The 101003-nt window shown below is 37.6% G+C and carries 86 protein-coding genes and 1 tRNA gene (1 of these 87 running past the window's edge); 43 read left to right on the top strand and 44 right to left on the bottom strand.

What is annotated here, in order from left to right:
* Positions 1-207: 207 nt before the first annotated feature.
* The 3 genes from ASE74_RS19710 to ASE74_RS19700 all read right to left on the bottom strand — a co-directional run bounded on the left by ASE74_RS19710 (position 208) and on the right by ASE74_RS19700 (position 3632).
* Entirely contained in the window at positions 208-831 is a 624-nt protein-coding gene (locus ASE74_RS19710; protein ID WP_055912796.1) for a hypothetical protein, read from the bottom strand.
* A 47-nt stretch (positions 832-878) separates the two neighbouring features.
* Positions 879-2213, bottom strand: coding sequence for an MFS transporter (locus tag ASE74_RS19705; RefSeq protein WP_055912793.1), 1335 nt, complete (start codon positions 2211-2213; stop codon positions 879-881).
* Positions 2214-2294: 81 nt separating this feature from the next.
* On the bottom strand, positions 2295-3632 hold the full coding sequence (locus tag ASE74_RS19700; protein WP_055912790.1) for an APC family permease: 1338 nt from the start codon (positions 3630-3632) through the stop codon (positions 2295-2297).
* Between the two features lie 368 nt (positions 3633-4000).
* Here ASE74_RS19700 and ASE74_RS19695 point away from each other — a divergent pair, with 368 nt between their 5' ends.
* Positions 4001-5872, top strand: coding sequence for a DNA topoisomerase IV subunit B (locus ASE74_RS19695; RefSeq protein WP_055912787.1), 1872 nt, complete (start codon positions 4001-4003; stop codon positions 5870-5872).
* A gap of 348 nt (positions 5873-6220) precedes the next feature.
* On the opposite strand, the gene ASE74_RS19690 is transcribed toward ASE74_RS19695, so the two are convergent.
* From ASE74_RS19690 to ASE74_RS19665, 5 genes are all read right to left on the bottom strand, one after another.
* Entirely contained in the window at positions 6221-6700 is a 480-nt protein-coding gene (locus ASE74_RS19690; protein ID WP_235526173.1) for a DUF3368 domain-containing protein, read from the bottom strand.
* Positions 6669-6896 (bottom strand): UPF0175 family protein, encoded by a 228-nt coding sequence (locus ASE74_RS19685; protein WP_235526172.1) that lies wholly within the window; start codon positions 6894-6896, stop codon positions 6669-6671. The genes ASE74_RS19690 and ASE74_RS19685 overlap by 32 nt, the downstream gene beginning before the upstream one ends.
* 1300 nt (positions 6897-8196) lie before the next feature.
* Positions 8197-9219, bottom strand: a complete 1023-nt coding sequence (locus ASE74_RS19675) for a YihY/virulence factor BrkB family protein (RefSeq protein WP_055912777.1) — start codon at positions 9217-9219, stop codon at positions 8197-8199.
* A 7-nt stretch (positions 9220-9226) separates the two neighbouring features.
* Positions 9227-11542, bottom strand: coding sequence for a BamA/TamA family outer membrane protein (locus tag ASE74_RS19670; protein ID WP_055912841.1), 2316 nt, complete (start codon positions 11540-11542; stop codon positions 9227-9229).
* The gene (locus tag ASE74_RS19665; RefSeq protein WP_055912838.1) at positions 11526-16514 is read right to left on the bottom strand and encodes a translocation/assembly module TamB; all 4989 of its coding nucleotides are present in this window, start codon (positions 16512-16514) and stop codon (positions 11526-11528) included. The genes ASE74_RS19670 and ASE74_RS19665 overlap by 17 nt, the downstream gene beginning before the upstream one ends.
* A 148-nt stretch (positions 16515-16662) precedes the next feature.
* Between ASE74_RS19665 and ASE74_RS19660 the strand changes: the two genes are divergently transcribed.
* The 5 genes from ASE74_RS19660 to ASE74_RS19640 all read left to right on the top strand — a co-directional run bounded on the left by ASE74_RS19660 (position 16663) and on the right by ASE74_RS19640 (position 24884).
* Entirely contained in the window at positions 16663-17151 is a 489-nt protein-coding gene (locus ASE74_RS19660; RefSeq protein ID WP_055912773.1) for a cytidine deaminase, read from the top strand.
* A gap of 210 nt (positions 17152-17361) precedes the next feature.
* Positions 17362-19047 (top strand): PNGase F N-terminal domain-containing protein, encoded by a 1686-nt coding sequence (locus ASE74_RS19655; RefSeq protein WP_055912769.1) that lies wholly within the window; start codon positions 17362-17364, stop codon positions 19045-19047.
* Positions 19048-19892: 845 nt separating this feature from the next.
* Positions 19893-22814 carry a DNA gyrase/topoisomerase IV subunit A gene (locus tag ASE74_RS19650; protein WP_055912766.1) on the top strand — a complete coding sequence of 974 codons (2922 nt, stop codon included), beginning with the start codon at positions 19893-19895 and terminating at the stop codon, positions 22812-22814.
* Positions 22815-23164: 350 nt separating this feature from the next.
* Positions 23165-23785 carry a nicotinamide riboside transporter PnuC gene (gene pnuC / locus ASE74_RS19645; protein WP_055912762.1) on the top strand — a complete coding sequence of 207 codons (621 nt, stop codon included), beginning with the start codon at positions 23165-23167 and terminating at the stop codon, positions 23783-23785.
* A gap of 10 nt (positions 23786-23795) precedes the next feature.
* A complete protein-coding gene (locus tag ASE74_RS19640; RefSeq protein ID WP_055912760.1) occupies positions 23796-24884 on the top strand; it encodes an acyl-CoA dehydrogenase family protein in 1089 nt (362 codons plus the stop codon).
* Here ASE74_RS19640 and msrA read toward each other — a convergent pair whose 3' ends face one another.
* The 7 genes from msrA to ASE74_RS19605 form a co-directional block, all read right to left on the bottom strand.
* The gene (gene msrA / locus ASE74_RS19635; RefSeq protein WP_055912757.1) at positions 24885-25427 is read right to left on the bottom strand and encodes a peptide-methionine (S)-S-oxide reductase MsrA; all 543 of its coding nucleotides are present in this window, start codon (positions 25425-25427) and stop codon (positions 24885-24887) included.
* Positions 25428-25790: 363 nt separating this feature from the next.
* A complete protein-coding gene (locus ASE74_RS19630; RefSeq protein WP_055912754.1) occupies positions 25791-27197 on the bottom strand; it encodes a hypothetical protein in 1407 nt (468 codons plus the stop codon).
* Positions 27198-27264: 67 nt separating this feature from the next.
* On the bottom strand, positions 27265-28314 hold the full coding sequence (locus ASE74_RS19625) for a hypothetical protein (RefSeq protein WP_055912751.1): 1050 nt from the start codon (positions 28312-28314) through the stop codon (positions 27265-27267).
* Positions 28315-28411: 97 nt separating this feature from the next.
* A complete protein-coding gene (locus ASE74_RS19620) occupies positions 28412-29293 on the bottom strand; it encodes a class I SAM-dependent methyltransferase (protein ID WP_055912748.1) in 882 nt (293 codons plus the stop codon).
* 103 nt (positions 29294-29396) lie between these two features.
* Positions 29397-29627, bottom strand: a complete 231-nt coding sequence (locus ASE74_RS19615) for a DUF2281 domain-containing protein (RefSeq protein ID WP_055912746.1) — start codon at positions 29625-29627, stop codon at positions 29397-29399.
* 20 nt (positions 29628-29647) lie between these two features.
* The gene (locus tag ASE74_RS19610) at positions 29648-30400 is read right to left on the bottom strand and encodes an ABC transporter ATP-binding protein (protein ID WP_025145953.1); all 753 of its coding nucleotides are present in this window, start codon (positions 30398-30400) and stop codon (positions 29648-29650) included.
* Positions 30400-31134 carry an ABC transporter permease gene (locus tag ASE74_RS19605; RefSeq protein ID WP_010602507.1) on the bottom strand — a complete coding sequence of 245 codons (735 nt, stop codon included), beginning with the start codon at positions 31132-31134 and terminating at the stop codon, positions 30400-30402. Before ASE74_RS19605 ends, ASE74_RS19610 begins: the two co-directional genes overlap by 1 nt.
* 148 nt (positions 31135-31282) lie before the next feature.
* Between ASE74_RS19605 and ASE74_RS19600 the strand changes: the two genes are divergently transcribed.
* The 6 genes from ASE74_RS19600 (at position 31283) to ASE74_RS19575 (ending at position 38279) form a co-directional block, all read left to right on the top strand.
* Positions 31283-31972, top strand: a complete 690-nt coding sequence (locus tag ASE74_RS19600) for an SDR family oxidoreductase (RefSeq protein WP_055912743.1) — start codon at positions 31283-31285, stop codon at positions 31970-31972.
* Between the two features lie 18 nt (positions 31973-31990).
* Positions 31991-32686, top strand: a complete 696-nt coding sequence (locus ASE74_RS19595) for a PspC domain-containing protein (protein WP_082458868.1) — start codon at positions 31991-31993, stop codon at positions 32684-32686.
* A gap of 5 nt (positions 32687-32691) precedes the next feature.
* Entirely contained in the window at positions 32692-33678 is a 987-nt protein-coding gene (locus tag ASE74_RS19590) for a LiaI-LiaF-like domain-containing protein (RefSeq protein ID WP_055912737.1), read from the top strand.
* Positions 33679-33793: 115 nt separating this feature from the next.
* A complete protein-coding gene (locus tag ASE74_RS19585) occupies positions 33794-34405 on the top strand; it encodes an RDD family protein (RefSeq protein WP_055912734.1) in 612 nt (203 codons plus the stop codon).
* A gap of 163 nt (positions 34406-34568) precedes the next feature.
* Complete coding sequence (gene ispG / locus ASE74_RS19580) at positions 34569-36545, top strand: (E)-4-hydroxy-3-methylbut-2-enyl-diphosphate synthase (RefSeq protein ID WP_055912731.1); 1977 nt, start codon at positions 34569-34571, stop codon at positions 36543-36545.
* Positions 36546-37004: 459 nt separating this feature from the next.
* A complete protein-coding gene (locus ASE74_RS19575) occupies positions 37005-38279 on the top strand; it encodes a mechanosensitive ion channel family protein (RefSeq protein ID WP_055912728.1) in 1275 nt (424 codons plus the stop codon).
* A 243-nt stretch (positions 38280-38522) separates the two neighbouring features.
* Here ASE74_RS19575 and ASE74_RS19570 read toward each other — a convergent pair whose 3' ends face one another.
* The 4 genes from ASE74_RS19570 to ASE74_RS19555 all read right to left on the bottom strand — a co-directional run bounded on the left by ASE74_RS19570 (position 38523) and on the right by ASE74_RS19555 (position 42215).
* The gene (locus ASE74_RS19570; RefSeq protein WP_055912726.1) at positions 38523-39350 is read right to left on the bottom strand and encodes a S9 family peptidase; all 828 of its coding nucleotides are present in this window, start codon (positions 39348-39350) and stop codon (positions 38523-38525) included.
* Positions 39351-39588: 238 nt separating this feature from the next.
* Entirely contained in the window at positions 39589-40563 is a 975-nt protein-coding gene (locus ASE74_RS19565; RefSeq protein ID WP_055912723.1) for a type IX secretion system membrane protein PorP/SprF, read from the bottom strand.
* 10 nt (positions 40564-40573) lie between these two features.
* Positions 40574-41512: a gliding motility-associated C-terminal domain-containing protein gene (locus ASE74_RS19560; RefSeq protein ID WP_082458859.1), complete on the bottom strand. Its 939-nt coding sequence runs from the start codon at positions 41510-41512 to the stop codon at positions 40574-40576.
* 31 nt (positions 41513-41543) lie between these two features.
* On the bottom strand, positions 41544-42215 hold the full coding sequence (locus ASE74_RS19555) for a hypothetical protein (RefSeq protein WP_055912717.1): 672 nt from the start codon (positions 42213-42215) through the stop codon (positions 41544-41546).
* A gap of 427 nt (positions 42216-42642) precedes the next feature.
* Between ASE74_RS19555 and ASE74_RS19550 the strand changes: the two genes are divergently transcribed.
* A complete protein-coding gene (locus ASE74_RS19550) occupies positions 42643-44217 on the top strand; it encodes an Ig-like domain-containing protein (protein WP_157255488.1) in 1575 nt (524 codons plus the stop codon).
* 79 nt (positions 44218-44296) lie between these two features.
* Here ASE74_RS19550 and ASE74_RS19545 read toward each other — a convergent pair whose 3' ends face one another.
* Entirely contained in the window at positions 44297-44680 is a 384-nt protein-coding gene (locus ASE74_RS19545) for a MauE/DoxX family redox-associated membrane protein (RefSeq protein ID WP_157255487.1), read from the bottom strand.
* A gap of 137 nt (positions 44681-44817) precedes the next feature.
* Here ASE74_RS19545 and hemA point away from each other — a divergent pair, with 137 nt between their 5' ends.
* The 15 genes from hemA to ASE74_RS19470 all read left to right on the top strand — a co-directional run bounded on the left by hemA (position 44818) and on the right by ASE74_RS19470 (position 59529).
* A complete protein-coding gene (hemA, locus tag ASE74_RS19540) occupies positions 44818-46044 on the top strand; it encodes a glutamyl-tRNA reductase (protein WP_055912708.1) in 1227 nt (408 codons plus the stop codon).
* Between the two features lie 393 nt (positions 46045-46437).
* Positions 46438-48018, top strand: a complete 1581-nt coding sequence (hemC, locus tag ASE74_RS19535) for a hydroxymethylbilane synthase (protein WP_200912330.1) — start codon at positions 46438-46440, stop codon at positions 48016-48018.
* 165 nt (positions 48019-48183) lie between these two features.
* Positions 48184-49152, top strand: a complete 969-nt coding sequence (gene hemB, locus ASE74_RS19530; RefSeq protein WP_055912702.1) for a porphobilinogen synthase — start codon at positions 48184-48186, stop codon at positions 49150-49152.
* 96 nt (positions 49153-49248) lie between these two features.
* Positions 49249-50619, top strand: a complete 1371-nt coding sequence (hemL, locus tag ASE74_RS19525; protein ID WP_055912699.1) for a glutamate-1-semialdehyde 2,1-aminomutase — start codon at positions 49249-49251, stop codon at positions 50617-50619.
* 144 nt (positions 50620-50763) lie between these two features.
* Positions 50764-51630 carry a sensor histidine kinase KdpD gene (locus ASE74_RS19520; RefSeq protein ID WP_055912696.1) on the top strand — a complete coding sequence of 289 codons (867 nt, stop codon included), beginning with the start codon at positions 50764-50766 and terminating at the stop codon, positions 51628-51630.
* Between the two features lie 8 nt (positions 51631-51638).
* Positions 51639-52343 carry a response regulator transcription factor gene (locus ASE74_RS19515; RefSeq protein ID WP_025146905.1) on the top strand — a complete coding sequence of 235 codons (705 nt, stop codon included), beginning with the start codon at positions 51639-51641 and terminating at the stop codon, positions 52341-52343.
* Positions 52343-52858, top strand: coding sequence for a hypothetical protein (locus ASE74_RS19510; protein WP_055912693.1), 516 nt, complete (start codon positions 52343-52345; stop codon positions 52856-52858). Before ASE74_RS19515 ends, ASE74_RS19510 begins: the two co-directional genes overlap by 1 nt.
* 194 nt (positions 52859-53052) lie before the next feature.
* A complete protein-coding gene (gene hemE / locus ASE74_RS19505; RefSeq protein ID WP_055912690.1) occupies positions 53053-54078 on the top strand; it encodes a uroporphyrinogen decarboxylase in 1026 nt (341 codons plus the stop codon).
* 45 nt (positions 54079-54123) lie between these two features.
* On the top strand, positions 54124-54357 hold the full coding sequence (locus ASE74_RS19500) for a hypothetical protein (RefSeq protein WP_055912687.1): 234 nt from the start codon (positions 54124-54126) through the stop codon (positions 54355-54357).
* Positions 54357-55097, top strand: a complete 741-nt coding sequence (locus tag ASE74_RS19495; protein ID WP_055912684.1) for a hypothetical protein — start codon at positions 54357-54359, stop codon at positions 55095-55097. The genes ASE74_RS19500 and ASE74_RS19495 overlap by 1 nt, the downstream gene beginning before the upstream one ends.
* Positions 55097-55657, top strand: a complete 561-nt coding sequence (locus ASE74_RS19490) for a CopD family protein (protein ID WP_055912682.1) — start codon at positions 55097-55099, stop codon at positions 55655-55657. Before ASE74_RS19495 ends, ASE74_RS19490 begins: the two co-directional genes overlap by 1 nt.
* Positions 55658-55836: 179 nt before the next feature.
* Positions 55837-56994, top strand: a complete 1158-nt coding sequence (locus tag ASE74_RS19485; protein WP_055912679.1) for a hypothetical protein — start codon at positions 55837-55839, stop codon at positions 56992-56994.
* A 341-nt stretch (positions 56995-57335) separates the two neighbouring features.
* Positions 57336-57905, top strand: coding sequence for an RNA polymerase sigma factor (locus tag ASE74_RS19480; protein ID WP_025146912.1), 570 nt, complete (start codon positions 57336-57338; stop codon positions 57903-57905).
* Positions 57886-58632 (top strand): hypothetical protein, encoded by a 747-nt coding sequence (locus ASE74_RS19475; RefSeq protein ID WP_055912676.1) that lies wholly within the window; start codon positions 57886-57888, stop codon positions 58630-58632. The genes ASE74_RS19480 and ASE74_RS19475 overlap by 20 nt, the downstream gene beginning before the upstream one ends.
* Before the next feature lie 111 nt (positions 58633-58743).
* The gene (locus tag ASE74_RS19470) at positions 58744-59529 is read left to right on the top strand and encodes an outer membrane beta-barrel protein (protein WP_055912674.1); all 786 of its coding nucleotides are present in this window, start codon (positions 58744-58746) and stop codon (positions 59527-59529) included.
* Between the two features lie 78 nt (positions 59530-59607).
* Here ASE74_RS19470 and ASE74_RS24825 read toward each other — a convergent pair whose 3' ends face one another.
* Positions 59608-59757, bottom strand: a complete 150-nt coding sequence (locus ASE74_RS24825; protein WP_157255486.1) for a DUF6364 family protein — start codon at positions 59755-59757, stop codon at positions 59608-59610.
* Between the two features lie 132 nt (positions 59758-59889).
* Between ASE74_RS24825 and ASE74_RS19465 the strand changes: the two genes are divergently transcribed.
* Positions 59890-60882, top strand: a complete 993-nt coding sequence (locus ASE74_RS19465; protein ID WP_055912671.1) for an ABC transporter ATP-binding protein — start codon at positions 59890-59892, stop codon at positions 60880-60882.
* Between the two features lie 5 nt (positions 60883-60887).
* On the opposite strand, the gene ASE74_RS19460 is transcribed toward ASE74_RS19465, so the two are convergent.
* Positions 60888-61298 (bottom strand): hypothetical protein, encoded by a 411-nt coding sequence (locus ASE74_RS19460; RefSeq protein WP_157255485.1) that lies wholly within the window; start codon positions 61296-61298, stop codon positions 60888-60890.
* A gap of 134 nt (positions 61299-61432) precedes the next feature.
* Between ASE74_RS19460 and ASE74_RS19455 the strand changes: the two genes are divergently transcribed.
* Positions 61433-61906 carry a DUF4230 domain-containing protein gene (locus ASE74_RS19455; RefSeq protein ID WP_235526170.1) on the top strand — a complete coding sequence of 158 codons (474 nt, stop codon included), beginning with the start codon at positions 61433-61435 and terminating at the stop codon, positions 61904-61906.
* A gap of 287 nt (positions 61907-62193) precedes the next feature.
* Here ASE74_RS19455 and ASE74_RS19450 read toward each other — a convergent pair whose 3' ends face one another.
* From ASE74_RS19450 to atpD, 18 genes are all read right to left on the bottom strand, one after another.
* Positions 62194-62544, bottom strand: coding sequence for a cupin domain-containing protein (locus tag ASE74_RS19450; RefSeq protein WP_055912665.1), 351 nt, complete (start codon positions 62542-62544; stop codon positions 62194-62196).
* A gap of 139 nt (positions 62545-62683) precedes the next feature.
* Entirely contained in the window at positions 62684-63934 is a 1251-nt protein-coding gene (gene ilvA, locus ASE74_RS19445; protein WP_055912662.1) for a threonine ammonia-lyase IlvA, read from the bottom strand.
* 241 nt (positions 63935-64175) lie between these two features.
* Positions 64176-65336 carry a 2-isopropylmalate synthase gene (locus tag ASE74_RS19440; RefSeq protein WP_082458858.1) on the bottom strand — a complete coding sequence of 387 codons (1161 nt, stop codon included), beginning with the start codon at positions 65334-65336 and terminating at the stop codon, positions 64176-64178.
* Between the two features lie 10 nt (positions 65337-65346).
* Complete coding sequence (gene leuB / locus ASE74_RS19435; RefSeq protein WP_055912659.1) at positions 65347-66438, bottom strand: 3-isopropylmalate dehydrogenase; 1092 nt, start codon at positions 66436-66438, stop codon at positions 65347-65349.
* 108 nt (positions 66439-66546) lie between these two features.
* Complete coding sequence (locus ASE74_RS19430) at positions 66547-68010, bottom strand: ATP-binding cassette domain-containing protein (protein WP_200912329.1); 1464 nt, start codon at positions 68008-68010, stop codon at positions 66547-66549.
* Positions 68010-68594, bottom strand: a complete 585-nt coding sequence (gene leuD, locus ASE74_RS19425; protein ID WP_055912653.1) for a 3-isopropylmalate dehydratase small subunit — start codon at positions 68592-68594, stop codon at positions 68010-68012. The genes ASE74_RS19430 and leuD overlap by 1 nt, the downstream gene beginning before the upstream one ends.
* 78 nt (positions 68595-68672) lie before the next feature.
* Positions 68673-69017, bottom strand: a complete 345-nt coding sequence (locus ASE74_RS19420; protein ID WP_055912650.1) for an antibiotic biosynthesis monooxygenase — start codon at positions 69015-69017, stop codon at positions 68673-68675.
* 30 nt (positions 69018-69047) lie between these two features.
* On the bottom strand, positions 69048-70454 hold the full coding sequence (leuC, locus tag ASE74_RS19415; RefSeq protein WP_055912646.1) for a 3-isopropylmalate dehydratase large subunit: 1407 nt from the start codon (positions 70452-70454) through the stop codon (positions 69048-69050).
* 107 nt (positions 70455-70561) lie between these two features.
* Positions 70562-72043, bottom strand: coding sequence for a ketol-acid reductoisomerase (ilvC, locus tag ASE74_RS19410; RefSeq protein WP_055912643.1), 1482 nt, complete (start codon positions 72041-72043; stop codon positions 70562-70564).
* Positions 72044-72165: 122 nt separating this feature from the next.
* Positions 72166-72627 (bottom strand): DinB family protein, encoded by a 462-nt coding sequence (locus ASE74_RS19405; RefSeq protein ID WP_055912640.1) that lies wholly within the window; start codon positions 72625-72627, stop codon positions 72166-72168.
* A gap of 131 nt (positions 72628-72758) precedes the next feature.
* Positions 72759-73397: an acetolactate synthase small subunit gene (gene ilvN, locus ASE74_RS19400; RefSeq protein WP_055912637.1), complete on the bottom strand. Its 639-nt coding sequence runs from the start codon at positions 73395-73397 to the stop codon at positions 72759-72761.
* A gap of 75 nt (positions 73398-73472) precedes the next feature.
* Positions 73473-75224 (bottom strand): biosynthetic-type acetolactate synthase large subunit, encoded by a 1752-nt coding sequence (ilvB, locus tag ASE74_RS19395; protein WP_055912633.1) that lies wholly within the window; start codon positions 75222-75224, stop codon positions 73473-73475.
* Between the two features lie 21 nt (positions 75225-75245).
* Positions 75246-75836 (bottom strand): ORF6N domain-containing protein, encoded by a 591-nt coding sequence (locus ASE74_RS19390; RefSeq protein WP_055912630.1) that lies wholly within the window; start codon positions 75834-75836, stop codon positions 75246-75248.
* A gap of 49 nt (positions 75837-75885) precedes the next feature.
* Positions 75886-77568 carry a dihydroxy-acid dehydratase gene (gene ilvD / locus ASE74_RS19385; protein WP_055912628.1) on the bottom strand — a complete coding sequence of 561 codons (1683 nt, stop codon included), beginning with the start codon at positions 77566-77568 and terminating at the stop codon, positions 75886-75888.
* Between the two features lie 240 nt (positions 77569-77808).
* Positions 77809-78387, bottom strand: coding sequence for an O-methyltransferase (locus ASE74_RS19380; RefSeq protein WP_055912625.1), 579 nt, complete (start codon positions 78385-78387; stop codon positions 77809-77811).
* Between the two features lie 122 nt (positions 78388-78509).
* Positions 78510-79400 (bottom strand): branched-chain-amino-acid transaminase, encoded by an 891-nt coding sequence (ilvE, locus tag ASE74_RS19375; RefSeq protein WP_055912623.1) that lies wholly within the window; start codon positions 79398-79400, stop codon positions 78510-78512.
* A 755-nt stretch (positions 79401-80155) separates the two neighbouring features.
* A complete protein-coding gene (gene atpC / locus ASE74_RS19370; protein ID WP_055912620.1) occupies positions 80156-80401 on the bottom strand; it encodes an ATP synthase F1 subunit epsilon in 246 nt (81 codons plus the stop codon).
* A gap of 81 nt (positions 80402-80482) precedes the next feature.
* Positions 80483-81985, bottom strand: a complete 1503-nt coding sequence (gene atpD, locus ASE74_RS19365) for a F0F1 ATP synthase subunit beta (protein WP_025145829.1) — start codon at positions 81983-81985, stop codon at positions 80483-80485.
* Positions 81986-82107: 122 nt separating this feature from the next.
* Here atpD and ASE74_RS19360 point away from each other — a divergent pair, with 122 nt between their 5' ends.
* The 8 genes from ASE74_RS19360 to ASE74_RS19325 all read left to right on the top strand — a co-directional run bounded on the left by ASE74_RS19360 (position 82108) and on the right by ASE74_RS19325 (position 92488).
* Positions 82108-83055: an NAD(P)-dependent oxidoreductase gene (locus ASE74_RS19360; protein ID WP_369800199.1), complete on the top strand. Its 948-nt coding sequence runs from the start codon at positions 82108-82110 to the stop codon at positions 83053-83055.
* 81 nt (positions 83056-83136) lie between these two features.
* The gene (locus ASE74_RS19355) at positions 83137-83601 is read left to right on the top strand and encodes a redoxin domain-containing protein (protein WP_055912616.1); all 465 of its coding nucleotides are present in this window, start codon (positions 83137-83139) and stop codon (positions 83599-83601) included.
* Positions 83602-83700: 99 nt separating this feature from the next.
* Positions 83701-83774: transfer RNA gene (locus ASE74_RS19350), tRNA-Arg, on the top strand.
* Between the two features lie 403 nt (positions 83775-84177).
* The gene (locus tag ASE74_RS19345; RefSeq protein WP_055912613.1) at positions 84178-84771 is read left to right on the top strand and encodes an RNA polymerase sigma factor; all 594 of its coding nucleotides are present in this window, start codon (positions 84178-84180) and stop codon (positions 84769-84771) included.
* 102 nt (positions 84772-84873) lie between these two features.
* Entirely contained in the window at positions 84874-86046 is a 1173-nt protein-coding gene (locus ASE74_RS19340; protein ID WP_055912609.1) for a FecR family protein, read from the top strand.
* Positions 86047-86180: 134 nt separating this feature from the next.
* On the top strand, positions 86181-89636 hold the full coding sequence (locus tag ASE74_RS19335) for a TonB-dependent receptor (protein ID WP_055912606.1): 3456 nt from the start codon (positions 86181-86183) through the stop codon (positions 89634-89636).
* Positions 89637-89660: 24 nt separating this feature from the next.
* The gene (locus tag ASE74_RS19330) at positions 89661-91427 is read left to right on the top strand and encodes a RagB/SusD family nutrient uptake outer membrane protein (protein WP_055912603.1); all 1767 of its coding nucleotides are present in this window, start codon (positions 89661-89663) and stop codon (positions 91425-91427) included.
* 71 nt (positions 91428-91498) lie between these two features.
* Positions 91499-92488, top strand: a complete 990-nt coding sequence (locus ASE74_RS19325; RefSeq protein WP_055912600.1) for a metallophosphoesterase — start codon at positions 91499-91501, stop codon at positions 92486-92488.
* Positions 92489-92690: 202 nt separating this feature from the next.
* Here the strand turns inward: ASE74_RS19325 and ASE74_RS19320 are convergent, their stop codons facing one another.
* A complete protein-coding gene (locus ASE74_RS19320) occupies positions 92691-93389 on the bottom strand; it encodes a phosphonatase-like hydrolase (protein WP_055912596.1) in 699 nt (232 codons plus the stop codon).
* A 213-nt stretch (positions 93390-93602) separates the two neighbouring features.
* Here ASE74_RS19320 and ASE74_RS19315 point away from each other — a divergent pair, with 213 nt between their 5' ends.
* The 3 genes from ASE74_RS19315 to ASE74_RS19305 all read left to right on the top strand — a co-directional run bounded on the left by ASE74_RS19315 (position 93603) and on the right by ASE74_RS19305 (position 96335).
* Entirely contained in the window at positions 93603-94685 is a 1083-nt protein-coding gene (locus tag ASE74_RS19315; protein WP_055912593.1) for a zinc-binding dehydrogenase, read from the top strand.
* Positions 94675-95943 (top strand): MFS transporter, encoded by a 1269-nt coding sequence (locus ASE74_RS19310; protein ID WP_082458867.1) that lies wholly within the window; start codon positions 94675-94677, stop codon positions 95941-95943. Before ASE74_RS19315 ends, ASE74_RS19310 begins: the two co-directional genes overlap by 11 nt.
* 62 nt (positions 95944-96005) lie before the next feature.
* Positions 96006-96335, top strand: a complete 330-nt coding sequence (locus ASE74_RS19305) for a hypothetical protein (protein WP_055912590.1) — start codon at positions 96006-96008, stop codon at positions 96333-96335.
* 4 nt (positions 96336-96339) lie between these two features.
* Here the strand turns inward: ASE74_RS19305 and phnA are convergent, their stop codons facing one another.
* Positions 96340-97581: a phosphonoacetate hydrolase gene (phnA, locus tag ASE74_RS19300; RefSeq protein ID WP_055912586.1), complete on the bottom strand. Its 1242-nt coding sequence runs from the start codon at positions 97579-97581 to the stop codon at positions 96340-96342.
* A gap of 452 nt (positions 97582-98033) precedes the next feature.
* Here phnA and ASE74_RS19295 point away from each other — a divergent pair, with 452 nt between their 5' ends.
* Positions 98034-98609 (top strand): adenylate kinase, encoded by a 576-nt coding sequence (locus ASE74_RS19295; protein WP_055912583.1) that lies wholly within the window; start codon positions 98034-98036, stop codon positions 98607-98609.
* 170 nt (positions 98610-98779) lie between these two features.
* Entirely contained in the window at positions 98780-99775 is a 996-nt protein-coding gene (gene obgE / locus ASE74_RS19290; RefSeq protein WP_055912581.1) for a GTPase ObgE, read from the top strand.
* Positions 99776-99866: 91 nt separating this feature from the next.
* Here obgE and ASE74_RS19285 read toward each other — a convergent pair whose 3' ends face one another.
* Together ASE74_RS19285 and ASE74_RS19280 are read right to left on the bottom strand one after the other, a co-directional pair.
* Positions 99867-100613, bottom strand: a complete 747-nt coding sequence (locus ASE74_RS19285) for a YdcF family protein (RefSeq protein ID WP_055912579.1) — start codon at positions 100611-100613, stop codon at positions 99867-99869.
* Between the two features lie 124 nt (positions 100614-100737).
* Positions 100738-101003 carry the 3' portion of a YtxH domain-containing protein gene (locus tag ASE74_RS19280; protein WP_055912577.1) on the bottom strand. The gene runs 100 nt beyond the window's last position, so the window shows 266 of its 366 coding nt (coding positions 101-366); its start codon lies off the right edge, out of view; the stop codon is at positions 100738-100740.

Raw genomic sequence — 101003 nt, 5'->3', positions numbered from 1 at the left:
CTCGAAACCTACTATGGAATTACGATAATAAGAGCCGTATGATGGGAGACCATCACGTACGGTTCTGTGAGAATCTCAGGTTGAAATACCTGGGTTTACTTGATAGCGATTTTGGAAATTAATAAAATACATGGGTGGAATAATGGCCTAACTACTGGCATACCTCCATTCATGTATTTTTATATAATAAATTGGCTGCTTATTAAATTAGTTCAGGCTAAAATCAAAAGTGATTCGGTGGGGTTGCTGCTGTTGCATGGCTTGATTTAGCTTATCCACCATGTGGTTAAATTCTATATTGTTAATCACTTCATTATTGGCCAACCACACCAGGTTCTGGTAATTTTCTTCGCGGGTACAGCTAAAATTGATCTGCCCATATTTATTCAACAAAAATGTATTTCTTGTTTCTATTAACACATTGATAAAAGTATTTACTGCTGCTTTTGATGGTTTATGCTGTAAAAATTCTATGGCCTCTACATTGCCATGTTTCACGAGGTAAAAATTTCTTTTGTAGGTGAGTAAATACAAAAGCAAAAGTATCAACGATATTCCGAAATAAAAAAGATACACCGAGCTGTCTACACCCTCTCCATCATTTCTTAACAAGTATAACAGTACCGATACTAAGCCCACCAATGCTGATGAAAATAGCAGTCCGTAAATACCCTTATTGTCTTTATAAATTCTTGTGCCCACATTTTCGTATGCCAACAGGTATTCTCCTGAGCGGAGCAGGCTTTTATGTTTTACCTGAAGGCCGTTTTCGGTAATTAAAAATGATTTGTACCTCAACCTCAAGTCTTTTTGTACAAGTAATTCGTTCATGTTTATTAGATTGTGTGGAGGCCTAACTCAAAACGCTTCATGCCAGGCTATTTGTCCTCTTTAAATCTGCTGAAAAACAGTAGCGCAATTAAACAAAGTCCGAAGCCCACAATTCCATTAAGGCGCAAGCCAAAATCGTTGCCCGGGTCTTTACCATAAATGGTGAGCATGGCAAAAATGGCGATGCCACAGGTTTGCCCCAGTTTTACAAAAAGATATTTCACGGCGAAAAACATGCCCTCGTGGTTTTCACCTGTTTCCAGGGTATCTCTTTGTGCAATATCAGCTAAAATAGCGGTAGGTAAAATGCCCAGTGCTGCTAATGGAAAAGAAGCTGATAAAACGAGTATGTAAATCTGCGTATATGGACCAAAAGGTAATTTACCCAAAAAGAAAATGGTTACAAAAATGAGGCATAGCACACCAAAAGCGAGCAATACGAAAGGTTTTTTACCAATTTTAGCAGATCCAAAGTTTACTATAGGGTAAAATAGGAGTGAAGCCAATACCATTGCGCCCATAAACTTGCCGCCTTCAGATTCTGACAAACCGAGTAAAACCGTGCAGAAAAACAGTAAGCCACTCGAGATGATACTCAGGGCAGTGTAAAAAGCAAAATCGGAAATGAGGTAATATTTAAAATTGCTGTTTTTAAAGGTGCTTTTAATTGCAGGCCACAAGGGAACATGGGTAGGTTTTGCCACCGAAAATTCCTTTTCGTTGATGAAAAATATGGGCAATAACATCACCAGGCCAGACAAAATGCAGAGGCCCCAAATTGCAATCTGGATGGCTTCGCTGCGGTTGGCCACATGCAAATTATCTTCAACCAGATCGGCAAAATTATTGGTGCAGGCCGATAAAATAATTCCAATTACAAAACCCACCTGTTGGTAGCTCGAAAGCTTAACTTTTTGCCTTGGTGTATTGGTTACTTCGGCCAACAGCGCATTGTACGGGATAATATAAGTGGTAACTGATACGAAAAACAGGCAGAGTGTAATGGTAAGCCACCAGGCATTGTGCAGGCTTTCTGTTTTTTGTATTGGGTAAAAAACAAGTCCGCAAAAAAGCATTGCAGGAAAAATTGCCCATTTCATAAAAGGCATTCTGCGGCCATTTTCATTGGTACTGGCATCACTTTTTGAAGCAATAAATGGGTCATAGATCGCGTCAACAAGTCGGCCAGAAGCGGCAATGATAGAAAGAATATTAAATGCACCCAATAAAACGAGCTGCGGCACCAAAGGCGGTAAACCAGCATTGCTGGGCGGTAAGTAAAAATAAGGAAGCATTACGATGATGATATTGGTCATCGTGCTCCAGCCGATCATACCGGCGGCGTAAGCAATTTCCTGTTTTAAAGAGAGTGTTTTGTTCATTAACTTTTTTTAATAGTGTTTTCTAAACCTTGCAGATTCCGAAAACCTGCGAGGTTTGAAGGAAAAGCGATTAACCCAGAACTATTTCTTACTAAACCATCTGCTTACAAAATAGATTGCAAGAAAGCCAACAAAAATATATAAACCGTTTAGGGCCGCGTCGGGGTCATCGGCATAAATGCTAAAAGCCACGAAAGTGTAGGCTGCAATAAATATAATAGGCAATATAGGATATAAAGGAACAGTATAGATGGTTTTTTTATCAAGATGTGCAGTTCTTTTTCTCAATATAAAAATTGTTGCTGCAGAACTGGCCATACTAATGCTTTCGAGGAATATGGTATAGTTTAAAATCTTATCAAAAGTTTTTGCGTAAAAAATAATAACTACCGCAATTAAGGTAAAAACTGTTAGGCTTATTGTTATTACCTCGGTTTTTTTATTCATCCTGCTGAATATTTTTGGTAGTGCACCTTCTTCACCCATGGCAAACATGGCTCTGGGGTTACTCAGCAGGTTTACATTGATGTAGCCCATTACAGAGAAAAAGATGATAACTGAAAGCGCATTAAAACCTGCGGGACCAAATATTTTTGAAGCCAATATTGCAGCAATACTCTCTGCCGATTTTAATTCTTCGAAGCCGATAACTTTTACATACACATAATTAATGGTGAGGTAAAGCATTACAATAATGGTTAAACCGATAATAATGGACCGTGGAATTACTTTCTTGGCTTCTTTTACCTCGCCACCAAAATTAATGGTTTGTGCATAACCGGCGTAAGAGAAAGAAACCGCAATTAAGCATAAACCCAATGCTTTACCATAATCTGCCCAGTTTGGTAATGCGCCGCCAACGGTTTTAAAAACAGGGGTTACGGTTTGTGCCTGCCCGCCGAAAAATACCGCACATATTAAGGTTAAAATCATTCCGATTTTAATAATTGTTAACACATTTTGTGTTTTCGAACTTGCTTTTAAGCCAAGTAGATTAATAAAATAAAAGGTTAAAATGGTGGTAATGGCAATAACAACGCGGTAGGTTTCATTCTGTTTATCAATAGGAAGAATAATTTTGCTCAGGTACTCGGCACCAATAATTGAAATGGCTGCAACAGATGCTGCGCTTGATATAATTACAATACAATTAATGGCAAAAGCAATGGAAGGGTGGTAGGCTGATGAAAATATTTTGTAGTAGCCGCCGGTTACCGGATAACGCGACCCGATTTCTGCATAGGTTAATGCACCACAAAAAGCAACAAAGCCACCAATAAACCAGGCAAGGTAAAAAAGCTCTGGCACCTGAGCCTTTGCAGCTACGTTTACAGGCGTACGGAAAACTCCCATACCAATAACCAAACTTACCACTATCATGGATAAATCGAAGAGCGAAAGCTGTTTCTTTTGTTGCATTAAATCAGATTTTGAATAATTGGATGAAGATAGGGAAAATTGAATGATTGAAGGCCGAATGATTGAAGGAGCACTCATGGTTTAATGGATTATAGTTGATGGCCAAATGGCTTATGATATTGGCTACAACTTTAAAGAATGATCATCAGGCATTAGGCCATGAACCATCGACCCTATACTTCTAACTGTTGACATGTGGAAATTTTCTTTTGCGAGCCTCATAGAATAAATCTATTATTGTATGATAATGCTGAAGAGCATAGCTGAAAATATTTTATTTCAGTTTTCAGTGTTATTTCTATAAAATCTTCATCGCTTTGCAAAGCAAAAAATGCAGAGTTTTCAAATGGAGTGCAGATAAACATAGTATGGCAGAAGTAGTTTATAACGACGACAGTATTCGTTCATTAGATTGGAAAGAGCACATCAGGCTTCGTCCGGGTATGTACATTGGTAAACTTGGCGATGGTTCTGCCCAGGATGATGGTATTTATGTTTTGCTTAAAGAAATTGTAGATAACTCCATCGATGAATTTGTAATGGGTACTGGCAAAACCATCGAAATTACCCTTTCGGAGCAAAAGGTTAACGTGCGCGATTATGGCAGGGGAATTCCATTGGGTAAGGTAATCGATTGTGTAAGCAAAATTAATACGGGCGGTAAATACGACAGTAACGCTTTCCAAAAATCAGTTGGTTTAAATGGGGTAGGTACAAAAGCAGTTAATGCTCTTTCTACCAGTTTTACCGTACAATCTTACCGTGATGGGAAAACAAAAAAAGTTGAGTTTTCTAAAGGAGAAATTGTAACTGAGCAACCTGTTATCGATACTACACAGCGTAACGGTACTGCAATTACGTTCTATCCCGATGAAACCATTTTCAGAAATTACCACTATATTCCTGATTTTGTAGAGAGCATGGTTTGGAACTATGTATTTTTAAACACAGGTTTAACCGTTAATTTCAATAACCAGAAATATTTTTCAGAAAGAGGTCTTTACGATCTGCTTTCTAAATTTAATAAGCCAGAAGAAATCCGTTATCCGATTATTCATATGATTGGGCCTGATATCGAAATTGCCATGACTCACGGGCAGCAATATGGCGAAGATTATCACTCTTTTGTTAACGGCCAGCATACTACCCAAGGTGGTACGCACCAGGCAGCATTTAGGGCAGCGGTAGTAAAAACCGTTCGCGAGTTTTTTAAAAAAGAATTTGATGCGGCTGATGTACGCTCGTCAATCATTGCAGCAATTTCCGTACGTGTACAGGAGCCTGTTTTCGAATCGCAGACCAAAACAAAACTTGGTTCACAGAATATGGGGCCCGAAGGTCCGTCTGTGGCCACCTTTATAAACGATTTTGTTAAAAAGGAACTTGATAATTACCTGCATAAAAACCCTGATGTTGCAGATGCATTGCTAAAAAGAATTATGCAATCGGAGCGTGAACGTAAAGATATTGCAGGGATTAAAAAGCTAGCAAACGATAGGGCCAAAAAAGCATCGCTTCACAATAAAAAGCTTCGCGATTGCAAAGTGCATTTTAATACCACGCACGAGAAACGTTACGAAACTACGCTGTTTATTACTGAGGGTGATTCTGCATCAGGTTCGATTACAAAATCGCGCGATGTTGATTGTCAGGCCGTATTTAGTTTAAAGGGTAAGCCATTAAACTGTTATGAGCTTACAAAGAAAGTGGTTTACGAAAATGAAGAGTTTAACCTTTTGCAACATGCTTTAAATATTGAAGATGGCCTGGAAGGATTACACTACAACAATATTGTAATTGCCACTGATGCCGATGTGGATGGCATGCACATCCGTTTGCTGATGATGACTTTCTTCCTTCAGTTTTTTCCTGATCTGGTTAAAGCTGGGCATGTTTATATTTTGCAAACACCACTTTTCAGGGTAAGAAATAAAAAGGAAACCATTTATTGTTATAGCGACGAGGAACGTAAAAACGCGATCGAAAAGTTAGGCAATAAGCCAGAGATTACTCGATTTAAAGGTTTGGGTGAAATATCGCCAGATGAATTTGGCTTGTTTATTGGAAAAGATATCAGGTTAGACCCTGTTATTTTAAAAGACCAAACAATTAAAAGCCTGCTTGAATATTACATGGGTAAAAATACACCAGACAGGCAGCAGCACATTATTCGCAATTTACGCGTAGAAAAGGATGAAGTGAAAGAGGAGCCAAAAGTGATTGCTGAGGAAGTTGCGTAGGAGCTTGGTGGTGTTGTTTTTAAAGGCTCAACATGCCCAGGATTGCTTTAAGATTCCCGCCTGCGCGGGAATGACGACTTCATATACTACATAGTCCTCGTTTGTAACGAGGACTTTAACCACAGACTTACACAGAGATCAGTTTTTGCCACGGAAACACAGAAAGCACGGAGAATTCATAGATGATATTCCTTAGTCTACATCGTCTTCGTTTGTAACGAGGATGTACGAGTAAAGCGATTTCATCGCGCTAAAAGGAACTATTTTCGCATTGCAAATGCGTACCTCAAAAATCCTCTTTGCAAACGAGGACTATTTAAGCGAGAATGACGACTTCATATTAAAGGATTATTCTCCAGCTTCCTTAAGAATTTGTGAAGTTAATAAGTCAGATATTCTGAAATTAGTTTGTTGTATTTTTATAATATAAGGCTTAACGGCTGGAATAATGCCATTAAGTTTTGCGCTAAGTATTATACCGATTGTACCAATAATATTAAGCTCAAGCTTTTTAGCAAATCTTCTTGCTTTCGCATCATCTATAATAAGTAAGTCTGCACTGATTTCTGTTGCAAGAGCCATTGCACTTGCCTCACCAATATCTATAGTTTCAGCGTAGTCATATAGTAAGTCGCGATTCAAGACTGATTTCACATCAACCCAAGCAGGTAGTCTTTTGCCAAATTTAGCAGCTATCTCTGGAGTTGTTATCACCTGCTTATATAGGGAATGCAGTAAATTTAAACCTTCTATTTTGTCTAGCGTAATGAAACAGCTAGCATCAGTTATTACAATTTTATCCTTTAAGCGCATTCCTGAATGTTTCAAGATCGTCAGTAGCACCTTCGTCTAAATAATGAACATTGTACTTAATCAGGATTTCAGCAAAATCCCATTTTTTCATCTGGCACATTTCAGCGGCTTGTTTTAAAGTAAGCTTACCGGCTTCATATAATTTGGCTGCAATGAGGCGCGTGGTCTCATCATGCTCTTTCTCGAGGGCTTCAGGAACTTGTATGGTCATTGTAGTCATTATATAAAGATACATATTATTAAAATTTAAAACAAAGTGCATGCTGATAGGTTCACCGCGCTAACTTTAAATGTAGATTTAATTGATCTCAAACGTTAGATTGCTTCGCTCCGTTGCACATTACATCGTCCTCGTTTGTTACGAGGATGTACGAGTAAAGCGATTTCATCGCGCTTAAAGGAATTATTTTCGCATTGCAAATGCGTACCTCAAAAATCCTCGTTACAAACGAGGACTATATAACTCAAAATGAAATAATTAAGGAAGAATTGCTTTAAGATTCATTTGTCAACAATCTTGCGTTNTACCTCAAAAATCCTCGTTACAAACGAGGACTATATAACTCAAAATGAAATAATTAAGGAAGAATTGCTTTAAGATTCATTTGTCAACAATCTTGCGTTTTGCTGAACTTGTTTCAGCATCTATGGGATATAAGTTCATTAGATTTCCTACATCGTCCTCGTTTGTAACGAGGATGTACGAGTAAAGCGATTTCATCGCTCTTAAGGGAGCTTTTTTCGCATTACAAATGCGTACCTCAAAAATCCTCGTTACAAACGAGGACTATATAACTCAAAATGAAATAATTAAGGAAGAATTGCTTTAAGATTCATTTGTCAACAATCTTGCGTCTTGTAAAGATAGTGGCAAGGCATTGATTTCGGGTAAGCCTAAAGGAATTAAAGGTGGCCAGGAGATAGATCCTGATGTATTTAACGACATAAGCAGGAATTTCGGAAATGGGTTGCGCATTTAAATTAATCGGGGANTACCTCAAAAATCCTCGTTACAAACGAGGACTATATAACTCAAAATGAAATAATTAAGGAAGAATTGCTTTAAGATTCATTTGTCAACAATCTTGCGTCTTGCTGAACTTGTTTCAGCATCTATGGGATATATGTTCATTAGATTTCTCTGCTCGAAAGGCTCGGTGCCGACTCTTTGAGGGGTGGTTAAGGGTGCAAAAGGCTCGAAACCGGAGCAAAAAGGCTCGGTGCCGGCCTTCCGAGGGGTGGTTAAGGGTGCAAAAGGCTCGAAACCGGGGCAAAAAGGCTCGGTGCCGACCCTCCGAGGGGTGGTTAAGGGTGCAAAAGGTTCGAAGCCGATGCAAAAAGACTCGGTGCCGACCCTTTGAGGGGTGGTTATGATCTAATCCACTTTAAATGAGGAATTCCTTAGAGAGCGGAAAGTTATTTATAGATCCTGAAACAAATGCTGGATCACGATTGATATTGAATATTGGTGGCGATGATTCGTAATTTTGAACTAAACTCCGCGAACAGAATTATTCTTTATTTACTTCAACAGTATCTTCAGGGTGCTGTGGTGGCAATACATCTACCTTTTTCTCTACAATAGTAATTTTAGTAAAAACAGCATATTTACTTGGAGAAATTCCATTGTCATACTTTTCTGCATAGGCCTGGGTAAATTCAGCTCCAAAGTAAAGTATAATTGAGGTATAATATATCCACAATAAAATTACGATGATGGAACTTGCTGCGCCAAAGGCAGATCCTGGATTACCTTTTTCTATATAAATCCCGATCAGGTATTTACCCAAACTAAAAAGTAAAGCTGTAAACAAGGCCCCAATTATTGCCGATTTCCATCGGATGATCACATCTGGCAATACTTTAAAAATAACAGCAAATACAGCAGTAACGGCAGCAAGGGTTATTACATTGTTTAAAATATAAACCAGAATGGTCATTGTATCGTTTGCAACGGGGATAACTTCATCTATTTTACTTTTCGAAAGCAGGTCGCCTAATTTAGATCCCAAACCCACTACCACAGTGTTAACCACCAGCGAAACAAGTAGTAGAAATCCCATCGAAACAATTAATGAGAACGACAACAACCTGTTAGAAAGCATTTTTATCCAGCCTTTTTTGGGCACAGCCTTTACTTTCCAAATCATGTTGATGCTATCTTGAATCTCAATAAAAATTGCAGTAGAACCAATAATCAATGTGCCTATTCCAATAATTAAACCAATGGTAGATTGCCCCGATTTATTGGCATGTTCTACAAAACCTTGGATTTGTGTAGCTGCATCTTTGCCAACCATCTCGGTGATCTGCCCATAAAACTGGCCCCTTGTTTCCTCATTTCTTTTGTCGCCAAAAAATAGGGTAGCGGCCGATAGCATGATTATAATAAGCGGTGTAAGCGAAAAAATAGTATAATATGCTAATGACGCACTTAGTTTTGTTACCCTATCCTCTACAAAGCCTTTTCCGGCAGCAGTAAAAAGGTGGTAAAGCGCAATAAAGAAACTCTTGATTGTTTGGAATACTTTCATCGAAAAATTAAAACGGATAACCTATCCCAATGTTAAAAATTAAATTCTGTCTGCGCCAGTCTTTGTTTCCAAATGCGATGTCATCAAATACCCATCTCTGCCCTTCAGGAAGGTAAGGTTTACGTACAGGGAATGCAACATCTAAACGTACCACGAAAATTGTAGCATCAACCCGTAAACCTGCTCCTGTACCAACAGCCAATTCATTAAATGTATTCTTTAATTTAAAGCCCGATCCAAGTCTTGCCGTTTCCGGTTTGCCTGGTTCTCCCAAATCCTCTTTCCTTAGCCAGATATTTCCGGCATCTACAAATAATGCCCCATACAATACGCTTACAATTTTGAAACGGAGTTCTGAATTCAGCATTAATTTAATATCGCCACCCTGATCGGCAAAAATGGCATTATCAGGAACTTTGTAAGTACCCGGACCTAATGTACGTGCCGGAAATGCCCTGATATCGTTACTTCCACCTGCAAAAAACTGCCTTACAAATGGTAACGAAGTACTGTTACCGTATGCGTAACCATAACCCAGGTTTAAACGGTTTGCCCAAATCAGATTGCGGTTAATTTTGTAAAAATCCCTGAAATCGGCCTCTACTCTTATAAACTGAGTAAGGGGTGTATTGAATAAAGTTTTTTGTCCTAAATCGTTTGTCGGTGTAAATAAGCCCCACACATTACCACCTGTTTCTAAACCACCAAAGAAATAAACATTATTTCTGCGGTTGGTTTCCATTTGGTTGGTGTAAGTAAAGTTATAATTGCTCCCAATGATAAATTGGTTTTCTAAAGTACTCCTTAATAGTGGGTTCACTTCATATAAACTGTCTCTTCTGTTTGAATCAGGAAAGCCTGTAGAAATATAACTGATTGAAATCGGATTAAAGTTATGCTCCTTATATTGGTTTTCTTTAAAATTATATCCAAATTCTCCTTTTATGGCATGTAAAGTATATTCAGAACCACGGTTTAGCATCTGGTAAGAAAGCGAAGCAATGGTTTTAGGGATGAAAGCTGTTGTGCTGTTCGGTTTATAAAAGGGCACAATAAAACGAGGGAAAGTTAATTTTGCTTCCGTTGTAAGCGAAAGCGAATTCCGGCCTAAAGAAGTACCTCTTACCTGTGTTTCAAAACCACCGCTTACACTTACATCCAACTGTTCTGCACCCCTGAATAAATTTCGGGTAGTTTGCGTCACTTTTACTTCCGAGCCTACAAAGTTATTTGATTTACTGGTACCTGTAACCGAAAAGCTCAATGAGTTTTTCTTTAACGGGGTGAGGTAAATGTTCAAATCTAACTGGTTGTTCTTAAAAGTATCGATTGGTAAAAACTCTGCCCGCACATCTCTAAAAGCACCAATGTTTACCATTCTGTTTAACGATTGATTATGGTCTTTACGGTTATAAGGTTCACCTTTTTGGAAAAACACCAATCGATCGAACAATCTTGGCTTAAAGGTATTCCTATCATCATAAATGCTAAAATCGTGGTACTCCAGTGGTTTTAACTTTCTTAAAATGGTATCTCTCCGCAAGCTATAACTCGGGTAAATGTTGATATTCCTGATCGAATAAGGTTTTAAACCAGCATCAGGCGCAATATCTTTTACCTTAACCGTAACGTTTACCAGGTTTTTGCCAATGGTACTGTCTACCTGCAAAATCAGGTAATCAGGACTAAAATAAAAATAGCCTTGTTCTTTAAGGTCGTTATCTATTCTAATGCGTTCGTTTTTGTAATTATCAAGGTCGTAATAATCACCTACTTTCAGCAGGGTTTTATTTTTATTCTGATTGATGATTTTGGTTAAAGCCCCGGTATCTGGTGGGAAAGTTATTTTGTTAATTTTATATCGGTTTCCGGTTTCTGCAGTATAAACAGCTTTGCCTTTTTTATCCTTCACTACAGTATCGCCAATAACGGTAGCCTGCAGGTAACCCTCACTAATTAGGTAACTTGTTAATACATCATTGTTATATTTTAGTTTTACCTCGCTAACCAATACAGGTGGTTCACCTTGCTTGCGTAACCAGTTTCTAAAGCCTTTTGGTTTTTTCGGTTCTCCTGCAAGGTTGTAAATGCCAAGTTTGTATTTTACACCCAAAATAGATTTATTCGGACGGGGCCTGGTTTTACTTTCAAGGTCCGTTTTTACTTGTTTTTCATCATCAATTTTGCCCGAAGAATCTGGATTGATCTTTACTTCAGCGCCGGTATATAGATGTTGCCCTGGTTTTAAAGATTTCGTAGCGCTACATCCCGCCAAAACTAAGCAGGCCAGTGCAAATAAAATTGGTCTAGTTAGTTGTCTCATTTTTAGGTTTTTGTTCAATGTTTCTTCTGTTTCGTTTTTTCTGGAAGATTTCTCTAAATCTATTGTAATCAACAACTAGCGTGAAACCTAATCCTGTTTCGATAATCTGTCCTTGTACTATTACGTCGTTCTGGTTGCGTCTGTAAGCCCTTAATCTATATCTTCCATCGGCTGATAATGCATATTCTACATTAACATTTCCACCAATATCTGTCGATTTTTCTCCCGGAGCCTGTGGTCCTTCCAATGCAAAAGAGCTGCCCACAGTTACGGTTAACCTATCATTTAATAGTTTTTTTGATAAACCTACTTCCAGGTCTGTTTTCTGTTGCAGTGAGCCTGTAGAATAATCTTCGGATGAATTTACCCCAAAGTTTAATTCTACACCCTGAATTAAATCAGATGCCAGGTTGTTTAATTGTTCTGTCAATAATTTACTTACGCTAGATCGAGCCAAGGTAGATACACCTCCGCCGCCACCGGCTAAACTTTCGAAAGGGTTGTTGGCGATAAACCTGTTTAGTGCCAGTAATGCAAAAACCTGTTTGTTGAGTTCACTTTCATCGCGGTTTACATTAATCAATCTGGTGTAAACCGTTCCGTTTAGTGCCCCGCGTTCATTTTCAGGTAAGTCTAGCTTAAAGGAAATGATTGGTTTTAGCAATTCACCTTTCATCATTAAATAAACCTGGAATGGCAATTTAGTTTTCGCCTGAATATTATCCGGCTCATTGATGAGATCAATAGGGGCAGCGTTTACTTCGTACAATGCAGTTAAATTCACATTTGCCGAAGTAGGTTCACCCGTCCAGATAATGGTGCTTCCTTTAACCAGTTTAAATGCTTTTTTGCCGAGCGGCCCAACTGATAAGTTATAAGAACCATCTACAATTTCGTAACGGCCTGTTAAACTTATTTTACCACTCGGATCCATCGTTGCATTAAGATCTGCCTCACCTTTAATATTAAGTGCATCGCCATTTGATGGGTCTACCACTACATTCAGCTCAGCTTCAGGATCGATGGTAATTGCCGCAACAAGGTTAATGCCTTTCATGGCCGATTTATTTATACTGTCTACCTTTAAAGCTTTTTGGCCATTAAAAGGCGGTGCATCGGCATCAATAAATTGTACAATTCCTTCCTGATCGATGATTGAAGGATCGCTAGATGGCAGTGCAAAGAAAAACTTGGTACCTTTATTTACCTTGATGTTCATGTTTACATCAGGCTGGTTTAAATCTCCACGTACTTTAATGTCGCTAGTTAAAAATACCGTTCCATAAATCATGTCATTATCAGCAGCAGTAGAATTTATCGCCCTGAAATTGTTCATTTTAATATCTAAACCGAAGCGGTAATTTTTAAAATCGGTGGTGAGCACTTTTCCGTTAATGGTTGCTTTTTGATTTAAAGAATCAATCAGTGTGAAGTTATTAAAACTGATCCCTTCATCGGTGAAGGAAATCTTTTCGTTTGGCATCCGGAAAAATGAATTTACATACGCCACGTTAAATCCTGCATTATTAAAAGTTAAATCACCTAATACCTTCGGCGCAGTTAAAGCTCCTTTTACAGTTAATGCCCCTGTTAAAGTTCCTGTGCCACGTTTTAGCTGACCGGCAGATAAACTCTCGATGTTTTTCATTTCAATTTTATCGATGTTTACCGTAAGGTCTAATGCACTTTGCGGTGCGGTATAATAAAATCCGTTAACCCTCAGCTCATGTACACCGGTTAGGGCTACATTTACTTCGAATGCATTTTGGGTATTGTTGTTTACCGCTACGCGTAATGTACCCAGCTGATCTTTTTGGTAACGCAGCTGATCGATGGTTAAGTTTGCTTCGAATTTTGGACTTGATGCCAAATCTTTAACGTTTGCAGTTCCGTTTAAGCGACCGCCAACAAGTGTGGTGTCAGTTTCTGCAAATTTCGTCAGGGTTTCCAATTGGAAATCTTTAAAAGCTACAGCCAAAGGTGCATTCGGCTCAGTGGGGTTGCTGTTGATGGAAAGCGACTGGCCACTGTTACTGATCTGGAACTGATTTACCAAAATTCCTGAAGCTCCAAACTGTATATAATTATCTTGCGAAACTACCCATTTCTGGTAATCAAGCAATAATTTCTGCGGATCAAGAGAGAATTTAAAGTCTTTATTTATCGATTGGAAAGTACCACCAATTACATATTTGTTTTTAAGCTGCCTATCGCGTAAAAAGATATTCACACCAAGGTTGTTGTTTGCCGCATCGCCGCTTACTTCAGTATTAAACAATGCAATTGATGGGCTTTGAAGGCTTTTTACCGTTAAACTGTAGTCTAGTTTATTATTATCGTTGTTGATGTTGAGAACAGTTGTATCTACTTTAAAATCGCCATAAACTACCTGCGGAAAATTACCTTTGATTTTTAAACTATCTTTCTGTGTATCGATTAAACCGTAAAACTGCGATTGTTTAAAAACCGTTAACTCAGGTACAAAACTTTTTAAAAGCTTGGAATCGTAAACCTGCACAAAAAACCGCATACGTTGATCGGGTACTTTGGTTACTGTTCCAAAAGCATAGTACTTATTAATTTGATTAATAATTGCGCTACCTATTTTGGTCAATTGGTATTTACCATCAATTTTGGCAGATAATATTTCAGATTTAAGGGTTAATTCATTTTCTGTTGCAGTAGATTTTGCACGGATGGAAATTGTATCTACATTAATTTTTTGCTTGTCTTTAACCAGTTGAAGGCTGGTAACATCTACCGAACCGTTTAAATAATCGGCATCGGCTGTGGCAAGGTCTACCTTAACAATACCTGCAGCACTTAACACGGTTGGACTAAAGTTTAGTGCCTGAAGATCGACTTGTTTTAAGTTGAGATTGGCTTTTACAGATGGATATTTGCCTGCCATATTTACTTTGGCATCTAAATTAAAGTTGGCATTGCTATCGGGCATGCTGCTTTTAATGCTAATATTCTGGTTACTGTAATTACCGGCGAGTAATAAATTGCGGTAAGTATATTTATTGTAGTAGGCACTTAAAACCCTTGCATTAAATTTGGCATTAATTTTTTTAGGATCGAGCCCGGTACCTGCAACATTTGCCTTAACAGTTACGCGGCCCAGTTTAGGTTGCATTTTAAGCAATCTGCCAACGTTAAAGTTGTTTAAGCTCACATCTGCCTTGTAGCTTTCCTTTCCTTTTGGCCCGTTCATGCCCGCAACAACAACTGCACTACCCATATCGGTGGCAATATTTAAGTTGGTGTTAAAATCGGTCATGGAGCCTTTAAAGCTACCTTTAGCATCAATCACATTCGGTAATTCTATAGATGGTGGTAAAGATTTTTTAGGCACAGCAACTAGTATATCACCTTTGGTAACATGCAGTTTTTTGATGTTTAAATCCAAGAAAGTTTTCTTAACATCTGGTAATCCTTTCGCTTTTCCGCTGATGTCGATCTGGGTATTTTTTAATCCGCTTACCTGCAGTTTAGGGATATTCAGGTTGTTGAGGTAACCGTTTACTTCTGCATTTACTCTTATTTTTTCATTGCGGTAATTGGCTGGTACGGCATTACTGAAAAAACCAGCATCTTTTAAACCGATGGAGGTATTTTTAAGGGCAATATTTAATTTTACACGTTCAGGATGTTTCGTTAAATCTTCCATGGAGGTGAAATTTAACTCTGTGGCATTCTCAATGGAGGTATTTGGTGTTTTAAGGATAAAATTGCTCAGTTTAATCTGTTTGTCATTATATACTGCATCACCACGAAGTTCATCGAGTATAAAACCACTTTTCTCTTTTAACGATCCGTTTTTAACATTTACTTTTATACCTGCCGCGCTATAATTTACATCACTTGCCCCTAAGTTAAGCTGGTTAATTTTAAGGTGGTTAAAATCCATGCCTTTGGGTGCAGGTTTGGCCCCGAGATTATCAAATTGTACGTTGTTATCGGCAAGGCTAATGTTTTTAATGATCAATCCCAAAGGAGATTTTTCGGGCACTACAGTATCTTTAACTTTCTTTAAATTGTTGCTCGGTGCGGGCTTGAAGGCAAAAAGGATGTTCGATTTGTTTAAATGGGCATCATCAACCGAGTATTTGCTGTTGGTTAAATCTACTTTAAGGTTGGCCAGGCCTAAATCATTTACATCTGCAATGGCTTTTGTGGTCGATATCTGGTCGTCGTAATTAACCTTTACATTGCTGAAAATGAAGTTTTGTACTTCAATTAATGGCAGTTTACCTTGTTCTTTCTCACTGCTATCTACACTGTTTGTAATGTGCTGCACCAATTGGGTAAGTGGCTTTTGTTGTAAATAGCGCAATGAAGTGTTAATCAAGCTTAGTTCTTTGATTACATAATGTTGATTGGCGAGATCAAAATCCTTTATTTTGGTTTTAAAAGCACCTAAATATAATTTCACATCATTACCTGCAACATCATCACGGTAGTTAATGCCAATATCTTCGAATGATACTTTATCTACAGAGAATTTTAGGGTAGAAGTGGTATCTTTTTTTACTTTTTCTTCAGGCTTTTTCTGATCGCTTGCAAAGGCATCAACAAGGAATGAAAAATTAAATGTTGTATCGGGATTGATGCGTTTTACATTGGCACGTACATTTTTTAGTTCAATGTTATTAATCTCAACAGTGTTTTTTAAAAGCTTGAATAAGCTGATGTCTACCGCTAATTTTTCTGCATATAATAAGGTATCGCCTTTGCGGTCTTCGATGTAAAATTTGTTTAGCACCACATCTTTTGGCAACGCAATTTTAATGCTTTCTAAACTAACTTCTGTCTTGGTTTTAGTTTTAAGGTAGTTTATGGCCTTACCTTTAACAAAATTTTGAACTGCAGGGATATTTAAAGATAATGCTATTCCAACAATCAGGATGATGATGGAAGCAATTACCCACAATAAAATTTTGAGACTTTTACGTACGTATTTATTCAAAGCTATGCGTGTTTGGTGATCGACAAATGCCAAAAGCATGCCATTAAAATTAAATTTAAGGCAGGTTTTATTAAATAATACAAAAAATAACTTAAATTGTTCGCCCGCTATAAAAATTTAACACTGGCGGTTTGATAATTTGTTAAAAATGAATGTAATAAACCTAAATATATCTTTTGAGCAATACGAAAGTATTAATGAATTAACATTGGCAGATAGATTACTTTGCGAAAATGCAGAGCAGGCTTTGGCCACCTCTTATTCACCTTATTCCAAATTCAGGGTGGGTACGGCAATTCGCCTGGCCTCTGGTGAAACCATATTGGGGAGCAACCAGGAAAACCTGGCTTACCCATCAGGACTTTGTGCCGAAAGGGTAGCACTTTTTAGTATTGGTGCCACACATCCTAATGCGGTGATAGAAAGTATGGCGATTACCGCGCAAACGGATAATTTTGAGATTTTGAAACCAGTAACATCGTGTGGAGGCTGCTTACAGGTAATGGCCGAGTTCGAACGCAAACAAAATAGGGAGATTGAGGTGATTTTTTATTGCTTAAATGGTGAGGTGCTTAAAGTGCCAAGCGTAAAGAGCCTGTTACCGTTTTCTTTTGTAGAGGATCGTTTAGAACGCTAAGTGCGAGTTACCTCTAATCAGGTCGTCATTACGAGATGGCTTTTTTAGCCGACGAAGCAATCTTAATGTGGTAGCTAAAAGCCATCATTTTAAGATTGTTTCGTCGATTGTGTTTGCAATAACGATTTTCCTATCAGAACGTAATTCCGTCTTCCAATTCCTTACCTCTTACCTACGACTTTTATACTTATATTTGGTTTTTTTAACCACATGAAGCATTTCTACATCCTTATACTTTCTGTTCTGATTTCTTTTGGCGCAAACGCCCAGGCGGTACTTAAAAGTGGCTCTACCTATAAAATAACTTATTTCCGATCATCAGATGGGAAACCGAAAGAAGACCGGAATGCCATGGTGGTATTGGCTTCGGCAACGCAGAATTTAATCAGTAATGTTGCTATACTCGATAATAAGGCAAAATATCCCTATGAGCAAAGTATTGTAACCAAACCAGCAGGCATTTTATTTCAGCTGGCAGATTTGAGCATAAAAAACCAGATTGCCACTGCAGATACGCTTGCCATCAGTAAGCAAACTTTTGAATTGAGCAACGAAACCAAAGTGATTTTAGGTTATACCTGTAAAAAGGCTACAACGGTTGTAAATTCCAACCGGATTGATTTGTGGTACACCAGCGATGCAGGCATTAAAGCTGCGCCAACCAGTTTAGGCCAAAACCTGGGTTTGGTTTTAGAGCAGGTACGTAATGGCAACAGCTTTATTACGGCTACTAAAATTGAAGAGGTTAAAAAGTTTAAAGTGATTGATATACAGAAAATCAGTGCAAATTTAACTGATGGATTAAGCTATAAAGATTTACTCTGGAAGAGCAGGTTTACCACTTTAAACGTTTTCAATAATGAGCAGATCAACTTTATTGAAAAACCGCAATCTACCGATTCTATTTTTCGCTTTGCGGGAGGAACTGTAATTGCCAGAAAGGTTAAATTCCCTGAACTGAAAAACAATCCGAATGTTTTTGTCGATTTAACTGAACAATCAAATGGTGATGCTTATGATCGAACGGGCTCGGTTTTTATTATTCCTACAGATAAACAGATCAGTTTGATGGATGCCCTTAAAAATTCTGTTAAAGACCTGCCAATTTATGATAATGGTAACGGAAAGCAATACCAGGGAGTAGTTGCCACCGTAAATTATAATCCTGTTATTGAATTAATGCGCTTTTTTACTCCTTTTGGAGTTGGTAAATACAATAATTTAAAACTGAAGGATAAAACCTGGGCTGAAAAAGTTTATTACAGACAGGATGTATCAGAATTGTTCCCCCTAGTAAATGGCAAAGAGGTTTGGATAGCGGTTTTTATTGGTAATTATGATAAAGGCGGACATAAAGTTTCGTTAAATATTACATTACATAATGGCGGGAGAGAGAAAGAAGTTAAAGAGGTGATTTTGCCCCTGTTTAACTCAACCAATGTAATGGAGATGGCAGGACAAGAATATGCCACAATGTTTAGCAGTGAAAAAGGTTTGGAAGTTGCTTTCACTTTAGCCAAAGATTTAAAAGATGCCAGGCTGCGTTACATTACAACCGGCCATGGTGGCTGGGGCAATGGTGATGAGTTTGTGCCACGCAAAAATACCATCTGGCTGGATGAAAAGGAGGCTTTTGCTTTTACCCCATGGCGACAGGATTGCGGTTCGTACCGATTGTCTAACCCGGCTTCCGGAAATTTTGAAACAGGTTTATCATCGTCTGATTTAAGTCGTTCCAATTGGTGCCCCGGCACAGTTACCAATCCAAATTGGATTAGTTTGGGAGATTTAAAGGCTGGTAAGCATACTGTGAAAGTAACAATCCCTATGGGCAAGCCCGAAGGTGGTAGTTCGAGTGCATGGAATGTTTCTGGCGTTTTATTGGGGGTAGACTAATTACAATTTAACTGTTAGAAACGGGCTTAGGTAAAATCATCATCTCCGCATTGGAAAAACCTTCGGATTTGCCATTAAGATAAATTCATTATCCTTGCCCTGCTTGCGCTCGTTTCAAACAAGTGCATAAATAGTTTTACTATTGTATAGTTTAAAACAATAAATCATTCAGCGCTCATTAAAAAACAATTACTAGCACAAACTAACAACCCTTATACCAAAACCAACAACCTTTAGACCGGGGCTGATTTTATGCGCCTAACAGCCCTAAATAGCAGCACAACACTGCCTTTCTAAACCGGATTGCAGAGGAGATCCTTTTTTGCTGCCCGGGGCCGGGCTATAGGCAAAAAAGATCGCATCGTAAAGCCGGAACAAACTTTAACAAAGCCATTTAACCCTGATTTACTAATCTTAAAAACAATCACCGATTTTACAATATACATAGTTTGCAAATGTGTGGGGCCTTTTAAATTGTTGGTGCTATAAGATTCTGCATCATCCTGAGGGATAACTATTGTATAAAAATCAATATGAGTGACATGATTTTAAGGAAATGAATATCCTATGGTTATCGTCATTGCGAGAAGGCTTTTTCAGCCGACGAAGCAATCTTTATGGCAAGGCTCACTAGCATGAAAGATTGCTTCGTATCTCACAACAATGACGAACGCTTTACTGAAACCTGTAAATGGTAGAATAATGACAAATGATCAAAAAAATCCGTTTTATTTTCCCCTAATCATTCCTGTAAAACCAATTTTCCACTTTGAAATGTGAATAACCTCTCTTTATTCTATGCAATCATTTTTATTATATTTACGGCTGCCAATTTCTGTAAATAAATGAGTGAAGAATTAGATCAAAACGTAAACGAAGAGCACAAACATACCATAACCCCAATCAACGGTTTATACGAAAACTGGTTTCTCGATTATGCGTCTTATGTAATTCTCGATAGGGCTGTACCGCACATAAATGATGGATTAAAGCCCGTTCAACGTCGTATTATGCACTCCTTAAAGGAGATGGATGATGGGCGTTTTAATAAAGCAGCCAACGTAATTGGTAATACCATGAAGTATCACCCGCATGGTGATGCATCGATTGGTGATGCGATGGTGCAAATTGGTCAGAAAGATTTACTGATTGATATGCAGGGAAACTGGGGTGATCCGGTTACAGGCGATAGCGCGGCGGCACCTCGTTACATTGAGGCCCGTTTATCAAAATTCGCTAATGATGTGGTTTTCAATCCGGATACTACAGAATGGCAATTGAGTTACGACGGACGTAACAATGAGCCCATCACTTTACCGGTAAAATTTCCACTGTTATTGGCTCAGGGTGCAGAAGGTATTGCCGTAGGTTTGGCAACTAAGGTAATGCCGCACAATTTTATCGAACTTTTAGATGCCTCAATTGAAGCATTAAAAGATGTGCGCCCAAACATTCTTCCAGATTTTTTTACTGGTGGGATGGCCGATTTCTCGAATTATAATGAAGGTCAGCGTGGAGGTAAAATCCGCGTAAGGGCTAAAATAACTGAAAAAGACAAAAAAACTTTGGTAATTACCGAAGTTCCGTTCAGCACCACAACGGGTTCAGTGATAGATAGTATTTTATCGGCCAATGATAAAGGCAAAATCAAGATTAAGAAAATTGAGGATAATACCGCTGCCAATGTAGAAATTGTAGTGCATTTGGCTCCCGGCATATCGCCCGACGTAACCATTGATGCACTTTACGCTTTTACGGCCTGCGAAGTATCCATTTCGCCAAATACCTGTATCATTCAGGGTGATAAACCACTCTTTTTGAGTGTAAATGATATTCTGATTGAAAATACTAAGCATACAAAACACCTGCTAAAAAGGGAACTGGAAATCCGCCTGCACGAATTGCAGGAAAAGATTTTCTTTAGTTCTTTGCTTAAAATATTTATTCAGGAAGGGATGTATAAAAATCCTGAATATGAAAACTCAAGCAATTTCGACACTGTTGTTGAGGTTTTACACATTTTATTTGATCCGTTTAAACCATCACTCTACCGCGAAATTTTACCTGAGGATTTTAAAAAGCTGATTGATAAGCCAATGAGTAGCATCACCCGTTTTGATGTGAAAAAGGCTGATGAGCAGATGAAAAATCTTGAAGATGAAATCAAGGTTGTTAAAAACCACTTAAAACACCTCACCGATTACGCCATTGCCTGGTACCAGAAATTGAAAGATAAATATGGGAAAGGAAGGGAGCGTAAAACTGAAATCCGCTTGTTTGATCGGGTAGAGGCGTCTAAAGTGGCACTTGCGAATGTTAAATTGTACATGAACCGTGAGGATGGTTTTATCGGATCGGGTTTACGTAAGGATGAATTTGTGGCAGATTGCTCGGATATTGATGAGGTGATTGTTTTTCGTGAGGATGGTAAATGCATCATTACTAAGGTGGCCGATAAAACCTTTGTAGGAAAGGGCATTATACACGCACAGGTATTTAAAAAGAATGATGAGCGGACCATTTACAACATGATCTACAAAGATGGTGCTAGTGGTACTGCTTATATAAAAAGATTTGCTGTAGTTGGGGTAACGCGCGATAAGGAATACGATTTAACGAAAGGATCGAAAGGTTCGAAGGTGTTGTATTTTACTGCCAACCCTAACGGTGAGGCTGAAATAGTTAACGTAGCCCTGAAACCGCATTCCAAATTGCGTAAACTTCAGTTTGATCAGGATTTTGCCGAAGTGGCAATCAAAGGTCGTGGCTCGCAAGGGAATATTATTTCCAAATATCCGGTTAAAAAGATTATTCTGAAAAGTAAAGGTGTTTCTACTTTATCGGGACTTAAAATCTGGTATGATGATTTGTTAAAACGCCTCAATGTAGATGGCCGTGGAAAATACCTTGGCGAATTTGACGGCGATGACCGCATTTTGCAGGTACATAAGGATGGTTTTTACGAGTTAAGCTCATTCGAGTTAAGTAACCACTTTGATGATGGATTGATTTTGATCCAGAAATTTGATCCTGAGCGGATTTTTGCCGCGGTTCATTTTGATGGAAAGGCTCAGAACTATTTCATTAAGCGTTTTACATTCGAATTGCAGGCTAACGGCAGGAAAACAATTTTTATTAGTGAGGAGCAGAAGTCGAAATTATTGTACCTCACTTCAAATCCGGGTGCGAAAATTATTGTTGATGTTTTAAAAGGCAAAACCCAAATTCCGGAAACATTGGATTTATTATTGTCGGAATTGATTGATGTAAAAGGATTAAAGGCCAATGGTAACCGTTTATCTCCACATGATGTACAGAAGGTGATATTGGAAGAACCTGAATTAGCGGTGGAAGAGATTGAGGAAACAACTGCAGAAACAGAAGCGGAAGATGGATCTGTTGATGAAGAAAATGTAGTTGAAGAAGAAAATTCTGTTGATTTTAAAGAGGAAACAGCTGAAAATGAAACGCTTGAAAAACCATTGGCAGAAAAGCCAAAACCGAAATTCGAGCGGACTGAAGAGCCTGAAGAAGCACCTGTAGTTAAACAAGAAAAACCAGGGGTAAAAGAAAAGCCTGCTGTAGTTGAAAAATCTGTTAAAAAGGAAGAAACGAAGGCTGAAAATAAACCTGAGAAAGAAAATAAACCGGTTAAAACCGGAGATAAACCAGAAACAGAAGAAAAACCTGCTAAAAAGATAGGTTTTGAGATCACCAATCCGGATGATATCGAAATTGATGACAAAGGACAGTTGGGGTTATTCTAAATAAATTTGAGCGTTGTTAACTTTAATGTCCTGGTGGCAAGAAAGTTGACAACTCTTCACATTTCAATCAAAACATTTCATTTTTAAAACTATATTTGCCTTGCTCAAAGGGGTGCTTTTTGATGCTGCAATTTCTGTTGCCATCAATTTGCTGAGATTATACCCATTTAGAGGTTTAAGCCATATGGTTTAAGGTATAGTATTTAACCTTACACCTCAAACCTTATCCCTTCTAATGAACCTGATGCGGGTAATGCCGACGTAGGAAGAGGTTAAAAAGATACCGTACTGTTTCGCCCCGAAAACAGGCTTCAATTTATTTTTACCTGCCTTGTGGCAAAATATTGTAAATGAATTTTCAAGATTGGTTTAAGCTTTTTCAGGAGCAGATTTTACACACTTCTTTAATAGAATGGTTGGCTGTTGGTTTTGGGGTTTCTGAAGTTTTATTAGCAAAGAAAAACAGCATTTGGCTATATCCAACTGGGATAATTTCTGTCCTATTGTGGATGTATTTACTGTTGGACGTTAAGTTATATGCAGAAGTGCTTTTGAATATATATTACCTCACGATGAGCATTTACGGCTGGATCATCTGGAAGAAAAGAAAGCTGGATGGAGAAAACCAGGTTTCATGGTCGAGCAATAAAGAATTAACCATTGCTGTTTTAATCTCAGTTATTGGGTTTGGGGTACTCTACCTCATCTTAAGGCATTATACCGATTCGGATGTGCCATTATTCGATGCCTTTGTTTCATCAACAGCCTGGGCTGGCATGTGGCTTTTGGCCAAACGCAAAATAGAAAACTGGATTTTTCTTAATATCTCCAACATCGTAGCAATTCCACTGCTTTTTCATAAAAAATTGCCTTTAATGGCATGCTTAACTACCTTTTTATTTGTTGTTGCCATTTTTGGGTATTTAGATTGGAAAAAGATCATCAATAAAAGCAGATTAAAACCGGCTTAATTAAGTTAACATGCAAGAAACATTAACTAATACCTGGCAGGAAAAAGTGAAAGCATATGCTGCTCTTTCAGAAGAAATGGGAAAACTTCACCCCGAAATTCTGGAACTGGCTTACCAGGAAAACTGGTTTAAACTTTTTGTTCCGGAGGTTTATGGTGGGCCAAATAGAAAGCTTCCTGAAATTTTGAGGTTAGAGGAAGAACTTGCCGAAGCCGATGGTAGTTTAGGCTGGACAGTTACACTTTGTGCAGGAGCCGCCTGGTTTGCAGGTTTTTTAAATCCTGAACTCGCTGCGGAAATACTAGCCGATCGAGAAGTTTGCTTTGCCGGGAGCGGGGCTGTTGGTGGTGTAGCAATTAAAACTGAAACGGGCTACCTTTTAAACGGCAGGTGGAATTACGCCAGTGGTGCTTTACATGCCACTGTATTTACAGCCAACTGTATACTTAAAAATGAACACGGCGATGACCTTTTGGATGAAAAGGGGGTACCTGAAATTAAATCTTTTATCCTAAAAAAAGAGGAGGTAAATATTTTAGCCGGATGGTCTTACTTCGGTTTAATTGCCACCGGAAGCCATGCTTTTGAAGTAAAGGATTTACATGTACCCATAAACAGGACTTTTAAGATTAATCAAGACATTGAAATTGCAGATTCGGGTTTTGATTATCCCTTCTTACAACTTGCAGAAACCACGCTAACCGTAAATACCCTGGGTATGACGAATCATTTTATTAAATTGGTAGAAACTGCTTTTAATTTACGTACAGGGTTGAAAAGATATACCCATCAACAGGTTTTGTTCTTTAATGATGAGTTAAATCGTTGCAAGGAAGAGATTCAAGATCTTAGAGCAAGGTTCTATAGCGCATTTGATGAATCGTGGAGCACCCTGGTGAATGATGGTAATATTGCAGAAGATAAACTGGCAGAAGTTAGTGCTGCGAGCCGCAAATTGGCTCATGCCTGTTGGAAAGTTGCTGCCGTATTATTCCCATACTGTGGTTTGGAGGCCGCAAAAAAAGATTCAGAGATAAATCGCGTTTGGCGTGATATACATACGGCAAGTCAGCATGCCTTACTTACTTTCGAAAGTTAATTATTCGAGAAGTTCAGGCTTAATCTTATCTTTAAAATCTTTAACAAATTTATTTAGTTTTGGCTGTATTACGAATGCACAATAGGGCTTGCCTTGGTTTTCGCTGAAATAATTTTGATGATAATCTTCAGCCTCATAAAATTCTGCAATAGGTAAAATCTCAGTAATTATTGGTTTGTCGAATACTTTCTCGCTATTTAGCTCGGCAATCATTGTTTCAGCCTGTTTTTTTTGATCTTCATTTTCATAAAAAATTACCGAACGGTATTGCGTACCGATATCATTGCCCTGCCTGTTTAAGGTTGTTGGGTTATGCGTTTTAAAGAATATGAGTAAAAGCTCGCTAAAAGAAATAATACTTTCATCAAATATAATCTGTATAACTTCTGCATGCCCGGTATTGCCATTACAAATTTCCATATAGGTAGGGTGCTTCAATTCGCCACCCATGTAACCTGATGTAACCTGGCTCACTCCGTTTAACGTCTGAAATACGGCTTCGGTGCACCAAAAGCAGCCTCCCCCAAATGTTGCTGTTTCCATATACTACTTATCTAAAATCTATTCCAGTTTTAATTTAATTATCAAAAAAAGACATTTTTTTGATATTCAAGGTATCATCAGTAACCGATTATTCTTATAAGTTTTAAAGCTATGGTTCCCTAAAGATGAATATAGTATTTATAGGTTATTTCGCAAACTATTAACTTTCGTTAACGATAAATTAGAGGACAAATAAAAGGAAGCTGTATCATGATTTTAGATTTATCATCATGAGCTTGCCGAAGAACTTATTTATACCTATTCTGGTATTTCGACAAGCTCAAAATAATATAATTAATAAACTTCCTCGTATTGCTATGAAGTAATTATTTACAATCCGGGCTGATTGTAATATTCAATAAATTAAAGTGTTTTAGCCTTTATTTTTTTTAGCTCCGATTCCAATTGTGTGGTCTGGGTTTTTTCGCTCTTAGCTTTTTCTATTGCAATTTCTTGCGTTTTAATAGCCTCTTCATTATAACCCATGCGGTAAAGAATGTGCGCTAAAGTATCGTAATATCCAGCAATTGGTTTTAGTTCTATTGATCTTCTACTCCAAATCATTGCTTTGCTCAGGTAATTAAGATTTTTAGTGCCTGTTTCATAAAATTTCCAGGCAGCATTGTTTAATTCATTTGCATATGAATTTGATGAACTATTGAAAGAAGTAACCGATTGGGTATAAATAACTTTTCCTGGGATTTTTTTTAAACTATCCATCTTTTCCTTAGAAACGGGATTATTAGTGGTAGGGAAGTGCGTTTTTGTAAAAGCTTCGCGCTCTTTTATTTCAATTTTTTTAATACTGTCAGCACTGATATTCATATAAAAACTGTCGTAAAAATAACTGGCTGTCTTTAAATAACTGGTAGTATCTTTAACTGTGCTATAATACCATAAAATCTGGTTGTTGTACGCTTTTTCTCCACCTCTGTAATCTCTGGTCCAGGTATTTCTGGCAAAATTTGCTCCTGCGTAGGCTTTAGCAACATTTTTATTCTTTGCAGCTTCTGCCATCGTATTGGAAATGATTGCATTATTAATTGCCACCCTTTTTTGAACCGGTTCCGTTTTATAAATGCTATCTACAATTTTACGGTTGGTGTAAGCTAGTTTATACGCATTTCCATCACTGTAAGGGCCAGCTTCCAGGATATACAATACATTTTTATAGTTGTTGAAATCACCAATCTTCAAATTATTTGCATACTGTTCAATAAGTTCAGCATTATTCATTATCCCAACCTTCTTTCTAGCATCAATAAGCTTTACTAGCGAAGCATTATTGTTTTTATCAGCATTAAATGCTGTTTCCAAGTCAGAAATAGACTCGCTTTTGAATGCCATCAATGCGCTATCGATTAGTGTGGTATATTTTTGCTTATCTGGAGAATTGCCAAAATCTTTAAAAAATACTTCTTTGTTAGCGCGTAGAAAAACATATGCAGGAAACGATCTTATATTCGATTTTCCAAGTATTGATCTGATGGTGGTATCAGTCATTTTAGTTTTATAAACAACAAAGTTTTCATTTATGCTGTTGATAACTTCCTGATCTTCCAAGCCTGATTTAAAATTAACTTTTACATTGGGTGGTAAATTGGTCGGTTTCGGTATTCCAATAACATCCACAATTAATAACACAGGTTTTTTTGCTGTTGATGATTGTTCTAAAGCTGATTTAAGCGATTTTGAAGTTTTTAACTCCTGGGCTATGCCAGATGTATAAATTAAAAATAGTGCGCAGGTAAGCGTAATAAGATTTTTCATGTTGAGAGCTGATTGTTTGATTTAAATAAAAACGCCTATGATTTTAATCACAGGCGTTAAATACATTTTATTGATATTGAATGTATATCGGTTTTGGAGTAAGCTTTAACAGCTCCTCTGGAGTCATTAAGCGTTTAGGATCTTTCTTTAAATCATTTTTATAAAATAATTTAAATCCTGTAAACTGTACAGGTTCTCCTTGTATAAAGTGGCGGTAAGTACCTTTTTTTAATTCAGGTTCGCCCCATCCATCCATGTGTACCACAACCTGCACTTCTGGACGAAGTTTAATACTTGCCGAATTGGTTACCATTTTCTTAGTAAAGCGGTGTAAAACAAATACTTTTGGAGGCAAATTGTATTTTTTTACAATGTCAGCCAAATAGCCAGTTACATAGTTAACATCAGCAGCATCGTAAGTTCCGATTTTTTTTCCTGGCAACGTTCCATCTTTCATCGAAAATTCAGGGTCGATACCTAAATGAACGTAAGGTAGCTCGAGGTATTTTTCAATATGAGGCAATTCAGCTTTGATGGTGCTTAATGCTACCTGAAGATCTAAAAATACAATGGTATTTGGTTGCATTTTAGCAATTTTCAATACAGAATCAATCTGTTTGTTACCCATTCTATTGATGTATTTTCCATCTTTACCAGGTGTTCCGCTTGCTACAGCAGCAATATAATGCAAACCTGGCTGCACCGGGGTAGTTGGATCTGCTTTTTCCCAATGTTTTACTTCGGCATTTAGGCGCTGCCACATTTCTTTTGGTGCATATTCGCCCAACGCACCCATTTTTTTAGAGTGTAAATTTCCATAATAAACAACAATGCGTTTAAAAGGCAAAATGGCTCCGGTTAAAGGATATGGTTGTTTTTTTACAGGCCACCTTCCAGTGGTATCGCCATTCGCTAGCTTTTTTACCAATGAATCGTAAAGTTTAGGGTCAACAGGTTTCATTACATTCGCTGTTGAATCTGTTTTCTTTTTAGTCGAATCAGTAGAGAAGATTTTACCAATGCCGTTGCTGCCCTTGCCGTCTGAATTACAGTTGGCAAACAAGCTGATTGCGGCAAATCCCAGGATAATTGTGCCTGCTAATTGAGGGAATTTCATAGATATATTATAGAATTAAAATTTAGAACAGTTTTCCGATTCTGCTTTGATGAAAGTAGGTTGGAAATCTGGTAGTTTAAAATAAAGTAATCAACATTTACACATTGCAGAATTTGCCAAAAACGCCCAATGGCAATTTAATGCCTGATGTAGCCTGTAAAAAAAGTTCTCCGGTTTCAAGATTTTTGACCGAAGGAAAAGATGTACGGATTAAATTTTCTACAATTACAGATGAGAAACCAAGAGAATAGGTATTAAGAATCAGAAAATGTTCTCTTTCATCTAATAATTGTACAACATCCTGCATCATTTCCTGAATATGATCTTCAAGTTTCCATTTCTCACCATTTGGGCCATGGCCATATGCTGGTGGATCGAGAATGATTCCATTGTATTTTTTACCTCTTTTTAGTTCTTTTTTTACAAACTTTAATGCGTCTTCAACCATCCAGCGGGTATCTTTCAGGCCCGAAAGTTCCTGGTTTTCATTTGCCCAGGTAACCACTTGTTTAATCGAATCAACGTGCGTTGTTTCTGCACCCGCTGCATTTGCAATTAATGAAGCTGCACCAGTATATGCGAAAAGATTTAAAACTTTAGGCTGAGGAGTTTTAAATTTTTTGATTGATGAAGATATAAAATCCCAGTTTACAGCCTGCTCAGGAAATACGCCAACATGTTTAAAAGAAGTTAAACCCAGGCGGAGTTTTATCGCCACCTCATCATTTTTATATTCTACATGCCAACGATCAGGGATAGATTGGTTTTTCTTTACCCATTCGCCTGAAGTTGCGGAACGGCCTCTGAAAGTAATGTTAGCTGTTTTTTTCCAATCCTGTTCCGAATACGTTTTTTTCCATACGGCCTGCGGTTCCGGACGGATAAGGGTTACATTTCCAAAACGTTCTAATTTTTCAAAATCCCCGCAATCAATCAGTTCATAATCTTTCCAATGGGTGGGGGCAAGTAATTGTATCATGTATTATTTGTGTAGGACGTCATTGCGAGTAGTGAAGAAATCTTGATGCACTAGTATATACAGAAGGAGATTGCTTCGTGCCTCGCAATGACGATTTTATTTATTAGCAAGTTACCGGATCATTAAAATCATCAGAAATATAAAGAATTGTTCCTTTTGCAGCGCCATATAAGCTTTTTGGTTCTTCAACAATATTCGTTTTTTCGCTTGCCGATTTAGGAAAGCTCTTCGAATGTTTAGCTTTTAAAAAATCAACAAAATCTTCTACTTCGTTTACCATACTTTCTGGTAAGGTTTCCAATTTATGAATGATATTTGTAGTGGCCGTAGTCATATACAAATATAAAAATTTTATTAAAACTTATCTTTTGCAGCTTTCATAAAGCGACTGGCAAATACGAAATCGTTTAATTCTTTAATATCGGTATGTGCGATTTCCTTATTGCTGCCCTCCCAGAATTTCTTTCCTTCATGCAAAAACAAAATATAATCGCCAATACCCATAACCGAGTTCATATCGTGGGTAACTACAATGGTTGTGGTTTTGTATTCTTCCGTAATTTCCTGGATCAGTTCATCAATAACGATCGAAGTTTTTGGATCTAAGCCCGAGTTTGGCTCATCACAGAATAAGTATTTTGGATTCATTGAAATGGCACGTGCAATACCCACACGTTTTTTCATCCCTCCTGATAATTCTGCCGGAAACAACTTGTTTTTACCTGCAAGGTTAACGCGCTCCAAACAAAAATCAACCCTTTCGAGCTTTTCTTTTCTGCTTTGATCGGTGAACATATTTAAAGGAAACATGATGTTTTCTTCAACAGTCATACTGTCGAACAAGGCCGAACCCTGAAAAAGCATTCCGATTTCTTTCCGTACTTCAATCCTTTGTTCGTAGGTCATCGGTGTAAAATCCCTGCCATCGTATAATACCGAACCCGAATCTGGCTGATGTAAACCCACCATACATTTTAACAGGGTAGTTTTTCCTGATCCGGAACCACCGATAATTAAATTGGTTACGCCTTCTTCAAACTTACCCGAAATGCCTTTTAATACGTCGTTGCCGGAGAATGATTTATATATATCTTTAATTTCGATCATTACAATAAAAGTTGAGTAACTAAATAATCGCAAACAAGAATAGAGATACAGCTAATTACAACTGCTCTGGTACTGGCCTGCGATACCTCTAAAGCACCACCACGAACATAAAAACCTTCGTAAGCAGGTACTGATGTAATAATAAAACCAAATACAAATGCTTTAACAAGGGCAACAGTGATGGTGTAAGGATTAAAATCAGTTGTAATACCCTGAATGTATTCTGCAGGAGTAACCGCACCCGAAATTGAACCACCAATATACCCACCAGAAATACTCAAAAACATAGATATGATTACCAACATAGGTACCATGGTTATGCCAGAAATAATTTTAGGAAGAATTAAGTAGCCCGGTGCATTAATACCCATAATTTCTAAGGCATCAATTTGCTCGGTAACACGCATCGAACCAATTTCTGATGAAATGGCAGAGCCGATTTTTCCAGCCAGTACAATTGCACTAATGGTTGGACTTAACTCTAAAATGCTCGAATCCCTGTTAACAGAACCGATAATTGTTTTTGGAATAAAATCACTTACCAGCTGGAAAGCAATTTGTAAAGTCATTACTGCACCAATAAAAGTAGAGATAATGGCAATTAAGCCTAAAGAGCCCACGCCAACATAATCCATTTGCTTGGCGATTTCTTTCAGGTATATTTTCAGTTTTTCCGGCTTTCTGAATACAGACTTGAGTAGCAGGATGTATCTGCCGAAATTGGTAAAATTCATTCCGTATGTATTTGCTTAATTTAAATGATCATTCTTATACTACTACAAAGAAACGATAAAAAAGTTGACGCTCTTCGCTAATTACAAAAATATTCGTGGTTTTGAATATAAATATGGTTTTTTGTCAACAAAAATTAAACCACAAAAGATGAAAGCTGTAATAACTGGCGCAACTAAGGGAATTGGCAGAGCCATCGCAATTAAATTGGCGCAAAATGGATATCATTTAATTTTAGTTGCAAGAGGTAAAAGTGATCTTAAGATACTTGAAGAAGAATTAACACCTTATGGGAATGCCATTTTTACCCATGCGGCAGATTTTACAGTTAAAGATGATGTGTACGCTTTTTTAAATGCCGATGGAATAAATTTTGATGATGTAACCGTTCTGGTAAACAATGTGGGGATTTTTTTACCCGGTAGCCTGCTTGATGAAGATGATGCCACATTTGAAAAACAGCAACATTTAAATACGAATGCCAGCTATTATACCAGCAAATTTTTCGGAAAAAAAATGCGCTCAGCAAGGCGTGGCCATATATTTAACATCTGTTCGGTAGCGAGTAAGGCACCAGTAAAAAATGGTGGCAGTTATAGTGTAACAAAAGCAGCGATGTTAAGTCTTAATCATGTATTGCGGCAAGAGTTAGCCCCTCATAACGTTAAAGTAACTGCGTTTTTGCCAGGTTCTACAAAAACTTCTTCCTGGGAAGGAACAACCATCCCCGACGAAAAATTTGTACAGCCTGAGGATATTGCAGAAACATTATTCACCATTTTAAACTTAAGTAAAGGTGTAAACGTAGATGAGGTTTTGATTACCCCGCTCGATTTTTAACACAAAATGAACAACGTTATGGAAAAGAAGCTTTTTAGAAACGAACACGATAAGATGATTGCCGGTGTAGCTTCAGGACTTGCAGATTATATGCAGGTAGAGGTTACCATAATTAGATTATTGTTTGCATTATCGGCTATATTTATGGCTGGAGGTGGCTTAATTGCCTATATTATTATGTGGATTATTGTTCCGGTGAATAACGATCCGGCAGCAAGATTCTCAAAATTTAATGATTACTTCGGTAATAAAACACCAAATACACCGCCATTTGGAAATGCAGATTCATTTGCCGGCCCAACCAACCAGGGAAATACCAATTGGACACAGCCTGTTGATGGAAGCACGAAAACACCTTTTGAAACACAGGCCGATTTTGGTAAACTCAATAAATCAAACGATACCGGCCGTACAATCGGTGGATTATTGCTACTGGTAATTGGATGCTTTTTCCTGATGCGTGAAATGGATTTTATACCGGAATGGTTTAGTATCCGCAATTTATTCAGGTACATGTGGCCATTAATATTCATTGCTTTAGGCGTTAGTATCATCGCTAAATCAAAAAGAAAAAATGATTGGGCAGCTTTTCAAAGTCAGCAAGAAGCAGAACAGCAAAAAACAGCCGATTTTTCTGGTGTTGTTCCAGAAAATGAGCCTTCAACCCCGGTTAATAAAGACGACAATTCAACATCCCCTAACCCTCAAGTATAAATAAAATGAAATTAGATAGATTAATATGGGGTATTATCCTGCTTTTTATTGGTGGTGTACTTCTACTCGAAAATTTTGGCGTAATCGATTTTTATTGGCGCAATGTATGGAGCTTTTGGCCAGTGTTTTTAATTATCGCAGGTTTAAATATATTGTTTAATAAAAACAACTCACAAACAGGAAGCATGATTTCCATTGGTGTTTTGGTTGTGGCATTGGCTTTTCTTTTTTATAAAGGGCAGCAGGTACCAGAAAACGGAAATTGGTGGGGACGGCATTTTAAAAGGGACATTGATGTGAACATCGATCGCAATGATGATGATAACGATAATGACAACGACGATGACCAGGATACAACAAGCTTTCATTCAAGTTTATCAGAGGCGTTTGTAGCCACTGATAATGCCAAAAAAACAATATTGAACATTTCTGGAGGGGGTATTTCTTTTAACCTTGATGGTGAAACTTCACAATTGATCAGTGCTGACGTAAAGAAAAAACACGGTAATTTTTCATTAAAAAAAGTACTTACTGATAGCGCAACGGTGCTTACTTTCCAAATGAATGATAAAAAGAACAAATGGAATTTTGGAGATAGTGGAAATGACGTGGATTTTAAGTTGAACAAAGAAGCGAATTGGGATATTTTAATGAAACTAGGTGCAGGCGAAGCAAATTTCGATTTTGCCGGTTACAAAGTGCGAACTTTCCGTTTTGATGGTGGTGCAGCGGCTTTGGATATTAAATTTGGCGATTTATTACCCATAACCGATGTAATCGTAAAATCTGGCGTAGCCGATGTAAAAATTAAAGTACCTACCAATTCGGGTTGTAGAATTAAAACTAAAACAGGTTTATCGGCTAAAGATTTCGACGGATTTGAGAAATTGAGCGATGGGGTTTACGAGACTTCTAATTATAAAACTTCCGCTAAAAAAATCTTTATTAATTTAGATGGTGGATTGAGTAACTTTGAAGTAAGCAGATATTAGAAAGTTGAAGGTTTGAGGGTGGAAGGCTTAGGCTTAGGCTTAGACTTCGCGAACTGAAGTCTTAACAGCGCTTTAATCCTGAAATCCTAAATCCAAACAATCCCGATCCTATCTAATGAATGCTGATCAATACACCGTAGTAATTAATGGTAAGCCACAAGGGCCGTATAGTTTAAACGAACTGAAAGATTTAAACATTACTGCGAATACTTTTATACGCAAACCCGGAATGGACGATTATAAAGAAGCTCATGCAATTTCCGAATTGCGTGAGCTTTTGGGTTTTAGCTATCAAAAAACTGCTCCCCAATACTTTGCTGCTTTCGATCAACGTTTGCTGGCTACGGTAATTGATCATTTTATCATTTTTGGGTTTTATACCGTCATTATTTTAACGAGTTTTCTCTTTATAGAAGGTAAAGATCAGCGGATAATGGCTTTTCTAATTCCATTTCCATCAATATTTATCATTAAACTGATTTATGGGAGCATTGCTGAAGCGACCAAAAATCAGGCAACTATTGGTAAAAAACTACTCAGTATCAAAGTAACAGATTTAGAAGGCAGCCGGGTTTCTTTTGGCATTTCTTTAATTAGGAACTTTTCTAAGATTTTATCTGTAATTCCTGTTTTCTTCGGTTATCTGTATAGCTTTTTAAACAAGAAAAATCAGTGTTGGCACGATATTGCAGCCAATACGTTGGTGATAAAAGACAGGTTGATTTAATTAGAAAAACGGAGCCTATTGCATCATTATAATTAATTTGGCTGTACGCTATATTTCAGTTCAAAAATAGGAGGGTGTTGCTACCTTGAACTGATATACCAACCGATTTAATTACAACATTCCAACATTAAAACATTCCAACAATCCTTATCTTTGCAAACAGATGGAAAATATATTGGCAAAACATGATCTGGCTGGCGGATATTGCAACAGTTTAACAACTTATTCAAGGTATTTAACCCGCGAGGTAAATATTGGCGATATTGCATTGGGAGGGCATAACCCAATCCGGATTCAATCAATGACTACCACCGATACAATGGATACTTTAGGTACGGTTGAGCAAACCATCCGTATGGTAGAATCGGGTTGCGAATATGTGCGTATTACTGCCCCTAGCATCAAGGAAGCTGAAAATCTGGCCAATATTAAAAAAGAACTCCGTTTCCGTGGCTATAATGTGCCATTAATTGCCGATATCCATTTTACCCCTAATGCAGCCGAAATGGCCGCCCGAATTGTAGAAAAAGTAAGGGTTAACCCGGGTAACTATGCAGATAAAAAGAAATTCGAAAATATGGAATACACCCAGGATGCTTACAATGCAGAGCTGGCCAGGATTTATAAAAAATTTATTCCTTTAGTTAAAATCTGTAAGGAGTATGGTACGGCCATGCGTATCGGTACCAATCATGGTTCACTGTCCGACAGGATTATGAGTCATTATGGCGATACCCCACGGGGCATGGTCGAATCTGCAATGGAATTTATCCGCATGTGCGAAGATCAGAATTACTATAACCTGGTAATTTCAATGAAAGCCAGTAATACCCAGGTAATGGTGCAAGCTTACCGTTTGCTGGTAGATACTATGGCAAAAGAGGGGATGAACTACCCGCTGCATTTGGGTGTTACCGAAGCTGGTGATGGCGAAGATGGTCGGATTAAATCAGCTGTTGGTATCGGTACTTTATTAGAAGATGGCTTAGGCGATACCATCCGCGTTTCGTTAACAGAAGATCCTGAATTTGAAGCCCCGGTTGCAAAAGCCCTGGCAGACCGCTACTCTAAAAGGAGTTCGGAGCATGGAGTTCAAAGTTTTGAGTCGCCTGCAAATGCGCCAACTCCCAACGCCCAACGCCCAACTTATTCCCCTTACGAGTACAATCGCCGCATAACTACACCTGTACAACACATCGGCGGGCATCATCATCCGGTAGTGATGATCGATGTTTCTAAAGAAAATTTAAAAGATCCTTACTTTTTAAGTGCTGTTGGTTATAATTACAGCGCAGGATTAGATAAATACAATTTAGCCGATCAGGCTTGTGATTTAGCTTATTTGGGCGATAATTTGCCTTCATTCTCTTTTCCTGGCAATTTGAAGCAGGTTTACAATTACCAAACCTGGCTAAAGCTCCAAGATAAAAACAACTGTCATCCGTTATTCTCTTTAGAAGAATTTAACACTGCTAATGATAAAGATCAATTTTTAAACTTTGTTGAAGTTGATGCGGCACAATTAACCGGTTTAGAAATTAACCAGTTTAGTAACGTTGTTCTCATCCTAAAAACTTCTGCTGTTCACGGAATGGCCGAACAGAGGGCATTCTTTGTTGCTTTACAACAGCAAGATATCAAAGTGCCGATAATTATAAAAAGAACTTACCAGAATGCTGATGCAGATCATTTAATGCTTTATGCCGCCACCGATATTGGTGCTTTATTTACCGATGGTTTTGGAGATGGGGTATGGATTGATGCAGAAGGACAAAACCTATCCTTAATCAACGCTACCAGTTTTGGTATTTTGCAGGCTACACGTACACGCATCAGTAAAACAGAATATATTTCATGCCCCAGCTGTGGTAGAACCCTTTTCGATTTGCAAGAAACCACACAACTGATCCGCTCACGTACCGACCATTTAAAAGGCATCAAAATCGGCATAATGGGTTGTATCGTAAACGGGCCAGGCGAAATGGCCGATGCTGATTATGGCTATGTTGGCACAGGGCCTGATAAAATTACTTTATACCGTGGTAAAGAAGTAGTAAAGAAAAATGTAACCACAGCTTATGCCCTTGATGAATTGATTGATATTATCAAAGATGATGGCAATTGGGTAGAAAAGGTTTAAATTGGAACGAGACTGTTTTTCAAAATCATTTTACTTTAATCATTATTCCCTGGTCTGTGTCTTCACAAACCAGCATAAATTATAAGTTAGTAAATTCATTTCTTTTTTGTCTGTTAGTAAATAGACCGAGGATTTCATAATCATTTACTTATATCATCATGCCCTGGTCTATGTATTCACAGACTAGTATAAAGTATAAATATGTGAAATTATTGCATGTTCTGTCTGTGAGGACACAGACTGAGGATTTATCATGGTTTGTGTTTTACAAACTATCTTGCTTTCTATTCCCTGGTCTGTGTCTTCACAGACTAGTATAAAGTATATATATGTGAAATTATTTCGTGTTCTGTCTGTGAGGACACAGACCAAGGGATTAACATGGTTTGTGTTTTACAAACTATTTTGCTTTATCTGGCACCATTTAATTTTTTCATCAATAAATCATAAATTGCTTTAATGAATATCCCGGAGTTTCAAACCCTATTTAACGAACTTAAAAACTGGCTGGCAGGCAAAGGCTTTACTGGTAGCGAACTCATTTATTCTTACTTTTTTATCGGACTGATCGGCGTTATTTTATTTTTATACGTTACGATATTTCTTACCCGGCAGGTTTTTATTGGAGTAGTAAAAAGTGCCAAAACAAAATCAGATTGGCAAAAAGCACTCTTCGAATTCCGTGTTTTTAGGGCGTTTGCTTTAATATTTGGTGCTTATATTATTTACAATGTAGTTCCTTATTTATTTATCGATTTTAAAATCTGGCTTTTTTACGCCTTGATTTTTGCTAAGATCTACATGGTTTTAGCTGTGATGTTTGCTATTAATGCATTTCTAAATGCTTTGGTTTCCATCATGGAATCTTCAAAGAAATATGCCGATAAACCCATAAGAAGTTACAAACAGGTAGCCAAAATTGTATTTTACATTGTTGGTTTTGTACTTATTCTATCAATCATACTTGGCGAATCACCATTGTATGTTTTTGGTGGTTTTGGTGCAGTAACCGCTGTTTTTATTTTGATTTTCAGAGATCCTATTTTGGGTTTTGTGGCTTCGGTACAGATGAGTGCCATTGACCTGGTTCGGGTGGGCGATTGGATTACCGTAGAAAAATATGGTGCCGATGGCGAAGTAACCGAAATCAATTTAACCACCATTAAAGTGCGAAATTGGGATAAAACAGTAACCATTGTGCCAAGTTATGCTATTGTGAGTGAATCGTTTAAAAACTGGCGGGCGATGGAAGAAAGTGAAGGACGTAGGATTAAACGGCACATTAATATTAAAATTTCGAGCATTAAATTCTGCGATGATGAATTGATCGGAAGGTTGCAGCGTATTGATTTTTTGAAAGATTACCTTAAAGAAACCCAGGCTTTTATTGAGCGTTTTAATGCCGAGAACACAGTAGATCCGAATAACCTGGTGAATGGCCGCCATATGACAAATATTGGAACTTTTAGGGTATATGCAGAGAAATACCTCGAAAGCAATCCACATATCAATACCGATTTAACCTTTATGGTACGCCAGCTGCAGGCAACAGAAAGCGGATTACCCATTGAAATTTATGTTTTCTCTAAAGAAAAAGGACTAAAGAAATTCGAAGAAGTAGCTGCGGATATTTTTGACCATTTGTTGGCTGCGGTGCCATATTTTGATCTCGAAATTTTCCAAAGCCCGAGCGGCAGCGATATGCGTAATTTTGTAAGGAGAGGAGATGATTAATATTAATAATTAGAACTCCCATAAATAATTTGCACCGAAGTAATTTCTTAGGAAAACCAAAGAAATGATAATCAAAAAGACTAAAATTCCTTGAAGGGTAACGTTTTGTGCTAGTTTATTATTAAAATAGAAAATTAGAAAATAATGTTAGTCCAATTAAGATCTTCTTAAATAGAGCTTGATTGAAGCCTGAGAAGTTGATATTATCTTGAGCCATATTTTATAATGACTCAAGATATTAATTTATTCTTCATTTAAAAAAGTCAAAACCTTTTCACAAACCTTAAATAAAAGCGGCGGCAAAGTTTCGCTGGTGTAAGGTTGTGTTGCCCCGTAAACATGATTGGCACCTTCAATTTTAACCAATCTGCTAGCTGGATTTACTTCTGCTAAAGTTTGTGCAGTCTCAAAAGGCACATTAACATCATCATCACCATGTACAATTAACCATGGTATGTTTATGCGTTTGGCCGCATCTAAAATATTTAATGCAGCTGCGTTTTCTTCCAAATCTTCTAATAAAGTTACGTTTAAAGGCATTTGTTCTTTGGTACGGGCATTAGTAACGAATATTTTGCCGTTCTTTTTCCATTCCGCCTCTTGCTCTTTTTTCCAAAGGCTGTTAAAATCGGCTATGGCACTCCAGGTAATCAGTTTGTTAATTCTTAAATCGTTGGCGGCTTCAATAATGGATAAACCGCCACCACGGCTATGTCCAATCAGGTTTACCTTAATATCCTTACCATATGCTTTTTCAATAAAATCCAATACCGCATTTACGTCAAAAAGTTCTTTTGAAACCGTGTTGCTGGCAAAGGCATCCATACCGGTTACATCTTTTGGCTCGTCAACAGGAACACCGCTATGCGATAAATTAAACTTAATGTAACGATAACCATTATTGGCGAAATGCCGGGCAACTAAATTATGAGCACCCCAATCTTTAAAGCCCTTGAAGCCGTGTACAAAAAGAATAATTGGTGTATTAGGGTTTTTCTCATCAAAAGTGATATCGACGATAATTAATTTTCCGTCAGAGCCGCTAAGACTAAAATTGCTTTGTGTAATCATAATTTAAAGGTGTTGGTACAAAAATATAAACCTACGAAATCTAATTTTGTTGTATGTTTTTTAAAGGACGCGCCATTTCGGCTGCTGCGTAATCCCGAATGTATGGATAGGAAATCGATTACCATTATGCGGTAATCAAAATGATTGCCAGATGGCCCAGAGTAGTGGTAAGTAATCCCAAAATTCTTCCTCAAGGTTAATATGTATTATGTTTAATAAAAAAAGGCCGCCTTGTGATTTAAAAATAACATTTAGGCCTGCGGCTTTTTTTTGTGGTAAAATAATAGCCTAGTGAAATCTCGTGTGATCCATAATCATACTTCTGTAAACCGTTCAAACTAAAGTCATAACCATATCCGATACGGAGATTATTGTTGGTAAAGTATTCGGCAATCACACCCGCTGCCGCAAGTTTGGATAAATTGTTCTGGAGATTATTTTTAGGATAAAGTTTCACCGTACTGCGGTAAACGCCTCCTATCCAAAAACGTTGTTTAAAAAGCATAAATGCATTTAAATCCAAAGATGTTGGGCCGTTAATCTCGTCTTTTATCAAAAAGGCAGGTTTAATTATAAAGTCATCATTCATTTTTATAGCCATGCCGCCTGTAAGATAGAAATGCTTTTGCGGTTGAATGTTGAGCACCTGATAATTGGAATATAGCTTCAGGTTCCCTACGGATAAACCGGTTATGGAAAATCCCACAAAATATTTTTCATTAGAATAGAAAACACCCGTCCTTATTTCAGGTATTACCTGGCTAACTGTACCTGATGGAATAATAACGTCGCCCCCATCTCTTGGATCAAGCAGGTTGCCCTCTAGCCCTAGCTGTCTAATTCCCAAACCTATACCAAATGCCAGTACATTTGTTTCTGTTCTATCAAGCTTGATGCGGTAGGCAAAATTTCCTATAGCACCAAGGGAACTCTGCGCTCCGATTTTATCTTTAGCAATTAAAAGCCCTAGCCCTACGCTTTCATCTTTTACGGCTTCGTCAGCAGAGATCGATATGGTTTGTGGGGCACCACGTACTCCTACCCATTGCGCTCTGGCATAGGCCTGAAGATATAACTCTTCTTTATAACCCGTATAAGCTGGATTTATGAAAGTGCCGTTAAAAACATATTGGCCAAATTGAGCGTCTTGCTGCCCCCGGGCAATAAGCTGTGTAAATAAGGCCACCAGAAAAAATACTGCATGTTTCACCATTCTTTTTTATCTATCTTAGGATAGTAATATATCCGTTCTGCTCAATCCATGAACCCTTAACATTCCTGACCCTAAGCAGGTAGAAATATGTTCCATCGGCCAGTTTGCTCCCGTCCCAGTTGTTTTTGTAATTTATAGCCTGATATACTGTGCTTTGCCACCTATTAATAATGGTAAGCTGATTCTCATCAAATGAATCGAGGTTATCGATAATCAGGAAGTCGTTTTTACCATCTCCATTGGGGGTAATCACATTAGGCACCCTGATTGCTGATATGTTTTTGTTGTCGGTAGAAGTATTATTGCTCAAATCCGGATCAGTTTCCATAGCGGTAACATTTGCCGTATTGCTTACTTTACCCGCTTGTTTGGCCATAACTTTTACAATCAGCTCTGAGAAATATCCATTCTGTAGCTGGGGGATCGTCCAGTTTATCGTCCTGTTTTCAACATCATAGTTAGCAGTTCCATCAGTTGGAGTATCAAAGCTCTCAAAAATCAAATTATCCGGTAGTTTGTCAACCACCTTGATCTGGTTGGCTGTGGCTGCACCGTTGTTGCGCACATTTATGGTGTAATTAAAAAGCTGGTTACTTAGCACTTCTCTAATTTCCGATCGTTTTGTAATGGCTACATCAGCAAGTATTGGCTGTGCTATAATTATCTCAATCTCAACAGATTCATCAGAGGGACAGTCACCACTGTTCAACGCCACTACCTTATAAATTCCGGGCTCATTAACTGATAAACTGGATGTATTTATTCCCGGTAGCACATTACCATCCCTGTACCATACAAAAGAGGAAGCCTCAGCACTGTTTGCCTGAAGCGCAGCTGTTCCGCCATTTTTTAGGACGAATTTTTTTCTTTTTACCGCTGTCTGGCCATGACCTTGCACAACCAAAACCAGAAACATTGCAAAAAAGAAAAAGACGAACTTGCGCTCCATGAGGTATTATGCTGAATTATGCTGCTGACGTTTAAAGCGTTTCTTGGGCTGCACCTGTTACTGTTACAGTTGGGGTAATTGGCTTAGCACTAACTATTACCTCTTTAATAGCAGACTCGGCTTTACAATAATATGCATCGGTACCCGCAGTTGTAACCTTATAGGCCGTCCTCAACCTTAGCTTATAGGTTCCGGCAATGGTTGGGGTGTAATTAATGCCCGTTGCATCAGTAATCTTACTTTCTGTACCACCGGTGTTAACTGTGTACCATTGATAGGCAAATGTTTGGTAGGTATCCTGAGTGGTAACATTACCTTTCTGTTCTTCAGCTGTATTAGCGATACAAAAATTCTTGGGTGTAAAATCTACACTTAGCGATTTAAACACATAAACCGGAATTTCCTGGTATGGAGTTTCACAGAGCGTAGCATCCGCAGGTGTACCTTTTAAATAGTAATACCCGGTTGCTGCGTTTTCAACAGTATTTGGTGCAGTGATTGTTACAGATGTTCCGGTAGTTGCAGGATCATTAACTGCCAGATCGACCTTGGTAGCACTGTAATAAATTTTATGAGTATACCCAACCGGTATTGTTGCAGATGCGGCGTCGGCATAACTAAAACTTCCTCCCGCACATACCAGGGTTACGCCAGATGTTGTAGGTGTAACCTGTGCATGTAATACCAATTGTGTACAAGTCATTAAGACTGCTAACGATAAAATAAATCTAGTAAAAAAAATTTTCATAAAAATGCTGTTATAGGGTTTAATGATTAGGTAATTTACTTATTAAATAGGTGTATATTTAAGACCATAAATATATATTATTTATTTTATGTTTTTGTAATAATAAAACAACAGGATTACGAAAAAATAATTTATTTTTATGCTCTTGTTAAAATTGGTCAAATACATTTATGGGTACTAATAAATCAATATCTATCTGTTTTACGCACTGCTGGATATTTTTTAGCTATGGATTGAACATAATTTTTTTACTTTTCAAAAAAAGATATGACTTGCAAAAATAGATATTTTAAAAATTAATTATTCGTCTTCAATGTAGTTTCGGATATACAAATTTTGTAGTTTTAAATTTATAATAAATAATAATTAATATAGCCATTAAATGACTAAAAAGTACATACTTATATTTATCTTATCCATATGTATAAACATAGTTCGGGCACAAAGCACATTGGATACTGATGGAGACGGCATTGCCAACAATATAGACCAGGATGATGATAACGATGGGATTTTAGACGCAATTGAAAATACGTGTTCACTTCCTCCGTTCAGTACTTCAATTAATCCCCAACTGTTTTGGGATTTAAATTCAACACCTTTTCCAGGGTCACTGGAAAAGAATTTGTTTGCTCCAGATGTAATTACCTCAAGTAGTAGTGTTTCGTTTGGGGGAGGATTTGCATCTTCCACAAACGGCTATCTTTGGACATTTAATAATGCCACTGCAACAACCTCGGCACAAGCAATAAGCAATAATCAGTACATACAGGTTACTATTCCTATGGCCAGTACCGCAAATAGGGTTTATGAGTTAAAAGATTGGATAACTTATTATGCACTGAACCAGCTTCAGAATGTAAAGATTGTAATATCCACCAGTCCGGCATTTACCACTAACACGGTTTTGTATGATGGTACTGTACCTACATTTTCAGCTGGTGAAGGCTTTTATAAAACATCCCTGACTAAGAATTTCAGGTTGTTATATGGCAATACCTATTATGTGAGAGTTTATCTTTACGGCAACAAAAGTGCGTTTAATTTCGATAGTTTTAGCTTTAATGGAGTTTGTTATACAGATACTGACGGTGATGGAATTCCAGATTTGGAAGATACAGATAGTGATAACGATGGTTGTTCAGATGCCAATGAATATTACAATGACAAAACCAAAAGCGGAAGTGATAATAGATATGGTGATGCCAGTTCGAGAACTGTTGACGCAAATGGGAGGGTTATTGGTGCCACATACACATCAACTAAATACAATAATGTGATAACGAGGGGGGGCATGGTGGCAATAAATACTCAGCCAGTGAAAAAAATTGTAAATGTTGGTGATAATATCAGTTATACCGTCGGTGCCATCACATCCGCAGGGAATTTAAGTTACCAATGGCAAGTTTTAACTACAGCAACAGGTAGTATATGGACCGATATTACAAATGCGGGAGGATACAATGGTGCCTCCACAGCTACCCTTTCCATTACAAACGCAACAAAAGCCATGAATATTTATCAGTATCGCGTTAAGATAATTAATGACAATAATGTTTGCCAGGAGGCAGTTTCAGATGCTGCTTTGCTTGATGTTAAACCTCAGGCTATCAATGATAACGTATGCTATACTCCGCACATTAACCAAACCGTTCCTGTTTTGAGCAATGATAATGTTGGCGACACGCCAAATCCTACAACTGTAGTGATTAAAGACCCTGTTACATCAATATTCTCTAATGCAATTACCGTAACAGGCCAGGGCAGCTGGGAAGTGAACAATACAACAGGCAATATTACCTTTAAGCCTCAGGCAGGTTATAACGGCAACCCTTCAATAACTTATAAAATGATGGATAACGAGGGCAACAGTTCTAACGAAGCTACCGTAACGCTAACAGGTACCACTGCGCCTGCCGTTATTGTGCAGGGCAGTCCACACTCAGCTGTATTTTGAAATTTACTTAAACCATTTTTTATAAACCATCAAAATTTCATTGCACTCCGCTCCAAATGATGCATTTTTTATAAGATAATCAAGTTGTTTTTTTATAATAATACCATGCCCAACCCACAAACAATAACTGAACTGGCAATCTTAACCATGCAATAAACGGTGTTACCAATATTTTGCCCAACTTAAACGGAGCCAGCTGGATCATGTAGATATGAGCAGGTAAAAAAGCGATCAGCATCAATATAATCAGCAACGCGGCAAGCTTACGCGTTCCGGAAAAAAGCAATAATACACCTAAAATGATTTCTAATATTCCAGAAAAGTAAATTAAAAAGCCAGGTACAGGCAACCATTTTGGCATAATTACGTAATATACTGTAGTGGATAAAAAGTGATTACATCCTGCCAGAACGTAGAAAGCAGCATAAATTAAGAGTAGAAACTTATAAATTGGTTTTTTCATCTAATCAATATTATATTTGATGATAATGCGGCTCTATTTAAAACCGTTCTAAATTGATGTAAATTACAGGTTAATGACAGTCACATGCCTTCACCCTGTTACTTTTGTATCCCGATAATAGTTAATAACGGAATCACTTGGAATATTTAAAAGTAATAGCTTTTACGCATCACCACATCGACCTGAAATCTTTAGGGAAATTAGTTATTTGTGACCAGAGTTTAGATAGCAGATTGAAGAATGTTCAAGCAGAACTTCCCGTTAGCGAAATTTTCTATATTGGAACCTGTAACCGTGTTGAATTTGTTTTTCTTACCAAAGAGAAAACCGACAAGGAATTTGTAACCAGGTTTCTTACCGTTTTAGATATGGGCCTGCCTCCCGAATTTATGGAGCGCTTTCTTGATAACGTTTCTGTTTACGAAAACGAAGAGGCCTTTAATCATTTGCTCCGCACATCATGCTCACTGGAGAGTTTGGTAGTTGGCGAGAAAGAAATTTTAGCACAAATTCGTAAAGCTTACGAAAATTGCCGCGATGCTGGTTTTACTGGTGATTACATGCGCATGATCATGGATCGTGTGGTTAAAACGGCTAAAGAAGTTTATACGCATACCAATATTTCAAAAAACCCTGTTTCTGTTGTTTCATTGGCATACCGTAAATTAAAAGAACTGAATATGTGTGGCAACTCACGTATTTTGATCATTGGTGCCGGTGAAACCAACCAGAATATTGCAAAATACCTTAATAAGCATAAATACTCAAATTTTTCCATTTTCAACCGTACACTCTCAAAAGCAGAAACCCTGGCCGAAGAGTTGAACGGAAAAGCTTATCCTTTAGAAGCACTTGAAGATTTTAACGAAGGCTTTGACGTGATTATTACCTGTACAGGTTCTACCGAAGCAATTATCGATGAAGAATTGTATGCCAAGTTATTAAAAGGCGAAACAGGCAAAAAGGTTATTGTTGATTTGGCCATTCCTAATGATGTTACACCGGCTGTAATTCACAATAATCCTGTGCATTACATTGAGGTAGAATCACTTAAGGAGGTAGCACGCAAAAATATTCAGGAACGTTACAACGAACTGGTACATGCAGAAGAGATTATCAGCAATAATATTGCTGAGTTTTTTTATGTATTGAAACAACGCCGTATCGAACTGGCAATGCAGGATGTACCCCGTAAAATTAAAGAAATCAAAAATACAGCCTTAAATGGTGTATTTGCTGATGAAATTAGCCAAATGGACGATGCATCGCGCGAGGTTTTAGAACGTGTAATGAACTACATGGAGAAAAAATGCATCAGCGTTCCGATGATTATGGCCAAAGAAATTCTGGTTAATCAACCTTAATCAGCTTAAACGCAAAAAGCGTTAAGGCTTTTGCAAAGGGCACCAAGTCTGGTGTTTTACACTTTTTCTAACATTCTTCATTTGTGTCATCCCGAATGAAATGAATGATCTTTCATTTTTAGAGAAATCCTTAAAATAATTTTCTTGTCGTTTATGCTGAACTAGTTTCAACCTCACCCATAGGCTATACACATAGGATATTCTTTTCCTTAAAATCATGTCACTCCTCTTGATTTTTATACAATAAATTACTCCTCATAATCACAAGTCACTTATGTAATGTCACAGAAATCCCTTAAATTATCCCTTCTGTAACCTCACTGTCTCATTTTTAAACAATTCATGGTATAAATCACTAATTAAATTAAATTTGCAACTCATTTAACCTTTATAGTGAAGAAATTAACCATCGGAACACGCGGTAGCGACCTGGCTTTATGGCAAGCAAATCATATAAAAGATGAATTGGCAGCCATTGGAATTGAAGCAGGAATAAAAATCATTAAAACACAGGGTGATAAAATCCTGAATTTAAGATTGGATAAACTGGAAGGCAAAGGCTTTTTTACCAAAGAACTGGAAGAAGAGCTTTTGAGCGGAACAATTGATTTGGCAGTACATTGCCTTAAAGATCTGCCAACTACTCATCCAGATGGATTGATTATTGCCGCATTGCCTCCACGCGAAGAAGCAAGTGAATACCTGCTGATTTTAAAAGATTGTGTGGATGTTTCGCAAAAACTTTCCTTAAAAAAAGGTGCCATGGTTGGTACTTCATCCAATCGCCGTAAAGCACAGTTGCTGGGCTTGCGTCCTGATCTTGAAATTGAAGATCTGCGTGGAAATGTACCTACACGCATTCAAAAGCTTCGTGATGAAGATTACGATGCCATTTTGATCGCAAAGGCAGGTGTGAAGCGTTTAAATCTTGATGTGAGTGATTTACATGTAGAAGAACTCGAAACTACAGAATTTATTCCGGCACCTGCACAGGGCGCTTTGGCGATTCAGATCAGGGAAAATGATACCGAACTTTTTGATGCGCTTCAAAAACTGCACGATCCTGAAACAGCAGAAACAGTAACCGTAGAGCGGAAGGTTTTAAATCTTTTTGAAGGAGGTTGCCACATGCCTTTAGGTTGTTATTGCAAAAAGGAAAATGGAAAGTTCGAAATCTGGACATCAAAAGCCGAAACTGCAGATCACTTTCCTGAACGTTTATTTTTACGCGCAGAAAGTACCGAAGGTTTGGCCGAAACAATTGTAGCCAAGTTTAATGTAGAAAGAAAAAAACCTGCAAAGGTTTTTATCTCACGCGAAATTGGCGAACACAGTTATTTCCGCAGAGCATTAGAAAATAATAATATTGAAATAGAAGGACGTTCATTAATTCGTACTTTTCCAATAGTAACTGTTTTAGATCAATTCATTTTACGACAGGTAGATTGGGTTTTCTTCAGCAGTCGCAACAGCGTTGAATATTTTTTCAATCTAAAACCTGTATTGCCTAAAAAAACAAAATTTGGTGTAGTTGGAAGAGGATCGGAAGATGCTTTGCGCAAATTTGGTCATTTTGCTGATTTTGTTGGTGAAAGTGGCGATATTACTGAAGTTGCTGAAGATTTTGCACAATTGGTTAGCGGGCAGCAAGTATTGTTTCCAAGAGCGCAGGATTCTTTACAATCGATTCAAAAGTCGCTACCAGCTGATGCTAAAATAATCGATTTGCCAATTTATGAAACGGTTATAGAAGAAGATATTGACCAGAGTTATGCCGATGTGCTGATTTTTACCAGTCCTTCAAATGTTGATGCCTATTTTGTAGATAATTTATTAGAACCAGGCCAACAAGTAATTGCTATCGGTAACTCTACCGGCAAAAAATTTGACGAAATGGGAGTGAAATACGCATTGCCATATTCACCTGACGAAATTGGGTTGGCTGAAGCTGTTTTTGGAATAGAGATAAAGTAAGTTAAGGTAGAAAGTTTAGGGGAAAAAGCAGGAAGCATAATGCTATATATTAAATCCAAAAAATCTGTGTAATCAGTCAATCTGTGCAATCACCCTAAAAAAAATAAAAAAGATAAACAGGCCTCAACACTCGAATTTAAGGCCTTGATGCTAAATAAATAAAATATGTTAAATCGTCCACGTAGATTAAGGAAAAACCCATTGGTGAGGGAGATGGTAGCCGAAACCCGGTTATCGAAGGATATGTTTGTGTACCCTTATTTTATAGTGCCGGGCAGCAATGTTAGCCATGCTATTGATGCCATGCCAGGTGTAAACCATTATTCGGTTGATACCCTGGTAAAAGATGTTGAGGCTGGAATGAAAAAGGGGCTTAACAAAATTATGCTTTTTGGTGTTGGTGATGAGAAATCAGAAGATGCAAAATCTGCTTATCACGACCATTCTTTGGTTCCAACCGCAGTTCGCGAACTTAAAAAGCAGTTTGGCGAAGATTTATACATCATTACCGACGTTTGTGTTTGTTCGTATACTACCCATGGTCATTGCGGAATTTTAGAAAATGATTATGTTCAAAATGATAAAACCGTTGAGGTAATTGCTAAAATGGCTTTAGCACATGCCGAAGCTGGCGCTGATATGTTTGCACCATCAGATATGATGGATGGGAGGATTGAAGCCATGCGGAATCTTTTAGATGAAAATGGTTTTGTAAACGCAGCCATTATGAGTCATGCCACAAAGTTTGCTTCAGCCTATTACGGGCCTTTTAGAGAGGCTGCAGATTGTGCACCGAGTAAAGGTGATAGAAAAGCCTATCAGATGGATTTTAGAAACCCTTTGGAAGCTTTACGTGAGGCCCAGCTTGATGAGCAGGAAGGTGCTGATGTGTTAATGGTGAAACCTGGCTTGGCTTATTTAGATATTATCCAGCGGTTAAAACAAGATACCAATTTGCCGATTGCAGTATACAACGTATCAGGCGAATATTCGATGGTTAAAGCTGCCGCAGAACGCGGATGGATTGATGAACAAAAAGTTGTGATGGAAACCATGCACGCCTTTGCCCGTTCAGGTGCAAGCATTATTACTACTTACCATATTAAAGATATTTTAAATAATAACTGGATTTAGATAAGCTGAAAGCTTAGAGCAAAAAGACCAAAGCCATTTTATAGCGCTTTACTTTTCGCTTTAAGCTTTAGTCTTTCAGCTTTTAGCTCAAAAAAAATGTTAGATTCATTAAAAAAAATGTTTTCAGGCAACGAAGCCGATATTCCAGTAAATACAGGAAGTAAACCTGATATTTCGAGGGCTAAATCTGCGGAGTTGTACGAAAAATCAAAAACGTATTTCCCAGGTGGTGTAAATTCTCCGGTAAGGGCTTTCAAATCTGTTTATGGTACACCGCTTTTTATCGAAAAAGGGGATGGCTGTTACATCTGGGATGCCGATGGCAATCAGTTTATTGATTTCTGTGGAAGCTGGGGCCCATTAATTTTAGGTCACAATAATCCTAAAATCCGCGAAAAAGTGACTGAGGTAATGCAGAACGGAATGAGTTTTGGTGCGCCAACAGCTTTAGAAAATGAATTGGCAGAACTGATTATTAAAAACAACCGTTTTGTAGAGAAAATCCGTTTCACCAGTTCAGGTACCGAAGCGGTAATGTCGGCAATACGTTTAGCAAGAGGTTTTACCAGTCGCGATAAAATTTTAAAATTCGAAGGTTGTTACCATGGCCATAGCGATTCGCTTTTGGTTAAAGCAGGTTCTGGCTTGGTTACTTTTGGCGAAACATCTTCGGCAGGAGTACCAAAATCTTTCGCCGAAGAAACCATTGTTATTCCTTTAAATGATAAAACTGCTATTGAGCAGGCTTTTGCTCAGTTTAAAGATCAAATTGCTGCTGTAATTATCGAGGGTATTCCTGCAAATAACGGTTTAATCATTCAGGATGAAGATTACATTCATTTCTTGCGTAAAATCTGTACCGAGAATGGTTCACTTTTAATTTTTGATGAAGTAATTACCGGATTCAGGGTAGGTTTTGAAGGTGCTGCTGCACATTATGGCGTTACTCCTGATATTGTAACTTACGGAAAAATTATTGGAGGTGGCTTGCCTGTTGGTATGTATGGGGCACGCACAGAAATTATGGCGCATATTTCTCCAGATGGCGGTGTTTACCAGGCAGGAACTTTATCTGGTAATCCGGTGGCCATGGCAGCAGGTATTGCAACGTTAACAGAGTTAAATAAATCAAGCTTTTATAAAGATTTAAATACCAAAGCGCAAGAATTTGTGGCCAGTATTCAGCGTTTTGCAACTGCGCGTAACTATAAATTCAAAGTATTTACAATTGGATCTATTTTCTGGTTTGCCTTTACCGATAAAGATAAAATTCAGTCGGCTGATGATATTGATGCAGGAAGTATGGAGAAATTCAAAATTATGCACCGCGAATTATTAAATAGAGGAATTTATTTAGGCCCATCAGGATATGAAGTTGGTTTTGTATCTTCAGCACACACAAAAATTGAACTGGAGAAAGCGAAACGTGCTATTTTTGAAGCATTAGACTTGGTATTTAAAAAGTAAGGCTTTATTTAAAGATTGTTATCGCGAAAAACAAAGTAATCCTACTATAATCGCTAGGCTTTAAACCCTATAGCATTCAGATTGCTTTGTTGTTACTTCTCGCAATTACGGACAAGAGACATCTGTGTAATCAACCCTAAAGAAATGAAGAAATCTATAATAATATTTTACGCATTACTGTTATATGCACTGATTCAGCTCATTTCGTGGGGAACTTTGGTAGTGCGCTTGCAGCCCAGCCGCATGACGATGATTATGGGGGAGGGATCTGTATTTCTATTTTTGCTCTGTATTGGTGGATATTTTCTTCACCAGTCGTTAAAAAGGGAAGATAAGCTAAGAGAGCAGCAACAAAACTTCTTAATGTCGATTACACATGAATTAAAATCTCCTTTAGCGGCTATAAAACTTTCTATTCAAACTATTGTTAAAAGAGATTTAGATAAAGCCCGTCAGGTTTCATTACTCAATAATTCGTTAAAAGATATTGAACGACTGGATGATTTGGTAGAAAACATGCTATTGGCAACAAAAATTGAGAACCGGTCTTACACGTTTCCAAAAGAAGAATTTAACTTTTCCGAATTGGTTTCAAAAATTACAGATCGCCTTCAGGTTCACTCTTGTGGCAACGAACAATTGATTAGTACGCATATTCAGCCAAATTTGCAGATAATGGGTGACAGATTTGCCTTATCGTCAGTTGTTACCAATTTAATCGAAAATGCAGTAAAGTATTCTAGTCCATGTGATGAGATAAATGTGCATTTAAACAATATAGATGGTCATATTCATTTAAGTGTGATTGATAAAGGGCCAGGTATTTCAGATGCCGAAAAAATGTTGATATTTGATAAGTTTTACCGCGTTGGTAACGAGAATGTCAGAAAAGCGAAAGGAACAGGTTTAGGCTTGTTTATTGTGAAAGAGGTTTTACAATACCATGATGCAGATATTACAGTAAAAGACAATTTGCCTCAAGGAAGTATTTTTGAAGTAACATTTAGTTAATCTCAATTATGTCACAAAAATTAAGAATTCTATTGGTAGAAGACGAGGATCACTTGTTAGATGCTATCAAATTAAACCTCGAACTTGAGGGTTATAAAGTTCACGCCGTTAAAGATGGCAAAACCGCTCTTAAAATTTTTAAAGAAGAACGCTTTAATCTAATTATTTTAGATGTAATGTTGCCTGAAATGGATGGTTTCCAGGTTTGCGAAACAATCCGTTTAGAGAATGCAGAAGTTCCAATTATGTTTTTAACAGCTAAAAACACTTCCGAAGACCGTGTTTTAGGTTTGAAAAAAGGAGCTGATGATTATTTAGTTAAACCTTTCAACTTGGAAGAATTAATTCTCCGTGTTGGTATTTTAGTTAAACGCAGTTTAAAATCTGATGATTTAAAAGAATTGAATTCTTATAAAATCGGTGATAAAACAATTTATTTTAACTCTTTCGAATTAAAACACGATGATGGTACCATTACGCCATTAACAAAAAAGGAAACGATGTTATTAAAACTGTTGATCGAGCGTAAAAACGATGCAGTATCAAGAGAGCAGATATTAGAAACCGTTTGGAATTACGATGTTTATCCATCAACCAGAACAATTGATAATTTTATCTTAACGTTCCGCAAGTATTTCGAACCAGATCAAAAAAATCCGGTTTATTTCCATTCCATCCGTGGTGTAGGTTATAAATTCACTGATAGTCATTAATGTACAATAATAAGGGCAGATATGCTTTAATGGCAGTTTTTGTGCTTGCTGCATTGGTTTGTATTTTTTATAACCAATATCAGCTGGCCGCTGTTTCCGGGCTGTTATTTGCCTTTGTTGTTTGGAGTCATTTTAAACATGGTTCTGTTTTAATGGCATCAAAGCACTTTAAAAATAATGAATTTGGTAAAACCAAAGCATTGCTGGCCGAGGTTGCAAAGCCTGAGCGTTTGGCTAAAACCCGAAGGGGTTATTACGAGTTTATGCAGGGCAATATGGCATTGAAAGAGGAAGATTACGATAAGGCTGAATATCACTTTCAGTTAGCCAGTCGTTTTCCTGTAGGTGGCAAGAATGAAAAATCTTATGTATTAATCCATCTGGCTAATCTCGCGCTGCGGAAGAAAGATAGAGAGCGGGCAGAGGCTTACACCAAATTGGCCAAAGAACTTGCAGAAACCCAACGATCAAAAGATATTATCGTTAAAATTGAAAAAGAAATAAGCAAAATATAATATTAATAGTGTCATTTTGACTAACGAAGCACCAGTTTAGGAATAAAAAGGTACTTCGTTTTTTTTTTATTTATACCTTTGCGCAATTAAAATTTTTATCCATACGTTATCCTCAATTCAATTTAGGATCTATTTGTAAATATAGATACTGAAATAAATTCAGCATGACGATAAGTGGAATATTACTACAGAATATGAAGAATAACTTATTTTTAGACGCTGCATTTTCAAAACAAACCGAACGTCCACCTGTGTGGATGATGCGTCAGGCAGGTCGTTTTATGCCACAATATTGGGAGATTAAAAACAAGTACTCTTTTTTAGAGATGTGCAAAACTCCTGAAATTGCTGCAGATGTGACCATGTTACCTGTTGATTTGTTGGATATTGATGCAGCGATTTTATTCTGTGATATTTTGGTAACCGGAGAGGCCATGGGTGGCGATTTGAGTTTTACTCAAGGTGTTGGTCCTAGGTTTGCTAACCCTGTACGTAATGCCCAGGATATCGAAAACCTAAATGTAGATTGTTTGGATGAGTTGCAGTACGTTGCTGATGCGATTAAAGTAATTCAACAGCGTTTGGATAGCAGAATCCCTTTAATCGGTTTCGCAGGAGCACCATTTACGGTAATGAGTTATTTAATTGAAGGTGGTTCTTCAAAAGATTTTAAACTAACCAAGCTTTTTATACACAACCAGCCAGAATTGGCACATAAACTTTTAGCTAAGATTGCAAAAGTAACCGCAGATTACCTAAATCTTCAGATTGCGGCGGGGGTTAATGCTGTTCAGATTTTTGATAGTTGGGCACTTGCCTTATCGTGGAACGATTATCAGGAGTTTTCTCACCGTTATATCCAGGAAATCATTGCGAACTTAAATAGAAAAGATATTCCGGTAATTTCTTTCTGTAAAGGAAGTTCTGTTTTTGCACCAATTATGGCAGAGGCCAAGCCAGATGTAATTTCAGTAGATTGGAATGCTGATTTATTAAATATCAAAAATGCTTTGCCTGCGGGTATTGCTGTTCAGGGAAATTTAGATCCACATATTTTATATGCAGATAAAGCAGTAATTAAAGCACAGATCCATAAATTATTCGAACGCATGCGCGGTACCGAAGGCTTTATTTTCAATTTAGGTCATGGCATTATGCCAGATATTCCTTTCGATAATGTAAAGTATGCCATTGAAGTGGTAAAGGAGTTTAAGTATTAACTGAATCATTTGATTTTTGTATATTAGCTTTATATCTGAAATAGCATGACTGTTAAATCGTTAAATGATGAGGATAAACTGCCAATTAAACAATTAATTAAAGCAGTTAATAAGAAGATGGAAGATGTTCTAAGGGTTGTTGATGCTTTAAATTTAGGTAGAACAGAAGTAAAAGCAGATGGCGTTTATAGAACATTTAATAATGGTGACATTGTTAAGATAGCAGAGGGTAATTTTAAAAAAAGAAGAGTTTCTGTTAAGAGAATTAAGCTTTTTTAATGCTCAAACAGCCCAAATTAAGGATTTTTGCAGGACCAAATGGTTCTGGCAAAACAACTTTGTTTGATTCTATAAAATCAAGCTATTTCTCTACCCGTATTTTTGTTAATGCAGATTTATTGGAAGAAGAATTTACAAAAAGGAATTTTTTAAATTTATCTAATTTTGAAATCGACGCTACTAATGAAGATTTTGAATCGTTTTGCTTTAAAAATGGACTTTTCATAAAAGCTGGATTTAACCAAAATACCTGGAACTTGGCTGTAAGAGAAAATGTTATTGTGAAAGCCCTATCTGGCTCAACAATTTATAATTCTTATCATTTTGCCATTATCGCTGATTTTATTCGATACTCATTAATTGAAACTAAAAAGTCATTTAGCTTTGAAACGGTTTTTTCACACCCCTCGAAATTAGATCTTATTGATTTTGCTCATCTTAATAACTATAAGGTATATCTTTACTTTATTGGTACAGAAACACCAAAGATGAATGTGGAACGAGTAAGGGATCGAGTTTTGAAAGGAGGACATTTGGTTGATGCAGAAAAGGTTGAAAAGCGCTATTTTTTGACAATGGACTTATTAATTGATATGCTTAAAAAGGTGGATCAAACTTATCTTTGGGACAATTCCGACACACAGAATTATGTTGGCGAAATTTGTGATGGCATATTAGATCTACAACTTACCGATATCCCAAATTGGATTGATACCTATATCCTGAATAAAATTAAATAATGATCGAAACCTTATTGCCATATTACCAATATTTCAAAGCAGTACATATCGTATTCGTGATTAGCTGGATGGCAGGACTGTTTTACATCCTAAGTCTTTTTATTTACCATACCGAAGCGAAGGATAAACCTGAACCTGAAAAGAGTATTCTTCAAAAACAGTTTGTTAAAATGGAAGCCACTTTATGGAAAATTATTGCTACACCAGCAATGATTATTTCTGTTTTGGCGGGAGTTGCTATGCTCACATTAAACCAAGGTTTGCTCCAGGCCGACTGGATGTGGGTTAAGCTTGGTTTTGTAATCGGATTGCTCATCTATCATTTCGTTTGTCAAAACATCGTTAAACAGCTTAAAAACGACCAATATAAATTAACTAGCTTTCAATTAAGATTATGGCGCGAATTGGCTACAATATTTATGATTGCGATTGTATTTATTGTAATTCTTAAAAGTGCAATTAATTGGATTTATGGTTTAATCGGAATAATGGGCGTTGCAATGGCCATTATGATTGCAGTTAAACTGTATAAAAACTACCGTAAAAAGCGTGGCGAATAATTTTTAGCCATAGTATATAACCAACAATTTTATTTCTAATTGAGCGTATTGCAAACTTTGTGTTTTTTGTGCCTTGGTGGTTAACCCGATTAACTTTGTTTCCTTTGCGTAAACTTCGCGTGCTTTGCGGTTAAATAAACCAAAAACTATTCTAAATTTGGGCGATAAAATCCAAGCACATGTTTACAAGCCCAGGTCTGAAAAGGACCTCACTATTAATAACTTTTCTCCTCAGTTCTTATTTTGCTTCAGCTCAGTTTAATCAATCGGCTTTCGAAAACAGAATCCGTCCGGATAGCAGTTTAACCAATGAGGTTCATTTCAATTTTTACAATTTAAATTTTGTCCGTAATTACGAGTATACCAACGATTTTCATGATGGTTATACATTGTACGGAACGCAGTTGCAGCCTCAAATCGTTTATTATGCACATCCAAATCTGGCAATTACCGCAGGTGCTTCTATAAGAAAGGATTTTGGTAGAAACGGAATTTCTGATGCGAAACCATTATTCAGTGTTAAATACCATAAAAGAAACCTCACTTTAATTTTCGGAAGTTTAGAAGGTAACATTCAGCACAAATATATCGAGCCTTTATACGATTTTGAAAGGACGATAACTACACCGATTGAATATGGTACACAATTATTGGTAGAGCGTAAAAAGTTTACATTGGATGCCTGGATTGCCTGGCAAAAAATGATTTACAAAGGTGATCCTGCTAAAGAAGAAATTATTGGTGGGTTATCTACCGAAAGTACCATTGCGGAAGGTAATGGATGGAAATTTAGTTTACCAGCACAGTTTTTAGCATTCCACCAGGGTGGGCAAATTGATGTGCTGAAAGAAATTCCAATTACCACCATGTTTAATGGTGCAACTGGTTTAAAGCTGCATAAAGCAATTAATACCAATATTAAACAGGTATATACCGATAACTATATTGCGGTGTATAAAGATTTTTCACCAGATAAAAGAAGAGCTTACCAAGATGGCTTTGGTTTATGGTTAAATGCAGGTGTAGAAAGTAAATGGGGAAGTTTAGTAGCTTCATACTGGAAAGGAAATAACTTCATTTCAATTAAAGGTATGCCGCTTTACGAATCTGTTTCTGATAACCTATATAGCCCGGGCTTAAAGCAAAGTGCCAGAAACATTGTTTCCTTGCGTTATGCTTACCAAAAAGAGCTGATTCCACATTTATACCTTGATGTTCGTTTTGAGCCACATATAGATTTAGACCATACCGATAAACAGCTTCAGTTTAACCATTCATTCTTTTTGACCTACAAACAGGATTTCAAATTGTTTAAGGTGAAGAAAAATGAGCAGTAAGAGGTATAACGCTTAGGGTGATTAAACCCATACCCGATTTCAAACCTCGCAGGTTTTCAAAACCTGCGAGGTTTTTTATTTTTAAACTGTTCCATGGTTTTTAAACCCGATAGCAGCGATTCCGATTTTTCATCGGAAGTAGCGAATAGCGGGACTGCTGCTCCCGATGAAATACTGCATGTTCATTTTCAAATAAAATTTATATCTTTCTTGAAATTTATTTTAACTATATCTTATTGATTATCAATAGGTAGAGTAACGATTTTAACTTTATTTAACTTTTTTTCTCTCCTCATGCAACCATTGTTTGTAATTGCCCATCTTCTATATACAAACACACAATGAAATTGACGCGAAGCTATACGATAAACGATTTGATGGAAGGCTGCAAAGCTGGCGACCGGAAGATGCAGGAGCTGCTTTACAAGCAAACTGCATCGAAAATGTTGGCCGTATGCATGCGCTACGCAAAAGATAGAATGGAGGCAGAAGATGTGCTGCAAATGGGGTACATTAAAATTTTTCAGAAAATTAAGGAGTATAGAGGGGATGGTTCTTTTGAAGGCTGGATTAGAAGGGTTATGGTAAATACTGCAATTGAAAGTTACCGTAAAAATTTACGCAGCTTAAATGTGGTAGAAATAGATGAAGCTTACGAACAGCCATCAACCGGATTTGATTTTGGCACTTTAGGGATGCAGGATTTAATGAAGGTAATACAAAAACTGGCAGATGGTTACCGCATGGTTTTTAACATGTACGTGATAGAAGGTTATTCGCACAAAGAAATTGGAGAAACGCTTGGTATCTCAGAAGGCGCGAGTAAATCGCAATTATCAAGAGCAAGAGCAATATTAAAAGAAGAAATTATAAAAATGGAGGGATTTGGTTATGCAACCTATACGGGATAAGGATTTTGATCAGTTATTTAAGGATGCTTTTGCTGATGCTGAAGTAACACCTTCTAGAGATTTATGGAGCAATATTGAAAGCGAAATAACACCTAAGAAAAAAAGAATCGTGCCAATTTACTGGCTATCAGCAGCAGCCGTGTTATTGATCGCCACCATTGGTATTTTAATTTATCAGCAACATTATAGCACGATTGAAAGCAAACAACTGGCCAATAACTCCATTGAAAAAACAAAGCCAGAAACGCAGTTACCAGTTGTTATAGATACAGCAACTAAAATAATAGAAAATATTGCACCAGTTTTACCAGTTGAACGTAAAGCGATAAGTGCTATTGCCAAAACAAAGGTAAAACAAAAGGTTAAGCCAGTTGTGGAGCAAAAAAGCATTGTTACGGCTCCTGAAATGCAAAAGCAAGAAACAAACATAGCTAAAGTAGATGAGCCTAAAAAAGACATCAAGACAAAAATTGAAGAGGCGATTTTACAGCCAAAACAAGAAGTTGTAACCGCGGCTATTGCAACACCTGTTAAAACAGATGAAGCCATTAACGATAATGAACAGAGTATCAAAAATATCCGTAATGTTGGCGACGTAGTGAATCTGATCGTTAATAAAATGGATAAAAGAAAAGATAAGTTAATTCAGTTCCGTACTGATGATGACGACTCTTCTTTATCATCAATCAATATCGGTCCGTTTAAAATAGGAAAACGCAAGAAGTAATCAGTTTTCATTATCAGTTCATAGTTGCTAGTATCATAACCTTAAATATTACATTAAACTTTCTAACATTCAATAATTCACTCACTCCATAATTCAATAATACACACATATATGAAACGTCTAATATTTACAACACTTTTGGTAAGCGGGCTTGCCAGTGTTATGGCTCCAGGTGCTTTTGCACAACAAGATAGTACCAAAAAGAAAATGGATTACAGCGAAGGTCATGGTATTATGATTAAAACAAAATCAGCCGATTCAGCTAAAAAAGGCCGCTTTGTAGGTGGAATTACTTTTACAAGGGTAGATTGGGGATTCTCAAGACTAATAGACAATGGAAGTTTTAATTTATCTCCGAATAATGACTTTTTAGATTACAAAGGGGGAAAAACAAGTACTTTCTCTTTCGATATCCTACAGTTTGGCTACCGTTTTAATTCTAACTTTAAAGTTTATGTAGCCGGTGGTTTCGATTGGACCTTAATTCGTTTAAGAAAAGACATTACGATCGCTAAAAATTCTAACGAGTTTGTTTATACTGATCAATCTCCAATACATTTTTCTAAAAACCGCTTTTCAAGCAGCTATGTGCACATTCCGTTAAACTTTGAATTCCGTACGAGCGAAAACAAAAACGGTAAAAGATTTTACCTAGTGTTAGGTCCGGAAGTTAGCTTTTTGTTAAACGGAAAAATTAAACAGATTAGTGAAGAACGCGGCAAAGAAAAACAATATGATAGTTACCATTTTCAATCGGTTCGTTACGGTGGTACAGTTAGATTTGGCTATGGTGGTATAGGATTATTTACCAAATATTACTTTAACGATATGTTTACAACTTCGCAACAAGCTGGCTTAAAAAATATGAGCTTCGGGGTTACCTTCGGATTAAATTAAACCCCTAAATCCCCTAAAGGGGACTTAATGCACAAATAAAACAGATCCTGTTTCGGTTAGGCGAGACAGGATTTTTTGTTATATTGTTTCAGTAGGATTATTCTCATCGATCAAAGACTTAAAGCAATTCTCCATAAATTCATCTAAACTTATTCCTCGCTCTTCCGCATAAATTTTAGCCTGCTCTATAACAGCATCATCAAGAATTAGTGTGATTTTAGCCTTCATGTCTTTGTATTTATTTGATTTAAAGATAATTACCGTTTTTGGGAATCTCTAAATAAAATATTAACAATTATACAAGTTGTAACCTTATACCCTTTGCCTCAAAACCCTCCGCCTTTTTCTTATCTTTACCACGTGAGCAATACCCTAATCAGCGTTAAAAATTTAACCAAACAATATCAGGCAGAGCAGGCCGGTGGAATCAAAAATGTAAGTTTTGACATTAAAAGAGGTGATGTAGTTGCCATTATCGGCGAGAGTGGTAGCGGTAAATCTACCTTACTTAAATCTATTTATGGGCTGTTAAAAACCGATTCAGGTGAAATATTTTTCGAAGATCAAAGGGTTAAGGGGCCTGATGAACAATTGATTCCAGGCCACAAACAGATGAAAATGGTTACGCAGGATTTTTCGCTAAATATTTATGCGAAAGTTTACGATAATATTGCCTCACAGCTATCGAATACCGACCTAAAAACCAAAGCCGAAAAAACGCTTCAAATTATGGAGCACCTTCGGATTTTACCGCTGCAAAATAAAAAAATCATCGAGTTAAGTGGTGGGGAGCAGCAGCGTGTAGCCATAGCCAAAGCAATGGTTGCAGATACCCAGGTTTTATTGCTGGATGAACCTTTTAGTCAGGTTGATGCGCTGCTTAAAAACCAGCTGCGTGCCGATATTAAGCGTGTAGCTTCAGAAACTGGTGTTACCGTAATTTTGGTTTCACACGACCCTGCTGATGGTTTATTCCTGGCCGATCAATTACTGATTATAAAAAACGGCGAGTTATTACAAACGGGCAAGCCATCTGAAATTTACCAGCATCCAAAACACATTTACACTGCTCAAATTTTAGGTAACGCAGTTGTTTTACCTAAAGCCGATGCCGAAAAAATCGGTTTAAAAACTGAAAAAGAATTCGTTGTATTTTATCCAGAATGGGCTGAAACCAGCAGCAACTGGAATAGCAGGCGTTTTGAAGTAAAAGATGTATACTATAAAGGTTTTTATGATGAGTTGCTGTTGGAACGAAATGGTGTGAATATCCGCGCATTACAACTAAATAGGGGAGAACATAAAAAAAACGACCACGTTCAGCTGAACATCAGTCGTTTTTTAGAGTTTTAAATTACCTATAAATCATTTCCAACAAGCACAATTTTTACCCTTACAGTTGATGTAGGTTTAATCGGAGTTGTTGCTTGATAATCTGAACTTTGTACATCGATAGATACTCCACCGTTATATACTTCATAGCTATAGGCATCTACATTATAAACAAAAGGTAATGCGATATAACTTGCACCGTTATTGTATGAAATGTAAACCAAAGTTCCTTCATTGTCAATATGGTACTGATCGATCTGGGGAACGGCAATATCAGCGGAGAATGTTTTGCCGTCATTACTCAATACCCAGGCATTAGTAGATACATCTTTAACCACGGTTAAAATTGCATTGCTAGATTGAACAATTGGTTCTTTTTTGCAAGAAGCCAGACCTAGTGTGGCAATGCAAAGCATTAAGATGGTAAATTTTTTCATGTTGATTAGTTTTTATTTGTGTGTGATATTGGTATTACAAATCTTCTGCCAAAAAAATAGAATTGAAGATTTATGGATTAATTATTGTGCAACAGATTAAATACACAAATGTTGGTACCCTATTTTTTTAAAATATGAAGCTCTTTTTTCGCCTCTTACCCTGGTTAATTTTAATCGTTGCAGGATACTTATTTATCTCTAAAAAGTTTAGCATCAATACCTCTGTAGAGAGCAAACATCAGCTTCTGGTTGAGAAAATTGAGGCCATTGGCAAATTGGAGCTGGTAAGGTATCAGATCAGCGATGTTCTGGAACACAAAAATAAAACGGATTTTTTACCCGAAGCCAGTGTTTTATTGATCGTTAAAGCCGAAGCAGTAGGCTGTATCGACTTAACAAAAATTACCCGCGAAGATATTGAGATTGATGCGGACACCGCTGTAGTAAATTTACCACAGCCCGAAATTTGTTACGTAAAAATCGACCATAAAAACTCTCGTGTTTACGACACGAAGATGGCTTTCTTCCGCGAAGCTGGTTTGGTAGATGAAGCGTATAAAGCTGCAGAAAGACAGGTGACTGCAGAAGTTAAGAAATCGAGTATTTAACGCAAACCAAAACTAATGCAACAACTGTGCTTAAGCCAATTATTGAAGGATTGGGCTATAAAAATGTGAGGTTTACTTTTGAATAGGTTTAAGGTGCAAGGTTGAGGGTGTAAGGTTCCTAGCGATTTGCACACGTAATGTCGTCATCTCGACCGGAACGCAGTGGAGCGGGAGATCTAAATCAAAAAGGCTCTTTAGATAGATCTAGCTTCGCTGAGCACTCCGTGGTTCTCAACTGCGTTGCATCCGATAGCTATCAGGTCCGCTCGAAATGACGATCACCAGTCTTACTTCAAAAAATCTTCCCGATGCGGATTAAAAATATCGATCAACAATCCATCTTCCAGGCAAACCACACCATGGAAAATATTAGAAGGGGCAAAGAAAACGTCTCCTTCATTTAAAATCTTCTTATCATCGCCCATTGTTACCTCGAAACTCCCTTTTGCAACATAACTCATTTGTAAATGAGGATGATTGTGAATCGAGCCAATGGCATCTTTTTCAAATGCCACTTTAACAAGCATCAAATTTTCATCGTAAGCCATAATTTTGCGTTTAACGCCAGCACCTAAATCTTCCCAATCAATATCGCTGTCAGCAATTAATGTTTTGTTGCTTAAATCTTTGAAATTCATTTTTTTTATTTTTTTGCGTTAAAAAAAATCGCCATCTCGACTGGAACGCAGTGGAATGGAGAGATCTATGCTTAACAGATTTCTCGACTTCGTTGCACTCCGCTCGAAATGACGGAAATATATATACGGTTAAATAATGTCAAACCAAATATTCAAACAAAGTTTGGTCTTGATTCAGCTCAATAATCTCGAATTTAAAATCTTTCATACGTTGCAATAAACTCGCATAATCATTTTTGTTAGAAAGTTCGATGCCAACCAATGCAGGTCCGTTTTCTTTATTTGTTTTTTTAATAAATTCGAAGCGGGTAATATCATCCTGTGGACCTAAAACCTCATTTACGAACAGTTTTAAAGCTCCTGGTCTTTGCGGAAAACGGACAATAAAATAGTGTTTCAAGCCTTCGAAAAGTAAAGATTTCTCTTTAATCTCCTGCATGCGCTCTATGTCGTTATTTCCTCCGCTAACGATACAAACTACTGTTTTACCTGCAATCTGGTCTCTCAGTTGATCTAATGCAGCTACAGAGAGTGCTCCGGCAGGTTCTACAACAATTGCATCTTCATTATATAATTTTAATATTGTGGTACAGATTTTTCCTTCTGGAATTAAATGCATCTGATCCAGCAGTTCCTTGCAATATTCGTAAGTAATGTGGCCAATTCGCTTTACAGCTGCACCATCCACAAAACGATCAATCTCTTCTAAAGTAAAAGGCCCGCCGTGTTCCATTGCTGTTACCATTGAGGGTGCTCCAAGTGGCTCAACACCAACCAATTTTACATCGGGCTTAACGGTTTTCATGTAAGCACTCACTCCAGAAGCTAATCCACCACCACCAACAGGCATCACTACCATATCCAGATCTGGCAAGTCTTCGTAAATTTCTATACCTACGGTTGCTTGTCCTTCAATTACTTTTTCATCATCAAATGGTGGGATAAAAGTTGCCAATTTTTCTGCGCTATATGCCAGGGCTTCTTTCAAACAATCATCAAAAGTATCACCCACCAAAATTACTTCCACACTGTCGCCACCAAACATATAAGTTTGTTTAACCTTTTGTTTAGGCGTAATTTCGGGCATAAAAATTACCCCCTTAATACCCAGTTTTTTGCATGAATAGGCTACACCTTGTGCATGGTTACCTGCACTTGCACAAACAACGCCGTTAATTAATGCATCTTGAGGCAAGGAGCTGATTTTGTTGTAAGCACCACGCAATTTATATGATCGTACAATTTGCAAATCTTCCCTTTTAAGGTAAATGTTTGCATTGTAATGTGCAGAAAGCCCGGCATTAAACTCTAAGGGTGTACGCTTAACTACGCCCTTTAACCGTTGAGCGGCAGACTGAAAATCTAATGTATTCGGTGTTGTAGTATTCATTGTTTTAGTATCGGGTAGAGTTAGTTCAGTGTGTTAAGTATTGATGAGCAGCACTGATATTCTCTTTCATTTTTTTGTAAAGCAGGGTTTGGTATTCCATTGGTTGCAGCTGTTCTGCTTTACATTTTATTCAGCTGCGCTTCATGCCCATTCATCCTTTAGCTATCGGATCAGGTTTAGAGAACTTAAGTCAATGCGTTAAATTTAAACGCTAACCTCTTACCACTAAACCCTAAAAGGGTTACGCCAAATGTAAAGCAACCAATTGGTTTAAATCATAATCGTTAATGCCTTGTTTGCCATCGGCTAAAACCAAAAACTGTTTGTAAACAATATCTAAATGATCTTTTTCCAATTTATGGCCTAAACGGTCTAAATGGTGTTTTAGTGCATGGCGACCGCTTCTTGCTGTTAATACAATTGTTGCATCGGGGAAACCAACATCTTCGGGTTTAATGATTTCGTAGTTTTCACGATTTTTTAAGAAACCATCCTGGTGGATACCGGAACTATGAGAAAATGCGTTTCCACCAACAATTGCTTTATTTGGTTGTACTGGCATATTCATTTGGTTACGTACCATATGGCTCATTTCATAAAAACGGGTAGCATCAATTTGAGTGTTTAACCCCAAAATCTTATGCGTTTTTAAAATCATGACGACTTCTTCCATAGATGTATTGCCTGCGCGCTCTCCAATGCCGTTAATGGTACATTCTACCTGGCGGGCACCATTTTGTAAGCCAGCAATAGAGTTTGCTGTAGCCAAGCCTAAATCGTTGTGGCAATGCACCGAGATTATAGCTTTATCGATATTTTTTACGTTTTCTTTTAAGTAAAGAATTTTAGAGCCATACTGATCAGGCAAGCAATAACCGTTGGTATCTGGAATATTTACCACAGTTGCACCTGCAGCAATTACTGCTTCGACCATTTTAGCTAAAAATTCAATATCTGCACGGCCTGCATCTTCTGCATAAAACTCAACATCTTCTACAAATTTTTTCGAATACCTTACGGCTTCAACAGCACGTTCTAAAATTTCTTCGCGGGTACTGTTAAATTTATGTTTGATATGGAAATCAGAAGAACCGATTCCGGTGTGGATACGCGGTCTTTTTGCATAGCGTAAGGCATCTGCAGCAACATCGATATCATTTTTATTTGCACGGGTTAATGCGCAGATAATCGGGTTGGTTACCGCTTTTGACAATTCGATTACGCTATTAAAATCTCCGGGACTAGATACCGGGAAACCTGCTTCAATCACATCAACACCTAAAAGCTCAAGTGATTTAGCGATTTCTACTTTTTGGTTTGTATCTAACTGGCAGCCTGGAACCTGCTCGCCGTCACGCAATGTCGTGTCGAAAATATAAACTTTGTTCGGGTCGTGAATCATAATCTTAAGTTTAGGATGTGATTAATTTTTGGGATAAGAATTTAAGTACCAATTTGCCCATTTCGGCTGTGCCTAAAACTTTAAATCGGTTTGTGTTTTGGTCGGCAATATCGTGTGTTCTAAAACCATCTTTCAAAACCTGATCGATGGTATCAACCAGTAATTTGGCTTCTTCTTTTAGGCCGAAACCAATTTCTAACATTAATGCTGCCGATAGGATAGAAGCCAATGGATTGGCTAAATCTTTGCCTGCAATATCGTGTGCGGAACCGTGAATGGGTTCGAAAAAACCTGTGCTTTCGCCTACAGATGCCGAGGCCAGCATACCCATCGATCCTGCAATTTGCGAGGCCTCATCTGTTAAAATATCTCCAAATAAATTGGCAGTTAAAACCACGTCGAATTTTTTAGGATTTTTAATCAATTGCATGGCTGCATTATCAATAAACATGTGTTCAGTTTCTACATCAGGGTATTGTTTTGCAATTTCCTGAACGGTTTCGCGCCATAAGCGCGAACTTTCCAAAACATTTGCTTTATCTACTGAACATAATCTTTTGTTACGTTGCTGGGCCGCCTGGTAAGCTTTATGCGCAATGCGTTCTACCTCATAGCGGTGATAAATCATTAAATCTGAAGCAGTATTGCGATCTTCTGAGCGTGTTTTTTCGCCGAAATATACATCTCCAGTTAATTCGCGGAAGAATAAAATATCGGTGCCTCTTAAAATTTCTGGTTTTATGCTTGATGCCTGAAGAAGTTCATCAAATAGTAATATCGGGCGGAGGTTGGCAAATAAACCCAGTTCTTTACGGATTTTTAATAAACCTTGTTCCGGTCGAACTTTTAAACTTGGGTCGTTATCGTACTTGGCATGGCCAATTGCACCAAAAAGGATTGCATCACTTTGTCTTGCTTTTTCCAAAGTTTCATCAGGTAATGGCTCGCCTGTAACTTCAATGGCCGCATGGCCCATTAAAGCTTCTTCGAACGTAAATTCATGTCCGAAAATTTCGCCAATTTTTTCTAATGCTGCTTTTCCCCAAGTGGTAACTTCGGGTCCGATACCATCTCCAGGTATTACTAAAATGTTCTTCTTCATTGTTTACTCCTCTTTTGCTTTGCAATTGCTTATTGGTTGCCACGGAAGCATATAAATCACAGAAAATTTTGTTTCCGTGTTCACCGTGTTTCTGTGGCTAAGCTTGCATCAGCTTAATATTTCTGTGTTTAAACTTTCGACGACTTTTACTTCGCCTTTTTCTAACAATATTCTTTTTTCAATGCAGGTTGGCAGCTGCGATTCAAAGTGGCCAACATAAATTAAGGTCATTCCATTGCTGCACAATTCATCAACCAACTGGTTAAAATGTTGTGTTTGCTGTTGGTCTAAACCCTGGCAAGGTTCATCCAGAATTAATAGTTCCGGATTTTTTATAATCGTCCGCGCTAAAAGTACCAATCGCTGTTTACCGAGAGGAAGTGCGGTTAATAATTCATTTTTGTTTTCGGTAAGGCCAAAATATGCTACCAGTTCATCAACCTGGCTGCTTTTGGTATATGGCAACTGCTGAAACAAACCTACGGTATCATAAAAACCTGAGGCAATACTTTGCCATACAGTTGCAGAGGCATCAAAATACCAGTGAAACTCTGGCGAAATTAAGCCAATATGTTGTTTAATATCCCAAATGCTTTCACCGCTTCCTCTTCTGTTGCCAAATAAATAAAGTTCGTTGGCATAAGATTGTGGATGATCGCCATTTACTAAACTCAACAAAGTGGATTTTCCTGAACCGTTATGGCCTTGTAAAAGCCATTTTTCTCCTGCCTTAACTTCCCAGTTGATATTTTTTAGTACCTGTTTCTCGCCATAGCTGATGTTTACATTAACCATTTTTACAATATTTTGGGAGCTGTAAACAGGCGATTCTTTTAAGAATTGTGGAATCTCTCTTAAATGGATTTCATAAGCTAAACTTTCTAAAGCATCTACTTTAACTAATTTCCCATCTCTTATTTCGGCAAAAGATGTTATACAGTTTGGTAATTCAATATCGTTGCAAATTAAAATCAATTGAACACCTTCTTCTGCAATATGATCTAGTAAAATGTTCAGATTTTTGCGCGAAGCTGCATCTAAACCGGTATAAGGCTGATCGATGATCAACAATTGCGGTTTTAACCATAAGGCTTTAACGAGTTGCAGTTTTTTATGCTCTCCGCTTGATAATTCGATCAATTGCGAACTGGCAAATGTTGCAAAGCCTAAGGCTTCTAAAATTGGTTCAACCTGATCGAAGTGTAAGCCTTTTTCTTTACCATAACCAACCAATTCTGCATGAACGGTTAATGTATCTTTAGCCTGCTGACTGGTATAACGTTGTTGGTAATAAAAATTGGCAACTCCTTCGAGGTTTTTAAACTGATACCAGCTATCTACATAAAGCACTTCTTTTGGAAGCTTACTCAAAGCATCAAAATCAATCTCAATACTTCCCTGAGCTGATATTAAACCTGCAATTGCTTTGGCTAAAGAAGTTTTTCCTGTTCCGCTTTTACCGCCAATTACATAGTTTTCGGTAATATTCATTTCCCAATACAAATCCTTTAGCACCACCTTGTTGTGGTAACTTAAATTTAAATGCTGTATGTGAACGAATGGCTTAAACATTATCTTGCTTGTTCGAATTCTTTAATTAATTGTTTTTGATTTAAGATGAAATCGATATCATCATAACCGTTAATCAAGCATGATTTTTTGTAAGGATTGATCTCGAATGATTCAGTAGCCCCGGTTTCGATAATGGTAACGGTTTGGTTTTCTAAATCAACTTCTAATGCTGATTTTGGATTTTGATCAACCGCCTGGAAAATCTGCGATAAGAATTCTTCGCTCACTTGAATGGGCAATAAACCATTATTTAAGGCATTACCCTTAAAAATATCTGCAAAAAAGCTGCTGATTACGGCATCAAAACCAGCATCTTGAATAGCCCATGCGGCATGCTCACGGCTACTACCACAACCAAAGTTTTTTCCTGCCACTAAAACCTGACCGCTATAGGTTGGGTTGTTCATCACGAAATCAGCTTTGGGCTGGTTATCGTTTTCATAACGCCAATCGCGGAACAAGTTTTCTCCGAAGCCTTCGCGGGTGGTTGCTTTTAGAAACCTTGCAGGGATGATCTGATCGGTATCGATGTTTTCTATATTTAATGGCACTACTGCCGATGTTAACTTTGTGAATTTTTTCATTATTAATGATGATTACACAGATTAAATGATTTCACCAATTGAGGTGATTTTCATTGATTTAATATTTACTATAAACCTTTAGCCTTCTACCTTGGTAAAGTGTTCAACTGTTGGGAAAGGATCATAAAAGTGGTGCAATAACTTTTTCCATTCCTGGTATGCTGTTGATCCTCTGAAACCTTCGGTATGTGCCTCCAGTGTTTCCCAGTTTACCAGCAGAATATATTTGTTTTCTACCTCTACACATTTCTGAAGCTGATGCGAAATGTAACCTTCCATCGAGGAAATGATTTTTTGTGCTTCGCTAAAAGCTATTTCAAAATCAGCCGATAAACCGGCTTTTACATTTAATATGGCAACTTCTAGAACCCCCAACCCCCTTAAAGGGGCTTTTGATTGAGTGCTGGTAGTATTATTATTCATCTTGTTAAGTCCCTCTAGGGGATTTAGGGGTTAAGCTTTCTCCAGAAATTCCCTTACGTCGGTTATTCTTCCTGTTACGGCTGCTGCTGCTGCTGTAAGTGGACTGGCCAATAGCGTACGTGCATTTTGCCCTTGTCTGCCTTCAAAGTTTCTGTTCGAAGTTGATACACAATATTTACCAGCCGGGATTTTATCTTCGTTCATGCCCAAGCAAGCACTACAGCCTGGTTCGCGTAATTGAAAACCAGCAGCTTCAAAAATTTTGTCCAAACCTTCGTTTTTAGCTTGTTGTTCTACTTGTTTCGAACCTGGAACAATCCAAACGGTAACATTATCTGCTTTGCGTTTATCTTTAACAAAATCGGCAACTTCGCGTAAATCTTCAATGCGTGAGTTGGTGCAACTTCCAATAAAAACATAATCAACAGGTTTTCCTATTAATGAAGAATCATCGTCAAAACCCATGTAATCCAAAGCTTTCTGGTACGAGAGTTTTTCTTTTTCCGGTTGTGCGCCAGTGGCTGGAATATGTTCCTGAATGCCCATTCCCATGCCAGGGTTTGTACCATAAGTAATCATTGGTGCAATATCTGCGGCATCGAATGTTAAAACGCTGTCGAACTTAGCGTCAGCATCGCTATATAATGTTTTCCAATAAGCCAATGCCTTATCCCACTCTTCGCCTGTGGGAGCAAATTCTCTTCCTTTAATGTAATCGAAAGTGGTTTGATCTGGTGCAATTAATCCACCACGTGCACCCATTTCGATACTCATGTTACAGATCGTCATCCGGGCTTCCATACTCAAAGCTTCAATTGCCGAACCTGCATATTCGATAAAATAACCTGTACCACCAGCGGCAGAAATTTTGGCTATAATGTATAATATAATGTCTTTCGCACCAACGCCTTTTCCGAGTTCGCCATTAACTTCAATTTTCATGGTTTTAGGTTTAGACTGCAACAAACATTGTGTTGCAAAAACCTGCTCTACCTGAGAAGTACCGATACCAAATGCAATGGCACCAAAAGCACCATGAGTTGAGGTGTGACTATCGCCGCAAACCATTGTTTTACCCGGTAATGTAATGCCCAATTCAGGGCCGATAACATGTACAATGCCTTGAAAAGGATGCCCTAAACCATATAATTCTATTCCGAATTCTGCACAGTTTTTGGTAAGCATATCTACCTGATAGCGCGAAAGCTCTTCTTTAATGGGCAGCAATTGATTTAACGTAGGCACGTTATGATCAGCAGTGGCTACAGTTTGCTTTGGTCTGAAAACAGGTAAACCTCTTTTACGCAAGCCATCAAATGCCTGTGGAGAGGTTACCTCGTGTATTAAGTGTGTATCAATGTATAAAATATCAGGAAATCCTTCTTCACTTTTTACAACGTGAGCATCCCAAATTTTTTCTACTAATGTTTTTGACATTTTACCCCCTAGCCCCCTAAAGGGGGAATTTAAGTTTGTAATTATTTATTTTTATAAGACCTGTCCAAAGTCACCTCTCTTTTAGGAGAGGGGATTTAGGGGTGAGGTTATGCTGTTTTAATCGCTTTCATTGCCGTCATTGCTTTACGCAAGGTTGCGCCAATTTGCTCTACTTCGTGAGAACGGATAGCCTCGTTGATGTCGATTAATTTTCTGTTATCAACAGCTCCATCTTTGCCTTCATTAAAGTTTTTACCTACTAAATCGGTATCTACTTTTTTCATGAAATCGCCTAAAAGTGGTTTACAAGCCTGATCGAACAAATAACAACCATATTCAGCAGTATCAGAAATTACACGGTTCATTTCGAACAGTTTTTTACGTGCAATGGTGTTTGCAATAAGTGGTGTTTCGTGTAACGATTCGTAATAAGCAGATTCTGGTTTAATACCTGCCTGTACCATTGTTTCGAAGGCCAATTCAACACCCGCGCGTACAAAAGCAACCATTAAAGTATAGTTATCAAAATATTCCTGCTCACCGATTTTAACATCACCAGCCGGCGTTTTTTCGAATGCAGTTTCGCCTGTTTCAGCTCTCCATTTTAATAAATTTGTATCTCCATTTGCCCAATCTTCCATCATGGTGCGACTAAATTCGCCACTCATAATATCATCCTGGTGTTTTTGGAACAATGGACGCATGATGTCTTTCAATTCTTCTGAAATTTCGAAAGCTTTGATTTTAGCAACATTGCTCAATCTATCCATCATGGCTGTAATACCACCTTGTTTTAAGGCTTCGGTAATCACTTCAACGCCATATTGAACCAATTTAGAAGCGTAACCTGCATCAATTCCTTTTTCTACCATTTTATCGAAAGATAGGATTGATCCTGTTTGCAATAAACCACAAAGGATGGTTTGCTCACCCATTAAATCTGATTTTACCTCAGCTACGAATGATGATTTTAGTACACCAGCTCTGTGGCCACCTGTACCTGCGCAATATGCTTTTGCTTGTGCCAATCCTTTACCTTGTGGGTCGTTTTCAGGGTGAACTGCAATTAATGTCGGAACTCCAAAACCACGCACATATTCTGCTCTAACCTCGCTACCAGGGCATTTAGGCGCAACCATGATAACGGTTAAATCTTTGCGGATCTGCATGCCTTCTTCCACAATATTAAAACCGTGAGAATATAATAAAGTAGCACCTTCTTTCATTAAAGGCATAATGGCATTTACTACAGCGGTATGTTGTTTATCTGGCGTTAGGTTAATCACCACATCTGCATTTGGAATTAATTCTTCGTAAGTACCAACTGTGAAATTATTTTCAGTTGCATTTTTCCACGAATCGCGTTTGCCTTCTATTGCTTCCTTACGTAAAGTGTAGCTTACATCTAAACCACTATCTCTTAAATTTAAACCTTGGTTTAAGCCTTGAGCGCCACAACCTACAATTACCAGTTTCTTGCCTTTTAATGCGCTAACGCCATCTAAAAATTCCGAGCTGTCCATGAAGTCGCAAACACCTAATTGGTTTAATTTTTCTCTAAGAGGTAGTGTGTTAAAATAATTTGCCATTTTTTTTATTGGTTAATTTCTATTTAATTATCAGGTTATATATTCTTTTTTTCTTCGGTTTGATTTCACAGATGCCGTGATTACACTGATTTTTTTATTATCAGTTTCACATCTTTCATCACTTATAGTATTTTTTTTAATGCCCATGCATAGCCCTGATGTACATTATCGTGGCCAACAGTGGTAATCAGAACTTCTTCTATGCTATTCAATTGTACACCATAGGTTGCTGTTGTAAAAGGAGTAATGCTGCTGAATTTTCCTGCTGCATAATCTGCTTTTATTTTTTCAATGCTTGATAAGGCTATGCCTTTCAATTCTGCTACTTCTTCTTCGGTAACGGTATAAGTTGGCTTGGTATCTTTTTTATAATACTCGTTGAATTTTACCGAAGCCGCATCTTCCAATATACCTGTACGCACGTAACAAAGGGTTTGAGTACTTACAACAATGTGCCCGAAATTCCAGATGATGTTATTATTAAAGCCATCCGGAATTTTATTTAGTTCTTCATTGGTTAAGCCATCAATCAATTGAATAAAGGCCTTGCGTGAGTTTATTATAAAATCAAATACTTCGTTCATTCTCTTTTAATTTTTGTCGTTGCCCGGTTTAGTAAGGATAAGTTATCTATCAATTTGATTTAATCTTGAAGATTTACATTCAAAAAGATTCATTTTGTCACTTCTTCAGGCAATAACAGTGTGTTTTCGGCTTACATGGTGAAAATTTTGCCGCCTTTTTCTAAAAACTCATTTTCTACTAATTCTTCACCAGGTTCGAAGGCTTCAAATTCTTTTAATTTTTCGTGGAAACCTGCGCTATCTTTAATAATGGCTACCCTTGCAGATCTTACAAATTCAATTAATTCATAAGGTTCTAAAGCTTTTACCAAAGCATCAGTTTCTTCACGGTGGCCGGTTACTGCAAAAACAGTATAATCTTTACGGATCACTACCGCACTGGCACCATATTGCCTTAATAAACGCTCAACAGTTACTTTTTCAGCAATTTCATCTGTAGAAACCTTATAAAGTGCCAGTTCCTGCCATATAATTTCTTCGTTCGTGTTGAAATAAACTTTCAATACTTCAATCTGTTTTTCTATCTGACGGGCCAGCTTTCTTACTACTTCGTAACCTTCATGGATGACGATGTTGAAACGGTGTATCCCTTCAATTTCTGATGCGGAACTGTTCAAACTTTCGATATTGATTTTTCTTTTAGAGAAAATAATTGCAATCCTGTTTAATAAACCAATGCGGTTTTCGGCATATACCGTAATGGTGTATTCCTGCTTTCCGTCGATATCGGTTTGATCTATTGTGTGTTTTAATGTATCTTCAGTACTCATGTCCAAAATTTTTACCACCAAGGCACAAAGGCCACGAAGGTTTTGTTTATGCTATTTTCGCTTTAATCTTTCAGCTTACTTCAACCTGATTTCGCTTACACTCATCCCTTGCGGAACCATTGGAAAAACATTATTTTCTCTTCCAACCATTACTTCTAATAAATAAGAACCTTCATGGTTAATCATCGTTTCTAATGCTTGTCTTAAGTTTGCACGTTCATCAACTTTGTTTGCTTCGATATAATATGATTTAGCCAAAGCCACAAAATCAGGACTGGTGATATTTACGAAGGAATAGCGTTTATCATGGAATAACTGTTGCCATTGACGCACCATACCCAAAAAGCGGTTGTTCAAGATCAGAATTTTCACTGCTGCGCCAAACTGCATAATGGTACCCAATTCCTGAGGAGTCATTTGGAAACCACCATCACCGATAATGGCTATAACAGTTTTATCAGGTGCGCCATATTTGGCTCCAATTGCGGCCGGTAAACCAAAGCCCATTGTGCCTAAACCTCCAGATGTAATGTTGCTGCGGGTATTGTTAAATTTAGCGTAACGGCAGGCCACCATTTGGTGCTGACCTACATCGGTAACGATTATGGCATCACCACCACAGATTTCGTTAATGTTGCGCAAAACTTCGCCCATGGTCATTTCATCACCCGAAGGGTAAAGTTCTGGCGTAATTACCTGATCTATTTCCTGTTGATTATAATCTCTGAACTTGGCTAACCAATCTTCGTGTTTATTTTCGTTAACCAGGTTGGTTAGTAGGGGTAAGGTTTCTTTACAGTCGCCCCAAACGCCCACTTCTGCTTTAACATTCTTGTCAATTTCAGCAGGATCGATATCTAAATGGATTACTTTGGCTTGTTTGGCATATTTATCCAATCGACCAGTTACACGGTCATCAAAACGCATACCGATGGCAATTAAAACATCACATTCATTAGTTAATACATTTGGTCCGTAATTTCCATGCATCCCCAACATTCCTACGTTGAGTGGGTGTGCAGTTGGAATGGCACCTTCGCCCATGATTGTCCATGCGGCAGGAATACCAGCTTTTTCAATAAATGCTTTAAATTCTTCTTCGGCTTTACCTAAAACCACACCTTGACCAAATAAAACGAATGGTTTTTTAGCTGAGTTGATTAATTCGGCTGCTTGCTCAATATATTCAATCCTAACTTTAGGTTTAGGGCGATAACTGCGAATGTGGTTACATTTTACATATTCAGGAAATTCCTCTAACTGTAATTGTGCATTTTTAGTAATATCGATTAATACTGGGCCTGGTCTGCCACTTTTAGCAATGTAAAAGGCTTTTGCCAATACTTCCTGAATTTCTTTGGCATCAGTAACCTGGTAATTCCATTTGGTAACCGGAGTGGTTATATTAATCACATCGGTTTCCTGAAATGCATCAGTACCCAATAAATGAGCAAAAACCTGTCCGGTGATGCAAACCAATGGTGTACTGTCTATCTGAGCATCGGCCAAACCGGTAACCAGGTTTGTTGCGCCTGGTCCGCTGGTTGCGAAAACAACACCAACTTCGCCACTTGCTCTTGCAAAACCCTGAGCAGCATGTATACCTCCTTGCTCATGGCGAACCAATATGTGTTCTAATTTATCGGCATAATCATAAAGAGCATCATAAATTGGCATGATTGCTCCACCCGGATAACCAAAAATGGTGGTAACACCTTCTTCAATTAATCCATTCAACAAAACCTGCGACCCTGTTCCTTTAAATAAGGTTTTTGAGGTTTCTGCTTTCGCCTCGCTTTGTTGTATTGTATCTTGTGCAGTTTCCATAGTTATGTTTTTGCGGTTCTATTATTTTTTAATTTTAAACCCAATTCTTTCTCTGTCGTTCCACTTCAATTGAGCGATTTTTTCGTCTATTAAGTTTTCCATTGCATCGTAAAGCTCTTTAAGCTGAACATCATGTTCGCCAATGCGCTCTTTAATTTCTGTTAGCTGTTCGTTAAGGTTGTTTTGCTTTAGCAAAATTTTCCGAACATCTACAAAGGCTCTCATAATGGCAATGTTCATGTTAATTGCCTTGTCACTTTTCAAAACGCCACTCAACATGGCAACACCTTGCTCTGTAAAGGCATAAGGCAATTTTCGAGTACCTCCCCAACTTGAAGTCACAATTTGTGACTTCAAGTTGGGGCTGCCTGTTATCACAATTTGTGATGATGTACCCTGATTATTTGCATCAATCTGAAGTTTTATCTCTTCAAACTCAGCAGAAGTTAACTGAAACATAAAATCTTCTGGAAAACGCTTTACGTTACGTTTCACCGCCTGATTCAGCACCTTGGTTTCAACTTCATAAAGCGATGCCAGATCAAAATCAAGCATTACTCTTTCTCCCCGGATGTCATAAATCCTATTCTGAATACTTTTAATTATTTGCATAATCTTTTCTTTTAGTAATCAATTAATCCAGGGATGATTTTTTTGATTTTTAGTCTTCGTCAGTTACGCAACCACTAGCTGCATCTGAAACTGTTTTAGCATATTTATATAAAACACCTTTTGTTACTTTTAATGGGGGCTGCACATAATTTCTTTTACGTTCAGCAATTACTTCATCACTTACTTCTAGGTGGATAATATTATTTACTGCATCGATCAAGATTCTATCTTCATCTTCTACCAAGCCAATAAGGCCTCCTTTGTAAGATTCGGGAGTGATATGACCAACTACGAAACCATGTGTACCACCAGAGAAACGGCCATCAGTAATTAAAGCTACAGATTTGCCTAAACCAGCACCAATAATTGCTGAGGTTGGTTTTAACATCTCTGGCATACCTGGTGCGCCAACAGGGCCTGAGTTTTTAATTACAATCACATCTCCGGGTTGAACGCGTCCGCTTGAAATTCCTGCAATTAAATCATGCTCACCATCGAATACCCGTGCAGGGCCTTCAAATTTTTCTCCTTCTTTTCCGCTGATTTTTGCAACAGAACCTTTTTCAGCAAGGTTTCCATAAAGAATCTGTAAATGCCCTGTTGCTTTAATTGGTTCACTTAATTTCTGAATAATTTTTTGGTCGTAATCCATAACCGATTTTACATCAGCTAAATTTTCGGCCATGGTTTTTCCGGTAACAGTTAAGCAATCACCATGTAATAAACCTTCATTTAATAAATATTTTAATACCGCCGGGATACCTCCATATTGATGCAAATCCTGCATTAAAAATTTTCCACTTGGTTTAAAATCAGCCAAAACTGGAGTTTCATCACTCATGCGTTGGAAATCATCCTGAGTAACCTCTACACCAATGGCTTTACCGATAGCGATAAAGTGTAATACCGCGTTTGTACTGCCACCTAAAATAATAATTGATCGGATTGCATTTTCAAATGCTTTCCTGGTCATGATATCAGATGGTTTGATATCTTTTTCCAATAAAACCCTAATGTATTGACCTGCATCCAAACATTCCTGTTTTTTTTCTTCGCTTACTGCAGGGTTAGAAGAAGAGTAGGGCAAACTCATACCTAAGGCCTCAATGGCTGCTGCCATAGTATTTGCAGTATACATGCCACCGCAGGCACCAGCACCAGGGCAGGTATGTTTTATAATGCCTTGAAAATCTTCTTCAGAAAGATTGCCACATATTTTTTGTCCTAAAGCTTCGAAGGCAGAAACAATGTTCAATTCTTCACCTTTGTAATGGCCTGGGGCAATTGTACCACCATAAACCATAATCGAAGGGCGATCTAAGCGTGCCATGGCCATAATGGCTCCGGGCATATTTTTATCGCATCCTGGTATTGCGATAACACCGTCATAATATTGGCCTCCGCAAATGGTTTCAATGCTATCCGCAATTACATCGCGGCTTACCAATGAGTAACGCATACCATCAGTACCGTTGCTCATGCCATCACTTACGCCAATGGTATTAAAAACCAAGCCCACTAAATCATTGTTCCAGACCCCTTTTTTGACATCTTTTGCAAGATCATTCAGGTGCATATTGCAGGTGTTACCATCGTAACCCATACTAGCAATACCGACCTGCGCTTTAGCCATATCAGCATCAGTTAATCCGATTCCATAAAGCATAGCTTGTGCTGCCGGTTGTGTAGGGTCTTGTGTAAATGTTTTACTGTACTTGTTTAATTCGCTCATTGTTTAAAATGTATATTCTGGTTCTGTTAGTTGTTAATTTGAGGCAAAAAAAAACCGCCTCGTTTCGGAGGCGGTTTCGGTATGTATATTTTTTATATTATACGCAACGGTTTCCACCTCTTTTTTGAGAAATGACAATAATTAAGTTGCTAATAATGTTTGTGTTTATATTCATGTTTTCGATGAATCACAAACATACTAACTATTTAAAAGATGCAAAGAACTATTTTAAGTATTTCTCTATTTTTTTACTCCGATTACAATCCCGGTTGCCCAAACCTGCTTTGTTAAAAGCAAATCATCTCTGGATTCTAAATCTTTAATCAACTTAACTGCTTTTTCCTGATGTCCTTCAGGCCAGTTTTGTTGAGGTAGCATATCATCAATAATATAAAATCCGCCGGTGTTCAGCATGGATAAAGCTTCATCTAAAAGCAGGTATTTACCATGCCAGGTATCGGCAAAAATGTAATCGAATTTTTTGTCTTTATTATTTTTAATCCATTCAGCACCGTCCGTATCCACCAAGGTTAAGCGTTTGTCATCACCTAAAAAGGTTTCAGCGATGGCTAAAAATTTTGTGTCATTATCGATTGAAGTAAGTGTGCTTTGCTGATCCAAACCATCCAATATCCATGATGTGGATAAACCTGTTCCGGTTCCAAGTTCTAAAAATTTGCCTGATGGTTTAGTGGCAGCAAGTGTTCTGAGTAAAGCGCATGTCAACACATCAGAAGCCATACCAAATCCTGATGCTTTTGTTGCATCGCTGATTTGCTGGTAAGCTTTTGGATAATGTTGATTGATCTCTTCAGTCATTTGCTTTGTAGATGCTTTTTATTATTTAAGTTTATTTTTGGTTTCTGGTTTTTTAGTCGATGGCTCATAGCTTAATATGCCATTGAGCATGAACCATTTAACCATTAGCCAGTAGCTTCTCACTATATAATCACTTCGTAATTTACTTTTTCCAATACCAGGTTTTTATAAGCGCGTTGTATGGTATAACCGATAGATTCTCTCCATAATGGGCGATAAACAATGTCATCAATCGAGGCAATGCCTGCAATTTCAGTAGCGGTGCCACATAAGAAAGCACTATCTGCATTTTTAAGATCTTCTACCGTTAATTTTTTCTCAATACATTCAATATCAAGCACGGTACAAAGTTCTTTTACGGTTGCACGTGTAATGCCGGGTAAAATATTTCCTGCCGACGGGGTATAAAGTTTTCCATCTTTTTCGAGGAAAATATTTGCTCCCGATGCTTCGGCAACAAAACCATGCATATCCAAAAGGAGTGCTTCATCGTAACCTTTAATGTTGGCAGCAGTTGTAGCGAGGATTGAATTAACATAATTTCCACTCAACTTTGCTTCCATTGGAGTTGATTTTGGATTTGGCCTTTCGTAATCAGAAACTGTTAACTTCAATAATTTATTGCCAGAGTAAGCATCCCATTCCCAGGCACAAATCATGATCGAAACTCCACTAGGCCCGTTTAATTTCATATTGGGGTGGCAAAATACCAGCGGACGGATGTAAGCATCTTTTAACTTGTTTAATTGAAGCAATTTATAGGTTGCAGCAATTAGTTCCTGTTTATTCCATGGAAAAGGAATGTTTGCCAGCTGGCACGAACGCTCTAATCGGTCGAAATGTGCTGCAGCTTTGAAAATCCGGTTGCCATTATGTGTTTTATAGGCTCTAATACCCTCAAAAGCAGCATAGCCGTAATGTAGTGACTGCCCGTAAAGATCTGTACTGCTATTTACAGCCTTTTCGAAAGCACCATCAAGGTAAATAATCGTATTAGAATTATAGTATTTCATCTGTTATCTTATTATTTTGTCATCAGTCAGATGGATCTTACCATGATTAAATAAGCCTTGCAATTGTGCTTTTTGGTTTAATAATCGTGGCCGGTTCATAATACTGTGTTTTGTTATTTAAAAAAAGCGTCCCGTTTGTATCGGGACGCTTTAAGTATATTAGTTTTTTAAAATCTATTTATAAGCTGCCCGTTTTCATTTCTGCTAAAATATTTAGGAGTAGCAGGTTAAGTAAAATGACAGGTAACAACACTACATTACCCGCTGCTTTAGCAGTAGTATATGTAGAAACTATGTTGTTTTGAATGATCATTATTACCTTATTGTTTACAAAAACCAATTTAGTTTTTGGTTCATTAATATGCAAGAGAAATCATAAAAAAGTGAAATCAATACTTAATTCTTTGTAATTAGGTATTATCAGAATATTATTCTTATTTGGAGTCCGAATAGTTATTTAATGCCGATAGCCTTATACCAGATATCAAAACGGTATACGGTATGTTTATTATGCTTGCATTATAAATTTTCTATTTTTCTGCTTAAATCCCTGTATAGTGTGCTAAAAGTTGAAAATTTTGGCTGCTATGTGGAATTGAAATCCCGATGAAAATTTAAGTATATATCAACAATTTTAGTTGATTATGTTTTTGCTTTAATTCTGGTTTCCGAATAAAGCATTTGATTAGCCTATATAAAAAAAGCCTCCCGGATTTTTAAATCGGGAGGCTTTTTAAATGAGTTAATTATTCTGCTTAAGCAATACCTTCAGCTAATACCACAATTTTGTTGTGGATAGCTTCAACCACACCGCCTTTAATAAAAAAGCGTTGCTCGTCAGCTTTGTTTGCTTTTATAATAACTTCTCCATCTTCTAAAGTAGAGATGATAGGGGCGTGGTCTTTTAAAATCTGGAAAGAACCTAAAGTACCAGGAACCGTAACTGCCGTTACTTCACCTTCGAAAACTTTTTTATCTGGAGTTAATATTTCTAAATTCATTTTGAATAGATTTGAGATTTGAGATACAAGATTTGAGACCAAGTCTCTCTCATATCTCATATCTAGTGTCTCACGTCTTTCTTAGTTTGCTTCTGCTAATAATTTTTTACCTTTTTCGATTGCATCTTCAATGCTACCAACCAAGTTAAATGCAGCTTCAGGGTACTCATCAACTTCACCATCCATGATCATGTTAAATCCTTTGATGGTATCTTTAATGTCAACCAATACACCTTTTAAGCCTGTAAATTGCTCAGCTACGTGGAAAGGTTGAGATAAGAAACGTTGAACACGACGTGCTCTTGATACTACTAACTTATCTTCTTCAGATAATTCGTCCATACCTAAGATCGCGATGATATCCTGTAATTCTTTATAACGTTGTAAAGTTTCTTTAACACGTTGTGCGGTATTATAATGCTCATCACCCAAAACAGCCGGAGAAAGGATACGTGAAGTAGAATCCAATGGATCTACTGCAGGATAAATACCTAGCTCAGCAATTTTACGTGAAAGTACTGTAGTAGCATCTAAGTGGGCAAAAGTTGTTGCCGGAGCCGGGTCAGTTAAATCATCCGCAGGTACATATACCGCTTGTACTGATGTAATTGATCCACGTTTTGTTGATGTGATACGCTCTTGCATTAAACCCATTTCAGTTGCCAATGTTGGTTGGTAACCTACTGCTGAAGGCATACGGCCTAATAAAGCCGATACTTCAGAACCTGCCTGGGTAAAACGGAAGATATTATCAACGAAGAAAAGGATGTCTTTTCCAGCGCCTTCACCATCACCATCACGGAAATATTCTGCAACTGTTAATCCTGATAAAGCCACACGAGCACGTGCACCAGGAGGCTCGTTCATTTGTCCGAAAACCAAGGTTGCTTTTGATTCTTTTAATTTTTCAGTATCAACAGCTTTCAAATCCCATCCACCTTTTTCCATTGAGTGTAAGAATTCGTCGCCATAGTTGATTACACCTGATTCGATAAACTCACGAAGTAAATCGTTACCCTCACGAGTACGCTCACCAACACCTGCGAATACTGATAAACCAGCATAAGCTTTAGCGATGTTGTTTACCAACTCCATAATTAATACTGTTTTACCCACACCAGCACCACCGAACAAACCAATTTTACCACCTTTAGCGTAAGGCTCTAATAAATCGATTACTTTAATACCTGTAAAAAGTACCTCAGTTTCAGTAGATAAATCTTCAAACTTAGGAGGAGTAGCATGGATCGGACGACCATCAGTTTTATCAACTGCATTGATACCATCAATCGCTTCGCCAACTACATTAAATAAACGACCTTTAATCTGGTCGCCAACTGGCATTTTAATTGCAGCGCCAGTATCAACTACTTTCATACCACGAACTAAACCGTCAGTAGAGTCCATCGAAATTGCACGTACACGGTCTTCACCTAAGTGCTGTTGAACTTCTAAAACAATTTTTTGTCCATTTTCTTTCGTTATTTCTAACGCATCAAAAATTTTAGGTAGATGGGCATCATCAGCAAAGCTAACGTCAACCACTGGGCCGATAATTTGTGCTATTTTTCCTAAGTTAGGCATATCTGTTGTGAGTAAATTTATTACAGTCAATGAATTAAAGCTGTTTAAAGGGGCTCCAATTCGGTTGGCAAAGTTAAGTTATTCTAACTGAATTTTAAATATATATTATAAATTTTTTCAACATGGTTTTTATCGATAATTTAGAGGCTGAAATAAGCAGTATGAAAACCATTTTAACAACAGGGAGCAATGGCCTTTTGGGGCAGAAAATAACCGAAAAAGTATTGGCCGAAGGGAGGGTGAAATTGGTGGCCACATCTAAAGGTGATAATCGATATCCTGTAAAAGATGGCTATGAATATGCAGAAATGGATATTCTGAAGAGCGATGAGGTGAGGGAAGTTATTGAGAAATATCAGCTTGATGCGATTATCCATACTGCGGCGATGACCAACGTTGACACCTGCGAAGCCAACAAAGAATTATGTAACCAGCTTAATGTAGATGCTGTTCAGACTTTATTGTCGATTTGTGAAGAAAAAAATATTCAGCTGATCCATCTAAGTACCGATTTTGTTTTTGATGGTGCCGAGGGGCCTTATAGGGAAGAAGATGCCGTTAATCCGGTAAGTTATTATGGCGAATCGAAAGTGCTGGCGGAGGAGCTGCTTAAAAATTCAGAGGCCAGCTGGGCTGTTTTAAGAACAATCTTAGTTTACGGAATTACGAATGATATGAGCCGGAGCAATATTGTATTATGGGCTAAAGGTGCTTTAGAAAAATCATCTCCCGTAAATGTGGTAAAAGATCAATGGCGCATGCCTACTTTGGCTGAAGATTTGGCCGAGGCCTGTTTGCTGGCTGTTGAGAAAAATGCACAGGGTATTTATCATGTTTCGGGTAAAGATTACATGAGTATTGCAGGTTTAGTGCGGAAAGTTGCCGATTATTGGGCGCTCGATCAATCTTTAATTAATGAAATAAGCTCGGTAAGTTTAAACCAAACAGCTAAACGCCCGGTTAAAACAGGTTTTGTGTTGGATAAAACGATAAAAGACCTGGGTTATAATCCTCATAGTTTTGAAGAGGGCCTCGCGATTTTAGATCGACAGATGAAAAAAAATTATTAATTCATTGGTCTGGCTACATGCATTAACGACAATTGAATTATTGAACCAATTAATATATTTATACAATTAAACAAATTACCCATGGCATTACAAATTGGCGATACAGCCCCTGATTTTAAATTATACAGTTCTGATTTAGCAGAGATTTCACTTTCTGCATTTAAAGGTAAAAAGGTAATCATACATTTTTTTCCTATGGCTTTTACTGGTACATGTACCGAACAATTGTGTACCATGCGTGATAATTTCAGTTATTATGAAGGAATAAATGCACAGGTAATTGGTATTTCTGTTGATTCGCCATTCTCTTTGGGCAAATTTAAAGAGGTACAAAGTTATCAGTTCCCATTATTGTCTGATTTTAATAAAGAAGTTTCTAAAGCTTACGGTGCTTTTTATGATGAATTTGTGTTCGGATTGAAGGGGGTTTCAAAAAGAGCGGCTTTTGTGATTGATGAAGAAGGAAAAATTAGTTATGCTGAAGTTTTAGAAGATGCACATGATTTGCCTGATTTTAAAGCAATTAATGATGCATTAGGCGTATAGAGCATAAACTGTAGAAGATTTTTTTGATATTTTTTTAAAATTTAATTGGAAATTAAAATATCAAATTATACCTTTGCAGTCCGTTAACGATACGGAAACGCATTTGTAGCTCAATTGGATAGAGCATCTCACTACGGATGAGAAGGTTTGGGGTTCGAATCCCTACAAGTGCACTGAAAGGGAAGATTGAAAAATCTTCCCTTTTTTTTATGTTGTATTTTTTAAACGCCTATTTGTGAGGTGTTTAATGGATTTTCATTCGTTGCTTAGCTATTCGATAGAGTTTATTTCTACAGTAGGGTTTAGAGTACAAATCCATATGCCTGCTTTCCAATATATTAATTGATTAAATCCAGATCTTGTTGAATGTTACAATGGCCTTTCCATTACATATTCCTGTAATTCACCTTAGCATTTTGTGTTATTCTATTTTGAAAGAAAAGGTTTACGGCTAATTAATAACTAAAATTTAACAAAGAATTATTTTGTTTTTAATAAACAAAGTTTAGTTTTGCTAAACAATAAACAAATAGCTATTATTCCGGTCATTTTCAAATCGATAGATTTTAATCCCTAATGAAAAATCACGATAAACTTTCTGATAATGATTTGATTGTCCAGCTACGGATGGGCTGTAAAAATGCATTTGCTGAAATTTATGATCGATATTGGGAAATACTATTAAATGCCGCTTATCAACGTCTGCATTCGAGAGAAGATGCAGAAGAAGTGGTACAAGAATTATTTGTGAATCTTTATTTTCGCCGTTGCGAAATTGATCCAAAATCTACCTTAGAGGCTTATCTTAAAACAGCTCTCAAATTTAAGGTAATTGATGCTTACCGTGTGCAGCAATTGCATTATAGGCACATTGATGGTATAATTGCTGAAACAAACTTATTGTCAACTGCACCCGCTAACCAATTGGAAATTAAAGAGTTTAAGCAAATTGTCCTTACAGCCTGTAAAAAATTACCCGAAAAATGCCGTGAAGTATTTATCATGTTTCGCTTCGAAGAATTATCACATCGGGAAATTGCCGATCGCGAGGCTATTTCGGTCAGTACGGTAAAAAAACACCTCCATAAAGCCATGCTTTTTCTTAGGGAAGAATTTAAGGGCAGCAAAACTTTCTTGACGATTGCCTGCCTGATTTTCTTTTCTAAATAATATTTTTAAAATTATTCTCCTGTTATTCAGTTTCTTATAATTTTTTATTGATTTATTTCAATTTAGGATAGAACCTTTTCCTCTTTGCTTCGAATACACTATATGAGCAAGAATGAAAATGCGTTCAATAAACATTTGCTTGATTTAATGGCCAAGTTTAATAACGGACAGGCTACAGCAGCCGAGATTCAAGAAATTGAGCTATGGTACGAAAATCAGACTTCGAATGCTGGATATACTGATGGTTTCATGATGGACGAACTCCAGGAAACCAAACAGAAAATGTTGCTTCGCATTGAAGAAAGTATACAGAAAGAAACTGTGCCTGTTGGAAAACTTTATCCATCCAAAAAATTCAAAACATTTGCTATTGCAGCGGCTTTGGTGCTGGCCTTTGGGACCACGTTATATTTTAGTTTAAACGAACTAAAAGCAGAAAAAAAAGAGTTGGTTAAACTTAGTGATGTAGCTCCTGGAGTGAATAAGGCAATTTTGATACTTGCCAATGGCAAAAAAATCAGTTTAGAAAGTTTAAATTATGGCGAAATTGCCAATCAGAATGGTATTAAAATTTCTAAAACTGCAAATGGGCAGTTGATTTATGAAACGATTGCAAATACAGAAAATAAAGCTTTTAAACCTGAATTTAATACCATCGAAGTTCCTCTAGGCGGGCAGTGGCAGGTGATACTTCCCGATCATTCTAAAGTATGGTTAAATGCGCAATCGCGCATTACTTATCCGTTGCATTTTGCGGGTGGTGAACGAAATGTAGAAATAGGCGGTGAAGCTTATTTTGAAGTCGCACACAATGCTAAAATGCCATTTAAAGTGCATTGTGGTAAGCAAATCGTAGAAGTACTGGGTACGCATTTCAATATTATGGCTTACACAGATCAAAATCTGATTAAAACAACACTTTTGCAAGGCTCAGTAAAAGTTTCGGAAGGGAAAAATACTAAACTTTTAACTCCTGGTGAACAGGCAGAAACAGGTTCAGGAGAAATTAAAATAACGGCTAATGTGGATGTTGAAGATGTTGTGGCATGGAAAAACGGCTATTTTAAATTTGATGAGAACCTCGAATCCATAATGACAAAGGTAGCCAGGTGGTACGATGTTGAAGTAGTTTACCAGTGCAAACCAGATCCTAATATTGTTTACGCGGGCAAAGTATCGCGTTCTAAAAATATATCTTCCTTACTGAAAATCATAGCGTTTGATGGTGATGTACACTTTAAAATCGAAGGAAGGAGGATTATCGTGACCAAATAACTACAACGGGCAAGGTAAACCAAAAATGGCCAAAGGTGTTCGAGCACCTTCGGCCGGATGTTGAGTTTACCCATTCCGATCAATCGGAATAAAAATTTAACGAAGAATTAAACCAAAACCCAACATTCAAATTTATGATTTTAAACTTACATAATCGGTATGGAGATAGTTACCATGCCTTTTACAAATTTCTGCTGGTGATGAAAATTACTACACTGTTTCTGATGATAACCATAATGCAGGTAAGTGCGAGCACTTTTGCGCAAAAGATAACACTCAACAAGGTTAATGCTCCTTTATCGCTAATTATTGAAGAGATCAGGAACCAGAGTAACTATGATTTTTTTTACAATAAAAAAGCACTGAAATTGGCCAAATCGGTTACCATAAACGTAAAAGACGCTTCACTTGAAGAAGTATTGGAAATCTGCTTAAAGGATCAATCTCTAGAATATCAAATATCTGATAAAACTGTATTGATTAAAGGGAAAGAACTTAGTATTTATAATATTTTTCAAACAAAGGAGAAAATATTAGGGAAAGTGGTTGATGAAAAAGGGCTGCCAATTCCAGGTGCTACTGTAAAGGTAAAAGGAACCAATAGAATTACAAGTGCAGATGGATCGGGTAGTTTTTCGATAGATGCAATTGAGGGCGATGTGCTAATTGTTACTTTCATAGGTTCTGTAACCCAGGAGGTAAGGGTAACAAAAACAAATATGACAATTGTTTTAAAAGAGAGTAGTAAGATGCTTGATGAAATGGTGGTAGTAGGATATGGGGCCAAAAAGAAGGTTAATTTAACCGGATCCATTGATCAGGTAACGGCTAAGGATTTGGACGATAGGCCTGCTACGCGTTTAAGTCAGGTTTTGCAAGGACAGATGCCCGGTCTAAATATTACAACAACCACTGCAGGTGGAGCGCCAAATGCTACTCAGAATATTAACGTAAGGGGCTTTACAGGGCTTGGCGTAACTGGTGGACCACTTGTGGTAATTGATGGGGTGCAGGGTGGAGATATTAACTCAATTAACCCGAGTGATATCGAGAGTGTTACAATTTTAAAAGACGCCGCTTCTGCAGCTATTTATGGATCAAGTGCACCATACGGCGTATTATTAATTACAACTAAGAAAGGAAAGCAAGGACCACCTTCTATTTCTTATAATAACAATTTGGCTTTTGCTACGCCAATCAACTTGCCTAAAATGATGAATTCTTTAGATTTTGCTGATATCTATAACGAAGCCTATGCAAATGCTGGTCGTGGGGTGGCATTTAATGATGAGGTTTTAAAAAGAATGAGAGATTACCAGGCTGCCATAATCACTACTGAGACTGTGCCTAGTAAAACCACAACCGATTGGTGGGGTAGTTGGTTTGAAGCAAATGGTAACCACGATTGGTTTAAAGAATATTTTAAAGATGTTTCGAGTGCACAACAACATAACCTATCGGTTACAGGCGGTGGTAATTCATCTGATTATTACATAGGTTTGGGATACAATGAGAAAAATGGGATGTATAAGTTTGGCGATGATAACTATAAACGTTACAACATCAGGGCAAACTTTAATAACGAAATAAATAACTGGTTGGGTTTTAGTTTGAGAACAGCTTTAGCCAGATCAAATTATGATACTCCAAATACTGTTTCGGCACGTACAGGAGGTAATTACATGCATCAAATTGCCCGCAAATTTCCAAACCTCGCATTATTTAATCCTACTGGCGAATACAACGAGGCTAATGATATTCTGTTACATGAAGAGGGTGGCCGAAATATCGACCAGCGTAATGATGTGGTAACTACCGGTGAGATTAGGATATCTCCTGTAAAAGGTTTAAAAATAACAGCAAACTATACTTTTGATGGTATTTTTTCCAATCAATCGGCCCATTTAAAAACCTTGTATACAACACTTCCGAGTAATAATCTGGGTACGATTAGTGGAACTACGCCAAACGCTTACTCCTTAACAAATACACGTACAATACATCATGTGGTTAATGCATTTGCCAATTATGAAAAGAATTTGGGAGATCATAATATTGCATTAACAGCTGGTTATGTTAAAGAGTTAACCAATTATAATACTACCAGCGGATCCAATACCAATCTGTATTCTGATAACATTCCATCATTGAACTTAACTTATGGTGCCAATGCTTCTGCAAGTGATGCGGCAAGGCAGTTAGCCGTTGAAGGCGTTTTTGGAAGGTTTAGTTATGCTTACAAAGATAAATACATGCTTGAAGTTAATGGCCGTTACGATGGTACCTCAAGGTTTTTAGAAGGTGTAAGGTGGAAATTTTATCCAGGTATTTCAGCAGGTTGGAATATTGATAAAGAAAATTTCTGGAAACCCATTTCGAAAGTGGTAAACACATTTAAATTGAGACTGAATTATGGTAGTCAGGCCGATCAGCAGTTTTTGGATGTTAATACGCCAAACTGGTATCCCTTTTATCCAAGTTTGGGCACAACCCGACCTACCTCTACGTCTTGGTTTTTTGGAACGGCAAGAGAAGCTTCTGTTTCTGCACCGCCATTGGTTAATAACGATCTTACCTGGGTTACCACTACAACCTATGGTGCAGGCTTCGATGCCTCATTTTTGCGCAACAGATTAAGCACTACATTTGAATGGTATAAACGTGAGGCAAAGGATTTTGCCGGTCCAAGCGCGCCGCTGCCGACAGTACTTGGTGCTGCAGTTCCGCCTGCAAATAATACGGCTATCGAAACCAAAGGGTTTGAAATTTCTGTTAAGTGGGCTGATAAAATTGGCGATTTCTCTTATGGCATAAAAGCTACTTTGGCCGATTATAAAGGTAAAGTAACCGAATACCCTAATCCAAACAGGTTGATCAGTGATTGGTATACCGGAGAGGTGATGGGCAATATTTATGGTTATACATCAAATGGCTTGTACACTTCAGACAATGTTGGTACTGCTATTCCTACTCCTGCATTTTGGAATGGAAGATGGCAGGTTGGTGATGTTAAATATGAAGATTTAGATGGAGATGGCAAAATTACAATCGGACCAAATACTGCTGATAATATGGGCGATAGAAGTGTTATTGGTAATTCTACACCCAGATATCAATATGGTGCAACCATTGATCTGGGTTGGAAATCATTCGACTTTAGTTTGTTCTTACAAGGTATAGCAAAGCGTGATGTATTTATCGGTTCCAATTATTTTTGGGGGATCCAGAGCAGTGAGTATCAGAGTTCACCTTTTACTGTGCATGCAGATAGATGGTCGCAAACCAACCAAGCCGGCTATTTTCCTAGATATTATATGAGCGACGAGGTAAATAAAAATTACCAAACCTCTACAAGATACCTGCAAAATGCCGCTTACATGCGTATTAAAAATGTGCAGTTAGGTTATACTTTGCCAGCTAATATCGCTTCAAAAGTATTTTTAAAAAGAGCCAGGTTGTATGTAAGTGTAGAAAACCTGGCAACCTTTACCGATTTAATCAAAACAATGGATCCTGAACTTTCGCTCAGCGATGCAAAGATTTATCCATTGCAACGTACTTATTCGTTCGGTTTAAATCTTACACTTTAATTTTTACGGGTAAATCATAATAATATGAGATTGTTAAAAAATATAAATTTACTATTGCCATTGTGTGCAGTACTAATAGTATCAGCATGTAAAAAAGATTTTTTAGATAAAGCACCACTAACCAATATCAGTGATGCTGAGTACTGGAAAACTACAAACGACTTACAATTATACTGTAATAATTTTTATGCTGTTTTTCCTGCCTACACAGGTTTTGGTCCGATAGGTAATTTTACAGATGATGCAGATCAGGGTAGTGACAATATGATTGCCGAACAGGTAAATACTACCATTAATGGTAACCGTACGGTACCTGCTTCTGGTGGTGGCTGGGATTGGGCGCAATTAAAAAACATCAATTATTTCATGGCAAATTACCAAAAAGTAAATGCATCGTTTGATTTGGTAAAACCTTATGTAGGCGAAGCATTATTTTTTAGGGCTCAGTTTTATTTTGATAAATTGAGAACCTTTGGTGCAGTGCCATGGATAAATAAACCTATCTTATCACTAGATGATCCAACATTGTTTAACGCTAGGTTAGCGCGTAATATCGTTGTCGATTCCATTATTAATGATTTAGATAAGGCTATAATTTATCTGCCTACTAAAGCCTCAGCAAAAACTTCGCGGATAAATAAGGAAGTAGCCATGCTTTTTTTATCCAGGATAGCGCTGTACGAAGGAACTTGGGAAAAATACCACTCGGGCACTGCATTTGGTGCTGTAGGTTCGGATGGATCAAAATATCTGCAAAAAGCTGCTGATGTTGCTGCTGCGTTAGTTAACTCAAATGTATATAGTTTAGATAATACAGTGGTGAGCCCGACAAATTATTGGAATCTTTTTAACCAAACTGATTATGCCGGAAGTAGAGAGGTAATGCTGTGGCGCCGTTATGAGATTGGTGTAATTTCGCACAATTGGCACAGGTATAGCATTGGTGGAGCAGGCCGTGGTATTACAAAGAATTTGGTTGATGATTACCTTTGTATAGATGGTTTACCTAAATCTCAAAGTTCTTTATATCAAGGAGATAATACACTTGTTAACGTAACTAAAAACAGAGACCCACGTTTGCAGCAAACCATTTATGTAAATGATGGCCAGCATTTCATTTCCACTAATCTTCCAAACGGCCAGGCTAATGTAGTTTTTGTTGCACCTGCATTATTGGGTGGTGGTACGCAATCAAATACTACTGGCTACCAGTTGTATAAAGGTCATAATGCAAATTATGCACAGCAGGTTGTGGCCGAGGGAGGTACTACCGGCTTAATTTTATTCAGGTATGCCGAGGCCTTATTAATTTTAGCCGAAGCAAAAGCCGAACTGGGTACGCTTACTCAAGCTGACGTAGATTTAACCATTAACAAATTGAGGGCAAGGGCAGGGATGCCCAAGTTGATAATTGCTTCAATTGTGACAGATCCAAACTGGATTTTTCCAATGTTAAATTCAACCATTAATGAAGTAAGACGAGAACGAAGAGTTGAGTTAGCTTGTGAAGGATTTAGAAGGGATGACATTTATAGATGGGCTGCCGCTGACGAATTATTGGTCGGCTGGAAACCGAAAGGCGCAAAAAAAGCACAGTTTGCGGGAGCTATTGATGCACCCACTTTAGCAAAGTATCCTGAAGATGCCAATGGATATATCGAATGGTTCAAAAATAATACAGCGTTAACATCCGGTTATCGATTTAATACCAGTAGAGATTATCTAGCTCCTTTGCCAACCAATCAATTAACCATAAATCCTGCGCTGAAACCACAGAATCCAGGCTGGTAATACATTATTATTAAAAAACCGATAGTTTCAAAAGGCTATCGGTTTTCTGTTATACCTCAAACTTGTTAGCAATGAAAAACTTAAACAGAAGAGAATTTATCAGCGGGATGTTTGCCACAGGGATTGTTCTGCAGATTCCTGATACTGCTCTTGCCATGTTTTCGCCGAAAGCAAAACCGATTAAAGTTGGTGTAATCACCGATTTACATCAAGATGTAATTCATAACGGCAGCGAACGGTTAAATGCTTTTTTAAACCACTGTAAAAATATTAATCCTGATCTGATTCTTCAAATGGGTGATTTTGCCTATCCAAACGAAAAAAATAAGGAACTGATAGATCGCTTTAATGGTGCCCACCCTGAGGCATTGCATGTAATTGGCAATCACGATACAGATTCAGGCCATACCAAAGCACAGTGCATCAGCTATTACAAAATGCCAGCCAGGTATTATACAAAAGAAATTAATGGGGTATGTTTTATTGTGCTGGACGGGAATGATAAAGGATCGCCAAAACATAAGGGAGGATACCCATCATATATAAATGATGAGCAAAAAAATTGGTTGCAACAACAATTAAAAGAGATCAATAAACCCATTATTATTGTAAGCCACCAACCGCTTGCAGGTGCTTTAGCGGTAGATAATGCCGAAGAAATACAGGAAATACTCAGTTCGGCTGCTGATAAAATTCTATTGGCTATAAATGGTCATACCCATATCGATTGCCAGTTGTTGATTAAAAATGTCAATTATCTTCACATTAATTCAGCCTCTTACTTTTGGGTGGGCAGCAAATACAAACACAATAGCTATTCTGAAGAAATTCATCAAAGCCATCAATGGATAGCCAGCACCTGCCCTTACCAGGATTCGCTTTTTACTACCTTAACAATTGATCCCTCATCGGCAAGCATTATTATCGAAGGCAGAAAAGGCAAATGGGTTGGCCCATCTCCAAAAGAACTGAATTTTAAGGATGAAACGGGGTTGCTTGTCGGCAAAGAGATTGTACCAGTTATACGCAAAAGAAAAATTATTGGTGTAGGAAAAAAATAAGTTTGATACACCTGAAATTCATTTTTATGGTAGTTGGCAATGCATTATGCTGATGGCAGCTACCTTAATTATAAAAGAAGCTTCCAAAATTAGGTATATCGATAAAATTTAAGCTAAAAACATAATTAAAAGCACAAAAAAAATGCTGACGTGTTTCCACGTCAACATTTTGATGTTAATCATTTGGTATTTAATTGAGCGCTTATGCGTTTGCCGGGGCTCCAGATATAATGCTTAAAACTTCCTTTAGCTCGTTAATCACAGCATCTGGATTTGCTTCTTCCAATTGTTCTTGTGTATGTGCACCTGTGGTAATGCCAATACTTAATCCGCAGCCTGCATTTTGGCCTTCTTCTATATCAATATTCGAATCGCCAACTTTAACCACAAGTTTTCCATCATTTATTCCATGTTGTTTCATGGCCAATAAAATCATATCCGGTTCTGGTCTGTTTTGGCTAACATCTGATGCTGTAATCAAGGTATCAAAATCAACGCCCGCTTTCCAGCCAATTTTATCCAGAATAGCTGTTGCAGTAGATCGGTCGTAACCTGTATTCAGCACTGAAATAATTTCTTTTTCACGAAGTTTTTTAAAAAGTTCAATCGCACCCGGTTGTCCTGATATATCTTCCTTTTCGTAAGCGAGTTTTAATTTTCCGATAAACTCATCATAAATGTCTCCTACAACACTTTCTTCAAAATTACCTTCGTAAGTTCTTAATACAGACCTAATGGCTTCTCTTTTTTCTTTTCCGGCGGCTACAGCGAGTACCTGATCGAGACTGTAATTAAAACCAGCCGCGTTTATAGCATTCATTAAAGTTTTGTATACCAGGTTATTTTCGTTTATTGTTGTGCCAGCCATATCAAATACGACCATTTTAATTTCAGTATGCATTGTGCTTTTTATCTTTAAGGTAAATTAATTTTTTAAACTCAGTGGCCAAATATAATACCTGAAAAGTTACTAAACAAATGTTTAGTAATTGTTAACATTTACATTAACATTTGTTTACTTTTGCTAAACATTAAAAACGTTTATTTGCCAATTCTTGGCAATACACAAAAATGTGAGGCCACGATAACCAAATTGATCAATAGATAAATAAATATGAAAAATGCAACTCTCATTGCCTTCAATGGATCAGGAAACCACCTTGAAGAAATGAAAACGGCTATTCCTGAATTGAAACCTGGTGAAATTCTTGTCGAGAATCTTTACACAACCATATGTGGGAGTGATCTGCATACTTTCTGTGGATTAAGAACCGAAGCCGTGCCCACGGTACTGGGTCACGAAATTGTTGGCGAAATTGTAGGTTTTCATCCTGAGCATGCCCAAATAGATTATTTAGGAAACCAGCTCAAAATCGGTGACCGGGTTACCTGGAGCATATTTGCTTCCAATGCCGATTCGGACAGGGCGAGGGCAGGCATGCCACAAAAATCAGATGGGCTTTTTAAATATGGCCATGCTACCATAACTGAAACTGATGCCCTTCACGGCGGACTTTCTACTCACTGTGTATTAAAAAATGGTACCACGGTACTCAAAATCAGTAAAGAAATTCCGTTAAAGGTGGCAGCTACCATTAATTGTGCAGTTGCTACGGTTGCCGGTGCGGTACGATTATCAGGAAGTTTAAAAGGAAAAAAAGTGTTAATCTCCGGAGTGGGTTTACTAGGTCTAGTAGCTGCGGCAATGTGCAGTGCTGATGGGGCAGAAGAGGTACACGTTGCCGATGTAAATGCAGAACGCCTACAGCTGGCGCAATCATTTGGGGCTGGCAACCAATACTTATTAAACGAAAATGCTCAGCTTCCCAATAATATTGATGTAGTTTTCGATATGAGTGGCTCGCCAGATGCAATGGAAACCGGACTTTCTACACTTACAGTTGGCGGTACGGCAGTTTGGATCGGAGCTGTATTTAAAGCCCGTGAAGTAAAGGTAAATGCCGAACAAATTGTTCGCAACCTGATCACCATCAAAGGGTTGCACAATTATAACCATGAAGATTTTACAGCGGCAGTTAAATTTATCGAAAATAATTATTCAAAATTTCCTTTCGAAGCACTGGTTTCAGCGGAGTTTGTGCTCGCTGAGGCCGAAGCTGCATTTAATTATGCAGTTGCGAATAAACCTATACGTGTTGGGATAAATGTTGCTAAAAAAGCCGGTAATGAACAGTAGCTCAAATACATTAAAGTGGCGAATGCTCCTCGTAACCATGTTGTGTTACCTCTTCTTTTATACCGGAAGGCACAATTTCGGCTGGGCAATAAAAGGTATGGTTGCAGAATTGCATATCCCTTACAGCACCATTGGCTGGATTAGCTTTTGTATGTTAATCGGTTATGCAATAGGCCAGTTTATCAACGGAAACCTTGCCGATAAATTAAGCCCGAAATTGATGATCGCAACAGGTGCCTATTTATCAATTCTGACAAATATTGCCATCAGTTTTTCCAACACGGCTACCTTAATTATGATCCTTTGGGGCCTAAATGGTTTTTTTCAATCTATGGCCTGGGCACCGGGTGCAAAACTGATTAATAACTGGTGGGATGAACACGAACGTGGTAAAGCTTTTGGTTTTTATACCATGGCGGCTGGATTATCTTCGGCAGTTACTTACCTGATTTCGATCGTGTTATTACAGCAGGGAATAGAATGGCGGATGTTGTTCCGTTTGCCTGTTTTACTTTTATTGATTACGGCTACCATACTTTTAATTGTAGCGAAAGATAAACCGGATGAGAATGAAAACACAGGAAATGCACAAGTTGATGCTCAGGAAACTGCTTGGTTGGATCGATATAAGGAAGCTTTTAAAAATAAAAAGTTTCTTCTCACTTCTTTGTCCTTTGGTTTCGAAAGTATGGCCCGTTATGGCCTTATATTTTGGGTTCCTGTACATTTTCTAGGTAAAAACTGGAAAGAAAATCCAGGCAATATCTGGGTTACTTTTCTGCTTCCGGTTGGGATGGCCATCGGTGCACTGTGTTTTGGCGTTTTATCCGATACCATGTTTAAAGGAAACCGATTAAAGGCCATCATTGTGGGCATGTCGGTAAGTGCCGTACTATCAATTCTCATTTTTATTGTGCCAACACAACAAATTGCATTAAGTGGTTTGCTGATGTTGCTTACAGGTTTCTTTGTATATGGTCCGCAGGCTTGCTATTGGCCATTAAGTCCGGATATGTTGGGCAGTAAGTTAACTGGTACAGGAGTGGGAATTATGAATATGTGTGGTTATCTTTTTGCGGCCATTGGCGAACCTTTTTTAGGTTACGTGATTGATATTACCGGAGATAGCAACAATATTTTTATTGTTACGGCAATTGCCTGTGTATTATCAGCTTCGATAGCATTTTTTGTTTCCAGAATGGGAGAAAAGACAAAAGTAGAGCAAATTTGGCCTAATAAAGGCGATTACACAGGTTAAATTAAAAACCGGCAGTAAATTTTGGCTGTCGGTATGGTTCAAAGCGTTTTTTTAAATAGAATATGAGTGTAAAAGGGATTAACAGGGCAACGGTAACAAACATGATCGGATTGCTTGAGCAATTGGAAGAGCTGGAAGGCATGGTTGGTAATGACCCTGAAGGTTGCGACCAAATCAGGAATCTTAAAGCAGATTTAATTACTACTTATCAGAAGTACGAATGTATGGTAAGGGAAATTAGCGAGCAGGTTGGTGTTTATCAGGATCTCTACGGAAAAATCAGGTTTAGATTTGTACCGGAAAAATTGAAATTACTCAGGCGAACTATTCCGCAGGATAGCTACGAATTTGTGTTATTAAAAGCTAGTATTCAAAAAAGCCATATGATTTAAATGTTTAATGCGTGCCATTAACTGTAAAATCAAAAATATCAAAATTGCGTGGATCACCCTGTGCTTTTAACTTATAAATAGCATTTAAGGGTTCTGAAATTATCATGGGTACCATTTCTTCATATCGGCCACCATGCGAACGTAAGGTGCCATCTAATGCCTTTAAATCATGATGAGCGGCTGTTTTTCCAATAACAACATCACGGGCAGACAGTACAAATAGATCTCCGGTGCGATCGGCCGGTTGTTCCAGTATGCGGCAACCTGTTTCCTTATTATATACTTCAGTAATGCCAATTTGCTGCCCCAGCCAGTTTTTTACCGCTTCAATTTTAGCGGCATCCTCCACATAAACCAACACATAAGAACCTAAGGCTCCATGATGTTTAACATAAGGATCAGTAATGGGGCAGATTACCCTAAATCCACTTCCAAATTTCTCATTAAGCATGGTTTCGATAAACAAAACATTTGGTGTTCCATCAGTTTTTACTTTTGCATTCATGCCATGATCGGCCGTTGCACCAATAACAGCTCCTAATTGCAGCATTTTACCCAGTTCAACATCCTGTGCTTCGTAAAAAGCAAGCGATTCTTCCGTATCAGGTGCATAAGTATGTTGCATGTAATCAGTAAGCGATAAATATAAAAAATCAGCCATGCCTTTTTCCAACAAGGCTACACCTGCTCTTAATACAAATAAACTCGCCTCTGCACTATAAATAACGGGAGCTTTTTGCCCGATGAGTTCTTCTACATTCTCAATACCATGGGTTTGCAAATTTGCTTGTGCAGCCTTTTCAGCCGAAAAAGCAATTCTATTTAACTGATGTGAAAGGATATCACGTAGTTTTTCTTTTGCCGTAACAACTGCTACTTTTCTGCCCGCGTGCGCTGCTGCTGCCAATAATGTTTCGGCCCTCAGGTAATTGGAAGCATTCATCATCACCTCCTCATCTTTTTCTGCATCGTAAAAAAAGTTGCCACAAATACCATGTACTGCCGGACTAACCCCTGTTACGATAGACGAATTATTTACATTGGTAAAAGAAGGCAATGCACCGCGTACCATACCTCTGTATCCCTGTAGTATCATTTTTTTTAGGTTTGGCATCCGGTCGTGAACCAGTGTAGTATCAAGATATTCGTCGGCCGAGCCATCCATGCAGATAACTACAATCGGTTTTGAGGGCGGTAAATAGGTTATATTATTTGCTGAAAAGGATTTGGTAGAAATAGCATTCATTGTTTGGTTACAAGGTTGTTTTGCGAACTGTGAATTTAACGCTTTATCGTGTAAAACCCATTATAAATATAGTTTAATTAATAAATGCACTGTGAGTTAATGAGCTAAGAAAATCCTGAACTTTTTCAGCTATTCGTTTGCTAAAAGCTTTAATCAAATTTGATTAAATGCTATCGGCATTATTTGGCCAAATGCCCCTTTTATTGGAAGAATATGCTGTGAAATATAAATATAGCATAAGATTCTTTGTAGATTAAGATAAATGTCATTAAAATAGCTCTTTTTTAAATAAATTCTTAATTTTAAATGGCTTCTAAATTAATAATTATATATTTGCAGCCTTGAAAGTAAACAATTTAACTAATCTTTTAGATCCAGTAATTTGTATTTACTTTTGATAGAGCCATAGGAATAAGGCTTTTTTAATTTTAAAGACAACCTAAACAACTTGAATGCTTAATTTAGTTCTCTTTGGCCCTCCAGGGGCGGGTAAAGGCACCCAATCTGAAAAACTGATTGCAAAATATCAGTTGGTACATGTTTCAACAGGCGATCTTTTTAGAGCACACGTTAAAGGAGAAACCGAATTAGGAAAAAAAGTTAGTCAATTATTAGCTGATGGAGAATTGGTTCCTGATGCCATTACAATTGCTATGCTTGAAGAAGAGGTAGATAAAAATCCGGATGCCAAAGGATTTGTGTTTGATGGATTTCCACGTACCGTTCCACAAGCAGCAGAGCTTGATTTATTTTTAGAGCGTAAAGGCAGCAAAATTGCTGGTGTAATTGCTTTGGATGTAGATCAGGATGAGTTGACAAAACGTATTGCTGAGCGCCATAAAACCAGTGGCAGACCGGATGATGACGCTGAAAAACTAAAAAAGCGGATTTCAGAATACTTTGATAAAACCATCCACGTTTTGCCTTATTATGAGGAGCAAGGAAAGTTGAATAAAGTAAACGGTATTGGCGAAATTGATACGGTATATAACGATCTTTGTGCTGTAATTGATCAGTACAAGGTATAAGTATCGATTTATATTATAAAACAACAGGATTATAGAAAGGGATTTAACCAATCCTGATTCAATATTTCAAAAAACATACAAAGAGTTATAATGTTAAAACGTTATAACTCTTTAATTTTAAAGGAGCTTGTATTAACAATGTTCCATGATTAACATTTCAATATTTAAATATGTCACAGGGTTCGAATTTCGTAGATTATGTAAAAATTTGTTGTCGTTCTGGTAAAGGCGGTGCAGGTTCAGCACATTTACATCGTGATATTTTAACATCAATGGGCGGTCCTGATGGTGGTGATGGCGGTCGCGGTGGCCACATTATTGTTAAAGGAAGTATCCACATCTGGACATTGTTGCACCTTAAATACCGCAAGCATATTATCGCAGAAGATGGTGGTGCAGGTGGCAGTTCTCATAAATTTGGTAAGCAAGGTACAGATGAAATTCTTGAAGTACCGCTAGGTACCATTGCCAAAGATGCAGAAACCGGCGAAGTACTTTTTGAAATTACCAAAGATGGCGAAACCAAAATTTTAACAGCTGGTGGCCGTGGTGGTTTAGGTAACGCACACTTTAAAAATTCAGTTCAACAAACTCCACGTTTCGCACAACCTGGGGAACAGGGAAAAGAAGTTTGGAATATTTTAGAATTAAAAGTACTGGCCGATGTAGGCTTGGTTGGTTTTCCCAATGCAGGTAAATCTACTTTGCTTTCTGTAGTTTCTGCCGCCAAGCCCGAAATTGCCGATTATCCTTTTACTACAATCGTACCTAACCTGGGTATTGTAAGTTACCGTGGTGGCAAATCTTTTGTAATGGCCGATATTCCGGGCATTATCGAAGGGGCATCAAAAGGTAAAGGATTAGGTTATCGTTTCTTACGTCATATCGAACGTAACTCTGTGCTTTTATTTATGGTTCCGGCCGATACAAGCAGAAGCATTAAAGAAGAATATGAAATTTTAAAAAGCGAGCTCGAATCTTACAATCCGGAGTTAATGCAAAAACCACATGTTTTAGCGATTACGAAATCAGACATGCTTGATGATGAATTAATGGAAGAAATGAAACAGGACCTGCCAAAAATTCCATCTATTTTTATCTCATCAGTAGCAGAAAAGAATATTCTTGAATTGAAAGATATGCTCTGGAAAGCGATTGAAAGCTAGTTTTTGGTTAATTGTTTAAACTTTTTAATTGCTTAACTGTTGCTATGAGCAATTAAAAAGTTAACTGATTTCATCAATCAAGCCATCATTCCTAGGCTCTGAAGCGGTCTACAGCCAGTCCGATCCATTCTTTAAATAGCAGTTCCCACATGCCAAGTGTACCGGCGTTTGGTATAATGCAATCAGCCCATGCAAACTCAGTTTCTCCCAAAAAATTGGTTGGGTAGTATTCAATTTTCTTTTTGGTCTGTTTGTCAAAAATCAGTTTCGCCCTTGGTATGTGCCAGGCACTCGTAATTACCAAAATCTTTGCCTGTGGGTTGTTGTTGTTAATAAGCGCTATACTGTATTTTGCGTTTTCAACCGTGTTTCTGCTTTGGTTTTCTACAAGTATTGCAGCATCCGGAATGCCAATCAGTTTCAGGTATTTAATGGCTAAATCAGCCTCTTTAACTTCATTATTCATCAGGTTTGCACTTCCGCTGCTTAAAAGAATCTGTTTTATCTGCCCCTTTTTATAAAGCGCAATTGCCTGGAACAAACGGTCGCTTGCTGAGCCAAAAGAAATTTCATTATTCCGTTTATTTAAGCCAGAAAAGCCACCAAGTACAATACCTACATCATATTTCTGTACTTTCGGGTAGCCCGCTTCATAGGCATTCATCACTACGCCCCCTATAAAGGCATTTGAAAAAAAAACAGCCAGCACCAGTCCGAAAATTAAATACTGTTTCCGTTTTTTAGGATTCTTTGCTGCGGTTGCGCAAATTAAGAGTACAAAAACCCATACTATTGGTTTAATCAGAAACAGTAAAATCTTCGAGAGGATAAAAATCATATATGGATATTATCCTGTAAAACTAAGAAATTGTTTAAGAGCTAGTGATGCGAATGCAGCGAAAATTCGCCATTTCGAATGCAATGCAACCGAAACGACGAATTCCTATTATAAACTTTAATTTTTATCCTTGTCCTTCTTGCACCTGACCATTTTCATGCGCGTTTTCCAGAATTTCTTTCACATCCGATTTGCGTTTCTTGGCAACCGTATGTTTAAAGTGAGGCACTTCATGTTCAACAATATCTTCTTCAATGGCTTCAACTCCAAAAACTTTCTCTTTCAAAAGATTGTACTTATCTTGAAAACCATACCTTAGGTTTTTGGCACCACCTGCAATTTTTCCGCGTGTACCTGCACCACTATCAGGGGCAAATAAAACACTGATTA

Source organism: Pedobacter sp. Leaf216, assembly GCF_001421515.1.
Classification (GTDB): Bacteria; Bacteroidota; Bacteroidia; order Sphingobacteriales; family Sphingobacteriaceae; genus Pedobacter.
Note: the sequence above shows the minus strand (reverse complement) of the source record. Positions and strands in the feature narration are given on the sequence as shown.

What these genes read in the sequence shown, in the direction of transcription:
- ASE74_RS19710 (WP_055912796.1), bottom strand. Translation starts at nt 831, where the DNA reads ATGAACGAATTACTTGTACAAAAAGACTTGAGGTTGAGGTACAAATCA.
- ASE74_RS19705 (WP_055912793.1), bottom strand. Translation starts at nt 2,213, where the DNA reads ATGAACAAAACACTCTCTTTAAAACAGGAAATTGCTTACGCCGCCGGT.
- ASE74_RS19700 (WP_055912790.1), bottom strand. Translation starts at nt 3,632, where the DNA reads ATGCAACAAAAGAAACAGCTTTCGCTCTTCGATTTATCCATGATAGTG.
- ASE74_RS19695 (WP_055912787.1), top strand. Translation starts at nt 4,001, where the DNA reads ATGGCAGAAGTAGTTTATAACGACGACAGTATTCGTTCATTAGATTGG.
- ASE74_RS19685 (WP_235526172.1), bottom strand. Translation starts at nt 6,896, where the DNA reads ATGACCATACAAGTTCCTGAAGCCCTCGAGAAAGAGCATGATGAGACC.
- ASE74_RS19675 (WP_055912777.1), bottom strand. Translation starts at nt 9,219, where the DNA reads ATGAAAGTATTCCAAACAATCAAGAGTTTCTTTATTGCGCTTTACCAC.
- ASE74_RS19670 (WP_055912841.1), bottom strand. Translation starts at nt 11,542, where the DNA reads ATGAGACAACTAACTAGACCAATTTTATTTGCACTGGCCTGCTTAGTT.
- ASE74_RS19660 (WP_055912773.1), top strand. Translation starts at nt 16,663, where the DNA reads ATGAATGTAATAAACCTAAATATATCTTTTGAGCAATACGAAAGTATT.
- ASE74_RS19655 (WP_055912769.1), top strand. Translation starts at nt 17,362, where the DNA reads ATGAAGCATTTCTACATCCTTATACTTTCTGTTCTGATTTCTTTTGGC.
- ASE74_RS19650 (WP_055912766.1), top strand. Translation starts at nt 19,893, where the DNA reads ATGAGTGAAGAATTAGATCAAAACGTAAACGAAGAGCACAAACATACC.
- pnuC (WP_055912762.1), top strand. Translation starts at nt 23,165, where the DNA reads ATGAATTTTCAAGATTGGTTTAAGCTTTTTCAGGAGCAGATTTTACAC.
- ASE74_RS19640 (WP_055912760.1), top strand. Translation starts at nt 23,796, where the DNA reads ATGCAAGAAACATTAACTAATACCTGGCAGGAAAAAGTGAAAGCATAT.
- msrA (WP_055912757.1), bottom strand. Translation starts at nt 25,427, where the DNA reads ATGGAAACAGCAACATTTGGGGGAGGCTGCTTTTGGTGCACCGAAGCC.
- ASE74_RS19630 (WP_055912754.1), bottom strand. Translation starts at nt 27,197, where the DNA reads ATGAAAAATCTTATTACGCTTACCTGCGCACTATTTTTAATTTATACA.
- ASE74_RS19625 (WP_055912751.1), bottom strand. Translation starts at nt 28,314, where the DNA reads ATGAAATTCCCTCAATTAGCAGGCACAATTATCCTGGGATTTGCCGCA.
- ASE74_RS19620 (WP_055912748.1), bottom strand. Translation starts at nt 29,293, where the DNA reads ATGATACAATTACTTGCCCCCACCCATTGGAAAGATTATGAACTGATT.
- ASE74_RS19615 (WP_055912746.1), bottom strand. Translation starts at nt 29,627, where the DNA reads ATGACTACGGCCACTACAAATATCATTCATAAATTGGAAACCTTACCA.
- ASE74_RS19610 (WP_025145953.1), bottom strand. Translation starts at nt 30,400, where the DNA reads ATGATCGAAATTAAAGATATATATAAATCATTCTCCGGCAACGACGTA.
- ASE74_RS19605 (WP_010602507.1), bottom strand. Translation starts at nt 31,134, where the DNA reads ATGAATTTTACCAATTTCGGCAGATACATCCTGCTACTCAAGTCTGTA.
- ASE74_RS19600 (WP_055912743.1), top strand. Translation starts at nt 31,283, where the DNA reads ATGAAAGCTGTAATAACTGGCGCAACTAAGGGAATTGGCAGAGCCATC.
- ASE74_RS19595 (WP_082458868.1), top strand. Translation starts at nt 31,991, where the DNA reads ATGGAAAAGAAGCTTTTTAGAAACGAACACGATAAGATGATTGCCGGT.
- ASE74_RS19590 (WP_055912737.1), top strand. Translation starts at nt 32,692, where the DNA reads ATGAAATTAGATAGATTAATATGGGGTATTATCCTGCTTTTTATTGGT.
- ASE74_RS19585 (WP_055912734.1), top strand. Translation starts at nt 33,794, where the DNA reads ATGAATGCTGATCAATACACCGTAGTAATTAATGGTAAGCCACAAGGG.
- ispG (WP_055912731.1), top strand. Translation starts at nt 34,569, where the DNA reads ATGGAAAATATATTGGCAAAACATGATCTGGCTGGCGGATATTGCAAC.
- ASE74_RS19575 (WP_055912728.1), top strand. Translation starts at nt 37,005, where the DNA reads ATGAATATCCCGGAGTTTCAAACCCTATTTAACGAACTTAAAAACTGG.
- ASE74_RS19570 (WP_055912726.1), bottom strand. Translation starts at nt 39,350, where the DNA reads ATGATTACACAAAGCAATTTTAGTCTTAGCGGCTCTGACGGAAAATTA.
- ASE74_RS19565 (WP_055912723.1), bottom strand. Translation starts at nt 40,563, where the DNA reads ATGGTGAAACATGCAGTATTTTTTCTGGTGGCCTTATTTACACAGCTT.
- ASE74_RS19560 (WP_082458859.1), bottom strand. Translation starts at nt 41,512, where the DNA reads ATGGAGCGCAAGTTCGTCTTTTTCTTTTTTGCAATGTTTCTGGTTTTG.
- ASE74_RS19555 (WP_055912717.1), bottom strand. Translation starts at nt 42,215, where the DNA reads ATGACTTGTACACAATTGGTATTACATGCACAGGTTACACCTACAACA.
- ASE74_RS19550 (WP_157255488.1), top strand. Translation starts at nt 42,643, where the DNA reads ATGACTAAAAAGTACATACTTATATTTATCTTATCCATATGTATAAAC.
- ASE74_RS19545 (WP_157255487.1), bottom strand. Translation starts at nt 44,680, where the DNA reads ATGAAAAAACCAATTTATAAGTTTCTACTCTTAATTTATGCTGCTTTC.
- hemB (WP_055912702.1), top strand. Translation starts at nt 48,184, where the DNA reads ATGTTAAATCGTCCACGTAGATTAAGGAAAAACCCATTGGTGAGGGAG.
- hemL (WP_055912699.1), top strand. Translation starts at nt 49,249, where the DNA reads ATGTTAGATTCATTAAAAAAAATGTTTTCAGGCAACGAAGCCGATATT.
- ASE74_RS19520 (WP_055912696.1), top strand. Translation starts at nt 50,764, where the DNA reads ATGAAGAAATCTATAATAATATTTTACGCATTACTGTTATATGCACTG.
- ASE74_RS19515 (WP_025146905.1), top strand. Translation starts at nt 51,639, where the DNA reads ATGTCACAAAAATTAAGAATTCTATTGGTAGAAGACGAGGATCACTTG.
- ASE74_RS19510 (WP_055912693.1), top strand. Translation starts at nt 52,343, where the DNA reads ATGTACAATAATAAGGGCAGATATGCTTTAATGGCAGTTTTTGTGCTT.
- hemE (WP_055912690.1), top strand. Translation starts at nt 53,053, where the DNA reads ATGAAGAATAACTTATTTTTAGACGCTGCATTTTCAAAACAAACCGAA.
- ASE74_RS19500 (WP_055912687.1), top strand. Translation starts at nt 54,124, where the DNA reads ATGACTGTTAAATCGTTAAATGATGAGGATAAACTGCCAATTAAACAA.
- ASE74_RS19495 (WP_055912684.1), top strand. Translation starts at nt 54,357, where the DNA reads ATGCTCAAACAGCCCAAATTAAGGATTTTTGCAGGACCAAATGGTTCT.
- ASE74_RS19490 (WP_055912682.1), top strand. Translation starts at nt 55,097, where the DNA reads ATGATCGAAACCTTATTGCCATATTACCAATATTTCAAAGCAGTACAT.
- ASE74_RS19485 (WP_055912679.1), top strand. Translation starts at nt 55,837, where the DNA reads ATGTTTACAAGCCCAGGTCTGAAAAGGACCTCACTATTAATAACTTTT.
- ASE74_RS19480 (WP_025146912.1), top strand. Translation starts at nt 57,336, where the DNA reads ATGAAATTGACGCGAAGCTATACGATAAACGATTTGATGGAAGGCTGC.
- ASE74_RS19475 (WP_055912676.1), top strand. Translation starts at nt 57,886, where the DNA reads ATGCAACCTATACGGGATAAGGATTTTGATCAGTTATTTAAGGATGCT.
- ASE74_RS19470 (WP_055912674.1), top strand. Translation starts at nt 58,744, where the DNA reads ATGAAACGTCTAATATTTACAACACTTTTGGTAAGCGGGCTTGCCAGT.
- ASE74_RS24825 (WP_157255486.1), bottom strand. Translation starts at nt 59,757, where the DNA reads ATGAAGGCTAAAATCACACTAATTCTTGATGATGCTGTTATAGAGCAG.
- ASE74_RS19460 (WP_157255485.1), bottom strand. Translation starts at nt 61,298, where the DNA reads ATGAAAAAATTTACCATCTTAATGCTTTGCATTGCCACACTAGGTCTG.
- ASE74_RS19455 (WP_235526170.1), top strand. Translation starts at nt 61,433, where the DNA reads ATGAAGCTCTTTTTTCGCCTCTTACCCTGGTTAATTTTAATCGTTGCA.
- ASE74_RS19450 (WP_055912665.1), bottom strand. Translation starts at nt 62,544, where the DNA reads ATGAATTTCAAAGATTTAAGCAACAAAACATTAATTGCTGACAGCGAT.
- ilvA (WP_055912662.1), bottom strand. Translation starts at nt 63,934, where the DNA reads ATGAATACTACAACACCGAATACATTAGATTTTCAGTCTGCCGCTCAA.
- ASE74_RS19440 (WP_082458858.1), bottom strand. Translation starts at nt 65,336, where the DNA reads ATGATTCACGACCCGAACAAAGTTTATATTTTCGACACGACATTGCGT.
- leuB (WP_055912659.1), bottom strand. Translation starts at nt 66,438, where the DNA reads ATGAAGAAGAACATTTTAGTAATACCTGGAGATGGTATCGGACCCGAA.
- ASE74_RS19430 (WP_200912329.1), bottom strand. Translation starts at nt 68,010, where the DNA reads ATGTTTAAGCCATTCGTTCACATACAGCATTTAAATTTAAGTTACCAC.
- leuD (WP_055912653.1), bottom strand. Translation starts at nt 68,594, where the DNA reads ATGAAAAAATTCACAAAGTTAACATCGGCAGTAGTGCCATTAAATATA.
- ASE74_RS19420 (WP_055912650.1), bottom strand. Translation starts at nt 69,017, where the DNA reads ATGAATAATAATACTACCAGCACTCAATCAAAAGCCCCTTTAAGGGGG.
- leuC (WP_055912646.1), bottom strand. Translation starts at nt 70,454, where the DNA reads ATGTCAAAAACATTAGTAGAAAAAATTTGGGATGCTCACGTTGTAAAA.
- ilvC (WP_055912643.1), bottom strand. Translation starts at nt 72,043, where the DNA reads ATGGCAAATTATTTTAACACACTACCTCTTAGAGAAAAATTAAACCAA.
- ASE74_RS19405 (WP_055912640.1), bottom strand. Translation starts at nt 72,627, where the DNA reads ATGAACGAAGTATTTGATTTTATAATAAACTCACGCAAGGCCTTTATT.
- ilvN (WP_055912637.1), bottom strand. Translation starts at nt 73,397, where the DNA reads ATGAGTACTGAAGATACATTAAAACACACAATAGATCAAACCGATATC.
- ilvB (WP_055912633.1), bottom strand. Translation starts at nt 75,224, where the DNA reads ATGGAAACTGCACAAGATACAATACAACAAAGCGAGGCGAAAGCAGAA.
- ASE74_RS19390 (WP_055912630.1), bottom strand. Translation starts at nt 75,836, where the DNA reads ATGCAAATAATTAAAAGTATTCAGAATAGGATTTATGACATCCGGGGA.
- ilvD (WP_055912628.1), bottom strand. Translation starts at nt 77,568, where the DNA reads ATGAGCGAATTAAACAAGTACAGTAAAACATTTACACAAGACCCTACA.
- ASE74_RS19380 (WP_055912625.1), bottom strand. Translation starts at nt 78,387, where the DNA reads ATGACTGAAGAGATCAATCAACATTATCCAAAAGCTTACCAGCAAATC.
- ilvE (WP_055912623.1), bottom strand. Translation starts at nt 79,400, where the DNA reads ATGAAATACTATAATTCTAATACGATTATTTACCTTGATGGTGCTTTC.
- atpC (WP_055912620.1), bottom strand. Translation starts at nt 80,401, where the DNA reads ATGAATTTAGAAATATTAACTCCAGATAAAAAAGTTTTCGAAGGTGAA.
- atpD (WP_025145829.1), bottom strand. Translation starts at nt 81,985, where the DNA reads ATGCCTAACTTAGGAAAAATAGCACAAATTATCGGCCCAGTGGTTGAC.
- ASE74_RS19360 (WP_369800199.1), top strand. Translation starts at nt 82,108, where the DNA reads ATGGTTTTTATCGATAATTTAGAGGCTGAAATAAGCAGTATGAAAACC.
- ASE74_RS19355 (WP_055912616.1), top strand. Translation starts at nt 83,137, where the DNA reads ATGGCATTACAAATTGGCGATACAGCCCCTGATTTTAAATTATACAGT.
- ASE74_RS19345 (WP_055912613.1), top strand. Translation starts at nt 84,178, where the DNA reads ATGAAAAATCACGATAAACTTTCTGATAATGATTTGATTGTCCAGCTA.
- ASE74_RS19340 (WP_055912609.1), top strand. Translation starts at nt 84,874, where the DNA reads ATGAGCAAGAATGAAAATGCGTTCAATAAACATTTGCTTGATTTAATG.
- ASE74_RS19335 (WP_055912606.1), top strand. Translation starts at nt 86,181, where the DNA reads ATGATTTTAAACTTACATAATCGGTATGGAGATAGTTACCATGCCTTT.
- ASE74_RS19330 (WP_055912603.1), top strand. Translation starts at nt 89,661, where the DNA reads ATGAGATTGTTAAAAAATATAAATTTACTATTGCCATTGTGTGCAGTA.
- ASE74_RS19325 (WP_055912600.1), top strand. Translation starts at nt 91,499, where the DNA reads ATGAAAAACTTAAACAGAAGAGAATTTATCAGCGGGATGTTTGCCACA.
- ASE74_RS19320 (WP_055912596.1), bottom strand. Translation starts at nt 93,389, where the DNA reads ATGCATACTGAAATTAAAATGGTCGTATTTGATATGGCTGGCACAACA.
- ASE74_RS19315 (WP_055912593.1), top strand. Translation starts at nt 93,603, where the DNA reads ATGAAAAATGCAACTCTCATTGCCTTCAATGGATCAGGAAACCACCTT.
- ASE74_RS19310 (WP_082458867.1), top strand. Translation starts at nt 94,675, where the DNA reads ATGAACAGTAGCTCAAATACATTAAAGTGGCGAATGCTCCTCGTAACC.
- ASE74_RS19305 (WP_055912590.1), top strand. Translation starts at nt 96,006, where the DNA reads ATGAGTGTAAAAGGGATTAACAGGGCAACGGTAACAAACATGATCGGA.
- phnA (WP_055912586.1), bottom strand. Translation starts at nt 97,581, where the DNA reads ATGAATGCTATTTCTACCAAATCCTTTTCAGCAAATAATATAACCTAT.
- ASE74_RS19295 (WP_055912583.1), top strand. Translation starts at nt 98,034, where the DNA reads ATGCTTAATTTAGTTCTCTTTGGCCCTCCAGGGGCGGGTAAAGGCACC.
- obgE (WP_055912581.1), top strand. Translation starts at nt 98,780, where the DNA reads ATGTCACAGGGTTCGAATTTCGTAGATTATGTAAAAATTTGTTGTCGT.
- ASE74_RS19285 (WP_055912579.1), bottom strand. Translation starts at nt 100,613, where the DNA reads ATGATTTTTATCCTCTCGAAGATTTTACTGTTTCTGATTAAACCAATA.